87 protein-coding genes and 10 pseudogenes (1 of these 97 cut by a window edge) are annotated in these 87,512 nt (G+C 68.6%); 44 read left to right on the plus strand and 53 right to left on the minus strand.

Features of this window, described 5'->3' with window-relative positions; all coding sequences use genetic code 11:
* On the plus strand, positions 1-742 hold the 3' portion of the coding sequence (locus ACWD02_RS38485; RefSeq protein ID WP_451220163.1) for a Mucin-2. Its footprint begins 650 nt before the window's first position; only the last 742 of its 1,392 coding nucleotides appear in the window; its start codon lies off the left edge, out of view; its stop codon occupies positions 740-742.
* Positions 743-1,024: 282 nt separating this feature from the next.
* Here ACWD02_RS38485 and ACWD02_RS38490 read toward each other — a convergent pair whose 3' ends face one another.
* From ACWD02_RS38490 to ACWD02_RS38510, 5 genes and pseudogenes are all read right to left on the minus strand, one after another.
* Positions 1,025-1,402 (minus strand): DUF3592 domain-containing protein, encoded by a 378-nt coding sequence (locus tag ACWD02_RS38490; protein ID WP_451220166.1) that lies wholly within the window; start codon positions 1,400-1,402, stop codon positions 1,025-1,027.
* A gap of 164 nt (positions 1,403-1,566) precedes the next feature.
* On the minus strand, positions 1,567-2,232 hold the full coding sequence (locus tag ACWD02_RS38495; protein WP_451220168.1) for a hypothetical protein: 666 nt from the start codon (positions 2,230-2,232) through the stop codon (positions 1,567-1,569).
* A gap of 31 nt (positions 2,233-2,263) precedes the next feature.
* Positions 2,264-3,069, minus strand: a pseudogene (locus ACWD02_RS38500) (IS5 family transposase).
* 12 nt (positions 3,070-3,081) lie between these two features.
* Complete coding sequence (locus ACWD02_RS38505; RefSeq protein WP_451220171.1) at positions 3,082-3,411, minus strand: hypothetical protein; 330 nt, start codon at positions 3,409-3,411, stop codon at positions 3,082-3,084.
* 8 nt (positions 3,412-3,419) lie between these two features.
* A protein-coding gene (locus ACWD02_RS38510) for an IS5 family transposase (protein ID WP_451220174.1) occupies positions 3,420-4,279 on the minus strand; the annotation gives its coding sequence in 2 pieces (ribosomal slippage) (positions 3,420-3,908 and positions 3,911-4,279; 858 coding nt in all).
* Positions 4,280-4,395: 116 nt separating this feature from the next.
* Here ACWD02_RS38510 and ACWD02_RS38515 point away from each other — a divergent pair.
* Both ACWD02_RS38515 and ACWD02_RS38520 read left to right on the plus strand, forming a co-directional pair.
* On the plus strand, positions 4,396-5,106 hold the full coding sequence (locus ACWD02_RS38515; RefSeq protein WP_451220177.1) for a DUF6193 family natural product biosynthesis protein: 711 nt from the start codon (positions 4,396-4,398) through the stop codon (positions 5,104-5,106).
* Positions 5,107-5,358: 252 nt separating this feature from the next.
* Positions 5,359-5,877 carry a hypothetical protein gene (locus ACWD02_RS38520; RefSeq protein ID WP_451220180.1) on the plus strand — a complete coding sequence of 173 codons (519 nt, stop codon included), beginning with the start codon at positions 5,359-5,361 and terminating at the stop codon, positions 5,875-5,877.
* 280 nt (positions 5,878-6,157) lie between these two features.
* On the opposite strand, the gene ACWD02_RS38525 is transcribed toward ACWD02_RS38520, so the two are convergent.
* Both ACWD02_RS38525 and ACWD02_RS38530 read right to left on the minus strand, forming a co-directional pair.
* Positions 6,158-6,883 (minus strand): restriction endonuclease, encoded by a 726-nt coding sequence (locus ACWD02_RS38525; RefSeq protein WP_451220394.1) that lies wholly within the window; start codon positions 6,881-6,883, stop codon positions 6,158-6,160.
* Between the two features lie 256 nt (positions 6,884-7,139).
* On the minus strand, positions 7,140-8,201 hold the full coding sequence (locus ACWD02_RS38530; RefSeq protein WP_451220183.1) for a DUF6461 domain-containing protein: 1,062 nt from the start codon (positions 8,199-8,201) through the stop codon (positions 7,140-7,142).
* A 258-nt stretch (positions 8,202-8,459) separates the two neighbouring features.
* On the opposite strand from ACWD02_RS38530, the gene ACWD02_RS38535 reads away from it, so the two are divergent.
* The 3 genes from ACWD02_RS38535 (at position 8,460) to ACWD02_RS38545 (ending at position 9,389) form a co-directional block, all read left to right on the plus strand.
* The gene (locus tag ACWD02_RS38535) at positions 8,460-8,633 is read left to right on the plus strand and encodes a hypothetical protein (protein ID WP_451220186.1); all 174 of its coding nucleotides are present in this window, start codon (positions 8,460-8,462) and stop codon (positions 8,631-8,633) included.
* Positions 8,633-9,010 (plus strand): fic family toxin-antitoxin system, toxin component, encoded by a 378-nt coding sequence (locus tag ACWD02_RS38540; RefSeq protein ID WP_451220189.1) that lies wholly within the window; start codon positions 8,633-8,635, stop codon positions 9,008-9,010. Before ACWD02_RS38535 ends, ACWD02_RS38540 begins: the two co-directional genes overlap by 1 nt.
* A 163-nt stretch (positions 9,011-9,173) precedes the next feature.
* Positions 9,174-9,389 carry a hypothetical protein gene (locus ACWD02_RS38545; protein WP_451220192.1) on the plus strand — a complete coding sequence of 72 codons (216 nt, stop codon included), beginning with the start codon at positions 9,174-9,176 and terminating at the stop codon, positions 9,387-9,389.
* A 72-nt stretch (positions 9,390-9,461) separates the two neighbouring features.
* On the opposite strand, the gene ACWD02_RS38550 is transcribed toward ACWD02_RS38545, so the two are convergent.
* The 3 genes and pseudogenes from ACWD02_RS38550 to ACWD02_RS38560 all read right to left on the minus strand — a co-directional run.
* Complete coding sequence (locus ACWD02_RS38550) at positions 9,462-9,776, minus strand: hypothetical protein (RefSeq protein WP_451220195.1); 315 nt, start codon at positions 9,774-9,776, stop codon at positions 9,462-9,464.
* A gap of 247 nt (positions 9,777-10,023) precedes the next feature.
* Positions 10,024-10,283: pseudogene (locus ACWD02_RS38555) on the minus strand (hypothetical protein); the annotation flags it as partial.
* A gap of 3 nt (positions 10,284-10,286) precedes the next feature.
* Positions 10,287-10,790: pseudogene (locus tag ACWD02_RS38560) on the minus strand (transposase); the annotation flags it as partial.
* 210 nt (positions 10,791-11,000) lie between these two features.
* On the opposite strand from ACWD02_RS38560, the gene ACWD02_RS38565 reads away from it, so the two are divergent.
* From ACWD02_RS38565 to ACWD02_RS38575, 3 genes and pseudogenes are all read left to right on the plus strand, one after another.
* Entirely contained in the window at positions 11,001-11,621 is a 621-nt protein-coding gene (locus ACWD02_RS38565) for a DUF7691 family protein (RefSeq protein ID WP_451220198.1), read from the plus strand.
* Positions 11,622-11,693: 72 nt separating this feature from the next.
* Positions 11,694-12,503, plus strand: coding sequence for a DUF4253 domain-containing protein (locus tag ACWD02_RS38570; RefSeq protein WP_451220201.1), 810 nt, complete (start codon positions 11,694-11,696; stop codon positions 12,501-12,503).
* A 154-nt stretch (positions 12,504-12,657) separates the two neighbouring features.
* Positions 12,658-13,027: pseudogene (locus tag ACWD02_RS38575) on the plus strand (transposase); the annotation flags it as partial.
* A gap of 190 nt (positions 13,028-13,217) precedes the next feature.
* Here the strand turns inward: ACWD02_RS38575 and ACWD02_RS38580 are convergent.
* Positions 13,218-16,562 carry a tetratricopeptide repeat protein gene (locus ACWD02_RS38580; protein WP_451220204.1) on the minus strand — a complete coding sequence of 1,115 codons (3,345 nt, stop codon included), beginning with the start codon at positions 16,560-16,562 and terminating at the stop codon, positions 13,218-13,220.
* A gap of 13 nt (positions 16,563-16,575) precedes the next feature.
* A complete protein-coding gene (locus ACWD02_RS38585; protein WP_451220207.1) occupies positions 16,576-17,097 on the minus strand; it encodes a hypothetical protein in 522 nt (173 codons plus the stop codon).
* A gap of 1,109 nt (positions 17,098-18,206) precedes the next feature.
* Here ACWD02_RS38585 and ACWD02_RS38590 point away from each other — a divergent pair.
* The 7 genes and pseudogenes from ACWD02_RS38590 (at position 18,207) to ACWD02_RS38620 (ending at position 23,339) form a co-directional block, all read left to right on the plus strand.
* The gene (locus tag ACWD02_RS38590) at positions 18,207-18,488 is read left to right on the plus strand and encodes a DUF1653 domain-containing protein (protein ID WP_451220210.1); all 282 of its coding nucleotides are present in this window, start codon (positions 18,207-18,209) and stop codon (positions 18,486-18,488) included.
* Between the two features lie 310 nt (positions 18,489-18,798).
* A complete protein-coding gene (locus tag ACWD02_RS38595; RefSeq protein ID WP_451220213.1) occupies positions 18,799-19,233 on the plus strand; it encodes a DUF6892 domain-containing protein in 435 nt (144 codons plus the stop codon).
* Between the two features lie 549 nt (positions 19,234-19,782).
* A complete protein-coding gene (locus ACWD02_RS38600; RefSeq protein ID WP_451220216.1) occupies positions 19,783-20,304 on the plus strand; it encodes a phosphotransferase in 522 nt (173 codons plus the stop codon).
* A gap of 69 nt (positions 20,305-20,373) precedes the next feature.
* Positions 20,374-20,418: pseudogene (locus tag ACWD02_RS38605) on the plus strand (hypothetical protein); the annotation flags it as partial.
* 158 nt (positions 20,419-20,576) lie between these two features.
* A complete protein-coding gene (locus tag ACWD02_RS38610; RefSeq protein WP_451220419.1) occupies positions 20,577-20,768 on the plus strand; it encodes a hypothetical protein in 192 nt (63 codons plus the stop codon).
* Positions 20,765-22,753: an ABC transporter ATP-binding protein gene (locus ACWD02_RS38615; protein ID WP_451220219.1), complete on the plus strand. Its 1,989-nt coding sequence runs from the start codon at positions 20,765-20,767 to the stop codon at positions 22,751-22,753. Before ACWD02_RS38610 ends, ACWD02_RS38615 begins: the two co-directional genes overlap by 4 nt.
* Positions 22,754-22,778: 25 nt before the next feature.
* Complete coding sequence (locus tag ACWD02_RS38620) at positions 22,779-23,339, plus strand: NUDIX domain-containing protein (protein ID WP_451220222.1); 561 nt, start codon at positions 22,779-22,781, stop codon at positions 23,337-23,339.
* Positions 23,340-23,409: 70 nt separating this feature from the next.
* Here the strand turns inward: ACWD02_RS38620 and ACWD02_RS38625 are convergent, their stop codons facing one another.
* The 5 genes from ACWD02_RS38625 to ACWD02_RS38645 all read right to left on the minus strand — a co-directional run bounded on the left by ACWD02_RS38625 (position 23,410) and on the right by ACWD02_RS38645 (position 25,655).
* Positions 23,410-24,048: a hypothetical protein gene (locus ACWD02_RS38625; protein ID WP_451220225.1), complete on the minus strand. Its 639-nt coding sequence runs from the start codon at positions 24,046-24,048 to the stop codon at positions 23,410-23,412.
* A gap of 426 nt (positions 24,049-24,474) precedes the next feature.
* The gene (locus tag ACWD02_RS38630; protein WP_451220228.1) at positions 24,475-24,735 is read right to left on the minus strand and encodes a hypothetical protein; all 261 of its coding nucleotides are present in this window, start codon (positions 24,733-24,735) and stop codon (positions 24,475-24,477) included.
* Positions 24,732-25,028 carry a DUF6247 family protein gene (locus tag ACWD02_RS38635; RefSeq protein WP_451220230.1) on the minus strand — a complete coding sequence of 99 codons (297 nt, stop codon included), beginning with the start codon at positions 25,026-25,028 and terminating at the stop codon, positions 24,732-24,734. Before ACWD02_RS38635 ends, ACWD02_RS38630 begins: the two co-directional genes overlap by 4 nt.
* Before the next feature lie 59 nt (positions 25,029-25,087).
* Positions 25,088-25,306 (minus strand): hypothetical protein, encoded by a 219-nt coding sequence (locus ACWD02_RS38640; RefSeq protein ID WP_451220233.1) that lies wholly within the window; start codon positions 25,304-25,306, stop codon positions 25,088-25,090.
* Between the two features lie 154 nt (positions 25,307-25,460).
* Positions 25,461-25,655 carry a hypothetical protein gene (locus tag ACWD02_RS38645; RefSeq protein ID WP_451220236.1) on the minus strand — a complete coding sequence of 65 codons (195 nt, stop codon included), beginning with the start codon at positions 25,653-25,655 and terminating at the stop codon, positions 25,461-25,463.
* Positions 25,656-25,891: 236 nt separating this feature from the next.
* On the opposite strand from ACWD02_RS38645, the gene ACWD02_RS38650 reads away from it, so the two are divergent.
* Complete coding sequence (locus tag ACWD02_RS38650; protein ID WP_451220239.1) at positions 25,892-26,545, plus strand: GNAT family N-acetyltransferase; 654 nt, start codon at positions 25,892-25,894, stop codon at positions 26,543-26,545.
* Positions 26,542-27,147, plus strand: a complete 606-nt coding sequence (locus tag ACWD02_RS38655) for a hypothetical protein (protein ID WP_451220241.1) — start codon at positions 26,542-26,544, stop codon at positions 27,145-27,147. Before ACWD02_RS38650 ends, ACWD02_RS38655 begins: the two co-directional genes overlap by 4 nt.
* Before the next feature lie 1,546 nt (positions 27,148-28,693).
* On the opposite strand, the gene ACWD02_RS38660 is transcribed toward ACWD02_RS38655, so the two are convergent.
* Positions 28,694-29,101, minus strand: a complete 408-nt coding sequence (locus ACWD02_RS38660; protein WP_362735646.1) for a RidA family protein — start codon at positions 29,099-29,101, stop codon at positions 28,694-28,696.
* 80 nt (positions 29,102-29,181) lie between these two features.
* Here ACWD02_RS38660 and ACWD02_RS38665 point away from each other — a divergent pair, with 80 nt between their 5' ends.
* Entirely contained in the window at positions 29,182-29,832 is a 651-nt protein-coding gene (locus ACWD02_RS38665; RefSeq protein ID WP_451220244.1) for a TetR/AcrR family transcriptional regulator, read from the plus strand.
* A 186-nt stretch (positions 29,833-30,018) separates the two neighbouring features.
* On the opposite strand, the gene ACWD02_RS38670 is transcribed toward ACWD02_RS38665, so the two are convergent.
* Positions 30,019-30,636, minus strand: coding sequence for a hypothetical protein (locus ACWD02_RS38670; protein WP_451220247.1), 618 nt, complete (start codon positions 30,634-30,636; stop codon positions 30,019-30,021).
* 258 nt (positions 30,637-30,894) lie between these two features.
* Here ACWD02_RS38670 and ACWD02_RS38675 point away from each other — a divergent pair, with 258 nt between their 5' ends.
* Both ACWD02_RS38675 and ACWD02_RS38680 read left to right on the plus strand, forming a co-directional pair.
* A complete protein-coding gene (locus ACWD02_RS38675; protein ID WP_451220250.1) occupies positions 30,895-32,271 on the plus strand; it encodes a sensor histidine kinase in 1,377 nt (458 codons plus the stop codon).
* Positions 32,268-32,921, plus strand: a complete 654-nt coding sequence (locus ACWD02_RS38680) for a response regulator (protein ID WP_451220252.1) — start codon at positions 32,268-32,270, stop codon at positions 32,919-32,921. Before ACWD02_RS38675 ends, ACWD02_RS38680 begins: the two co-directional genes overlap by 4 nt.
* 39 nt (positions 32,922-32,960) lie before the next feature.
* On the opposite strand, the gene ACWD02_RS38685 is transcribed toward ACWD02_RS38680, so the two are convergent.
* Both ACWD02_RS38685 and ACWD02_RS38690 read right to left on the minus strand, forming a co-directional pair.
* The gene (locus tag ACWD02_RS38685) at positions 32,961-33,314 is read right to left on the minus strand and encodes a hypothetical protein (protein ID WP_451220255.1); all 354 of its coding nucleotides are present in this window, start codon (positions 33,312-33,314) and stop codon (positions 32,961-32,963) included.
* 382 nt (positions 33,315-33,696) lie between these two features.
* Entirely contained in the window at positions 33,697-35,757 is a 2,061-nt protein-coding gene (locus ACWD02_RS38690) for a hypothetical protein (protein ID WP_451220258.1), read from the minus strand.
* A 128-nt stretch (positions 35,758-35,885) separates the two neighbouring features.
* Between ACWD02_RS38690 and ACWD02_RS38695 the strand changes: the two are divergent.
* A pseudogene (locus ACWD02_RS38695) lies at positions 35,886-36,148 on the plus strand (ATP-binding protein); the annotation flags it as partial.
* A 335-nt stretch (positions 36,149-36,483) separates the two neighbouring features.
* Here the strand turns inward: ACWD02_RS38695 and ACWD02_RS38700 are convergent.
* A complete protein-coding gene (locus tag ACWD02_RS38700) occupies positions 36,484-36,879 on the minus strand; it encodes a VOC family protein (protein WP_451220261.1) in 396 nt (131 codons plus the stop codon).
* 94 nt (positions 36,880-36,973) lie between these two features.
* On the opposite strand from ACWD02_RS38700, the gene ACWD02_RS38705 reads away from it, so the two are divergent.
* Positions 36,974-37,213 carry a hypothetical protein gene (locus ACWD02_RS38705; protein WP_451220264.1) on the plus strand — a complete coding sequence of 80 codons (240 nt, stop codon included), beginning with the start codon at positions 36,974-36,976 and terminating at the stop codon, positions 37,211-37,213.
* 1,014 nt (positions 37,214-38,227) lie between these two features.
* Positions 38,228-39,067, plus strand: coding sequence for a glycoside hydrolase family 19 protein (locus ACWD02_RS38710; RefSeq protein WP_451220396.1), 840 nt, complete (start codon positions 38,228-38,230; stop codon positions 39,065-39,067).
* A gap of 190 nt (positions 39,068-39,257) precedes the next feature.
* Here ACWD02_RS38710 and ACWD02_RS38715 read toward each other — a convergent pair whose 3' ends face one another.
* The 4 genes from ACWD02_RS38715 to ACWD02_RS38730 all read right to left on the minus strand — a co-directional run bounded on the left by ACWD02_RS38715 (position 39,258) and on the right by ACWD02_RS38730 (position 42,412).
* Complete coding sequence (locus ACWD02_RS38715) at positions 39,258-39,983, minus strand: dienelactone hydrolase family protein (RefSeq protein ID WP_451220267.1); 726 nt, start codon at positions 39,981-39,983, stop codon at positions 39,258-39,260.
* Positions 39,984-40,202: 219 nt separating this feature from the next.
* Positions 40,203-40,496 (minus strand): DUF1330 domain-containing protein, encoded by a 294-nt coding sequence (locus ACWD02_RS38720; RefSeq protein ID WP_451220270.1) that lies wholly within the window; start codon positions 40,494-40,496, stop codon positions 40,203-40,205.
* A 33-nt stretch (positions 40,497-40,529) separates the two neighbouring features.
* Positions 40,530-41,963 (minus strand): MFS transporter, encoded by a 1,434-nt coding sequence (locus tag ACWD02_RS38725; RefSeq protein WP_451220398.1) that lies wholly within the window; start codon positions 41,961-41,963, stop codon positions 40,530-40,532.
* An 86-nt stretch (positions 41,964-42,049) separates the two neighbouring features.
* On the minus strand, positions 42,050-42,412 hold the full coding sequence (locus ACWD02_RS38730) for a MarR family winged helix-turn-helix transcriptional regulator (RefSeq protein WP_451220401.1): 363 nt from the start codon (positions 42,410-42,412) through the stop codon (positions 42,050-42,052).
* A gap of 151 nt (positions 42,413-42,563) precedes the next feature.
* Between ACWD02_RS38730 and ACWD02_RS38735 the strand changes: the two are divergent.
* Together ACWD02_RS38735 and ACWD02_RS38740 are read left to right on the plus strand one after the other, a co-directional pair.
* Positions 42,564-42,864, plus strand: a pseudogene (locus ACWD02_RS38735) (arsenite S-adenosylmethyltransferase); the annotation flags it as partial.
* Positions 42,857-43,006 (plus strand): annotated as a pseudogene (locus ACWD02_RS38740) (IS5/IS1182 family transposase); the annotation flags it as partial. The pseudogenes ACWD02_RS38735 and ACWD02_RS38740, both read left to right, overlap by 8 nt.
* Here the strand turns inward: ACWD02_RS38740 and ACWD02_RS38745 are convergent.
* Positions 43,000-43,449: a hypothetical protein gene (locus tag ACWD02_RS38745; RefSeq protein WP_451220273.1), complete on the minus strand. Its 450-nt coding sequence runs from the start codon at positions 43,447-43,449 to the stop codon at positions 43,000-43,002. The pseudogene ACWD02_RS38740 and the gene ACWD02_RS38745 overlap by 7 nt on opposite strands.
* 474 nt (positions 43,450-43,923) lie before the next feature.
* Between ACWD02_RS38745 and ACWD02_RS38750 the strand changes: the two genes are divergently transcribed.
* Positions 43,924-44,835, plus strand: coding sequence for a GNAT family N-acetyltransferase (locus tag ACWD02_RS38750; RefSeq protein ID WP_451220276.1), 912 nt, complete (start codon positions 43,924-43,926; stop codon positions 44,833-44,835).
* 699 nt (positions 44,836-45,534) lie between these two features.
* Here ACWD02_RS38750 and ACWD02_RS38755 read toward each other — a convergent pair.
* Entirely contained in the window at positions 45,535-46,470 is a 936-nt protein-coding gene (locus tag ACWD02_RS38755; protein ID WP_451220279.1) for a zinc-binding dehydrogenase, read from the minus strand.
* 68 nt (positions 46,471-46,538) lie between these two features.
* On the opposite strand from ACWD02_RS38755, the gene ACWD02_RS38760 reads away from it, so the two are divergent.
* Positions 46,539-47,177, plus strand: coding sequence for a TetR/AcrR family transcriptional regulator (locus ACWD02_RS38760; RefSeq protein WP_451220282.1), 639 nt, complete (start codon positions 46,539-46,541; stop codon positions 47,175-47,177).
* A 73-nt stretch (positions 47,178-47,250) separates the two neighbouring features.
* Positions 47,251-47,436 carry a transposase gene (locus ACWD02_RS38765; RefSeq protein ID WP_451220285.1) on the plus strand — a complete coding sequence of 62 codons (186 nt, stop codon included), beginning with the start codon at positions 47,251-47,253 and terminating at the stop codon, positions 47,434-47,436.
* Between the two features lie 1,365 nt (positions 47,437-48,801).
* Here ACWD02_RS38765 and ACWD02_RS38770 read toward each other — a convergent pair.
* A complete protein-coding gene (locus ACWD02_RS38770; RefSeq protein WP_451220288.1) occupies positions 48,802-49,224 on the minus strand; it encodes a winged helix-turn-helix transcriptional regulator in 423 nt (140 codons plus the stop codon).
* A gap of 100 nt (positions 49,225-49,324) precedes the next feature.
* Between ACWD02_RS38770 and ACWD02_RS38775 the strand changes: the two genes are divergently transcribed.
* Positions 49,325-50,182: an alpha/beta hydrolase gene (locus tag ACWD02_RS38775; protein ID WP_451220290.1), complete on the plus strand. Its 858-nt coding sequence runs from the start codon at positions 49,325-49,327 to the stop codon at positions 50,180-50,182.
* A gap of 281 nt (positions 50,183-50,463) precedes the next feature.
* Here ACWD02_RS38775 and ACWD02_RS38780 read toward each other — a convergent pair whose 3' ends face one another.
* The 3 genes from ACWD02_RS38780 to ACWD02_RS38790 form a co-directional block, all read right to left on the minus strand.
* Positions 50,464-51,624 (minus strand): serine hydrolase domain-containing protein, encoded by a 1,161-nt coding sequence (locus ACWD02_RS38780; protein WP_451220292.1) that lies wholly within the window; start codon positions 51,622-51,624, stop codon positions 50,464-50,466.
* Between the two features lie 201 nt (positions 51,625-51,825).
* Positions 51,826-52,302, minus strand: coding sequence for a Clp protease N-terminal domain-containing protein (locus tag ACWD02_RS38785; RefSeq protein ID WP_451220295.1), 477 nt, complete (start codon positions 52,300-52,302; stop codon positions 51,826-51,828).
* Positions 52,289-52,534, minus strand: coding sequence for a hypothetical protein (locus ACWD02_RS38790; protein WP_451220298.1), 246 nt, complete (start codon positions 52,532-52,534; stop codon positions 52,289-52,291). Before ACWD02_RS38790 ends, ACWD02_RS38785 begins: the two co-directional genes overlap by 14 nt.
* 57 nt (positions 52,535-52,591) lie before the next feature.
* Here ACWD02_RS38790 and ACWD02_RS38795 point away from each other — a divergent pair, with 57 nt between their 5' ends.
* Positions 52,592-53,062: a hypothetical protein gene (locus tag ACWD02_RS38795; protein WP_451220301.1), complete on the plus strand. Its 471-nt coding sequence runs from the start codon at positions 52,592-52,594 to the stop codon at positions 53,060-53,062.
* 100 nt (positions 53,063-53,162) lie between these two features.
* Complete coding sequence (locus ACWD02_RS38800; RefSeq protein WP_451220303.1) at positions 53,163-53,615, plus strand: hypothetical protein; 453 nt, start codon at positions 53,163-53,165, stop codon at positions 53,613-53,615.
* 470 nt (positions 53,616-54,085) lie between these two features.
* Here the strand turns inward: ACWD02_RS38800 and ACWD02_RS38805 are convergent, their stop codons facing one another.
* On the minus strand, positions 54,086-54,994 hold the full coding sequence (locus ACWD02_RS38805) for a MerR family transcriptional regulator (protein ID WP_451220306.1): 909 nt from the start codon (positions 54,992-54,994) through the stop codon (positions 54,086-54,088).
* Positions 54,995-55,244: 250 nt separating this feature from the next.
* Here ACWD02_RS38805 and ACWD02_RS38810 point away from each other — a divergent pair, with 250 nt between their 5' ends.
* Positions 55,245-56,042, plus strand: a complete 798-nt coding sequence (locus ACWD02_RS38810) for a thymidylate synthase (protein ID WP_451220308.1) — start codon at positions 55,245-55,247, stop codon at positions 56,040-56,042.
* 197 nt (positions 56,043-56,239) lie between these two features.
* Here the strand turns inward: ACWD02_RS38810 and ACWD02_RS38815 are convergent, their stop codons facing one another.
* Entirely contained in the window at positions 56,240-57,172 is a 933-nt protein-coding gene (locus ACWD02_RS38815; protein WP_451220311.1) for a threonine ammonia-lyase, read from the minus strand.
* A 228-nt stretch (positions 57,173-57,400) separates the two neighbouring features.
* Between ACWD02_RS38815 and ACWD02_RS38820 the strand changes: the two genes are divergently transcribed.
* Positions 57,401-57,784 carry a Tn3 family transposase gene (locus tag ACWD02_RS38820; RefSeq protein WP_451220313.1) on the plus strand — a complete coding sequence of 128 codons (384 nt, stop codon included), beginning with the start codon at positions 57,401-57,403 and terminating at the stop codon, positions 57,782-57,784.
* 317 nt (positions 57,785-58,101) lie between these two features.
* On the opposite strand, the gene ACWD02_RS38825 is transcribed toward ACWD02_RS38820, so the two are convergent.
* Together ACWD02_RS38825 and ACWD02_RS38830 are read right to left on the minus strand one after the other, a co-directional pair.
* Positions 58,102-58,941 carry an NmrA family NAD(P)-binding protein gene (locus ACWD02_RS38825; protein ID WP_451220316.1) on the minus strand — a complete coding sequence of 280 codons (840 nt, stop codon included), beginning with the start codon at positions 58,939-58,941 and terminating at the stop codon, positions 58,102-58,104.
* The gene (locus ACWD02_RS38830) at positions 58,938-59,363 is read right to left on the minus strand and encodes a nuclear transport factor 2 family protein (RefSeq protein ID WP_451220319.1); all 426 of its coding nucleotides are present in this window, start codon (positions 59,361-59,363) and stop codon (positions 58,938-58,940) included. Before ACWD02_RS38830 ends, ACWD02_RS38825 begins: the two co-directional genes overlap by 4 nt.
* 86 nt (positions 59,364-59,449) lie before the next feature.
* On the opposite strand from ACWD02_RS38830, the gene ACWD02_RS38835 reads away from it, so the two are divergent.
* From ACWD02_RS38835 to ACWD02_RS38845, 3 genes are all read left to right on the plus strand, one after another.
* On the plus strand, positions 59,450-60,058 hold the full coding sequence (locus ACWD02_RS38835; RefSeq protein ID WP_451220322.1) for a TetR/AcrR family transcriptional regulator: 609 nt from the start codon (positions 59,450-59,452) through the stop codon (positions 60,056-60,058).
* 165 nt (positions 60,059-60,223) lie between these two features.
* Entirely contained in the window at positions 60,224-60,856 is a 633-nt protein-coding gene (locus tag ACWD02_RS38840) for a hypothetical protein (RefSeq protein ID WP_451220324.1), read from the plus strand.
* A 164-nt stretch (positions 60,857-61,020) separates the two neighbouring features.
* Complete coding sequence (locus ACWD02_RS38845) at positions 61,021-61,785, plus strand: alpha/beta fold hydrolase (RefSeq protein ID WP_451220327.1); 765 nt, start codon at positions 61,021-61,023, stop codon at positions 61,783-61,785.
* A gap of 1,079 nt (positions 61,786-62,864) precedes the next feature.
* Here the strand turns inward: ACWD02_RS38845 and ACWD02_RS38850 are convergent.
* The 6 genes from ACWD02_RS38850 to ACWD02_RS38875 form a co-directional block, all read right to left on the minus strand.
* A complete protein-coding gene (locus ACWD02_RS38850) occupies positions 62,865-65,567 on the minus strand; it encodes a fumarate reductase/succinate dehydrogenase flavoprotein subunit (protein WP_451220330.1) in 2,703 nt (900 codons plus the stop codon).
* A gap of 29 nt (positions 65,568-65,596) precedes the next feature.
* Complete coding sequence (locus ACWD02_RS38855; RefSeq protein ID WP_451220333.1) at positions 65,597-66,385, minus strand: ABC transporter ATP-binding protein; 789 nt, start codon at positions 66,383-66,385, stop codon at positions 65,597-65,599.
* Complete coding sequence (locus ACWD02_RS38860; RefSeq protein ID WP_451220336.1) at positions 66,382-67,299, minus strand: ABC transporter permease; 918 nt, start codon at positions 67,297-67,299, stop codon at positions 66,382-66,384. Before ACWD02_RS38860 ends, ACWD02_RS38855 begins: the two co-directional genes overlap by 4 nt.
* Positions 67,296-68,663 carry an ABC transporter substrate-binding protein gene (locus tag ACWD02_RS38865; RefSeq protein ID WP_451220404.1) on the minus strand — a complete coding sequence of 456 codons (1,368 nt, stop codon included), beginning with the start codon at positions 68,661-68,663 and terminating at the stop codon, positions 67,296-67,298. The genes ACWD02_RS38860 and ACWD02_RS38865 overlap by 4 nt, the downstream gene beginning before the upstream one ends.
* A gap of 62 nt (positions 68,664-68,725) precedes the next feature.
* Positions 68,726-68,953 carry a 4Fe-4S dicluster domain-containing protein gene (locus ACWD02_RS38870; protein WP_365373906.1) on the minus strand — a complete coding sequence of 76 codons (228 nt, stop codon included), beginning with the start codon at positions 68,951-68,953 and terminating at the stop codon, positions 68,726-68,728.
* Positions 68,954-69,244: 291 nt separating this feature from the next.
* Complete coding sequence (locus tag ACWD02_RS38875; protein ID WP_451220339.1) at positions 69,245-70,015, minus strand: GntR family transcriptional regulator; 771 nt, start codon at positions 70,013-70,015, stop codon at positions 69,245-69,247.
* 255 nt (positions 70,016-70,270) lie between these two features.
* Between ACWD02_RS38875 and ACWD02_RS38880 the strand changes: the two are divergent.
* Positions 70,271-70,867 (plus strand): annotated as a pseudogene (locus ACWD02_RS38880) (transposase); the annotation flags it as partial.
* Between the two features lie 230 nt (positions 70,868-71,097).
* Here the strand turns inward: ACWD02_RS38880 and ACWD02_RS38885 are convergent.
* Complete coding sequence (locus ACWD02_RS38885; RefSeq protein WP_451220406.1) at positions 71,098-71,640, minus strand: AAA family ATPase; 543 nt, start codon at positions 71,638-71,640, stop codon at positions 71,098-71,100.
* 721 nt (positions 71,641-72,361) lie between these two features.
* Here ACWD02_RS38885 and ACWD02_RS38890 point away from each other — a divergent pair.
* The 4 genes from ACWD02_RS38890 (at position 72,362) to ACWD02_RS38905 (ending at position 75,707) form a co-directional block, all read left to right on the plus strand.
* Entirely contained in the window at positions 72,362-72,658 is a 297-nt protein-coding gene (locus tag ACWD02_RS38890) for a GNAT family N-acetyltransferase (RefSeq protein WP_451220409.1), read from the plus strand.
* Positions 72,659-72,879: 221 nt separating this feature from the next.
* A complete protein-coding gene (locus ACWD02_RS38895; protein WP_451220342.1) occupies positions 72,880-73,314 on the plus strand; it encodes a hypothetical protein in 435 nt (144 codons plus the stop codon).
* A gap of 9 nt (positions 73,315-73,323) precedes the next feature.
* On the plus strand, positions 73,324-74,775 hold the full coding sequence (locus tag ACWD02_RS38900) for an NUDIX domain-containing protein (RefSeq protein WP_451220345.1): 1,452 nt from the start codon (positions 73,324-73,326) through the stop codon (positions 74,773-74,775).
* A gap of 29 nt (positions 74,776-74,804) precedes the next feature.
* On the plus strand, positions 74,805-75,707 hold the full coding sequence (locus ACWD02_RS38905) for a class I SAM-dependent methyltransferase (RefSeq protein ID WP_451220348.1): 903 nt from the start codon (positions 74,805-74,807) through the stop codon (positions 75,705-75,707).
* On the opposite strand, the gene ACWD02_RS38910 is transcribed toward ACWD02_RS38905, so the two are convergent.
* The 6 genes from ACWD02_RS38910 to ACWD02_RS38935 form a co-directional block, all read right to left on the minus strand.
* Positions 75,700-75,855, minus strand: coding sequence for a hypothetical protein (locus ACWD02_RS38910; protein WP_451220351.1), 156 nt, complete (start codon positions 75,853-75,855; stop codon positions 75,700-75,702). The genes ACWD02_RS38905 and ACWD02_RS38910 overlap by 8 nt on opposite strands.
* An 11-nt stretch (positions 75,856-75,866) precedes the next feature.
* Positions 75,867-76,133 (minus strand): DoxX family protein, encoded by a 267-nt coding sequence (locus tag ACWD02_RS38915; protein WP_451220411.1) that lies wholly within the window; start codon positions 76,131-76,133, stop codon positions 75,867-75,869.
* Positions 76,134-76,217: 84 nt separating this feature from the next.
* On the minus strand, positions 76,218-78,191 hold the full coding sequence (locus tag ACWD02_RS38920; RefSeq protein WP_451220354.1) for an acetoacetate--CoA ligase: 1,974 nt from the start codon (positions 78,189-78,191) through the stop codon (positions 76,218-76,220).
* Positions 78,188-79,804, minus strand: coding sequence for a bifunctional 3-(3-hydroxy-phenyl)propionate/3-hydroxycinnamic acid hydroxylase MhpA (gene mhpA, locus ACWD02_RS38925; RefSeq protein WP_451220357.1), 1,617 nt, complete (start codon positions 79,802-79,804; stop codon positions 78,188-78,190). Before mhpA ends, ACWD02_RS38920 begins: the two co-directional genes overlap by 4 nt.
* 19 nt (positions 79,805-79,823) lie before the next feature.
* Entirely contained in the window at positions 79,824-80,762 is a 939-nt protein-coding gene (locus ACWD02_RS38930) for a fumarylacetoacetate hydrolase family protein (protein WP_451220359.1), read from the minus strand.
* A 37-nt stretch (positions 80,763-80,799) separates the two neighbouring features.
* On the minus strand, positions 80,800-81,954 hold the full coding sequence (locus ACWD02_RS38935) for a VOC family protein (RefSeq protein ID WP_451220362.1): 1,155 nt from the start codon (positions 81,952-81,954) through the stop codon (positions 80,800-80,802).
* Between the two features lie 135 nt (positions 81,955-82,089).
* Here ACWD02_RS38935 and ACWD02_RS38940 point away from each other — a divergent pair, with 135 nt between their 5' ends.
* On the plus strand, positions 82,090-82,725 hold the full coding sequence (locus ACWD02_RS38940) for a TetR/AcrR family transcriptional regulator (protein WP_451220365.1): 636 nt from the start codon (positions 82,090-82,092) through the stop codon (positions 82,723-82,725).
* A gap of 270 nt (positions 82,726-82,995) precedes the next feature.
* On the opposite strand, the gene ACWD02_RS38945 is transcribed toward ACWD02_RS38940, so the two are convergent.
* A complete protein-coding gene (locus tag ACWD02_RS38945) occupies positions 82,996-83,529 on the minus strand; it encodes an LmeA family phospholipid-binding protein (protein ID WP_451220368.1) in 534 nt (177 codons plus the stop codon).
* Between the two features lie 610 nt (positions 83,530-84,139).
* On the opposite strand from ACWD02_RS38945, the gene ACWD02_RS38950 reads away from it, so the two are divergent.
* Positions 84,140-84,682: a hypothetical protein gene (locus ACWD02_RS38950; protein ID WP_451220370.1), complete on the plus strand. Its 543-nt coding sequence runs from the start codon at positions 84,140-84,142 to the stop codon at positions 84,680-84,682.
* 569 nt (positions 84,683-85,251) lie between these two features.
* On the opposite strand, the gene ACWD02_RS38955 is transcribed toward ACWD02_RS38950, so the two are convergent.
* The 3 genes and pseudogenes from ACWD02_RS38955 to ACWD02_RS38965 form a co-directional block, all read right to left on the minus strand.
* The gene (locus ACWD02_RS38955; protein WP_451220373.1) at positions 85,252-85,905 is read right to left on the minus strand and encodes a M15 family metallopeptidase; all 654 of its coding nucleotides are present in this window, start codon (positions 85,903-85,905) and stop codon (positions 85,252-85,254) included.
* Positions 85,906-86,208: 303 nt separating this feature from the next.
* Positions 86,209-87,000 (minus strand): hypothetical protein, encoded by a 792-nt coding sequence (locus tag ACWD02_RS38960; protein WP_451220376.1) that lies wholly within the window; start codon positions 86,998-87,000, stop codon positions 86,209-86,211.
* 343 nt (positions 87,001-87,343) lie between these two features.
* Positions 87,344-87,512: pseudogene (locus tag ACWD02_RS38965) on the minus strand (DUF2637 domain-containing protein); the annotation flags it as partial.

Below are 87,512 nucleotides of genomic sequence, written 5' to 3' on the forward strand. Positions count from 1 at the left end.
CGAACGGTGCATCGCCCAGCGCACGCACCTGGCCGCCCTCGCCGCAAACCCCTCGCTGCCCACCGACCTGGTGGAGCGGCTCGCCGTCGACCCCGACCACGCCGTACGGCTCGCCATCTCCCTCAGGCCCGAACTGGAGGAGACACGACGCATGTCGATCGACTTCACAGTGGAAGCCTTCGCCCAAGGCAACGTGCCATGGGTACGCGAGGGGCTGGGTGACCCCAAGGTGCTGCGACGCGCCGCGACCTCCACCCACCCGCTGCTCCGGCGCACCGCCGCCCAAAGCCCCCACCTGCCGCCCGACCTCGTGCGCCTGCTCGCGCATACCGAGGATCCGCTGGTGGACGACCTCCTTAGCATCCACCACCCCCACACCCCGCAGGAGGTGTTGATGCGTGTGTACGCGCGGCTCGGTGGCACGTTCTCCGCCTGGAGGGCAGAAACGCACCCCCGCTTCCCCCGCGAAGGGCTCGCCGCGCGCTACGCCAATCACCCAGACGGCCACTACCGCCGGCTGGCCGTCCGCGACCCGGCCGCCACACCCGCCCTGATCGAACAGCTCAGCCACGACCCCGAGGTCTGGACACGCCAAGCAGCGGCCAGCGACCCACGCCTCCCCCTCCACCGGCTCCGCGAAGCGCTCCATATCCCTGAACTGGCCTCCAGCGCAGGCGCCAACCCCGCGCTCCCCCACGACGAAATGGCAGCCGTCCTTCACCAAGCCGGCGTCCCCACCTGACCACCGAGCCCAACCAGCCGGCCCCGCACCACTCCCCTACCGGCCGGCCGAGCGAGCCCCAGACACGAAGGCCATGATCGACAGAACCTCCCCCAGTGTCCGACCTCACGGCCCGACGTCGACGAACCGGCAGACCCGGTCTGGTTCGTTGCTCTCGTAGGGCGGGTCGTTCCTAGGCCGTGTCTGACAAGTACTGTGTGAGTGCGCTCTGATGTATCGGATGTGCGCTGGCCCCGTCGTGTGAGGGCGGGCTTGGACCGCTTTCGATGCGTTGCGGCCGATCTAGAGGACGTGCACCGTCAGCACGATGCTAAGGGCAACTACCACCAGGCCCGCCATGTCGTAGTGCTTCCAGAAGGGTTTGCGGGAAGCGAGTGCCGTCTCCGCGCGCCCAGGGGACATAGGGTCATAGAGGACTGCAACGCCGTCCCCTTCGCGGGTGCCGGCGGGAACGTGGCCTTCACCTGCACTGTGTGTCCGCTTGACACCGTCTGGCGTCGTGTAGCTCAGAAGGAACTGCGGGCCGCCCTTCCCACGCCAGTCACGATCGAAGCACCGAGCGATGACCTCGACGCCCCGGGAACGAAGCGTCAACCGTCGCCGCATCTGCCAAACCACGACCAGCAGTAGAAAGATAGCGACGCCGTCGTAAGCGATCATGTCTGGCACCCTCAAAGCTCCCCCAGTTTTGCAGTGGCACTGGTGAGCATTCAACCAGCCGTCGAGGCCCTCCGGGGCTGCGTTACCGGCTCGCGAAGCCAGAGGCTGAGTGAGGCGAGGTGAAACCCGGCCCAGTAGTTGCTGCGATTGAGTCGTGTCGGCGATCACCCGCCATGGAGCCCCCACTCGTCGAGGCCTTCGTACACATGGGCTTCAAAGCAATTAGGAGCATCCAGGGCGACGGCCTCGCCTCGGTAGAGGGCGATGAGCGAGTCCTTGCCCCGCCACCACATATCGGTCACGCCCTGTACTTCAGGCACCGGCTCGAAGCCGACGAGGTCCAATGTCTCGACGGCCTTCCCCTTGATCCTTGTCACAGTCTTGGCCCAGCGACCGGCATGGGCGGCGAGCGCCAAGGACTCCACCCATCCGTCCGTGCTGGCATGCAGCGGCGTCCAGTGGCAGGCATCGATCCCGAATGCGTCATCGGAGCCGATCATGAATCCGTAGGCCATGGACACCCGACAGCTTCCCGCCGGAAACAACCAACCCTCAGCGGCCGTGCCCTCGGGACAGTCGGCGCCGAGGATGCGCGGACCGCCCTCGTAGAACGGAGCAGGCGGCAGCGCAAGACCGCCCCAACGGTCCTGGAAGGCCGCGGCCCGGTCGATCTCCACGGCCGGGACCCCGTGCTCGATCCACCTTTCTCGGTGCTGCCCCAGGCCCAGTTGAGGAACACGAACGCCGTCCACCTCGACGAACCTTCTGGCCCGGTCGGTCAGGCCGGCAGGCGCGACCGGGATGGGCGATACGGGGGTAGAGGCCGTCATGAGTGTTGGAGTCTAGGGCGTTTCTTTCCGATCAGCGGGCGGACCAGATGAAGATGCTGGCGATGTGGAGTCCGGCGCGGAACACGGTGGCGGTCTTCTCGTAGCGGGTCGCCAGGCCGCGCCAGTTCTTTAGGCGGTTGATGCAGCCCTCAACGGTGTTGCGCTGCTTGTAGGCCGCGCGGTCGAAGGCGGGCGGGCGGCCGCCCCGCCGGCTCTTGCGCTTGCGGTTGGCGATCTGGTCAGCGGGCTGCGGGATCACCGCACGGATGCTGCGCCTGCGCAGGTGCTCGCGGATAGCCCTCGACGAATAGGCCCGATCCGCCAGGACTACCAGGGGTCGGGTCCGAGGCCTGCCGCTCGTCCTGGACACGCGCAGGGCGGACATGACCTGCTGGAAAACGGGTGCGTCGTGGGCGTGACCCGGGGTGAGGACAAAGCACAGCGGGCGGCAGCGGCTGTCCGCCGCGAGGTGGATCTTGGTGGTCAGCCCGCCGCGCGAGCGTCCGATGGCGTGGTGCTCTGGTTCGTCGGCTGGGGCCCCCTTTTTCGGGCCCCGGCTGCGTTCTGATGGGCGCGCACGATGGTGGAGTCGACCGAGACGACCCAGTCCAGGTCGCCCTCGGCGTCGGCCTGGGCCAGCAGGGCAGTGAAGACGCGCTCCCAGGTGCCGTCGATCGCCCAGTTCCGCAGCCGGGTGTAGACACCCTTCCACGATCCGTACTCGCGGGGCAGGTGTATCCACTGCGAACCGGTCTGGAACTTCCAAGCGATCGCGTCGATCACCTGGCGGTGATCACGCCACCGCCCGCCCCGCTTCGGCGTCCGATCCGGCAACAACGGCTTTAGAGGTCATCTCATTTGGTGGCTGTCTGCGGGGGAATCCGCGACAAGTCGAGCCATCTCGTGCAGGCGGTGCCAGTACTCAGGGTCGTCCGCTTCGCTGAGTGCAGGTATGACCCGGTCCAGGCGAGCGAGGCAGCGAAGCAGACCGCTTCGGCCTCGCGCTTCGAGCTCGCCGCCGTTCTTGATCCAGATAGAAACCCAGGCTGCGGTGTCCGAGTCCAGCATCACCAGATCGAAGCCAGCCCGGTCCGCACCAGCCAATCCGGGAGGAAAGGGCAATCCCATGAACTCTTGGTACAGGCGTGCTACCGCCTGAAGCACAGTCTCTTTGCTCACGCGGGCCATCATGGCGCAGATTTCACAACGCATGGGGTGGCCTTGAGCCTGCGGTAGCAGATGAGGGTGCAGGCGAGGCTGGTGAAGGCGAGGAAGTGCTCGGCCTTACGTTCATAGCGGCGGTGGAGTCGGCGGCAGCCGGCGAGCCAGGCCATGGTCCGTTCGATGGTCCAGCGGTGTCGCCCGAGCCGCTGTGAGGTCTCCACGCCCTTGCGGGCGATGCGGTGACGGATACCTCGACCCGAGAGCCATTGCCGCAGGTAGCGGTAGTCGTAGCCCGTGTCGGCGTGCAGCTTGCCGGGCTTGCGTCGGCGAGGTCCTCGGCGGGACCGGATCGGAGGTATGCCCTTCACCAGCGGCATCAAGGCCTGACTGTCGTGGACGTTGGCGCCAGAGATACCGACGGACAGGGGCAGACCGGTCCGCTCGGTGATCAGATGGATCTTCGATCCGTATTTTCCCCGGTCGACAGGATTCGGACCTGTCAGGTCCCCCTTTTAAGCGCCCGCATGTTCACCGAATCGACCGCGCAACGGGACCAGACCAGCTCACCGCGGAAACCGAGTTCGTCGAGGACCAAGCGGTGCAGCTTGGCCCACACCCGGGCCTTCGTCCACTCGGTGAACCTGCGGTGAGCCGTCGCACCAGACGGCCCGAACGACGCGGCGGGAAGCTGCTGCCACGTGCAGCCCGACGTCGCAACGAACACGATCGCCGCCAGCACCTCCCGGTCGCCGTAGCGACGTCGGCCGCCGCCCTGAAGCCGTGACGGCGCTTCCGGCACCACCCGCTGGAACAGCTCCCACAGCTCATCCGGCACCAGCCGCTCAACAATCCCCGCCACGGCCAACAGACTACCGAGCCACATGAGATGACTTCTTATGCGCGCCCACTGCGCGTCAGTCAACGGCACGACCGGACCAACGATCCGGTGATCGGACAGTGGCGGTCATCAGGCCGGGGTGATTCGGCCACACTGGTGCGATGAACATCGGGGCGGGACTTGGCGAGGGTGGCTGGGACGATGACGGAGCTCTCCGGGCTGCGCTAGGGCGTGCGGCCGAGGGGCTCGGGCTTGCCCTGCCCGAGTCGGACAGGAAGTGGGGTCGCCTCGCAGAGTACGTCGACGCGAGGAGCGGTCGGCGTGTGATGGTGTATCCGCCCGGCGAGAGGCGTCGGACTCTCCAGGTGAACCTCAAGGACAACGGCACACCCTTGGCCTGTGGGTGGACCGCAGACCTGGCCGAAGTGGTTATGGCGACGGCTGCGTGGACGGGCGGCGCTGGCCTTGAGGAGACCAGGGCGCGCGCCCCGTTCGTCCGGTTCAGGCCCTGGGCCCTCGTCCACGAGCGGGAGCCGTTCGGTGTCGTCGAGTTGACGTGGCGCGTCAAGCTCGACCGCATCCACATGCCGCCGTACGACCGGCACCCGCGCCCCCACGCAGTGCTGGCGGCGGCGTACGCCCAGCCGGCGCTCCGCCAGCTGATGCCGGTCAACAGCCACTTCAACCTCTGGTTCTCCACCAGCGTCGAGGAGTTCTGGAAGAGGCGGGTCGGGTACGTCATCTGCCCGTACGACAAGGGGCTGTACGGGGTGCGAAACGAAGGCGGGCTGGTCGCGCGCACCGAGACGCCGGAGGAAGCCGTCGCTTTCGTGGTGGCCGCCCTCCCGGAGGGGCTCGGGCCGGCAAGCTGAGGCAGTGGACCGCGGGCAGCGCGCGGGGCTTTGCAGCACGGGAAGTCGGGACCACCGCCCTGACATGCTGAGGGCAAGACCCGTAAGACACGCCCTAGTTGCGGGGCCCGGCCGCGCTGCGGGTCTCGTTGATCGCGACCAGCCATACAGCACCGCCCGACCGGTCCAACTTCGGTGGCAAACCATCCAGCTTCGGTGTCAGAGGACACCTATGCCTTTGCGGACCACGTCGCCTCGCCTACCGTCGCCTGCATGAGCAGCGACGGCGTGGTGGTGGATGAGGCGGTCCGTGCGGCATGGGACACCTACCGGGTCCTGGAGAAACGCACGCCCGCCAAGGAGCGCCAGGAGGCGCAAGCGCGGGTGACGGCCGCGATGGATTTGGTCGGACAGCAGGAGGTCTGCCGGGGCACGGTGTTCCTGGTGGGCGTCTTGACCGGATATTTGGTCGGTGAGCCGCCCAGCGGCGGGGAGCGGCTCGATCCGCTGAACGACCTCATCCCCGCGGTGATCCGCAAGCTGCCGACCTTCGAGATGGCCGACCCGGAGCAGGTGCCGATGGCCACCGGAGTCCTCATGGCCGCCGCAATGGGTATGGACACCGTGGCCTGGCGGGACCGGTTCGGGGAGATCGAGCCGAAGGAGTCCATGGTCCACGGCTTCGTGCTGTGGCTGCTCGCGGACCTCTTCGACTCCCTGGTCGACAAGCCGGGCACCATCGACCAGGTGATGCGCGAGACCTTCGACTCCATGAGCACCACGCAGGACTGACGCGAGACAGGGGCCTGGAGCGGCAGGGATCAAGCGGCAGCCGGCCGAAATGCGGATCCCCAAGAGCGCGCTGGACGCGTCCGCGGTGGCACTGAGCGTGCGCACGGTGGCATTGCGGACCTGGCCGAACTACGGCTCGAACTCGTCCTCGTAGCCTTTAGTCCTTTCCCAGCCCTGCGCCAGGCCGGTCAGGCACTCCCCTCATGCGGCGACGATCCGGGCGCAAGCTGGGCGTACGCCTGGGCCAACACCGGCCCGGGCGATGCCTGACCGGCGGCGCTCAGACTTCTTCCCCGGCTCCGCCGGAGCGCATGCGCAAGCGCAAGCGCCGCAGCCGCGGCGGCCTGTGGGGCGGGGGAAGGGACGCAAGGATGTCCCACAGCGGGCGCGTTCCCCGGGCCCAGCGCTCCTGCAGCGGCCGGTCGACCAGGTGCAATCCCTGCTGGCGGGCGAAGTCCCTAGCGGGCTGGGAGATACGCCCGTTGGTGAGCATCACGATGACATCGCCACCGTGCACCGGCCGGCCCGTCCCGTTGAGGGTCTGCAGATCCGGCGTACCGACCGCCGAACCACCCGCACCCTTCTTCCGGTGCTTGCACTGAATGACCCACAGCCGGCCCAGCGGGTCGCGGCCCTTCACATCGGCGCCGAGATCTCCCCGCCCGCCGCAGCGCAGCGCGTCGCGGGCACCGTCACGGGCGAGCAGATCCCGCACGGCCGTCTCGAAGGCGCTGTGGTGCATGGCGTCCAGCTGGCCCAGCGAGTAGGTGAGACCCTCGACGCGCAGCTGAGCCGACCGTATCCGCTCAAAGTGTCGGTAGAGCCAGCCTGCCAGCGCGAGGAGCGCCACCAGGGCGAGCACCACCAGCATCCACCAGTTCACCCACACCCATTGAGCTGCCTTGACCAGCAGCAGCACGCCGACAACGAGAGCGCCAAAGGCCATGAGCCGTTCATCGCCCCGGCACAGCCCGCCTCGCCGTCGGCGGCGGCGGCGCGGGCTCACCATCCCATCCCCGCAACAGCCCCGCGGCTCAGCCGCGGCTGCACCGTCCTCGCACGACCGGCCCCGCCGATCGTCCCGGTCTTAGACACTGCTCCCCCCCCTGGGTTGCGGATCCCCTGGCCCCCTGTTCATGACAGCACCCGGCACTGACAACCCCTCTTGCAACCTCGGAATCAAAGGTTCTCCTGTGGTTGGCAGCCAGGATCTTGGCGGCGAGTTGGCCGGGGTCTGAGGTTGTGGTGTTCGGCTGCGCGGGTCAGGCTGCCCTGCGTGCCGCGTCGTGCAGGTGCTTGACCATCCAAAACTCCTCGACGCGGGCGCCGTCCCCGGTCATCGCCGTGACCAAGGAGCTGAGGATGTCCGGGAGACCGTCCGCCTGAGTGGGCAGATGGGCGGTGACGCACTGGGCGAGAACACCGAAGACGATGGCCTGGCGGAAGACGAGGTGGGAGGGGCGTTCCCACGCGGGTTCGAAGTCCTCCGGCTCGCCGATCAGCAGTGCGCGAGCCCTGGGGTGCGCTTGGTCGTGTGCGGCCATGAGGTCCTCGCGCAGCTGCACTCTCGCACCGGCTGGGAGGGTGGCGGCTGTCAGTGCTGCTGCGGCCAGGGGGTGTTCGCGCAGGTCGGCATGTGCCAGGGCCAGGTCCAGGGCGTGGCGCCGCATCGGCTGCAGCAGCGAGGGGCCCAGGCCGGCCAGATAGCTGACGAAGGGCTCCCGCTTGAGCAGGGGTGAGTCGATGAGGCCCTGCCCCAGCAGGTACTCCGGCACCCGTGTGATCTCCACAGCGCGGTGTGGGCCGCCTGCCCAGGCCTCGTCGAAGCGTGCACCGGTCGCGCGCTCGACAGCGGCCAGAGCGGTGCCCCACAGGTTGTCGTCGTCTTGCAGGTTCAGGCCTTCCAGCAGGGGCTGCCAGGCGTCGGGGCGCGCGCCGAATATGCTCTCGGGCGCGAGCATTTCGAAGGCGGAGGAGATCAGTCCGTCCTCGGCCAGGCTGAGTTGGGAGACCGCGTTGACGTTCCAGAAGGCGCTGGCGGTGCGACCGAGCCGAGAGAGCGGGCGCAGCACCTCCTCGCGAGAGCCTTGATGGTTGTTGTTCTCCACGACGATGACGGCAGGCCCCGACCGGGAGAGAAGGATGAGATCCCTGTCGTAGTGCTCACGCAGATCCTCCAACCGCAAGGGGCGGCACTGCTCGGGGCTGCCGCCGAAGAGCCGGATGACAGCGTCCTCGTCGCCGCCGTGCACGGCCGTGAACGTGGCAGCCTGCTCAAGACCTAAATCGGTGAGGAGGTTCTGCAGGCGCTGGGGTGAGGTCATAGGGGGATTGTCGTCTGCGCCACTGACAGTCGAGACCCGGTCCCACCGAGCGCACGGTCGCGACCTCGACAGGAATGTAGGGACCCCCGGACGCCGCCTGAAACCTTTGATCCGCAGGTTCCCAGACGGTGCCTGACAGGTGGCCCTTATGTCGCGATCACCAGACCGAAAACCACTTCCCGAACTGCAACTGCCTTGCGTGGTCGCTGAGTTGGCGGGCCGGAGCTGTCAGCGGCGGCCGATACCGCCGAATGGTGCATGGCGGTCGGGGATTACATCGCCGCGCTGGTCCTCGAAGACGCAAGCGGCCTGCGCGCCCGAGCCGTGGCGGCCGCCGGCCGCTTCCTCACAGACCACCAGCACGTGTTCGACGAGGCCGAGGCGCCCCGCGACGCCCAGGCCCCTGCCACACCGGGAGCGCACGCCGCGTAATGGACCTGCACATCGATGTTCCCTGGATCCTGCAGGTCGCGCAGCTGGCCGGGGCCGGCGACCCCGCCCCGGACGACTACGGGATCCCCGTCGCCGCGGTCGCCTGCCACCGCGCCGAACTACTCGAAACGCCCGTCTACGACGGCCCCTACGCGCGGGCGGCCGCGCTGGTGCACGTTCTGGGCCGCTGCCGCTGGCTGGAGCGCTCGAACATGGCCGTCGCGGCCGCCACTGGAGTCATGCACCTGGAGGCTTCCGGTATCACGGTCAAACCTGCCCACGACGACGCTGCCGCCCTGCGCGACGTCCTCCTGAGCCCCGACTGCACCGTCGACAAGATTGCCCGACTGCTGCACTCCTGGCCTACGGCCAGCTGACTGATCGCACGGGAGACCTAGACGGACAACGCGTGCACTACGGCGCTCTCCCGAACCGACAGACCTGTTCGACCGCCCGGTTCCCGAGGTCGATATCAACTACACAGATGACCGCTCGGTGGCGATGCCCAGGGCAGCGGCCGGACGGGAGGACGAGCGTTCCGTGCATTTGTCCTCCAGTGACGGCAAGCCCGGCCGGCTGGTCAGTATCAAGCCGCACTCGCGCCTTCCCTCTCGGCTGATCCTGAGTCTGGAGTACGACCCCGAAGGTAAAAGCCTGACCTCCTACTTGGGTGTGCGGCGGGCCTACGACAAGCGGGGCCTTTTCGTCCGTGCGAACGAAAACGCGCAGATCCGCGGATTCTGGGGTGCCCAGTAGCGCCGCCTCGACACCACCGATCAGCAACTTCCTAGGTCAGTCACCCCCGAGAGGAACCACGCCCACCAACTGTCACGCATCTGACTTGTCGGTTCCGAGCGCCTTGCGCGCCTGATCGATGAACTCCAAGTGGGCGACCCATCTCGCTTCCCCTGTTTCTCTCTGCTCTTGACTGCGTGCGTCTTTGGGAGGGCGAGCTGCCCCCTCGATGCGGTCGCGTATCTCTTCGATCTCCCGGGCCTCCTTGGCGTGTTCGCGGCACAACGCGTCAGATGACACAGCAATCTCCGCTGGACCGGCCAAGGCCACGATGATCTGGCGCCGCCACAAATGACGCAAAGCCTCATGAACAGCATCCATCACGGAAATAGCGTCGATGCCGTCCATGGCGCGGTTCGCGCTCGGAGATGCGTCCCACGCCTTCTGAAGGGCGACATCAGCGTCATGGCATGCGCACAAAAATGCCGTGTAGGCCGCGCGTCGCGGTTCGAGTCGGTCAGTCCGTCGCTGTTCCCGAAGTTGGCGCCGCTCGTGCATCGAGGTGAAGCCACCGGCAACCGCAGCTCCTGCGATGGCGCTCAGTGCCCCGATGAGGGTCCCCCATGGCACAGACATGGAACATATTGAAGCACCGTCAGTAACGGTAGTTCGTCAACTCCGGCGGTAGAGGCCACTGCCGTCTCCGGTACTGACCGCGTCGAAGGGCCTTGAGCTCGCAGGGAGGGCCCTTGTCCATCCAGGCTCGCCACCAATGGTTGAGGGCGAGGGCGGGGGCGAGCCAGGAACCGATCGCTCGTAAGGCCCTGGGCCAGCAGGGCTGTTGGTGCTGGTGGGGCGGCAGCGGGCCCCCTCTGGCCCCTCGCTGGGGCACGGGTCCGGCGCGGTGCTATCCACGGCCTCACCAGTCAGGCGGCGAGCCATGAAGCCGGCCATCGCGAGGTGGATCACGGCTTCGGATCGGGTCGTGAGCGCCTGGTAGTCGCACGACAAGCGGTGGTGCAGCATCAGCCAGCTGTAGGTCCGCTCGAGCGCCCAGCGTTTCGGGATGGGGGTGAAGCCCCTGGCCCCGGGGGCACGTTGCAGGATTTCAAGGTCGACGTCGAGGGTGGCGGCGTGATCGATGACGTGGTTGCGGTAGCCGCCGTCTAACCAGACCTTGGGCAGGCCGGGGTGGCCAGCGGCGACTTGATCCAGGAGCACACGGCCAGCGGTGGAGTCCTGCACGCCAGCTGCGGTGACCAGCACGGCCAGGAGCAGGCCGAGGGTGTCAGTGATGATGCTGCGTTTGCGTCCCACGATCTTCTTGCCTGCGTCGATGCCCTCGGTCCTAGCGGGGACGCTGGTGGAGGTCTTGACGCTCTGCGCGTCGATGACGCAGGCCGACGGCCCCGTGTTCCGTCCCCGCTGCCCGGGCATGGGACAAGGCGACAAAGGTGACGGCGTGTTCCTCTCCTTGAGGCCGGCCATCGTCTGTTGTGCCAGCCTCGCCGCCTAAAACATAGGCTTTGCCCGGCCGTTGCGCCGACGCTCCCCGCTAAGCCGCCCGGCCCTGGTCATGCTCTGCGGTTGACCGCCCGGAGGATTGTCAGAGGCCACATCTATGGTCGGGGCATGAGTTCCTCCCTGAGCGTGTACCTGCTCGATGTAACTGCCACTCGCGCCCTGATCGGCTCCCGCGACAACGACCTCCTCACGGTCATAGGTGACCGCTTCGGCGACCAGCTGGCCCATGCCGACGACGAGTTCACCGATTCCATCGAGGACGGCGCCCCCACCGCGTTCGAGGCGCTCAAGGCCGTCGTGAACAGCGGGCCCTTCAGCGACGACGAGAACCATGCCTTCCAGTACGGCTACGCCTTTGAGCGGCTGTGCGACTGGACCGGCTCCTTCCTCCCCAACGGCAGGTTCACCCCGCATCGCGGTGACTGGCTGTCCGTCGTCGACGAAGGCATGACTGCCCTGGGCATCACCGCGGTCTCCGTGGAGGACTTCTGGCTCGGCTCGCTCCCCCGCCCCCTGCCGCGGACGCATGTCCTCGACTGCGGCCAGTGGACCCACGAGCAGTGCACCAAGGCACTGGAGCAGTTCGAGGCGACCAAGCAGGCGGTCGACGCCTCGGGGCAGGCCCCGCCGCTGGAGCCCGAAGTCGTCGAGGCCGTCCTCCAGTGCGTCGGTTGGCTGCGGCATGCGGCGGCCCGGCCGGGTTACGGCGTCATCGGCTTCCGCTACTGAGACTCATGTGGCACGCAAGTACCCTCCGGGCACGCCGTTCTTGTTGTCAGACCCTGGACTTAGTATCCGCTCGTGAACCTCGAATCCCGTCTGCCCCATGGCATCGCCCTGCCGCCCGGCCGCACGATCACCTCGGACGAAGGTGACGGCGACGTCCAGCCGCTGTGGCTGAGCGATGCCCCAGCCTCGATCGAATTGTGGTCACAGCTGCGTGCCGGACACGCCGCCTCAGGGCTCTGGCCGCTCCTGCTCGACGCCCTGGACCCGCAGGATCCGGACTTCCGCCCCTGGGGCTGCGGCGAACTGTGGCCCGAGCGCATGTCCTCCCCGGCGGACCACGCCCCTGAGAGGCTCCTCGCCCGCTGGTGGCAGGACTACACGGCCACTGACGAAGACGACGACCAGCTCACCGCCGACGAGCGCCTCGCCGTCACCGCACCCTTCGGCCAGACCTGGCCCGGCCTCGCGCCCACGCCTGAACCCTCGACAAACCCCGATGAGATCGCTGAGCAGTACGCGCGAGTTTTCCTCGACCGAAATCCACACGCCCGACTCGGACTCGTCGCAGCAGCTCGCGGTGCCGACGCCCTCGTCACGACCGGCTGGATGGGACCCGCCAACTACGACAACGACACCGCCACCTTTGCCGCCGTCGTCCGCGATTGGGAGGACCGCTTCGGCGCGCGCGTCATCGGCGTCGGATTCAGCACCCTCCACCTCAGCATCTCCACGCCTCCAGCCCGGATCGAAGATGCCTTGGCCGTTGCTGCCGAACACTTCGCCTTCAGTCCCGACAACATCTGGCAGGGCTCACACCCGGACCTGGCCTCCTACGCCGACCATCTCATCGGCCTCAACTACTGGGAGTTCTGGTGGGATTGAGTCCGAAGGGAACGGCACGGGCAACGATCATGTCCTCCACCGGCAGCGATCTTCCGGCCCCCTGCAGCGCAGCAAATCAGCGCGGCTCATGAACAGCCCTAGGTTGTGTCCGGTGGCTCGCGTGACGCTTCCGCTGGGCACTCGTTTGTGGCACATGAGGCGGGGAGACCTGTCGGGTGAAGGGTGGGCTCTGCTGGAGCCGCACTTGCCAACGAATCACGGGTGAGGCGGACGCTGGCAATGCCGCCGTCGTGTAATCAACAGGATTCTGTTTCGACAGCGAACCGGCCTCCCCTGACGGGACCTGCTTCCTTGCTTCGGCAGCTGGAAGACGGTTCCTCAACGTCATCGCGGGTGGTCGGCGGATGGCACGTGGGAGAAGATCCTGCAGGCCGTTGAGCAACACCGATACCGAGGGACGGATCGACTGGAGCATAGTCAGCGTCGGTTTCACGACCTGCCGCGCTCATCAGCACGCAGCTGGCGCCTCCACCCGCGCCCCAAGACTCAGGGACGGTGCAAGAGCCGCACGCTCCGCGCCCCGTTCACCGTAAGGGGATAGGCCTGCTCTTGTGTGAGGGCAGGGCGAGTGACCCGCTGTGCCTGCGGGGACGGCGGGAATTGACCCAAACCCAGCCACTCGCCGCCGAGACACCCCACTGTCGGCAGACTGCGCCGAGTCTTGCGGTACTTGGCGAGCGCATCGACGCCCGTTCAAGATCCGGCCATCCCGGCGGCCGCCATCAGTTGGCGCACACCGCAGGTCAGGGGGTGGGCTTCCCCAAGCGTGCGTACGCAGTTCGCGAGGGTCCGCGTGTACAGGCGGCGCGCCTTGCGCGGCGCGCCCGACGCCCGATAGACGCCCGCCAGATTCATCTGTGTGGTGAGAGTGTCGAGATGATCCGCGCCCAGTTCCTTCTTCTGACGGCGAAGAGTGTCCCAGAACAGAGGGAGGGCCTGGCGAAAGTCACCTGCTGTGGCGAGGGCGACCGCCAGGTTGTGCGACGTGGTGAGGGAGTACGCGTGGTCGCGCCCCAGCGCAACGGTGCAGGCGGCGAGGTTGTCCTCGTAGAGCCTTACGGCGCGCGTCAGGTCCCCCGCTTCCTGATAGGCGCCGGCGAGGCCGTTGCGCGCGGTGAGTGTGCCGGTGTCCGAGGGGCCCAGCGCCCTCTCCATGCCCGTGACCGCCCGCTCGTACAGGGGCAGGGCGAGGGCAGGTCCTCCCGCGCGCTGCCGGGCGTAGGCGAGGAGGCCGAGGGCGGCGAGGGTGTCCGGATCGTCGGGGCCAAGGTCCCGCTCCCGGGCGATGAACGTCTGCTCGTAGAGCGAGGCGGCCTCGGCGAACTCCCCCGCCTCGCGGTAGGCATCGGCCAGGTGCCGACGGCTGTTGAGGATATCGGGGTGATCGGGGTGTTCGGGGCCGAGCGACTCCTCCCGGATGCGCAGGACCTCCTGGAAGAGGGGGAGCGCGCGCTCGGGTGCACCCGCCATGAGGTGGGCCGCCGCTAGATTGTGGCGGGCGGTGACCGCGTTGCGGTCGTCGGTGGCCTGCCGAGCGCCGACGTCCTCGCGTACTACCTCTTCGAGCAGGGGGATGGCCCGTGCGCCGTCCCCGACCGCCAAAAGCCCAAAGCCGAGGTCGGCGTTGCGGGTGTCGAGGACGTCGGGCTCGGCCAACGCCGTCGTTCTATCAGTGGTTTCGCCGCCCCCGGGGCCGGGGGCGGAAGGTTGCGGCCCGCCCGGGGACTCCTGGGGTGCGGAGCTGAGCTCGGCCATCCGCTCGAAGTCACCGGCCGAGCGGTACATGAGCGCGAGCGAGACGCGCGCGGAGCGTGTGAGGACGTGAAACTCGCCGAGTACCCGCTCCATGGCGGGCACCACCTCCTCGAACAGGGCGATGGCCCGCCGCAGGTCACCCGTGTCCCGCACGGCGAGCGCGAGGTTGCGCCGCACCAGAAGCGTGTCGGGGTGCTCGTCGCCCAGGACCCGTTCCATCACCTCGAGGACCGTCTCGAACTGGGTGACAATCTGCTCCAGGCCCTGCGGGCAGTGCGAGGTCCCCGTTTCCTCGTGCCGGGCGGCGAGCAGGTTGTTCCGCGCCGTGAGGGTGAGGTGATGCTCAGCGCCGAGCGTACGGACGCACGCGGCGAGGTTCTCCTCGTACAGGCGCACGGCTTCGGCGTAGTCGCCCGCCTCCTGACGGGTGCGGGCGACGATGTTGCGTTTCGACAGGGTGACCAGGTTTTCGTCCTCCGTCGGCGGGTCCAGGAGCAGCGCCATGCTCGGGGATATCGGTAGGCCCAGACGCGTCGCCATGCGGGCGACGTACGTGTCGTCGTGCTGGTCGGCGAGCAGCGCAAGGGCCTTGTCCGGGTGCCCTACAGCCCGATAGGCGTCGGCCAGGTTGTTACGGCTGGCCAGCGTGAGCGGGTGCGTCGCCCCGAGGACGTCCTCCGCGTCGCGCAGGATGCTCTCGTACAGGGAGACGGCCTGCCGCACGTTTCCCGCGGCGTCCTGGGCGGCCGCGAGGCCGTGCCGACAGGCCAGTGTGTGGACGTCGTAGGGGCCGAGTTCTCTTTCGTGGTGGTCCCGTGCGCGCTGTAGGTGCGCGGTGCTTCGGGCGGCCAGCCCCTGGCTGAGACAGAACACTCCCGCGTGATTCAGGAGCCGGGCCGTCGTCGTGGTGTCGGCGGACGGCGGCGAATGATCGGCCAGTGAGTCCATGTGCGGCAGCACGGTCCGTCCGAAGGGCCACGTGGCGGGATCTTGCCAGTCGGTCGACCGTACCGCTGTCTCGAGGGCGGCCGTCGCACGGTCCCGGGCCTCGTCGACGAGATGTGCGGTGCGGTGGGGGTCCGACGCGTCGGCGGTGCGCGCCACGGATTGGAGCAGCCGGTGCACGCAAAACGTCCGGGCCGCCGGGTCCACGGTGATCATGCTGTAGGCGTTGAGGATGCCGATGGCGCTCGCCACCGCGGCGGGCCCGCCCTCGCCGTCCACCAGGTCGACCGGGATCTCGTCCGGGGCGTACCAGGCGAGGGTACGCAGAACGGCCGGGGCCAGCGGCTGCAGTGCGCCGACCCGGTCCAGGGTCACCCGCCAGATGCGGGCGATGGTGCGCTCAGCGACCGTGTATCCGTCACCGCCGCGCTCGTACAGCGGCGTCGGGTCCTGCCGCAGGAGCTGCAGGTACGCATGGGGCGTCAGCAAGGGGTTTTGGGCCAGGAAGGCGGCGGCCTGCTCGACCGCCAGCGGCAAGTGGCCCAGTTCCGTGCACAACTCGTCAGCCCCGGTCAGGTCCCGGGAGCCACCGGATCCGGCGATACGGGTGAGCAGGGCCAGCGACTCGGCCGGCTGCAGCGCGTCGAGGCGGATGACGGCGCTGGCGTCGTGCCACACAGTGGCCAGCCTGCTGGTGATGAGGAAGTGGCCCTTCGGAGCGCGGGCCAGGAGCGGGGCTATGTCCGCGACGTGGTTGACGTTGTCGAGGATGAGCAGCCAGCCGCTGTGCGCGGCGAGCCACTGCATGCCGTTCTCGGCGAGGGCCTCCACCGTCATCGCCTTCGACGCGGCGGGCTGCAGCGACGCGGCCAGGGCGGCGAGGCCCTGTTCCACGGCCGAGGCGCTGTCCGCGGCGATCCAGCGGACGGGCGTGAGGCCATGCTTGCGGGCCCGGGTGGCGGCCCAGTGCACGGCCAGTGTGCTCTTCCCGATTCCCCCCAGCCCGTGCACGGCTTGGACCCACCCGCCGCGGCGCTTCTTCATCGAGGCGTCGAGCGCGTCGAGTGCCTCCGTGCGACCCACGAACTGGGGTGTCTTGTACGGCAAGTTGTCGAGTCCGCGCCGAGCCCGCACGTCCGCGACGGGGCGCACCGCCTCCGGCGGGAGCACCACGCTGGAGTGGTCGTTGTAGATGCCCGACACGGCGATGCCGCCGTTCGACGCGGTCGCGTTGCCGCTGCCCGAGACGTGCTGCGCCCCGGGGTCCTCCGGGATTGTGCCCCCGGCCAGGGTCCGCTTGCCCAGGTCGTACCTTCTGCCCCACCGCCACTTGGCCATCCGCGCCCTGGCCCTACTCCGTCACGATGCCGCTGATGGCACTGGATCCGGCGCCGGTCGCTTGCGCGTCGCCGGTGTTCACCGCGCGCGCAGCCGGCTGCCCAGCGCCGGGTTCCCCACCGGCCGATCTTCTGATCCCCGTCACCGCGCTGCCCCCGTTCAGCGCCGTCGCCCTGCCTGTCGCCAGGGCCACATCCTCTCCCGGGCCGTTGACGAAGGCCAGCAGCGTACGCAGGTCCCGCACGGCACGCTCCTGAGCGGCGGCGTCCAAGGACTCCAGCAGGGACTCGAACCGTCCCTGCCACGCGCCTTCCTGACGCAGCGCCTCCCGCTCGGGGTCGGCGGCGGCACCCGGTTCCAGCGCCTGGGCGGTGCGATCCAGACGCTCCAGTTCGGCCTGGGCCCGCTCGGCGTCGTCCCGCCCGAAGAGCGCGGCGACCCTGTCCCGCACCGCCTGCCACGCGTCGGTTCCCGCGGCCTGCACCACCGCACCGCCGCTCGCCGCGGCCAGCGCGGTCAACGTCTCTACCAACAAGGCCTGTTCCTCACGCCACTTGGACCGGAATCATCGCGATGTACCACTCCAGCGCACGTCGGGCGTCCAATCAAGTCGGCGCGGGGTATTTGTGGACGCTCCCGCCGGGTCGGGCTGTTTGGATGCCGGTTGCTGCCACGAGGTCGAGCACGCCGGTGACGTGCCGGTGTCGGGTGTCGAGCTGCTCGACACCCTTTCGGATCGCGGGCCGTTCGCAGCCCCAGCGGACCGCGTGGTCCTCGGTCTGCGTAAGAGCTGTCGCGCTCGCGGCATCTGGCGAGGTGATCCATGCGGTCGGCTCGGGTGGCGGACGGTGAACCGTGCGGGACAGTGTGGGTCGTGGAGATGCTTCAAGCCGTTCCGGGCTGGGGCGTTGGCGCTCGGCTGTGCTCACCCCACACGCGTTTTGGCCGATGCACGGACGACCCAACGACCGCTACTGGTCACAGAGCCGGACCCGTCTGACCCGAGAGAGCAGAACTCAGGTTCCGCAAAGGTCTCGACGCTGTGCCAGGACGGGGCGGCACGAGGCCCGCTCTACCGATCAGGATTCACGGCCACTGGTTCTGTGTAGGGATTGATTCGTGCCGCCCCTTCACTACCCATTAGGTTTCGCACCAGTTGAGGGTGGCCTCGCCGATGAAGCGGCGGGCCATAAGGTCGATCATCACGAGGTGGATCAAGACTTCGGACCGGTGCGGGCGAGTTTTCGTAGTTGCGGACGAGTCGACGGCGGTGCATGAGCCGCCCGATGCTCCGCTCGATCGTCCAGCGCCGCGGAATGATCGTGAACCCCTAGACGCCCCGCGGGCGTTGCATGGGGTGCACGTCGATGCCCTGGGCGCCGTGGTCGATGCCGGTGGTCCGGTAGCCGACGTCAACGCCACGCTGTGAAGGGCAGCGGTACGGGTTTTCCTCTGGCTACACGCTCACACGGAAACGTCATCTCATCACGAACGGCTCTTGACCATTGATTTGTCGCTACGGTAGCAGCCACACCCGTCAGCATGATTGCCCGAAATCTGGGGTACCGATAGCCGCACCATTATGTGCGCCGATCACACACCAGAAAGCCAGGAGGCACAACCGATTTGACATGGAAGGCTGACATGGACAGTGAAACCTACGGCGGCGAGAGTACGGATAACATGACTCTCGGTATCTACCGGCACTACAAAGGTAACTACTATCGCGTGCTCCATGTCGCGCAGCACAGCGAGACCGATGAGCGTCTGGTCGTCTATCGAGACTTGAACGAAGAGAGAGGGAATGTCTGGGTACGCCCTCTCGCAATGTTTCAGGAAACCATGGTGGTCGGATCGGGCCGAACTCCGAGATTCTCCCTCATCAAAGAGGAAGGAGACATCGACGACGCAGGAACAACCATCTGAGATCACACCTGAACGATCGAGGACCGTCCGCATTCTCTATGTAAACCGCAGAGGCGAAAAGGCGTGGCGGCGCATTCAACCGGTCTACATCTGGTACGGCGCGACCGACTGGCACCCCGAACATCAGTGGCTCATACCCTGGCACGCGCGCAGCGCCTGACGCGGCATGCACTTTTTTTGGCAGGTCAACCGCCGCGGCGGCCTGAGCGGGGCCCAGCCCGACCGAGGACGGCCCGATCCCCCCGCCCTCCTGCGCCAGGTCGGCAGCCGGGGTTGAACCCCTGTCATACCTCCGTGGTACTCATGTCCCATGAGCCAGTTCCGCGACTTCAACCTCAAGCTGCTCGTCATCGAGAAGCTCATGTACGGCCCCGATCCGCTCCTGCCGGTCTACAACCTGCCCGCGCAGCTGGCAGGACGCGGGATCGCCGATCCCGCGTCCTACGTCCTGGAGAACGGCATCCACGACCAGGTACTGCCGGAGTCCCGGGCCCATTTCGAGGCCCTGGAGATCCCTGCCGAGCTGCTCACCCGCATCGAGGAGCTGTGCTTCGACGCCGGAGCGGATGTCTTCTGGCACTGCGCCCCCGCCTGGGACGGCGAGGACGACCTGTTCGACGTCCGCTCCCTGGACGACCTCGCCCTGCTGCCCAACCTGCGAGAGGTCACCTTCGTGGAGGACGGCGTCCTGGCGGTACCGGACGCAGCGAAGGTCTTCGCCGCACACGGGATCGACACCGACTGAGCCCCGGCACCCGTTCGTTGCTCGCCCCTCAACCAGACCCTGAGGGCCTGGGAGACCTCTTCGCTGCTCGCCGCTCGGGTGAGATCGACGGTCCGCACGCAGTGTGCATCGGCATCGTCCACCGCCCAGGAGCGCGTGCAGGGCAGGAGCCCGGCGGTCAGCGCCGGGACCACCCACTGCATGAGGGCCAACTGGCGCTTGGCATCCCGGACCTTGACCGGGACCCCCTGGGCCACCTCCTCCTCCTGGCCCTCCTGCTTCTCCCAGGGACGCCAGGTCGACCTGCCTGCCCACGTTTCGCGTGCAGGCCGTCGCCCCGATGGCCACCGCGCTCAGCACCCACTTGGCCGCCATAACCGCCGCGACTGCGCTTCGACCCCGCACACATCCCCGCACGGCGGGCGGCAGCCTTGCGCGGCTACTTGATCATCTCCGGAGACTGCCCCGAGCGACCCTGTGGGAGCCGTTGAAGGAAGAAGAGTCACCCACGCGTCGCCGCACGGCCCACTGGCAAGCCGGCCCCAGCTCCTGTGTCGCTTCGAAGACGCAATGACCGGCTCCGTGCTCCAGCCTGAAGCCGACACAGTCGTCGAGAACACGGTGGGCGGCCTGGACAAGTATCTCGCCGAGACCGGCAACCACCTGTCTGCTGCAGAGGCCGACTTGCAGCGGCACCTGGTGAGCGCGCTGCCCGGCTGCGGACCTCTACCTGCCGGGTGGCGGCACGGGGATTTCAGGGAGTGCAACCTGCTCTGGGCTGACCGACGCTGCGCATTGATCGACTTCGAGCGCAGCGAACCGGGTCCGCTCGTCGCGGACTTCGGCAAACTCGCCACCTCGCTGTGGATGGATCATCCCGAACTGCGGACCGCCCTGTTCGAGGGATACGGGCCGGCCTCTGTCCAAGTCAGAGGAAGGGGTGCTGACAGCGTTCGCAGCAGCTGGCGCCCGCCCACCGCTCTGGCCTACGGCCCCCTGCGCGGCGACCCGCTCGTGGCCGCGCATGGTCGGCGCACCGTCGAACCCCTGCTGCAGGAGGGCCGTCTGTGCGCCACGCGCCTCACCTGCTGATCGCTGAGGTGGCCTAGGCCTTCCCTGCTGCACGCGAACGGTGCAGTCCAGTGCGCACGCCGCAAACCGGTGGCATCCCGCGCACCGGGACAACTCGCCTTCGTAGGCGGCCCCCTCGAAGCCGGTGAACCGCTCGACCACGCCGCGCGGCGCGAAGCGGAGGAGGAGGAGACGGAGTCGGCATCAGCGCCGAGCAACCGGAGTTCGGCGGCCTCATTCACCACCTCATTCACCACCACGAATCCGGCGACGGCCCGGACCGGATCACCGCCGTGTTCGTCGCCCAGTCGTGGACGGGCGAGCCGCACAACGCCGAGCCGGACAAACACGAGGGGTTGTTCTGGGTATCGATGGAGAAGCCCCCATCGGACTGCGACCCGTACACCACCGCCATCTTCCACATGCTCACCCACCGCCCGTCCTACCGGGCTCTGAACTGGCCGACGCAGGGAGGCAGCGAGTGAAGCGATTCTTCGGCAAGGTTCGCATGGCGGAGCCCCAGGTATCCGACGCAGAGCGTGAGCTCTTCGGCGGGCCGCTGCGCTACGACATGGGCTGGTCCCAACATGAGCACGCGGGCCTGGACTTGACCATGCGATCCGCGCTGCGCCAGATGCCCAGACTCGTCGGCGCTGCCCTGCGAATGGCCTGGAGCGCGGATCGACGCGCGCTCGTGGCGGTGGCGATCAGCGAGCTCGGCCAGGGCATCGCCGCCGCGGTCGGCCTGCTGGCCATCAACGCGGTCATGCACGCGCTGTTAGGGGGCGGAGACGCTGGCGAGCGGCTGCACGCCTTGCTGCCGGGCCTGCTCGCCGCCGCGGGCGTCACCGTCGTCAACTCCGCCCTGGCCGGCTGGTCGACCTCTCGGGCCGGCCGCCTGGAGCCGAAGGTCGAGCGGATCGCCACCACGCAATATCTGGCCGCGGCCACCGCCGTCGAACTCGAAGCCATCGACGACCCGGACTTCCGGCGGCTGATCGACATCGCCCAGTACGGGCCCGCCTCCGCGCGCCGCATGATCGGCGCCTGCGTCGCCGCCCTGAACAGCAGCATCTCGCTGGTCGCCACGGCCGGTGTGCTCACCGTCCTGCATCCGGCGCTGCTGCCCATGCTGCTGGTCATCGCCGCGCCCCGGGGTTGGGGTGCCATGCGGGTGGCGCAGGAGCGCTATGTGTCGATGATGAGCTGGATCGAGCACCTGCGGGCCAGCCGTCTCATCGGGAACCTTCTTACCGAGCGGACGGCCGCCCAGGAAGTACGTATCCACGCCGTGGGTCCCTTTCTCCTCGACCGTTACCGGCGCATGGCGGCGAGCGCGGAGGCGGAGCAGGAGCGCCTGGCCTCCAGCAAGGCCGTCACCGAATGGGTCGCCTCCGCGCTGTCCGGGCTTGCGATGGCGGCCACCTACGGAACGATGATCTGGCTGATCATGGCCGGGCACATGAGCCTCGCCGTCGCCGGCACCGCCGTGATCGCGGTGCGGACCGGATCGGCGAGCCTGGGCGCCCTGGTGATGAACATCAACCAGTTGCACGAAGAGTCCCTCTACGTCCGGGACCACGGACAGTTCCTGGTCGAAGCTGCGCAACGCGCCATCCCCCAGACCGGCAGTCCTGTACCCGACCAGGTCAAGCAGGTCTCCCTGGAACACGTCACCTACCGGTATCCCGACCGCGACGCACCGGCCTTGGACGACGTGACGCTCACGTTCCCCATGGGATCGGTCACCGCCGTGGTGGGCGAGAACGGCTCCGGCAAGAGCACCTTGATGAAGATCCTGTCCGGTCTGCTGCTGCCGCACGGCGGCTCGGTGAAGTGGGGGGAGGCCGAGATCTCCGGGTTGGAACGTGCCCGGGTCTTCGACCGCGTTTCCCTGCTCACCCAGGATTTTCAGCGCTGGCCGGTCACGGCCGCGATGAACATTCGCATCGGCCGTCCCGGCCACGACGCCTCGACGCGCGACCTGCAGACGTCCGTCGACTATGCCGGCGCCGGATCGGTCACCGCGAAACTGCCCAACGGGCTGGAGAGCATGCTCGGCCGCTTGTTCCGCGGAGCCATCGAACTCTCCGGCGGGGAATGGCAGAAAGTGGGTCTGGCCCGCACCCACTGGCGCAGCTCAACATCGCAATCGCACAGCGTCCTCATCGTCGACGAGCCGACCTCTGCCCTCGACCCCGAAGCGGAGATCGCTGCCTTCGACCGCATCCGGCGACTGGCCGCGCCGCATCGGGCCGTCGTCCTGGTCACCCACCGGATGTCCGGCGTCCGCCACGCCGACCACATCTACGTCCTCAACCAGGGGCGCCTGGCCGAACACGGCACCCACGACGACCTCATGGCCGCAGGCGGGCGCTACGCCGCCATGTTCGCCACCCAGGCCGCCCAGTACGCCCCGACCCCGAACGTCCCGAAGCCTGCCTCACCCAGCGTCATAGACCAGGCATGACCCGCTCCACGGAAGGGGCAGAGCCATGCTCTCATCTCCTCCTCCATCAGCAGGAGTTACTTCGCCTTCAGTCCCGTCGGCCTCGGCCGCACAGTACGCAGGATCACGGCACGCGGCGCGGCCTGGCGCCGCCGCAATCATTACCGCTCAGGTCGGCCGCGTCCTGCTGGTCCTCCCGACTTACCGGCAGGGCGACCAGTGGTTGCCGTCCGGCGGAGGCGTCGAACCCGGTGAACACCCGCACGCCGCCTGCCGACGCGAGATCACTGAAGAACTGGGCTTGGAGGAACCGGCCCTGGCGGGCGTGCTCGCCGTGCACTCGCTCTCGCCGCACCCCCTGACATCGGGCACGGCCCGCCCTTCCCCGGAGAGATCCGGCTTTTCCGCGGTAACTCACCAGGGTGAGGATGGCCTTGACGGCGGTAGTAAGCCGTGCCAACGCAGACTCGTGCTTTATCTGCGTGGCGTCCAGCCGCCGAGCCGGGTGCGGGCTCCTACCACCAGAGGCCGGGCGACGGCGGTAGGAGCTACCACCGCAGGTCACAGCCTAGACATCGCCCGCCCGCAGGAAACATCCGAGCGCTGATCCACAACAGCGCCACCACATCACGAGCCCGAGCGCCGCACCATGCGGCGGACGGCACCCGGCTGCACGCTCAGTGGACCGGCCGCCAACAGGCCGACGCCTCGTCCAGAGTCCGGCGCGCCGGCTCCCGGGTCGGGTCGTCCCAGATCAAACAACCCCACACCAGACCGGGCACATCAGCTCCCATCCGATCAGCCGGCCCCTCGGTGAGCGTGCCAAACACCTCGTCGAAGTAGTCGGCCATCGAGGGCAATTGGGGGCCAACCGGCGGCTCATCCAGGTACCAGGAGCCCACCCCGTCATCGGACACCCAATGACCGGATTCCGGGCCGGCCTCGTCACCGGTCAGCCACGGCACCCCTGCCAGACCGTCCCAGGGGTCCTTTCGCCCCATGCCGGGAAGGCGGGGCCCCAACGCCTGGTCCGGGGACATGATGATCCCGTTGGGCAGGAACGCCCCGGAACCGACCTCGCCTTGTTCGTCTTCCTCGATGATCTGGTGCTCCACTCCCCCGCACAGCCGCCACAGGGCAGCCAGCTCCACCGGAAGCCCGAAGCCCAGCTGCCGGCGAAGCTCCGCATCCGCCGCACCGATCTCCCTCTCCGACGCCGGCGGCAGCAAACTCCGCCGCGACAACGGCGCGTGCTCCGCCAACCACTGCTCGAGCCGGCCCCACGCCGCCTGCACCCGCTGTATCTCTTCGCTCATGCAGGGCACCGTACAGAGCACAGGTGCCCGGCAGGCCCGGTTGCGGCCACGACCACTGCCGGTAATGGCCCCACTGGGCGGGGAGACGACCTGCTCGTATCTGTACCGTTTGGCCGCGGGCTGGAGCTTGCCGCAGCGGGAGCTGCTGGGCTGGTGGCAGCAGACCCCCACGGCGGCCTCGCCAGCCAGACCCCGTACGAACACCTCAAGCAGAGCACCTTGCCCCAGGCGTAACCGATGATCTTTAGCCGCACAACGACGGAGCAGCCGGTGCAAGGCGCGAGGCGGTCGCTTGAAAGGGTGCTACGGCTCTTCCTCTGTGAGCCTCATCGGCGACAATCGAGCTACTTCGAACGGTCTCTCCTTTGTCGCGCCACTGTCTGAGTCGTCTGAACGGGCAAATCCAGCCGGTCCGAGCTGTCCGGTTTAGCCGAGCCAAACGATGCCGAGGACGGACAAGCTCCGCGTGGGTCGATTGATGACGTAGACCACGGACAGTAGTCCGATCGAGGCGGCGCGGACGTCCTCGCCTTCTGGGTCGCCGGTATTCCACTGAGGCCAGCCCCAGGGGGTGCGCTTCGCGAGGTCGAGGACGTCGCGGATCATTTCCTTGGCGGGCTCGGGAAGTTCGGTAGCGGTCTTCGCGGCTTCCGGGGAGAGGCGTATCGACCAGGAATCACCGGTCACCTGCGGCTACCCAGGACGTCGTCCAAGTCCACGAACCCAGTCTCGTCCCGGCCGGAGTCCAAATAGGCGTCGACGGCCGGGGCCGCTGCGATGCGCAGCTGCCAGGCACGTACGACGTCGTGGACCGGGGTGAGGCTGTACGTGTGGCGGGAGTCCTCCAGGGCCTTGGCCCAGTCCCGCTCGAAGGCTGGCACCCAGGTGTCGGCGCGGCGCTCGTGGCGCAACTGGGCCAGCAGTCGGGCGGCGGCGGCCGGGGCCGGCGGGGCAGGGGCTTCCTCGGGTTGCGCGCTCATCGGCTCCTCCTGGCGGGTCCTGCTGCCACGGTACGCGCGCCGTACGACGGCCGGGGCCGTCATGGCGTGGTTCGTTGCGAACTGACCACGAACCCGAACCTGAAGACCGGCGCTTGGGCGCGGTGGTCGAAGGCGTTCAGAACCGAGATGAGAGCGAGCTGCATCGCCTCGCGGACCGTCTCGTAGCCTCGGATGACGTCCTCCTCAGGGCAGTTGGTCTCCGCCATGTCGAGCGACGCGCGGTCCAGACGGTCGTAGGTGCACCAGTCGATGTGCACGTGGTCACCCCCTCGACGTAGCCCGGCGCGCCCCGTCGTCTGTGCCCCGTTGGTGGCCCGGTGGGGCGGGGGTGAAACCGGCGCTCGCCACATCGAAGCGCAGCCGGGCCACGAGCTCTTCGGCTGAGGGCGGGCCCGTGCCACCCTCAGTCCTCTAGCGGGCCTGGGCACGGGCGATGGCCTGGGTGTGCTGGCGCAGGGCGACGTCCTGCCTTGCCCAGGTGGCTGCCACATAGTTGAGGAGCTCGGCCGTGGCGCGTTGTGCGTCACTGGGGCGGTCGGCAGCCTGGGCGAGCGAGATCGGCGGCCCAGGAGGCGGCTTCCTCCGAGGCGGGTGCGCAACCTGCATCCGCGGCTCTCCGTCAGGCCGTTCATCCAGCCAAGCCGCCATGCGAGGGGGCTGGCCCCCAGCTTGCTCCTCTGCGGCTCTTCTCCGCCGCGCGAGCGTCCCAACCGGGCTGCTTTGAGGCGGGCCTTGCCGTCTGCGCACTGACGTGGCGTCGCCGGCTTCTACTTTCCGGCAAGGCTTCCCGTCTCCCCGTGTAATGTGCACTCGCGTTCTGCACTTATTACGGAGGGAGCCGCATGGACGCCGAAGTCGTACGTTCATGGGTAGAGGGCTGGGCTGTCTCACGCGGAGCCGCGCCGCCGGTGTCCGAGCCCTGGGGCTTCACCGTCGACGTCGGCCTGCCTGGTCAGGTCACCCGGCACGTGCTGACGGATGCTGACGAGTCACTGGTCCGCAAACTGACGGAGACGGTTATCGCCCCGGACACCTGGCTCAAGCTCTTCCTGCCGCCGCGGACTGTCGCCTCGTGGGCAGCGCCCGGCTGGCGCCTTGATGACGACGGTTTCCTGATGTCGGCACTGCTGCACACCAACACCGCGGTGGCCCCCGACGGCTACCAGGTGAGCACGTGGGCGCGGGGCGGTGTCACGCGGGTGCTCGTGATGACGGAGGCTGGTGCGTTCGCCGCCCGTGGCCAGGTCGCCCTGCCTGGTTCTGGGCGCACCGCTGTCTTCGACCAGGTCGAGACGTCGTCGACCCACCGGCGCAAGGGACTTGGCAGCCTCGTGATGAGGACGCTTGCCAACGCCGCTGTTGCCGCGGGCTCCTCGTCTGCTGTGCTGGCCGCGACGGTCGAGGGGCGGGCGCTTTACGAGTTCCTGGGGTGGCGCACTCACGGCCCGCTGACCAGCATGGTCCGTGAGGCTTTGCCGCGGAGGCCGGAGATGTGAGCATTCCCTGGGACCCAAGGAAGTTCAAGGAGATGCTGCCGTTCCTCACCCGTGAGTACGGCAACCCCTCCAGCCAGCACGCCTTCGGACGCATCGCGGCCATGGCCGTTCGCACCGCCCACCGCCAGGTCGCCGACCCGGTCGGCCACCCACAGCGAGCTCGAGGTCGTCCTCACCTCGCGCCACCGAGACCAACCACTTGGCTTCCGTCGGCGCCACCTGAGGCCGCCCGCCCGCGCGGCGGGCACATCGTCACCACTGCGATCGAGCACGAGGCCGCCCCCGCCGCCTGCCAGCGGCTGGTCGACCACCACGACTTCACTCTGACTCGCGTCCGGGTCGACAGACACGGCCGCGTCCGCCCCGGCCGCAGCGGCACCCGCATCACCACCCAGCAGACCAGCGGCAAACAAGAACGCGGGCTGCGGGCCGGCACCCCCAATGTCCCCGCCATTGCCGGCCTCGGCGCAGCCGCCCACCTCATCACCACCGATGCCGTTCCCGCCCCCGACCCACGTCCGAACCTGCGCGACCGGCTTCAGGACCGTCTCCTCGCCGCGGCCCCCGGCGCCACCCTCAACGGGCACCTCATCAGCGGCTGACCGGGAACCTCCCCTCACCCTCCCCAGCATCGAGGCCACCGACCTCCTCGACCGCCTCCCGAGTGCGCAGGGCCAGTTCTGCGCAGCCGCGTCCGCAGTGCACAGAGCTGCCCCACCAAGCGCCGGCGCTGCGAACAGCACCGTCGCAGCCCTCATCGTGGCCCGCCATCGGCAGGGAGGCGGCTGCGCAATGGGATGCCATCAGCCGTCACAGCGCCCAACAAGCGCGCTGGTAGCTACCGACCGCCTTCCTCGACGCCACCCCGGCCACCGTGCCCTGACCCCGACCATGGCACGTCAGCGCAATGCACAGACCACGCCGCCCTTCGCCGGTCTCCTTCGCAGGCACCGATCCTGACCGGTCGATCGGCGCTGCGCAGCCTCACCGCGCAGCCACCCGTATCGTCCCTTCCCGCCCCGGCAGCGGCAGCGGCAGCGGCAGCGGCAGCGGCAGCGAGGATGTTGCGCACCGATCCCCGGCGGCTGAGCGACGTCACAGCACGCAGGAACGCAAAGGTGACTGCGCAAGCGAGCGAGCAACGGCTGGGCCGTCCACCGCCACCCGCTCGCTGCGCACGTCGGCACCGCGCAACAACGCCCCTGCAGAGCGCCGCGGGTACTGGTCGGCTGGACCGCGGTAGATGCCAACCACTGTCCTTGACGCCGCGACCACCGGGCCCGACCACTACGCCCCACGACACTGCGCCCACCGCCTCGCCCCCCGTGTGGCCCTTGCGGCGATACGCCGACGAGCGGACGCTGCGGCGTGTCGGCGACGGTAAGGCTGCGGACCCACCGGGATGGGGGGCGCAGGCAAGGCCGCTGCCTTTTGGCCGGCGCGCACACGGCCCGCACGCCGACCGCCCCCACCGGGCCACGTCTCAGGGGCTGGTGGTCGGGCCGACCACCGCCCCGACCACCACTTCGTGACTGCATCGTCACCGTGGTCGGGCCCTGGTGGTCGACAGACCGGTCGGGGTGAGGGGGTACCTCAAAGCATCAATCCCCCATAGGGCTCCGGTAGTTACCGCAGTTGTAATGCCCGGGCCCGACCCAGTTCCCAGCAGCGTCCGGTGGCCGCCGGTGTCGCGCTGCCCCAGATGCGACGGCTTGTGCAAATGGCCGCGCCGGCGTGTGCCTGTTGAAGGGCCGACGGGGGCGGTGGAGTCTGAGGTGCTCTGGCGGCGTGCTGGTGAGCACGCGTGATGGTGGAGTCGACGCTGATGTTCCAGGCGATGCCGCCTTCGGCGTCGGTTGCAGACTGAACGTGTCGCACAGCCTCTCCCAGTTCCGTTGGCCGTCCACAGCAAGTGCCGCTTGTGACGGTCTTCCACGGGCTGAAGCGTTCGGGCAGTTCCCGTCACTGTGCCCCGGTGCCAGCCGGTGGATGATCCCGTTGATCACCTGTCGGTGATCGCGCCACCGGCCGCACCGCTTGCGCCCCACCGGTAAAAAGCGGCTCCGCCAGCGCCCGCTCGCCGTCCGGCAGATCCCCCCGACTCGGCATGGTCAGCCCAGAATCTTCTCCCTGTTCGCAGTGCTACGGCTATTCGATGACCGCGGTGGCTTCGACCTCGACCAGGAGGTCCGGCTCCCCCAGCGCCGCGACGCCCAGCAGGGTGATCGGCTTAACCGGATCGATGCCCAGTTTCGCTGCTGCCCGGCCCACGCCCTCACCCAGCAGCGGCATCTTCTCGGGACTCCAGTCGACGACGTAGACGGTCAGTTTCGCCACGTCATCGAAGGAGCCACCGATCGCGGCCAGAGCGGTACTGATGTTGAGATAGCACTGCTCCACCTGAGCGGCGAAGTCCCCCTGGCCCACGGGCCGGCCGTCGGCGTCACGGGCGACCTGCCCCGCGAGGAATACCAGCTTCGATCCGGTGGCAACCGACATCTGTCGGTAGACCTCAGGCTTCGGCAATCCCTCGGGATTGAGCAGCGTCACAGACATGAACGGCCTCTTCCTCGTGGCATATGGAGCTGCAAGATCGGCACCCATCAAAGCATAGCGATGCTATGTATTGTGAGGCCATGGCAAGGACGAAAGATCCAGCGGTCCGCACCCTGCTCCTCGAGCGGGCCGCACAGATGCTGCGGACGAGGGAACCGGTCACACTGCGCACCCTGGTCGCCGGAACCGGCGTATCAACGATGGCCGTCTACACATACTTCGGCGGTATGAACGGACTCTGGAAAGCACTGCGACAAGAAGGCTTCACCCGTCTGGCCGCCGGACTCGCAGCCGTCAAGATGTCCGCAGACCCGGTACGAGACCTCGCCGCTCTGGGTGGCGCCTACCTGGCCAACGCCCTGGAAAACCCTGACCTCTACCGCGTCATGTTCGACGCGGGCTTCGACCTCGAAGACGCCGGCGCCGCGGACGAAACCCTGCACCGTCTTGTCGAGGCCATCGAACGGGCCAAGGCGAGCGGCCGCTTCCGCGACGAGGTCGACCCGCTGGAACTGGCAACACAGAGCTGGGCTATCGGCCACGGACTCGCCTCCCTCGTCGCCACCGGCCCCCTGCCGCACCAGACCCTTGCTCACGGCGCACCCATGCTGACCGCACTGTTCACCAGGGCAGGAGACGAACCCGCCCGATGCCGCCAGTCGGTTGAGCACGGCTGGGGCCAGCCAGCCCCAACCCCGCCCAACTCTCGTCATCGGAGAGCCAAAGCCTAGAGGCGTCCCCGCCCCGGCTCCTTGTCGTCGATCTCGCCCAACCTCTCCTCGCTGTCGCGCGCGCGGAGGGGGGCGACGACCACCTCAATATCATCCATGGCGAGCAGCATCCCGGGAGGGCCGGCGAGGTCGCCTGAACGATCGAGGTGCCGCGTCCGGCCATTCGCGGCGAAGCCACGGGCCAGTTCACCGCAATTCGGCCTGGGCTGTGCGTCCGAACTTCTGGACGGCTGCCGCCCCCGGGGACCGCCACAAGTCGACCGCGAGCCAAGCGAGGGTGGCGCCGACCACGATGTGCAGGGCGCTGGTGAACAGCGAGTCCGGCAGGGCGATCAGGAAAGCGAAGAGCGGCAGCATCGTCGCGTACGCCCATGACGGGACGCGCGGGAACACCCGGGCGCGAATCATTGCTGCCCCGAACAGAGCACAGCCCACGGCGAAGACGGCTGCGGAACCGATGAGCGCGGGGATCGTGGGTCCTGTCAGGGCTTCCTCGACGAGCGCGTCGTCGAAGTAGAACAGCACCAGGTTCGAGGAAAAGGCGGCACCGCCGAACAGACCGAGGCCTATGAGGTTGATGACGTAGCCCGTCTCGCCGAAGCGTCCGGTGACCAGGGCCTGGCTCCGGTGCAGTGCGGCGAGCAGGGGCAGCGAGAAAGCCGGGGACAGAGCGAGGAAGAAGCTGGTCGCAGCGGTCTCCCCGGTGAAGGCCTCGACGAGTGCCGGCAGCGCGATGAGCAGCCCTGCCAGCACGCCGGACAGGGCGCCGATGCGGGCCGGGCGGTCGGACGGGTACGTGGGCATAGTGCACTCCCAAGCGTCGAAGGTGAGGCCCGGCCTGGGAACGTACGGGCCGGGGGCCAAGAACGTTAGGGAGCCGGCGGCCGCCGACGGCAGGTGCAGAACGACGAGAATGACTGCCGGTCGTCATGACATTGCTCAACTCTGTCCGGCCGTTCGGCACGTGCATAACGACCACTATCTGCCGCACCCGCCCCCGCACCCTCGCCCTGCGGACGTCACCCCGCCTAGCCTGGACGGCACGTGGGAGGGGGTGAGTGCATGGCGACGTACGCGCCCGTGCCGTGGGTGTCCCCCCTGCTGTACACCACAGTGCTGGCCGGGGGCCTCTACTACGCGGCGGCAGATCTCGGCGGCGCAGCCAGCCCGTCGCCCTGGCGCCTGGCAGGATTCACCGCGGGGCTCGCAGCGCTGTTCGCCTTGGAGGCGCTGGAGCCGAAGGCGTCGCAGCGGGAATGGGGCGAGGCGCAGCGCGGCCCGGGGACGGGAAAACCGTGGCTGCGCACGGTGATTGGGGCCTGGAGACGGGTGATTCCGTCCCATCCGAGGCATGAGGCAGAGACGCGGGAGGGCTTGTCCGAACCAGAGCGCCGGCCCCGGCCGCAGGCGCCAACCCTCCCCACAGGCGAGGCCTCGCCGCGGTCGTCGCCGTCACGGGCACGGCGCCAGCCCCGGGCCCGCCACGCAGGGATGTTACTCGCGCGCTGCACCCTGACCGCCGCGGTGGTCGCACTCGATGTCTCCGGCCTGGCTCAAGTCCTGTATGTGCTGCTGCCGTTCACTGCGTACTTCATCTTCGGGCGGGGTATCGCACTCGCACTGGGGGCGCTGTGCGTGACCGGTCTCCTCACCGGAAACGTGCTGACCGCACCCGGCTGGCACCGCGACCTGGAGCACGTGTCCGATCTGCTGATGCTGTGTGTCGGCCTGATCCTCGCGCTCTCCATGGCCGCCGTTGCCGTCGGTGAGCAGCGGGCACGGCGCGCCCTGGAGGGGTACGCCACGCAGGTCGCGGAACTGTCCGCGGCGGCCGAGCGCAACCGTCTGGCCCGGGACATCCATGACAGCCTCGGGCACCATCTCACCGCCGTGTCCGTGCAGTTGGAGATCGCCTCCGAGTTCCGTGCCCTGGACCCCGACTCCGCTCAGCACGCTGTCGACGAGGCACGGCAGTCGGTCAAACGCGCACTCGGCGACGTAAGGAGGTCTGTGCGAGCCCTGCGCAGCGAGGCGCCCCGCTCGTCACTGGCGGCAGCACTCGCGGATCTCGCACGGGGCCGCGAGGCCCGGCCTCACGTCACCGTGGAAGTGAACGGCGTGGAAGACGGCTACGACGTCGCAGAGTTGACCGCGTTGTACCGCGCCGCGCAGGAGGGGCTGACGAACGCCCGCCGCCACGCGCGGGCTTCGCAGGTGACGGTGTCGATCTGCCTGGATGAGCATTGCGCCGAGCTGGTGGTGAGCGACGACGGCCGCGGCTTCGCCCTGGACGGGGTTCCAGCGGGGTTCGGGCTGCTGGGGATGCGGGAGCGGGTGCACCTGGTGGGCGGGAGGGTGGACCTCGAGAGCGAAGTGGGCGCGGGGACGCGGCTGACGGTGACGGTGCCCCGCGGCACCGGCGGGGGCAGGTCGGTATGAGCGAGGAGGCGGCGGGGCCGGTGCGCGTGCTCGTCGTGGACGACCAGCGGCTCATTCGGGACGGCATCGCGTCCCTGCTGTCCATCCGGCCGGGTATCGAGGTCGTCGGCACGGCAGTGGACGGCCGCGAAGCCGTCGCGAAGGTGCTCGAGCTGGGCCCGGACATCGTGCTGATGGACGTCCGGATGCCGGAAATGGACGGTGTCGAGGCCGTCGCTGTCCTGCGCCGCGAGGCGCCGGAGTGCCGGGCGGTGATGCTGACGACCTTCGATGACGAGGAGTACGTCGTTGAGGCGTTGCGCGCGGGTGCCTGCGGCTATCTGCTGAAGGACCTCCCGGCTGACGAACTCGCCCACGCGGTCCGCCTCGCCCACGCCGGCGTCACCCAGCTCGACGCCTCCGTAACCCGCCGTCTCGCCGCGTCCCTGCCCTCGCCGGGCACAGAGGCGAAGCAAGTTGCGGCTCTCAGCCCGCGCGAGATCGACATCCTGCGGCTGGTGGCGCACGGCAGGACCAATCGGGAGATCGCCGCGCAGCTGTACCTCAGCGAGGGCACCGTGAAAAACCACGTCTCCCGCATCCTCGGGCGCCTCGGCCTACGCGACCGCACCCAAGCCGCCCTGCGTGCCCGCGACTTGGGCCTGCTGTGAGCAGGCGCCCCCGACCAGAGCCGAGAACCGTGCACCAGCTCAGGCACACCATGGAACACGGCAGGCGTGGGGTGCCATTCCTTCCGGGCACAGAGCCTTGATCACTGCCTTGCGGATCGCTCGCCATGTCCGCAGGGAACACACCAAGTGGACGCGCAGCTCAACTGCTTCCCGCTCGCCGCGGTTCTGGCCAGGATGTTCGATGGCCCACTGTTCCACCAGAAAGTCGTACATCTCAGCGGTCGTCAGGTCGCTGTCGGGATAGGTGCGGGCCACGTCCGACTTGACGATCCGGGCACTTCGGGATTCTGCAGTCCGGGCGATGAGTTCCCTGACCCATGCCAGCCCCTGTTCGTCCGCATACAAACCGAACCTCAGATTTCGCATCCTCATGATCGCGCAAACCTACGGATCATCAGCCCTCAGCGGCAACGCTTTAACGTTCAATGATGCGACTTGGGGCAGGCCTTCCGAGAGTTCCGTGACCCGAGCCCACCGTTCAAGCAGCTGGCGATCTCCTGGCTGGCCGCCCAGCACGAGGAGATCGAACGGCTTCGCCGTCAGCTCGCCGACGGCTCCAACGTGCGCCTCTGCCGCCTGTTGGCCGCACGGCTCCCTTTGGGTCGTGCAGTTATGCAAGGCGGCGAGGTGATCAGGATGACTCGGTGACGCGCGGAGCGGGACATTGGCGCTGCCTGCCCGCACTCTCCTACGGCCCGGCCCGCGCGAGCGTCCTCCGGTCTTCTGGCGCACCGTGCGGCACGCGGCGCCGCGCTCAGTTGGGACGCATCCGCCAGGCCCGGGCGAAGAGTTCGGGCAGGGGGCCGGCGACGGGCCGGGAGTAGACCTTGCGCCCGATTACCCGGACCCCGAGCAGCTCGGCCTTCCAGGTCTCCATCGGGGGGTAGAACTTGTCCCCGCCCGCCCAGTCGCCCGGCAGGAAGACCCCCCGCCCGGCCCGGGGCCTGCGGTCAGCGACCACCAGACCGGCTTCGACGAGGGCGGCCGCAACGGCCTTGTGGTGCGCGGGAGTCCATCGGTTGAAGCGGCGGATACGGCGGTCGGTGGGCACGGGCAAGGCCAGCAGCTGCAGGTACAACGTGGCGGCGTCCGTATCCAAGCCGGTGGTGGCGGCCGCCTCCTCGACCACCTCCGGTGCGGACAGCCGCGGATCGCTCTCGTAGCCGCCCGGCGGCAGCGACCCCTCGGTTATACGCTGCACGATTCGCTCGAACTCGGGACCGCGCAGCCGGCGGACCAGCGCCAGATGCGAGTCCTCCGCGTCGGCCACGGCCTCCAGGCGCCGCGAGCGCTCGTCGGCCCCGTAGCGGCCGGGCCGAAAGTACACGCCGGGCGCCTCGCGCTCACCGCGCCGGTCGAAGCCTGCCTCGGACACGACGACCAGGCCGTCGTCGAGCGTGGGATGGGCAAGCGGCTCGGCGGCGTCCAAGTAGGGCAGGGCGCCGGGGAAGCCCGGCAACAGGTCGGCCACGGTGCGGCCGCGCAGACTGCGGCCACGGACGGAGAGCAGCAACCCCGGGTGGGCCAGGCGTTCCCGCAGCAGCCGTAGGGCCTCGGGGACACCCCCGCGTACGGGATCTCCTTCGGGAAGCTCGGTGTACACCCAGTCGACGGCGTCGCAGAGAACGACGAGCAGCTCCTTGAAACGGAACCCCTCCTCACCCTCCCAGCCGCCGCCGCTGATGCTGTTCATCCGCAGCCGGGTGTCCGGGTCGCGGCTCAGCCGCGGCTCGCGCGCGGGATCGGCGAACACGGCGCACACGGCTGCCGGGGCCATCCGCACATCACTGTTCTCGGCGGCGATGGCGATCGTCGACTCCGGCACGGCGGGTCGTACGCCCTGTTGCCTGCGCCAGGCCTCGGCGATCCGCTCGGCGAGCGCCAGCTGCCCGCCCTCCAGCCACAGCTGCGCAGGGTCCTCGGGCAGCACGTCGGCCAGCAGATCGAGTCGCTCGGCCACTCGCAGGGCCGCCAATTCGCGCTCACCAGCCTCGGCTTCAGATTGCTTGAGCCCCATCACCTTGCGCGCCTCGGCATCAAGGCCCCGATACCCGTACTTCACATCGGGTAGTCCGGCGAGCAGCAGCGCGGCGCCGGCCCGGCTCAGCCCAGTCCGCTCGGCGAGCAGCGCGGCCGCCGCGCGGTCCCAGGGCGCGGGGCCCTTGTCCCGTACGAGGTGTACAAGGCGCCGCAGCCGGTCAGGGGTGTCCCAACCCGCCGCGGGCACCGGCTCGGCGGCCGTGATCCGACCCAGGGCCGGCGGCTGCGCGGCGCCGCTGCGCAATTCGACGAAACGCTGCCCGTCACGGCCGGTGCCTCGCCCGTGCAGAGCGACCACTGCACCGTCGTGGGTCCGAGCGGCACGCAGGTCCTCGTCGGCCAGTTCGAGGACGCCCGTACGCATCCGAGCGCGAACCTCCGGGTCGGCGAAAGGAGTTTCTGCCCATACCTCCAGCATCGCCAGCTGCACCGCGCGCAGATGATCCTGCACGTGGAAGGAGCTCGCCCGCAGGGCCACGGCGCCGCACCGACCGATGAACCGGTACCAGTTCCAGCCCCGGTACCGCGCGGCCGCCTCCTGGCCACTGCCGGTCAAGTAGTCGCCGACCTCGGTGAACACGGCGAGCGTGCCGGGCCCCCAGTGTCCGGAACCTTCGATGAAACCGTTGAGGGCGTGGGCGATCCACTTCTCGTCGAAGGACTGTGCGGGCCATATCGGGGTGTGGGACATGCGGCCATCCTGCCGGATCACGTGCCCGCCCATCGTCGGCGGGGCACTCACCAACACCGGGTTCAGGTCGACCTTGATACCCAAGACCTCGATGCTGCCCCGACCGTGCACGACCCGATCAACCACCAGCAAGGGCCAACGCCACCTCGACCAAGCCGCAGAGACAATCCTTCTGGTACAGGGCGAACTGACCCGAAGCACCGCCGGTGATGGGCTTCAAGGTCCGCTGCGTGCTGGCCGCCAAGCTCGTCAACGAGCTGGCCGAGGCCGCCGACATGAAGCAGCTGTCCAAGACCATCGCCCGCTACGGACGCGTCGATCCTTGTGGATCGACGAACTCGGCTGCATGGAACTCGACCGCCGCGGAGCGGAGTTGCGGTTTCAGGTCGCGATCGAGCGCGAGGGAGTCAACAGCGTCGCCATCGTCTCAAACGAGTCGTTAGGCAGAACGCACATGTTCTGGCGAACCTGTGCCAGGCAGCGCTGAAACGTCATAGGTTCCGATGGCGTCTTGGACACTGCGTGATCGAGCCGTGTTGATCGAACTGGTGAAGATGGCGAAGTTCCCCGGAACCTCCTGGCCAGCCGATGCCCGAACCTCGGGCGGTCGCACGGCAGTTTGCTGGTGCCGGAGGGTGCCCCTCTGGGGTGTCTCGGTCGGATACCTCCGTCATGTCGTTGCGCGGCACCAGCGGTCGACTGGAGGAGGCCAGTACCTGCGTTGCGGACAACCAGATGGCCCACACGAGGTCATTGCCGATCGGTGAGTGCACCGAGGCCCGCAAGGTGCGGGGACGCACACGGGCTGGTTCAGTTTGAGCGGAGGTAGTGCGCGCGTCCCTCTTCATCGAGCCCGACCGGCCCCTGAGGGATGATGCAGAATTCGTTGCCCTCGGGGTCGGCCATCACCAGGAACCCGCTGTCGGCGTACTCCTCCAGGCGGCGTCCGCCAAGCGCCTCCACTCGGCGCTGCTCGGCTGCCGGGTCGGCCGAAGTGACATCGAAGTGCATACGGTTCTTGACGGACTTGGGCTCCTCCGTGCGCTGGAATCCAAGGCCGAGACCGTTGTCCCGCTGCAGCCACACGTAGGGGCCCGTGCGGTCCACCACGGGCCTGCCAAGCAGCTCGGACCAGAAAGCGGCCAGCCGCTCAGGAGCTGCGGCATCAACAATGAGGGTATCGATCTTCAAAGGTGCGTCAACCATGACCTGATCCTCGCCGAGCACACAGCACCACTCAATCCACCACGCCCCGTGCAGCAGATTAGACGACCTGGCCCCGCCGACAAGCTGCTCACAGGTGGAGATCGTGCAGAACATCGGCCGGGCGTTGCAGCTCAACGAGGCCGGCTACACCAAGATGGCCAGGGTCATCGTGCCGGTGTTCCTGGAGCCGAACGAGGCCCCCACCAACATGGTCGCCAGCGCCAGCTTCCGCCCCCTTGTAGCAAGGTGTCTCGTCTCAACGGCGTTCGCGCGTCTCCTCAACGTTGCTTGCCGCGCGGTGGGCCTTCCGTGGATCAGTGACCCCACGCCATGAAGGATCGCACCTAGGGACCATCGGGGCCTGCGCCCCCGGTTCGCGCGGCGGCAGCCGCCTCCAGCAGAAGCCAGCCGTCGGCCTCCACCGTCTGACGCTCCCCCGGTTGCCACCCGCGGGCCAACGCCACGTCGAGCAAGGCCCGGACGGCGCCTGGCTCGTGCAGATTCAAATCTGCGCCCCGGGTGAAGCCCACGTCGCCGGAGCCGAAGGGCGCGCCGCCCGGGACGTACCGCCCGGGGCCATCGGCGAAGACGATGCGCAGTCGCCCCCCTGTGCCAGCAGGCTGCAGGGACAGGGTGAGGGTTTGGCGGCAGTCCACGGGCCGACCATCTTGGTCCTTTCGGTGGCTGTGGCGCATCGCCCACATGTACACGCGGCCGTCGGCAACCAGTTGGCGGGGCTTCTTCATATGGCGAGGCACAGGCCGACGGTACGCGGTCTGCCTCATCAGGGAACTACCCCCGCCGAGCGCACCGCAGGGGCCCAGGCCCTTCTGTGCCGGCGCCGACCGCGTAGGCCGCGCCCTGCGTGAGGGTGTAGTCGGATGCCGCTGCTGTGCCGCTGAGGACTGCTCCACACATGAAACTACGACGTTTGACTTGATCCTCCAGCAGGATTGTGACCATCCCGGCCGCTCCCGTCTGGCGGCGGGGTCGCCGTCGGCAGGGACGACGAATCCCGTCTTGGCCCCCACCGGCCCGGCTGGTTGCTCGCCCGGGAGTCGATCGCGGACACCGTCCCGGCCGCCGCCACACCCGAGCGCCACGCGCCGGCTCAGAACGCGAGCGCGGCTCCCCACCGTGCTCCGATCCGGGCAGGCGGCGGTGCGAGGCGAATTCCGGTCAGCCGTGCACCAAGATTGGTCCAGACCTTGACAGGTACAGACCATTTCGCTTGAGTCACCGACACCCCCATGGCGGCGCGGGGCCCGCCTCCAGCCCGCCCGATAGGAGATGTCGCGTGATCAAACGTCTCATCAGTTTCGCAGCAGCAATAGGCGCACTCTGCGCGATGATCGTCCTTGGCCCGACCGCCGCGACGGCGTCCGCCGCCACGTGCGCCACCCCCTGGAACTCCTCCTCCGTGTACACGGGCGGCAACACCGCCTCGTACAACGGGCACAACTGGACCGCCAAGTGGTGGACCCAGAACGAGACGCCGGGGCGCACCGACGTCTGGGCGGACGCGGGCACCTGCGGCGGTGGCACCGACCCGGGCAACCCCGACCCGTCAGGATTCGTGGTCAGCGAGGCGCAGTTCAACCAGATGTTCCCGAGCCGGAACTCGTTCTACACATACAAGGGCCTGACCGACGCGCTCAAGGCGTACCCGGCCTTCGCCAACACCGGCAGCGACACCATCAAGCGCCAGGAGGCAGCGGCGTTCCTCGCCAACGTCCACCACGAGACCGGCGGTCTGGTCCACATCGTCGAGCAGAACCAGGCCAACTACCCGCGCTACTGCGACGCCGGCCAGCCCTACGGCTGCCCCGCGGGACAGGCCGCCTACTACGGCCGCGGTCCGATCCAGCTCAGCTGGAACTTCAACTACAAGGCGGCGGGCGACGCGCTCGGCATCGACCTCCTGCGCAACCCCTACCTGGTGGAGCGCGACCCGGCAGTCGCCTGGAAGACCGGTCTTTGGTACTGGAACACACAGTCAGGTCCGGGCACCATGACGCCGCACAACGCCATGGTCAACAGCCGCGGTTTCGGTGAGACCATCCGCGCCATCAACGGCAGCCTGGAGTGCAACGGCGGCAACCCCGGCCAGGTCCAGAGCCGGGTCGACCGTTACAAGCAGTTCACCCAGGTCCTCGGCACCACGCCGGGCTCCAACCTGAGCTGCTGATCTTCCTTTTCCGCGCACGACGGTCGGGCGGCCCTTGATCCCGTATCAGGTCCGCCCGGCCCGCACGTCGCGCCCAACTCCTCTGGCAGCAGCCTGAATTGAACGCCGAATGCCGGGCGCACACGGCCGCGAATCCGGTGTCGGATGAGTCGCCAGTCACCAGTGCCCGCACGAGTGTGGGCTGACCAGATCACTCCGTCACGGGCAGGCACTCGGCGAGCAGATCGACGACGTCGCGCCAGGCTCGCTGCGCATGTTGTGGGTGGTAACCGACGCCGGGGAGCACGGTGTGGTCGACCGTTGGGTGGTGGAAGGCGTGCAAAGCGCCGCCGTAGACCACCAGGCGCCAGTCGACGCCCGCTTCCTGCATCTCGGCGGTGAATGCCTCCCGTTGCGCGGGCGCCATGATCGGGTCTTGTGACCCGACCCCGGCCCACACCGGGCAGCCGATGCGCGCCGCCTCACCGGGTCTGCCGGTGATCAGCCCGTTGACGGTCCCGATCGCGCGCAGGTTGACGCCATCGCGCCCAAGTTCCAGCGCGATCGCGCCGCCGGTGCCGTAGCCGACGGCGGCGATCTGGTCGGGGTCGGTCCGCGGTTCGGCGCGCAGCACATCGAGCGCCGCGTGGCCGATACCCCGCATCCGGTCGGGGTCCTCGAGCAGCGGCAGGCAACGGGCCAGCATCTCCTCGGGGTCGCGAAGATACCGTCCGCCGTGGAGGTCGAAGGCCAGCGCGACGTAACCCAGTTCGGCCAGGGCCTCGGCCCGGCGGCGCTCGACGTCGCTGAGCCCCGTGCCCTCTGGTCCAAGCAGCACTGCGGGCCGGCGGGCGGTACCGGCCGGGAGCGCAAGGTGCCCGATCATCGTCAGACCGTCGGCCAGGTACTCGACCGTGCGCGTGGTAATCGTCGTCATGGGACTGGACGGTAGTGATCGTCGGGCACGGCCGGGCCGGTGTTCTGCCACTGGCAGAACAGCGCGGACGAACCTCGGACTCGACCGCTGACAGCCGCTCAAGAGCGAAGGCAGCCGCCCACGACCAGCACGAGCACCCACCAACCCCGCCACTCCAGCAGCCGCACCAGCGACAACCACGATGGCGGATCGTCAGTGACGATCCGACGTGGACCTCGGTCAGTCGATGCCTTCGACGATGCGGAAGTCGCGCTCGACGCCGTCCGAGAGGGCGTCCAGCGCCTTCTGGTAGGCCGCACTCTCGCGCGCCGCAACGGCCTGCTCGAAGCTGTCGAACTCGACCAGGACGGTGCGCTCGGCAAGTCCGGCGTCGTATGCGGCGACCCGACCGCCACGGACAAGGGTCCGACCGCCACCGGCCTGGACGGCCGGAGCGGCCAGCTTGTTGTAGGCAGCCAGCTTCTCAGGGTCTGAAATGGTGCGGTAGACGCTGACCCAGTAGCCCTTGGGCATGGAACCTCCAGTGTGGAAATGAGTGCATCTGACTTAACGGTTGGTCTCGGAGGAGCGTCGCCGGGCGAGAGCGAGGCTTGTCAGCGTCGTGATCGCCATGGCCCCTACGCCGACCAGCGCCGCGGTGGTGTAGGCGCTGTCGTCGGGGAAGAGGCGGCCGGGGTCGGTGCCCGCGGCGAGGATCAAGCCGCCGATGGCGCTGCCCAGGCAGTACCCGACGCTGCGGACGACGTAGTTGAAGCTCATGGCGCTCGACGTCTCGCTCTTGGGGGTGAGGGCCAGGATGACGCCGGGCATCGCGGCCGAGAAGCCGCCGACGCCGAAGCCGAGCACACCCATCGCCGCGAACAGTTCGACCATCGACGACCGGGCCGCTGCGAACAGGGCGAACCCGCACCCGCCCACGACGGCGCTGCCGGCCAGGAGCAGCGGATCGGCGATCCGCGTCCGGACCCGCGGCGTGAGCTTGCCGGCGACTAACCCCAGAACCGAGAACGGGATGAGGACAAGTCCGGCAACGAAGGTCGTCAACCCGAAGTCGTAGCCGGCGCCGTGCGGCGTCTGCGCGTACCGGGTGATGAGCGTGAGCAGGAGGTACATGCCGATCCCGCCGGCGAACATGGCAAGGTTCGCCCCGGCGAGGGCCGGGTGCCGCATCGCCCGCACATCGACCAGCGGCGTCGTGCTACGCAGCTCGATGACGGCCCAGAGGCAGAGCAGCGCCGCCGCGGCGACGGCGAGGCCCGCCGCCACGGCGAGGTGCCGGCTCCACAGATTCCGTTCGCCGGCCAGGAAGAGCGTCAGGAGCAGCGCAGCGGCCAGGACGATCGCACCTGCCACGTTCACGTGGGCGGAGCGGCCTTCGGGAGCTTCGGGCATGCAGCGCCACGCGGTCAGCAGGGCAGCGACGGTGACCACGAGGCCGAGGCCGTAGGCGGCCCGTACCCCGCCGAGCTCGGCGAGCAGTGCGGCCAGCGGGTAGCCGACGCCGGCCCCGATGATCGAGACCACCGAGATCAGGGCGATGGTGGCCGCGCTGCGCTCCTCGGGAAGGTGGTCACGGGCCACGCCCATCATCAACGCCGTCAGGCCGAGCCCGACGCCCTGAGCCGCCCTGCCCACGAGCAGCCAGGCGAAGGGCAGCGGCAGCACGGTCAGCGCGCTGCCGACCACGACGACCGCCAGCGTGGCGAGGATCGTGGCCCGCCGGTGCGGGCCGGCTCCCAGCCGGCCCAGGACGGGTGTGGTGACGGCTCCGCTGAGCAGCGCGATGGTGAGCGTCCACTGCGCGCTGGCGAGCGAGACGTGGAAGGTGGTTGCCACGCTGGTGATGAGCGGCGTCCCCAAGCTGGCGACCGCCGCCACGACCAAGGCGATGAACATCAGGGCACCGGCCAGCAGCCGCGCCTCGGAACGCGCCACCGGCGCCGCCTCCACCACGACCTCGCCGAGCGGCTGCCCGGTCACCGGTTGCCCGGTCACCGGTTGCCCGGTCACCGGTTGCCCGGTCACCGGTTGCCCGGTCACCGGTTGCCCGGTCACCGGTTGCCCGGTCACCGCTTCGGCCCTTCGCGGGCCTGGCTTTCGAGCTCTGCCAGATGCTTCAGCGCCGGAAGGGCCGCCACCAGCGCCTCGACCTCGTCGCCGGTGAGCTCGCCGATCAACCGCTCGAACGCGTGGACGCCCGCCTGGCGCCGCGTGCGGACATAGGCGGCGCCGGCCTCGGTCAGGCACACCAGCGTGACCCGCTTGTCGGACGCATCGCCCCGCCGCTCGACCAGGCCGGACTCCTCCACCACCCGGACCAGGGCGGTCATCGCGGGCTGGGTGACGCCCTCGACCGCGGCCAGATCGGTGATGCGCCGCGGGCCGGTCCGGTCCAGGGTGGCCAGGGTGGCGGCGGACGTCAGGCTCATGTCCCGGGGCAGGCGCCTTGCGGCTCTGGTGGCCAGGCCGTAGAGGGCTGCCCCGATCGCGGTGGACGCGCCAGGAGCGGTGTCGTGACGACTCATGCTCGAAGCATAGCGCTTTTATATTCATAATTTATGTACATCGCTGACGGGCGCGGGCGGCACCGCCTACTGCGGACCCGAGGCTCCCGAGAGCGACGACCACTTCGGCTCCCCCCTGTACGCCGAAGACGAGCCCGACACCCTGCCCGCCGAGGCCCTCGCCGCCTCCCCCGGCTGCGGCAACCGACCACCGTGTCCGACCTCCACGAAGCCGAACGCGTCCTCCTGGATCTCGGCTCCGGCGACGGCGTCGACGTACTGCCTTCCGCTCGCCGCGTCGGCCCCGCCGGCAAGGCGTACGGCTTGGAATGACCGAAGAGACGCTCGCCCTCGCGCTCGAGAATCAGCGAGCAGCGCAACGCGGTCGAACGGTGCAGCACCCGACTTAAGGAATGGCACGGCCTGGCCATGCGAACGGACGAGCCCGCCCTCGCCTACCAGGCCGCACTCCACCTCGCCGCCATCCTTATCTGGGCTCGGCGATGGCCCGCTCAGTGATCGACCATCCAGCGCGCGTCCGTGGGCCAGGATCCCGTGCCCACGATGTGCTTTACGAGCCTGAACGCCTCACGGATGGGGACGGTGTCCTCATCCGGGTACTCGTCGTCCTGCCCGTTGTGCAGGACGAACCCGTCGCTCGTCCCCTGAGCCCCGGGGTCTACGGCATGCTCGCCGGGATCGCCCTCGTTTTCGAGCAGCGTCACCATCGCGCGCTCGGTGTTCGTCACGAAGGCCAGCGACCGTACGGACGAACTGGTCAGCCACGTCTCAAGCTGCCCGTCGTCGATCCTCAACCGGAGGGCCTCCAACACCATCTCGGGCGACACCGGGACAGGGCTGTCGTCATTGATCACCCAGGACTCGATCACGAGCACGACAATCTCACGACCGTATCCAAGAGACAGTCCCTTGCCGCGCGAGCTCTTCACGTCTACGCGCACGGTCGTCGTGCACAGTGCCGGGTCTTTCGTCGTGGCCCGCGCGAAGGGCCCGTTCCATCCGAACAGTCAACGCGGCGGAAGCGCACGCAGGGAGACGCGGCGGGCCGCCGCGCGGGCGCGTTCGTGCGCAAGTGGCAGGCTATGCAGCGAGATCTTGAGCTTGTTGGCGTCACTCCAGGTGTGGTCGAGTCGACCTTTGCCAGCCAGGTCCTGGTAGTAGTCGACGTTCCCGTCAGGGGTGTAGGCAAGCAGCGGAGCAGCGTCTGGGACCCCGCCTGCACGGTTGGAAATTTCCGTGGACGGACCCCTCGGTGGTCAAGTAGCGTCTGTCTCCGGACCACGCCGCGTGAGACGAACGGAAGGAGGCGAGTGCCGTGCAGTTCTCAACTATCCAGCGCTCCCTCCCCGTTACCCCGGTGTGGCACCTCTGATTCGACCGGGAGCGCTCCTGCCGTACGCATCCCGGAGGAACCCATGACCGATACGGTCATCCGCGCGCTCGACGAGAGCGACGCCCATCTGTTCGACGCACACCCCGACCCGCTGAACGCCCGTGCCGCGCACCAGCGGACCACGCACCGCCCCCACTGGAAGCGGGTGGCCCTGCGCGACGGCGCCGTCGTCGCCCGCGGCGCCTGGTGGGGCGGTCCCGATGACGAGGAACCCGTCAACCTCAACTGGTTCGACGTCGCCGAGGGCGAGGTCGAGGCGGGGGCCGAACTTCTGCGCTCCGCCCCGTGGCAGGTCGAACTCGAGCTCAACCTCCCCGGCGACTGGCGCGAGCACCCCGCCCTGGCCGCGGCCGCAGAGACGCGCTTCGCCGCCGCCCGGGCCGCCGGCTACGAGCTCCTGGTGGAACGCTTCCTGTACCGCTGGACCCCGGAACGCGGGCTGCCCGAGCGGCCCGGACGCCTCGTCTTCGGCCCCGAACCCGACGACGCGGTCTTCTTCGACGCGCTGCGCCGCATCCACGCGGCCACGCTGGACGCCCACGCGCTGAAGGCCATCGAGGAGGGCGGCCTCGAGAAGGCCGCACGGGAAGAACTGGACTTCTTCCACTGGTGCCCGTCCCCGCGGGAATGGTGGCAGCTCGCCCGCACCACGGAAGGCGAACTGGCCGGCATCCACATCCCGGCGCACAACCCCTCCGGGCCGACCATCGGTTTCATCGGCGTCCTGCCGGAGCACCGCGGCCACGGTTACGCCTATGACCTCCTCGCCGAGTGCACCCACTTCCTGGTGGAACAAGGCGCGGAGGTCATCACCGGCGCCACGGACCGGGGCAACTTCCCCATGGCCGCGAACTTCACCAAGGCCGGTTTCCCCGTGGTACGCGAACGCATCAACTTCCACCCCGTCGCCCGAACCTCCTCCGGTGGCCGCTGACATCACCGGCTGACACCGACAGCGGCGGTCCTGGGCGATTACTGGCGAACCTGCACGGCAGCCGTAGGCATGCCGACAACCGCGAGGGCGGCTCTGGTCGAACAGACTGCCGGATCAGGTGATTTCGGCCGGTCTTGCGCACGAAGGCAGGGCCTTTGGAGCAGCACGAGGGTTGTGAAGCCAACTTCTCCGCCCCAAAGGTCTTGTCGTCGCAGTTGCACGCCGGGGGACCGGTGGGTCTTCGGCTCGGTGCGTTCTTCCTGCGATCGCCTCCCCACCGGCTCGGGAACGCAGCTGCCCGGCCTGACCGCGTCCCGGCCTATGGCTCAGAGACAATCTCTGAAGCTCTCTGTGGTTCAGTTCGGGTCACGCCCGACTCGCCGATCGGGTGGTGCCGGGTCCCGGACAAGCAGGCGTGGTCGGTGACGATCGGAAGCTTCCACGACCTCCAGAAGCACGCGTACTGAGGTTCAGAGACGGCTTCTCGGCTTGAGATTTAGCGTCGCGGGTTGGAACGCGGTACGCACCCCGGGTCTGGAGACGAGCGCCGACTGCCTCCAGACCTGAGGGGCTGAGTCGGTGTTGCCGATCCGGCACTCCTGGGCGGGTGTTACGCAATCAGCTGCTGACGCTCCGTCCTGACGGTTTCGCGGTCCGCGGGGTCGCAACGAGATCAGCAACGGGCACCGTCCTGTCCGCTCAGTGGACATCGATGACGGCTTTGCCCGGCACGCGGCGGCCTGCCAGTTCGGCGGCTGCCCGTGCCACCTGGGTCCAGTCGGTGCGCAGGGCTACTTGTGGGTCCAGCTCGCCGCGGGCGGTGAGTGTGGCGAGCCAGGTGAGGTCCGCGCCCAGACCGACGGCATCGTCCAGCAGGAAGTAGGTGGCGATCTGGCGGTTGTGGCGATGGGAGTTACCGAAGAGGGCTCCGAAGGGAAACTGCTCACCGTCGCCGGATATGTGCCCCGCAGCCACCAGCACTCCGTTCTCGGCGAGGGCGTCGTGTGCGGCGACCATATGGGCGCCGCCGACCAGTTCGACCACGCCATGCACCGGTTCGAGACGCTCAAGCGCAGCCAGGTCGGTGACGATCTCGTGGGCGCCGAGCTTGCGCAGCGCCTCGGCCTTGGACGTGTCGCTGGTCAGTGCGGTGACGTGCGCGCCGCCCCGGGCCGCGAGCTGCAGGGTGAAGCGGCCTACGCCGCCGCCCGCGCCGGTCACCAGGACGCGTCGCCCCAGGATCGGACCGATCCGGCGCAGGGCGCGCAGGGCCGTGCCCGCCGCGACCGGCAGCGCGCTGATCGGGCCGAGGTCGGCTCCCTCAGGCACGGTGCCGATCAAATCGGTGTACACGGCCCGCAGTTCGGCCCAGGCGCCTTCGGCCCCCACGGTGACGACGGGGGTGCCGACCGAGGGGCCGGAACCGTCTGCGGCTGCCTGGACGACCACGCCCGCGGCGTCCCAGCCGGGCACCGTGCCGGGATCGCCCTCGGGGATCACATGGTGGACCTCGCCGGCGTTGAGGGAGAACGAACGGACCTGGATCAGGGCCTGGTGGGCGGTGGGTTCGGGATCGGCGACCTCAGTGAGGGTGAGATGTCCGGACGCCGTGTGATCGATTGTCAGTGCCTTCATGACGAGAGATAGTGCCACTGAGTGGCAGAAGCCTACAAGAGGCAAATGCGGCTGATAAGCTGCGGCTTGTGGAGAAGGATCTGAGACACCTGCCGCTGCGTGAGCGCAAGAAGCTGCGCACCCGCCAAGCCCTGGTCGATACGGCCCTCGAACTGTTCGCCGGACGGGACTTCACCGCGGTCACGCTGGACGAGATCGTCGACGCGGTCGAGGTCTCCAAGCGCACCTTCTTCCGCACCTTCACCTCGAAGGAAGACGTGGCCCTGGCTCCCGAGAAGGAACTGTGGGCCGCCTACCTCACGGACATCGAGACCCGGCCGCTGACTGGCGAGCACCTGCTGAGCGCCTACAAAAGCGCGCTGTTCGCGGCGCTGGAGCAGATGGCGGACGGATGGGAGCAGCGTTTCCTGGCCAGCCGCAGCCTGGCCGACCGCACCCCCGTGCTGACCGCACACAGCCTGCGCCACTGCTCAGAGGTCTCCGCGCACGCCGTCCGGATCGTGGCAGACCGTTTGACCGGAGAGTCTGTTGGCCGCACCGAACTGCGCCTGCTGCTCGACCTCATGCTCGCTGCCTGGAACTGCGCACTCGAGGCATGGACCTCATCGGACACCGCACACCAGGACCGCCCGGCACTCATCTGGCACATGCGCCAAGCCTTCGCAACGATTCCCGCGGTCGCGGCCCTGGCAGCACAGGACGTCTGAGCGGAGGGGGCGGCCAGCGGCCCAGCCTGGACTGGAAGGGGGCGGGCAGCCGGAGGGCTACTGCCCTCAGCAGATGCTTGATGCGGTCTTCTATGTCACCGACAACGGCATCAAGTGGCGTGCGATGCCCACCGATTTTCCGGTGTGGGACCGTGTCTATGCCTTCTTCCGCAGGCGCCACAGAAAGGGGCCCGGCCGGGGGGGGACTGCACGAGCGGCTTCGCGGAAGAGTTCACACCGCGCCGGGGCGCGACCGTGAGTCCTGGACCAGACGTTCGTGGATCACCGACGCCTGAGCAGGACCTCGGACCTGAGCATCGCGTCGATCAGCGGCGCGAACTCGTCCACCAACCGCCGAGGACGCTGAGGAGTCCCTTCCCGCCTTGGCGGCGCAACGGAGCCGGTCCTTCACGTGCTTGCTGATCGTCCGACGTTCAGCCCCGTCACCTCAACGATCCTCGCAGGCTCATCGCACTGGGCTCATACGGCGGACGAAACCGCCGCAACTCCAGCCTCCGATTCAAGACCACCGTCAGCAGAATCCCTGCCACGCCTAACCGACAGCAGCAGACTCACGGCTCGCGCCCCATCACCGCACCAGAAACGGCGCCCATTCCTCCGTACGAGGTGGCGCGCGTTCACTTGTGTGCCGACATGGCTCTTCAGTCAGCCCCTGCAACCTGGCCCAGCCTGCCAGTTCAGGCGCGCGCGGGGCCCGGAGAAAGGCCTCCTGCAGACGCGGCCCGGGGCGCCGCCCCCGACTTCGAAACGGTCTGCAGACCGCGCAGCCACCACGAGGCGAGGCCCAGCAGGCCGACGAACACCGCTACGAGGAACAGCGAGACCCACATCTGCCGGCTCCCGGGGTCAAACCATCCTGTCCAGGCCGCAACAACTGCCCAGAGCAGGGCACCTGCCACATAGAAACCGCGGACACGGCGCAGCTGACGCAGAACCCGCGGGGACACCATGTGTTCTCTCTTGGCTGCCATGCCCCACCGCATACCCCAAAACCCGCCGACCACCAGTCCGGACGAGAAATCGAACCGTCGGCCATAAGAACACCAAAGCCCCTCGTCGGCCGGTCCCGTCGCGCGCAGTCGACTCAGCCTGACAATGAGCATGGACCACCCCGGTCGACGTCGAGATCTGTCGGCCAAGTCGACCTGCTACCGGACTGGAAAACAGCCAGCCTTGCAGGTAGGGCAGCGGACGGCACGAGCCGCGGCGCCGCCGTGCGCCGCCCGCGTTGTCGACGCGCCGGGTGTCACCTCAGTGAGCGAAAGGCGGTTCTTGCGGCGGCGCCATCAGCCAGTCCTGGAGCTCACGGTGACGAAACTCGTAAGCGTGGCCGAAAACACGCAAGAGTCCTCGCTCGCGGCCAACGCCGCCACGTCCGATGCCCGATGGCCCGTCGCGCACGACCGCATCCGGCAGCAGCTGTGGTGGTGGGTCGCCGGGCTCGCCGTTGCCGGGGGCCTCGCGGCCGTCGTCCTGGCATGGCGGCACACTGCGCCGCCCACCGCGCAACGACCTGTCGTCGCCCCCTCTTGCGTGGTATCAGGGCGCCGGCGTCGGCTCCATCTCGTACCAAGCCACCCGTAGCGAGCAGGAGCCGGCCCACCTATTCGTCATCGCGCTGCTGGCCGGCGGCCTGGTCGGCTTCCTCGTTGGCGTGGTCGATCTCGCTCATGTGCTCCTCCGCCCAGGTCCGCAGCCCCGCAAGCGCGGCCTCCAAAGACAGCCCGAGTCCGGTGAGCCGGTAGAAGACCCGCGGCGGCACGGTGGGTTCCACCCGCCGCGACACCAGCCCGTCGCGGGTCAAGCTGCGCAGCGTCACGGACAGCATCTTCTGCGAGACGCCGGGCATCCGGCGTCGCAGCTCCGCGAAACGCACCTCGTGCGGTGCGGCATCGGCGAGCGTCTTGACGACCATGGACGTCCACTTCGTCCCGATGCGATCCAGCAACTGCCGCGTCGGGCAACGGGGATCGAACAGATCCCCGCGCGCCCCGCGAGCGGCGGGCCGGGCATCTTGGGTGGTCACCTGTGGCTCACCACCTTCCCTGAAAGTGCCGTCTAGGCAGCGGTCCGTCGGTTACCTACCGTTTGGTGGTCACCAATGGTAACCATCTGGAGGAGCCGTCTTGCCCGCCACCACCGCACACCAACTGCACCGCATCACGACGAACGGCATCGAGCTCAACGTCGCCATCGCCGGGACTGGACCTGCGGTTCTCCTGCTGCACGGCTTCCCGCACACCTGGCAACTCTGGAGCGGCCTCATGGACCGGCTGGCCGAGAACTACCGGGTCATCGCCCCGGACCTGCGCGGCTTCGGTGCCAGTACACGCGCCCTTGAGGGGTACGACGCAGGCACCCTCGCCGCCGACGCCGAAGGGCTGCTCGACGCGCTCGGTGAGCCCTCGGCGGCAGTGGTCGCCATCGACGCGGGCACCGCCCCCGCCGTACTGCTCGCGCTGCGCCGCCCCGGCCGAATCCGGCGCCTGGTCGTGATGGAGGCGCTGCTGGGCCGGTTGCCCGGAGCTGAACACGTCCTGGAGGGCGGCGCCCCGTGGTGGTTCGGCTTCCACGCCGCGCCCGACCTCGCCGAGACCGTTTTGGTCGGCAACGAGGCGCCCTACATCGACTGGTTCCTGAACGCGGGCACGCTCGGGCAAGGAGTACCTGACGACATCCGTGCGGCCTTCGTCCAGGCGTTCACCGGGCGCGAGGCCCTACGCTGCGCGTTCTCCTACTACCGGGCCCTGCCCACCAGCGCACAGCAGATACAGGACGCCCTCGCCACGGCCCGCCTCACGATGCCCACCACAGCCATCGGCTCTCACCCCGTCGGCACCGGACTCGAACGTCAACTCCGCCCGCACGCCGACGACCTGATCGCACACCATCTCCCGGACTGCGGCCACATCATCCCCCTTCACCGCCCCGACGCGCTGCTCGCGCTCCTTGCCCCCTTCCTCTCGGCCGACCTGCCGAAGTAACCGGAGCGGGGCCCACATTTCACAGTCGGCGGCTCGGGCGTTCGTCCCAGCGGTGCGTCGTCCAGGACCGCCGGATCAGGCTGAGCCAGGTGATGGTTGTGTGGGCGAGATTGAATCTCCCCGCATCCAGGCCGGTGGGCACACGCGGGGGACGCTTCCACCCCGGCCGACGGGCGGCCTGCGCCCGCTGCGCGACCCGAGTGTGCCGGAGCTGGACGAGGCCGACGACGGGCAGGAGTGCATATCAGGAGCTGACCAGGCCCGCGGCCGGTGACCGGCATTCAGGTATCGCTCCGGTGGCAGAACTTTGCCTGAAGGAGATCGGTGAAGATGCCGATAGGGTCGTCCCAACTGCCTTCGCTCCAGTCACCGTTGACATTGGTGGTGAGCATCTGTTCGCCATCGCGAGCACCGTAGGCGTAGGACCATGACCCGAAGAGCGCGCCCCCCATGCCCCAGACCGTTTCCCCGCAGGGCAGTCTCACTGAAGAAACGCCGAGGCCGTAGGCGGCGTTGGAAATCCAGTCGCGGGTGGGCACCGTGGTGAACATGTCGCGTTGTTGGTCCGGTGGCAGTATCCGGCCCCCCAGCAGGGCACCGAAGAATCGGTTGAGGTCCCCGGCGGTGGAGATCATGCCGCCGGCAGCCCAGAACATGGATGAGTCGAACTCAGTCGCGTCGTGGACCGGCGCGCCGGGGTCGGTCTCGAACAGCTTCGTGTAATGCCGGGCGTGTGGTCCGTGGATCGTCGGGTCGCTGCCGTGCGGCAGGTACGTGCCGGCCAGGCCGAGTGGGCGGGAGATCCGCTCCGTGATCTCCTCGGAGAGCGCGCGGCCGGTGACCCGTTCGATGATCATGCCTGCGAGAACGTAGTTGGTGTTGGAGTATGCCCAGTCCGAACCCGGCGTGAAGGTCGGTGGATGGGACATCGCGATCTGCACCAGCGACTCGGGCGGGTGTGTTTCGTGACGGTTCAGCGCCTCTTGGTCATCGGTGTAGTTGAAGATCCCGCTGGTGTGGTTGAGCAGCATCCTGATGCTCACCCTGGCACCGTCGTGCTGATGGCCACGGACCACGCCGGGTAGCCACTGTTCGGCGGTGTCATCCAGACTCAGTCTGCCTTCCGCCGCCAGCTGCATCACGATGGTGGCCACGAACGTCTTGCTGATGCTGCCGATGCGGAACCGGTCCTGCTGTGAACGCTTGCGGCCGGTTCGGGTGTCGGCCACTCCCGCGGTCCCGAACCACTGCCGGTCGCCGTCGTAAACCTCAGCAAGAATGCCGGGAAGGCCGCCGTGAGTCACGGCTTGCTGAAGTAAGCGCTGAATCGCCTCGTGGCCCGCGGCCCCTGAGGCCGGTGCGGAGCCAGATTTCGCGCCCACTGCTTTGACCGGCTCGGTGCCCGGTCCGCCGCTGTCCGTATGAGCGGTGTGTCGATGCATGTCATCCTCCTTGTCGTGTGACCCATAAGTGCCCACCGGCCCATCTCCACAGCGTGATTCACTGACACACCGGCTTCCACCAAGGGCTTGGCTCCCAGCGCAGCGTGCGGACCATCGCGCACTCGCCTACGGGACCTACTGCACATCCCGACAAGGGCACAGCCGCGGGGTGAACCGGCCGTGTCAGATTGCTTCCAGTGGTCACTGATCCTGGCTGTTGAGCGTCTGCCGTACGCGGTCCGCCAGCTCGGCCCGATCGATACCTGCCAAGGCAAGAGCACGGGGCACGGTGCCGACTTGAGCCTGCAGGATCCCGAGCAGCAAATGCACTGACCGCAGGTCCTTCTTGCGGGCGGTCGCGAAGCTCCGATCCAGTGCGAGTCTGGCGGACGCACCCAACTTGGGCTGCTGGGAACCGAGGCTCGGCCTGGGAAGGTCATAGGCGGCCGGAGAAACTCCCACCATGCTCAGGCTGTGCTCGAACTCTCGGTCCAATGCATCGCGGACAGCAGCGTGATCGAGCCCGGCCGAGGCCAGGACCTGCTGTGCGGCAGTCCCCTGATCGGCGGCGAGCGACAACAGGAGATGCTGCGCGTCGATCGTCGCCGACCCGCCCCCGTGCGCTTCGTTCATCGCCCGCACGATGACCGCCTGCAGGTACTTGTCAAACGCGCTCATCGCCGCGCCTCCTCAGCTTGACGCCGGCAGCGATGAGCCGCTTGGCGTGCTTCTTGTGGACGGCCTGGCGAGTGACACCGAGCGCCTCGGAGACCTGTGGCCAGCCCCAGCCCGCTCGCATGGCCTGCTCGACAGCGGCGTCCTCCAGCTGATCGGCAAGGCGTCGCAACGCCACGACAGCCGCCAGGGCGTCAGCGGGTTCTTGAGGAAGGGAATTCTTGCCGACGGACATGCAAGCAACTGTAGTTGACTAAGGGCCTTCTCGGGGGGGTGTCGGAGCAGGTGACGGATGATGGTCCCTGCCGCGCGACTGATTCGCGCCCTCGCCGCGGTTCACGCCGCCCGGGTCGCCCAGATAGACACCCTCATTCGCGACGACCTCGACATCGGCAACCGTCGGCTGACCATCGCCGGACGAGTTCGCCCACTCGATGAACTCACCATGAAACTGGTGATGGACTGGCTGGAGCACCGGCGACGCCGGTGGCCGAGTACGGCGAATCTCCACCTGCTGATCAACAACCAGACCGCGACGAAGACCAGCCGCGCAAGCAACCACTGGATCAGCGCGGCGATGCGCGGGCAGGACACGACGCTGGAGCGGCTGCGCGTCGACCGGCAGCTCGAAGAGGCCCTCACCCTCGGGCCGGATCCGCTCCACCTCGCCGAGGTGTTCGGGCTCGACGAGAAGACCGCGATGCGTTACGCGGACTCCGCACGAGCACTACTGGAACAGGCCGCTGAACAGCGGCTTAGATGAAAACTGTTCGACCGGGACGCACCCTGGAGGGAACAATCGGCCGGTGACGTCGACCGAAGCAGCAGCAAGCGCCCTACAGGACCAAGCCACCCTCTGGAGCGTGGGAGAAGTCCGTGCGAGCGATGTCGTCGAGGCCGCCTGTGATGCGCTCGTCGCCGGACTCGACACCCCCGGCCTTCGCATCCTTGCCGCCTGCACACGCGCCGAGGCGGACTATGACGTCCACTATCTGCTTCCCGCAGCGCTCGACGAACTCGGCCTCACCTTCTACTCGGTGGCAAGCGATGCCGGTCAAGAAGCCGCCGCCCGAGCGCTCGCACGCCGCATGCTCGCCGGCGAGCTGACACCTGGCGAGTTCACCTTCCGGATTCACCGACGCTACGGACATGAGCTGCCCCTGACAGAGCGGCTCGCCGAACTCGATGACGAGTACGCCGTCCTCGAGTACGGCGACAGAACAGCGGCACTGGTCGATGCCGAGATCACGGCCGAAGCCCGCCGCCTCGCAGCCCACCCCCACGTTCCCGCCGAACCCACGGAGACCCCCAGCTGATGCACACGGACCGACCCGCGGGTTCCCGCTACACAGGCTTTAGTTTCCCTGAACCCACGAGGCTCAACGGGTGTGAGTAGTTGGTGTACAGGAAGTGCCGCTGAGATTGATCTTGTTGGAGTCGGTCTGCTTCGTCGGCGCTTCGATCTGGCGGGGCGCGGCCGTCGACTTCGGCCCGATCGTCGACGGCGACCTCATCTCCGCCCGCTGGACGATGAGCGCCACCTACACCGGCGGCATCCCCCAGGCCACCACGCCCGTCGGCACGAATATCTCCTTCAGCGGCAACGGCATCCTGTGCGTCCATGACGGCCGGTTCGTCGAATACTGGACCTGCACCGACATCCTCGGCGGCGTGTCCCATCTCGACGCTATCTCTGGCCCCAACGGCCCCGAGAGACACGCCATCAGCCCACTACACTCCCGACACTGCCTCCGACCAGGCCAGACAGCGAAATCCTGCTGGAGTACTAGGGAGCGGGTGTCTCGAGGGAGGCGAGTTCCTCAGCCATTTCCATGCAGCGCAGACGGGCCGGGGAGAAGTCGTAGGGCATCTTGCCGGTGGCTTCGAATGCGCTCATGGCGTCTCGCCCCCCGCCCGACGAGCTTCGGCCGGCCTCGTCCTTGCCCTCATCAGCGGTAGGGGGGTGCAAGCGGTCCCAGGAGTCGAAGAGCGCGTCGTCGCTCTCCGCCAGGCCGGAGTCCTCGATGACAGCATGCAGGGCCTTTTCGAAGGCGTGCCGTTCGGCAGCCACCTGGGCCAGGCGGGGGTCATCGACAGAGATCGTGTCATCGAGTGCGTCCTCGGCGGCATCAACACGGTCGGAGTCCTCCCGCAGATCCGGGTGGGTGGCCAGGGCGATGAAACGGCTGGCCTGGACGGCCGCACCGAGTGGACCGAAGATCCGCTCGGTGACCAGCAGGCTGTCCAGGTCCGCCTGGCGCAGGGAGCCCTCGGGCAGATTCGTGAGGCGGGTGGTGACGAAGTCGGAGAGCAGACCCGTCCTGCTGCCCTCGGTACGCATGCGCTGCACGGCCGCCCGTTGCCGCCGCAGTTCTGTTTCCTGGGCGACGAGGGTTTCCTCCAGCCGTTCCAAAATGTTCGCGATGCTGTCGCCGCTGTCGGCCTCGGCGGAAGCCGGGTCGGCGAAGGCGGCACGGATGCCGTCCAGGGCGATCCCGGCGTCAGCCATCTTGCGGATCCACAGCAGCCGGATCATGTCTTCGTAGCCGTAGCGGCGGCGGTCGTCCCCGCCCCGCACGGGCTCGGGGAGCAGACCGATCTCGTGGTAGTGACGAATCGCCCGCGGTGTTGTGCCGACGAAGGCCGCCGCGTCACCGATCTTGACCTGGCGCGGCGGGATGAAGGACGAATACATGAGCAGGGGCCTTCCTCAGCGGGGCGGGACATCAGTCCACCGGACCACATTCCGCTACGGAAGGTGCAACCCGCGACACGGCAGCAACGACTCCAGCAACAACGCCAGCACCGACCACTGCTTATCCGGTTGCCCCGGCACGTCGAACGCGCCCCCGCCGCCCGCCGCCGAGGGCGAGCCGCACACCGGTGCCCGGCGGGCGGGAAGAGCCTCGAATGCGGCGCGTAGGTGGCCAGTAGACTGGGCGGCTGTGGCAGACACCCAGTACGAAGACCTGTTGCGGCTGGTACTCACCTCCGGGACGGCCAAAGCCGACCGGACGGGCACCGGCACCCGAAGTGTGTTTGGGCACCAACTGCGCTACGACCTCTCGCAGGGGTTCCCGCTGATCACCACCAAAAAAGTGCATCTCAGGTCCATCGTCTACGAACTGCTGTGGTTCCTGCGGGGCGACTCGAACGTCGGCTGGCTGCACGAGCACGGCGTCACCATCTGGGACGAATGGGCCGACGCGAACGGCGAGCTCGGTCCGGTCTACGGCGCGCAGTGGCGTTCCTGGCCGGCCCCGGACGGCAGGCACATCGACCAGGTCAGCGAGGTTCTCGACACTCTGCGCCGGGACCCGGACTCCCGTCGGATGATCGTCTCCGCCTGGAACGTCGCCGAGCTGGACAAAATGGCTCTCGCGCCGTGTCACGCCTTCTTCCAGTTTTTTGTCGCCGACGGCAAGCTCTCCTGCCAGCTGTATCAGCGCAGCGCAGACCTGTTCCTCGGAGTTCCGTTCAACATCGCCAGCTACGCCTTGCTCACGCACATGGTGGCGCAACAGACCGGCCTCAAGCCGGGTGACTTCGTCTGGACCGGCGGCGACTGCCACATCTACGACAACCATGTCGAGCAGGTGACCGAACAGCTTTCGCGCACGCCGTTCGAGTTCCCAGAGCTGCGTCTGCGCCAAGCCGACACGCTCTTCGATTACGCCTACGCCGATGTCGAGTTGCTCGACTACCAGCACCACCCGGCCATCAAAGCCCCCGTCGCGGTGTGAACGTCGGGCTGATCCGGGCACAGACCGTCGATGGTGTGATCGGCGCGGAACGTGGCGTGTCTGTCGCCAAGGCTCTGGACCTTGCAGCCGAGCGCTTGGAGTCAACTGCCCCTGCTGCTGCATGGGGGATCGGCGCATGTCCCTGGCTTGCAGCTGCCGGCCGGAGGGCCTGGCGCTTCGTGGCCGTGAAGCAGATGTCAGGGCCTGCGGAGGGGAACAGCACCGACCCAGCGGTGATACGCGTCTACGTCGACGTTACTGCCGCACACGATGGTGACCACGTGCCGGTCGGCGAAGCGGTCACGGTCTTCGAGGATTGCCGCCACGCCGAGCGCAGCCGACGGCTCGACGACGAGACCGGCGTGGTCGAAGAGCATCCGCATACCGGCGATGATCGACGCCTCCTGCACCAGGACGGCGTCGTCAGCGACCAGGAGAAGGTCGTCCAAGACGACGGGGATGGGACGCCGGCCGGCGACGCCGTCAGCGATGGTGTCGGTCGAGTCGGTGGTGACGACGCGCCGCTGGCGCCACGAGTACGTCATCGCCGGTGCGCCCAGCGGCTGGACACAGATCACCTCGGCTTCGGGCGCCAAGGCCTTCACCACATGACCCACGCCGGTGGCCAGTGCGCCGCCGCCGAGAGCGATCAGGACGGCGTCGAATGACGGCTCCGTGTCCACCAGTTCCAGGCCGATGGTCGCCGCGCCCTCGCAGGTCTCGATATCCAGGCTGTCTTCGACCAGCCGGATGCCCTCGCACCGCGCGATGGCCGCGGCACGCTCGCGCGCCAACTCGTGGTCGCCGTCCACCAGTTCCAACTTGGCGCCCAACGCGCGGATGCGATCAAGCTTGGCCACCGTCGCGAAGCGGGATGCCACGACGGTGACGTCGATGCCTCGGCCGCGGCCGGACCACGCGAGGGCTTGGCCAAGGTTGCCCGCGCTGGCGCACACCACGGTCGGCGAGTCAGTGTCGGCGAGCAGGCTCGCGACGACCTCGGTGCCGCGGGCCTTGAAGCTGCGGACCGGGTTCGCGGTTTCGAGCTTGACGCTCAACGTGCACCCAAGGACGGGCTCCAACGCCTCGCAGCGGTAAAGCGGAGTGTCGAGAAAGATCGGGTCGATCATCCGGCGAGCTTCTCGGATACGGGCAGTGTCGAGGCGCGTCTCCTGCACGACACAGAAGCGTAGCGCCGCCGGCGCTGTTCCATCGGGCGATTGCCAGGAGCCGTGGTTCAAATGCCGCGTGATCAGACAGTGATGCAGAAACAACAACAGTCACTCGGTGGGGGGGTTCGTCCTTCCTTTGCTGCCACGTCGGAGCGAGGGCGGAAGCGGCTGGACGACCGCGACTCGATGGACGAGACCTACCGCCGCCTGATGAACCGGCAGCTCACCGTGCAGGAGTCCCGCCACCGCCTGGCCCGCGCGATCTGCCACGGCGGCCGGGGCCAGATCTGCCAGGCGTACCACGAGGGCCAGGGGACCACCTCGCTGCTCTTGGCTGGTCCTCAACGCGGTGGTGCTGTGGGACCCCGCTACCCGGACGCCGCGGTCGCCCGGCTGCGGGCAGAGGGCCACGACATGAAGAACGAGGGCGTCGCTCGCCTCTCCCCGCTCAAGGACCGGCACATCAACTTCCTGGGCCGCTACCTGTTCAACATCAAAGCTGGCGGCTCCGGTGAGGGCCTGCGCCCCTTCCGGGACCCTGACGCTATCGAGGACGACGACGAAGGCTGAGCACCTCTCAGGGTCCTGCGGGCAGAGGGCCTCGATACCGGCCGCGACCGGGTCAGGGAAGCTGCGTTGTACTCGGTGACCGCCCTGCGACGCCCGGCCGTCGCCTCGGGGAGGCGCTGCTTCTCGATGTAACTGTCGAGCTGTTCGCCTACGATCCGCTCGACGTCGGCGGGCAGCTGGTGGTGGTCGGTGCGGCTGGGCTGCCAGCGCGGGTCAACGGTACGCATGCCGGTGGCGTCGTGCCGGCCCGCGGGCGGTGCCGGCGACGAAACCGCGATCGAGCGGCGAGCAGGGCACGAAGCCGATGCCGAGCTGCTTCATAGGAGCTCGCGTTCGAGGAGAGCGCGGAAGCTGCGCGCCGGTCGACCCGTAAGGCGCTGGACGGTGTCGGTGATGCGGTCCTCCGCCCCCTCGGCGATGGCACGGTCCATGCCGGCAAGCATCGAGGCGAACTCCAGCGGCACTTGCGCCGTGAGGCGGTCGCGCATCTGTTCGTAGGACAGGCGGTGGTGGTTCACGGGTCGGCCGGCGACCTGGGTGATGGTGGCGGCAATGTCGTCGTAGCTGAGCGCCTCCGGCCCGGTAAGGACAAGATCGGTGTTGGGGGCATGTTCGTCGGTCAGAGCATGGGCAGCGACAGCCGCGATGTCCTCAACGTCGACGAAGCCGACCCGGCCGCTCCCAGTTGCGGTCCAGATGGCGCCTTCTTCACGGATGCTCACGGCGTGCGCGTGTGTGCCGGTGAAGTTCTGCATGAACCACGAGGGCCGCAGCACCGCCCAATGTTCGAACAGATCGGGCAGGGCCTGGTGCACTCTTCCCACCGCCGGGCCGCCCTCGGGGATGGCCGAGGAACTGAGGAGCACCGCACGGTGCACGCCGGCAGTGTGGGCCTGTTGGAGAAATGGCAACATGACCGCCGCCGGGTCGGCGTCGCCTACGGGCGGTATCAGGTAGACGCGGTCGGCTCCGTCGAGGGCGGCGGCGTGGGTGGCGGGTTCGTACCAGTCGAATGCGACCGGCTCCGCGCCGGGGACGTCGACGGCGCGACGGCTGGCGGCTTTGACGCGGTGGCCGACGGCTGACAGCTGCGCCGCGGTGCGGCTGCCGGTGGTGCCGGTGGCGCCGATGACCAAGGTGGTGCCGGAGGTTGTCATCGGCTGCTCCTGGTGAAATCGGTGCCGGGTTCGAGGACGGTGAGGGGGTTCCAGTAGTCGCGGTAGGAGGTGATGTGCCCGTCCCTGACTGCCACGACGGCGATGTAGGTCATGTCGAAGGGTCGGTCGGACTCCACCAGGCGGCCGACGCCACGCATCTCGACCACGATGGTCTCAGGATCGGTGGTCTGGTGGATCCGCAGCTCGGGGAAGTCATGAAGATCGATGTGATCCGGGTAATGGCGCATGTACGCGGCGATGGCCTCCCTGCCCTCCAGGCGCTTCGGCCAGCCGTCAGGGGCGAAGGGAAACTCCATCAAACCGTCCTCGGCCCACAAGGCGACCCACGCGGGAATGTCCTTGTCCAGCAGCAGTCGCAGGCTGTGACGGTAGAGGTCCGCCGCAGAAGTCGGTGCAGACATGGGTATCCTCCATCTCTAAGAATATGGACCCTGGGTCCGCTTTAACGATACGGACCCGCGGTCCGCTTAGCAAACGGAGGTGTGGCATGACCGAGCGCAAACCCCGTAAGGATGCCGCCCGTAACCGGCAGGCCGTCCTCGCGGCCGCCGACGCGCTCTTCGCCCGCGGCGAGAGCCCGGAAGGCATCACCTTGGCCGCCGTCGCAGCCGCGGCCGGCGTCGGCAAAGGCACGCTCTTCCGGGCCTTTGGCGACCGCCCCGGCCTGCTGCGCGCGCTGTACGAAGCGCGGCTGGAACCAGTCAGGGAGGCCGTTGAAACCGGCCCCCCACCCTTGGGCCCCGCGACTCCGCCGCGACAGCGCGTACCTGCCCTGCTCGACACCCTCATGTGCTTCAAACTCGACAACCGCCGCCTCATGCTGGCCCTGGAGGAAGGCGGAAGCAGTAGCCCGTACCAGGCGGATCATTACGAGCGTTGGCACGGCCTGCTGGGCACCATGCTGGGGCAGATCCCGGGCCTGCCCGACAGCGACTTCACCGCTCACGCCCTGCTCGCAGCCACACGAGCCGATCTTGTCGAGCATCTGGCCGGGCATGAGTGTGTGTCGCGCGAACGGATGCGGGCGCAATTGGCGAACTTCACTGCCAGAGTCCTGGACTCCGGCCCTGCGCGAGACCTGGCGAACGAGGGCTGATCGAGGGCCGGGACGCCGCAACCGATTGTTGTTCGCTCAGCGGGCAGGCTAGCCGGGTCTCGTCGTCGCCGAACTTCGCACCCGCGGCATCGGTTTCACCTCACCGCACGAGAACCTGGACACCACCACCCCGGCGGTCGGCTCGTCTTCCACGTCCTCGCCGCCTTGGCCGAGGCCGTCCGCGAACTCATCGCCATCGGCACCAACGAGGGCCTGGCCGCCGCCCGCGAACGCGGCCGCGTCGGCGGACACCCCAGCGTCGCCACCGAGGAAGTCATCCGCGCCGTCCGCGACCTGCTGCGCATCCCCGGCCGCTCGATCACCTCGATCGCCAAGCTGCTTGGCATCTCCCCCGGCACCCTCTACAACCACATCCCCGACCTGCGCGAACTACGCGTCAGCGGGCGTGCCCCGCCAGATCAACGCGCCGACGAAGCAGACCGACTCCAGCCAGAGCAATCTCAGCGGCACTTCGTGTACACCAACAACTCACACCCGGCCTCCAACAGGCCGGTGCTGTACGAGCCAGTGGCGCCGAGTGGCGAAACTATCGGCCAATTGATGACCGAAATGGCGCCCCTACGTGCACGCCTGCGGCAGCCTCATGGCGGGCAAGAGAGCGCGGCGTCACTCGGCACCAGACGCGCCAAGCTCCGTACGAGGGGCTCAATGCGTGCCCGAACCGCCGCCCGGACACAGAGGTGGGGTGTTGGAGTGGGACGAGTCACCGCGCGGGGGCCCGGCACGGGGACTCTGAGCTTTACTTCGGCCGTTCACCTGCTTTCGGATGCAGTCTGAAGACAGCAGGGACGTAAAACGTGTGGGGAGCGCCTGGGCAGGCGTCCACCCTCTGTCCCTCACCGCTAGTGCTGTGACCGGCATGGTTCGCCGGGGTGATGGGCAGGCCAGTGGCGCTGCTAATCGGGAGGCTTTTCGAGCACCCGCTGCGTAGGGTCTGCCGGATGACGCTCTCTCATGATGTGGCCGGGGACGGTCCTGTTCTGGTGCTGTTGCATTCCGGGGTGTGTGACCGGCGTATGTGGGATGCCCAGTGGTCGTCCTTGATCGACGCCGGTTACCGGCTGGTGCGCTGTGATCTTCGGGGCTTCGGTGAGACTCCAGCGCCGGACCGGCCTCACAGCGACGCCGAGGATGTGCTGGCCCTCCTGAATAGTCTGGGCATCGCGCAGGCGGCACTGGTGGGATCCTCGTACGGCGGGCAGGTCGCCTTGGAGATCGCCGCGCGCTGGCCGGACAGGACGAGCGCCATGGCGTTGATCTGTTCTGCCCTTCCCGGGCATGAACCTTCTGCCGAACTGAGTGCGCTCGGGGAGCGCGAGGAAGCGCTGATCGAGGCGGGAGACATCGCCGGCGCGACGGAACTGATGGTCGAAACCTGGCTCGGCCCGGACGCCGACGAGACCGCCCGCGAGGCAGTACGCAAGATGCAGCGGCACGCCTTCGAGCTGCAGCTAGCCGCCGCTGAGGAGTTCGAGCCGATCGAGGCCGAGATTGATCTGGCGGCAATTCAAGCGCCCTGCCTTGCCCTGTCGGGCGCGCATGACCTGGCGGACTTTCAACAGATCGCCGCCCGACTGCCGCATCTGCTCGCGAACGCCGACCACGTCGAACTGCCCTGGGCAGGTCACCTTCCCAGCCTGGAGCGGCCATCGGCCGTTACCGATCTGCTGATCGGCTTTCTCAAGGAGAGAGTCCCTGTCGGTTGAGCCTACTCGCGGTTGTGGCCGGCGATGAGACCAGCCGACGGGCACGGCCAGAGCGGTCTACTCATCCGTGGCCGCCCGGTAAAGCGAGCCAGGCCGTGACGGTTCAGGTACACGGGGCGCGAGGTCGTTACGCGTGGAGGGGCCCGGGTGCCGTATTGGCACCCGGGCCCCGAAGGAACTGCTACACCATCTGCCAGCCCTAGTGCTGCGCCGGCTTTCTGTTTCCGCTGGCCCGACCTGGAAGTCGTCGGGATTGCGGGGATCGCGGTTGCTTGACCGGAGACCACCTCACTATCGATGTCCTGCGGTACCCGGGCTCAAGATTTCCGCCCGGGCGATCCTGATGGCGCCTGGTTCCTCCGTTCTTCCCTCTGGAATCACTTGCTTACCTACGGAAACTGCGTACTACTGGTGACCTGATGGAGCGTCACGCTTCGGCAGCCAGCCCCGTCGCCCGTCTTGCATCTGCTCTGGCTTAGAACCCCACTGCCGAACTTCCCGGTGCGCGCGTCCGCAGCCGACGCCTTCACCGAGGTGCTGCTCGCTTACTTCACTGCTGGGTACCGCGACCTGCATTTTCGTGTACTTCTCTTGCGTTAACTGCGGTACTGCTCGTGGCGGCCCCTGATCACTGCGGGCCACCCGGTCCGGTCGTCAGTCTCGTTGCCGTCCTGCAACCGCTCTGGCTTCGAAACTCCACCACCGCACCGTCCTGCGCACTGCACTTGCGGGTACTGCTGCCTGGCAGTTCATCTCTGCCGGGCCCTGCTCGATCTCGGCTACGAGAGAAACCATAACCACACCACTAGGCAATGTCTACTCCAGCCAACATAGATTTCCGCATGTTCGACAGGGAGGTAGTCGGCCTCGAACGTAGCGGGAAGGGCGGGAGGAAGCCCCTGCTGTCCTCCTTGGCCGCGCGCCCCTGGCCCCGACGTGCAGGTGCGCAGGATGTAGCCGGTCCAGGGGGGCGGGGTAGTGGCGCTCCGCCCGCGACGAGCCCCCTCCACGGTCCGACCCGGGACTATCCGTGCGAGGGCCATCGTTCATTGGGAGCAGTCGGCCGGACAAGACAGCCATCAGGCAGGCGCAGCCGCCCGAGCCGCGTAGGCGCGGACGTCCGCGTCCGGGTCAAGGACTGCCGTGGCCAGTGCCGTGCGGGCGCTTTCGTTCGACGGGTGCTGGAGCAGGGCCAGGACCGCGGCCTTGCGGACGTCGGCGTTGGCATCGTCGAGTGCTTTGGACAGGGCGGGTACCGCGAGGTGGGGGTCGGCGGCGCCCAGGGCCGTGGCCGCGCCTGTGCGTTCCTGCCAGGACGGGGCGGCCAGCGCGTCTACCGCCGTGAGGTCGTAAGGGGTGGGGCAGCCCACGGAGGCCAGGGTGGTGAAGGCTGCCGCGCGGACCAGGATGTCCGCGTCGTGGAGCAGGGGGGCCAGCGCCTGGGGGGTGTCCAGGCCGCGGGCCACCGTGACGCGGACCTCGCGGGCCGGGTCGGCTCCGGCGCGCGCGACGGCGTCCAGGGCGCCGACCGAGACCAGGGCGCGGACCGAGGCGATCCGGACCTCGATGTCCGGGTCGGTGAGGGCAGGGGCGTAGGCGGTGGCGTCGCCCAGTCGCAGGGCGCGCAGGACGTCCAGTGCTGTCGACCGGACCAGGGCGTCGCCATGGGTGAGGGCGTCGTGCAGTCCCTCGCCCAACTCCTTTTCTGGGGGCAGGACTTCGACCAGTTCGCGCAGGGAAGCAGCAGCGGCGGCGCGGACTCCTGGATCCGGGTCCGCGAGTGTCCCGGCCAGCGCCGGGCCCGTACCCGCGGGGACGGTCTCGGTGAGCGCGGTCACGGCCGCGCGGCGTACGGCGGGGTCCGGGTCGGTCAAGAAGGGGAGCAGGAGGGCGAGTTCGGGTTCCTCCTCGGTGAGGGCGAGCAGTTGAAGGATGCGTGGCGAGTGGGAGGCGGCGGTGGGCGTGTCCCGCGTCTTGGTGGTGCTCATTCGGGTGCCCGATCCGACCGGGGCCAGGTCGCGCCGGCCAGCCGTGGCCACCTGCTCCGGGTGCACCTCGCCCAGGTGGCGTGGCGCTCCGCCGGTGGGCGTGAATTCCTCGACCGGGATCAGGTACGGCTCGACTGGGCGTGCGGTGAACTCCATCGTTCCGGTGCCGGACTTGCACAGGTCCAGGTGGTGCAGCCAGCCGTTGTCGTCGCGCTTGGGGTGGTCGGTGCGCTCGTGGTAGAGGCCCCAGCGGGACTCTGTGCGGGCCAGGGAGGAGCGAGCCGCCATCTCCGCGCAGTCCCGGATGAAGTGCACCTCGGCGCAGCGCATCAGCTCGTGCGGTGTCTGCGCGCCCATGGCGTCGATCTCGCCGCGCATGCGCTCGAAGTGGTCTACGGCCAGAGACAGCCGCGCGCCCGTCTTGGGCGGTGCGACGTAGTCGTTCACAAAGCGGCGCAGTTTGTACTCGACCTGCGGTTGCGGCGGGCCGTCCGCATTGCGCAGCGGGCGGTAGATCAGTTCGTGGGCGTCCCGGACCTGACCGATCGGCAACTCGCCCTCGTAGGGCTGGCATTGCGCGGCGTCCGCGCCTGCCAGGTCGCCGAAGACGAAGGCGCCGATCATGTAGTTGTGCGGCACGCAGGCCAGGTCTCCCGCGGCGTACAGACCGGGCACGGTGGTGCGGGCATGGTCGTCGACGCGGACACCCGATGCCGAGTGGCCGCCGCACAGGCCGATCTCGGAAATGTGCATCTCGACGTCGTGGGTGCGGTAGTCGTGGCCGCGGTTGGCGTGGAAGGTGCCCCGTGTCGGCCGCTCCGTGGAGTGCAGGATGGTCTCGAGGGCGCTGATCGACTCTTCCGGCAGATGGCTGAGCTTGAGATACACCGGCCCGCGGTCGGAGGCGAGTTCGGCCGCGAACTCCGACATCATCTGGCCCGACCAGTAGTCGGAGTCGACGAAGCGCTCGCCGTGCCGGTTGACCTGGTAGCCGCCGAAGGGGTTGGCGACGTAGGCGCAGGCGGGGCCGTTGTAGTCCTTCATCAGCGGGTTGATCTGGAAGCACTCGATACCGGTGAGCTCGGCACCGGCGTGGTAGGCCATGGAGTAGCCGTCGCCCGCGTTGGTGGGGTTCTCGTAGGTGCCGTAGAGGTAGCCGCTCGCGGGCAGGCCCAGGCGCCCGCACGCGCCGGTCGCCAGGATCACGGCGCCCGCACGCACGGTCACGAACTCGCCCGTACGCGTGTTGAATCCGGCCGCGCCGACGGCCCTGCCGTCCGCCGTCAATACCCGGACCGGCATCACACGGTTCTCGATGCGGATGCGCTCGCGCATCTCGCGGCGGCGCAACTGCCGGTAGAGGACCTTCTTGACGTCCTTGCCCTCGGGCATGGGCAGGACGTACGCGCCGGAGCGATGCACCTGGCGCACCGCGTACTCGCCGTGCTCGTCCTTCTCGAACTTCACCCCGTAGGACTCCAGTCGCTGCACCATCGAAAAGCCGCGGGTCGCGGTCTGGCGGACGGTGGACTGGTCGACGATGCCGTCGTTGGCGCGGGTGATCTCGGCTACGTAGTCGTCGGGTTCGGCGCGGCCGGGGATCACGGCGTTGTTGACGCCGTCCATGCCCATGGCGAGGGCGCCGGAGTGGCGCACGTGCGCCTTTTCCAGGAGGAGGACGTTGCGGCCCTGTTCGGCCGCGGTGAGCGCCGCCATCGTGCCGGCCGTTCCGCCGCCGATGACAAGGACGTCACAGGAGAGCTCCTGGGCGTCGGTGACTGCGGGAATCTGCATGGAAGAAGGGCCTCTCAGGTGCCGAGGTGTCAGGAGCCGAGGGATGTCAGGACGGTGCGGCGCAGCTCGACGGTGGCGGGGTCACGGTGGGAGGTACGGTCGCGGGGGCGCGGCACGTCGCGTACGGCAAGGGCCCCCGAGGTGCGGCCGCTGCCAAGGAGCGCGACGCGGTCGCCGAGGAAGAGCGCCTCGTCCACGTCATGGGTGACGAAGACGACGGTCGCGCCTGTGCCGCGCAACACTTCGGCCAGGAGCTGCTGCATCCCGGCCCTGGTCTGCGCGTCGAGCGCGCCGAACGGCTCGTCCATGAGGACGGCCCGCGGCTCTCCCGCGAGGGCGCGGGCGAGCTGGACCCGCTGCCGCTGACCTCCCGAGACGCGGTGCGGGAGTCTGGCGCCGTGTCCGCCAAGGCCGACACGCTCCAGCCATGCTTCGGCCTGGGCGCGGCGCCCGGTGCGCCCCACTTTCTTGATGGCCAGCGGCAGTTCGACATTGGCCCGCAGGGTGCGCCATGGCAGCAGCGCGTCGTCCTGGAAGATCAGTGCCCGCTCGGCGTGGGGTGCGGTGATGGGGTTCCCGTCCTGGGTGACCTGCCCGCCCAGGGGAGGCAGCAGCCCGGCGAGGGTGCGCAGCAGGGTGGACTTTCCGCATCCGGAGGGGCCCACGACGGTGAGAATCTCGCCGGGTGCGATGTCCAGGTCGAGCCCGTCGAGTACGGCCGCCCCCGCCCGCCCGATCGAAGCGCCCCGCAGGGTGAGCCGGGTTCCTCGGGGCGGGGCCAGGACGGGGGCGAGGGTGGTCTCGGGGGGTGTGCTCATGGGGTCACGCCTCCTTGGGTCTTCTTGTGCAGGCGCTCCGGCGCGTGTACGGAGGCAGTCAGCGCGGCGTCTTCGGCCGTGGGGATGCGGGGTTCCGGTCGCGCGATCCCCGGCCGGGACCGGCGCGGTAGCACCGGCGCCTCGCTGCGGGATTCGGTCCGTGGCAGCCACCGCGTCACCCTGCGGCCCAGCACCTCCACAGCCGTCGATGTCATCCACCCGAGCGCTCCGATCGTCACCATGCCGACGAAGACGCCGGGGTAGTCGACCACCGTGTAGTCCTGCCAGGTGCGGTACCCCACCCCGTACTCGCCGGAAATCATCTCCGCGGAGATCACACAGATCCACGCGACACCGATGCCCACGGAGAGCCCGCCGAGAATGCCGGGCAGCGCTCCCGGCAGGACCACCGAACCAAGGACACGCCACCGGCCGGCGCCCATCGTCAGGACGGCTTCCTCCCAGACCGGAGTCAGGGCGCGCACCGCGTGCCGGGTGGAGACCATGACGGGGAAGAACGCCGCGGTGAAGGTGATGAAGACGATGCCCTGCTCGTTGCTGGGAAAGAGGAGGATCGCCACCGGCACCAGGGCGATCGCCGGTATGGGCCGCAGCACTTCCAGGACGGGGCCGAGCAGGTCGGCGGCCAGGCGCGAGCGGGCGATCGCCGTGCCGACGGCCACGCCCGCGACCGCCGCGAGGGCGAAGCCGGTGAGGATGCGGCTGAGGCTGTCGGTGAGGTCCTGCCAGTACGCATCGCTGCCGATGCGCTGTCCGAACTCCCGCGCGACGTCGACGACCGTGGGGAACTGCTCGAAGCGCAGCCACAGTTCGACATCGAACGCGGTCAGCAACTGCCACAGGCCGAGCGCGGCGCCGAGCGACAAGGCACGCAGCAGGTGATGCCCTGTCATGACGCCTGCTCCTGGCCCTGGTTGTACCTGAATGCCTGCTGGTACGAGAGGGTGCGCGCGCCCGGATGCGCCTTGGTGTAGGCGCCGGCGGTAGAGGGCGTGACGAAGGGCAGCAACTTGTCGCCGTCCGCCACCCACAGCGCCTTGTCGGCAAACCACGGCGTCCCGGTCGTGGTGTCGGGGACGTACACGGCACGCACCTGGCCCTTGTGGGCGGCTGCTTGGCGCAGCATTGTGGCCGGGTCGGCGAAGGACCGGGTCTTGCGCTCGCCCTTCAGCCACAGCTCGCTGCGCGGGGGCTTGGGGGAAGCGGTCAGGGCGGTGGCGTAGGTGTCGCCATAGGCCTTCTTCACATACCGCTCGTCGACGAAGGCATCGACATCGACGTCGCCCACCAGCTTCGCCGATTTCAGGACGGGCACGTCCTTCTTCAACGCGGCCACCAGCGCGGGCTTGATCGTGGTGTCGAAGGTGGCGATGCCGTGCGCGCCGTTGTAGAGGTAGACGACCTCGGGCGGAAGACCGGTCGCCTTGGCCACCGACTCGGCGGCCGCGACCGGCTGCTTGTTCAGGTAGTCGGTCGCCTTGGCCTGAGCGCGCAGAAAGTCCTCCAGGACTGCGGGCCGTTTCTTGGCGAAGTCCTCCCGCGCGGTGACCCCGTGGAAGGTCGGCAGGTCCAGTTCCGCGCCGTCGTAGAGGGCTCGGGCCCGGTCCTGTAAGGCGAGCAGGCCGGGCCACGCCACGAATTGGGAGAGCGCGTCAGCACCGCCCGCCTGGAGCGCCGAGGCGCCCACCGCGGGCTGCTGGTTGAGCTTGCGGATGTCTTTCTCGGGGTCGATGTCCGCCTGCTGCAGCGCCCGTATCAGCGTGCCGTCGGCAGCCGAGCCGACGCTCGTCGAGACCTTCTTGCCGCGCAGGTCCTTCAGTGCCGTGAGCTTCGAATCGGTGCCGGTGACAATGGTGTTGAGTCCGCCGCGGAGGTTGTAGCCGGTGACGGAGACGAGCTTGGTCGGCCGGTTCAACTGCGTACCACGGGCGGCGTTGATCAAGAGCGGGAAGTCGCCCATCGACCCGATGTCGATCTTCCCGGCCGTCATCTGCGCGGTGATCGGGGCGCCGGTGGCGTAGTCCTGCCACTTGACCTTGTAGGAGACGCCCTCGCGCTTGCCGCGTGCGGCGAGTTCGCGCTCGAAGTAGCCCAGCGACCGCAGCAGCGTGCCTGCGGTGACGGTGTTGATGGTCTTGGACTGGTAGCCGATGGTCACGGTGACGGTACCGGAGTCGTCCGCGCTCGCCCCGCCGCAGCCCGCCAGGGGGAAGGCCAGCAGGGCAGCCGAAGCAGCGGCAACAGCCGTACGTTTCACGTGCGTTGTGTTCTTCATGGGAGTTCGAGCCTCTCGACCTTCACGGCCTTCCTTCGCCGCCTTCATCGGAGCAGATAGGGCATGTTGACCGTGACCGCGCCCGTGGGGCAGCGGGCGGCGCACGGCCCGCAGTACCAGCACTCGTCGACGTGCATGAAGGCCTTGCCGCTGTCCGGGTTGATCGCGAGCGAGTCGAGCGGGCACATGTCGACACAGAGCGTGCAGCCGTCGATGCACTTCGACTCGTCGATGGTCACGGGCACGTCGGCGCGCTGGGGGGCCAGAGGCATGGCTGTCTCCCGTAGAGAGGTGAAGGGGTGAGAAGTCACAACGGACCGGCGGGCCGGCGGGTCCGATGGCCCACAAGAGCCGGTGGGCCGGCGGGTCGGCGGGTCGGGTCCGATGGCCCACAAGAGCCGGTGGGCCGGCGGGTCGGCGGGTCGGGTCCGATGGCCCGCAAGGGCCGGTGGTCAGAGCCCACAAGGGCCGGTGGTCAGAGCGCGCGAGGCCGGTGGTCAGAGCGCGCGAGGCCGGTGGTCAGAGCGCGCGAGGCCGGTGGTCAGAGCGCGCGAGGCCGGTGGTCAGAGCGCGCGGTGCAGCGACCCGCTCATGGCGATGCGGTCACCGCGGAAGCGGATGAACTCCAGGTCCACGGGCCGCCCGTCGGACAGCGAGGTGAGACGTTCGAGCATGAGTACGGCGACGCCCCGCGGGGCCTCGAGGACGGCGGCGGAGTGCACGTCGGCGTTGACGGCCTCCAGGGTGATCTCGGCGGTGCCGAGCGGCTGACCGGTCAGGGTCTCGAGCAGCCGGAACACATCGGTGTTCTCCAGGTCGCAGCCGATCAGGCCGGCTCCGATGTCCATCGGGATGTAGGTGAGATCGAGCGAGAGCGGCAGGCCGTTGAGCCGGCGCAGCCGCTCGATGTAGAGCACGTCGGTGTGTTCCACGAGGCCGAGCCGCCGCGCCACGGGTGCGGGCGCGGGGACGGGACCGACCGTACGGACTTCGTTGGTGACGTCGCCGTGTTCGTGCAGGGTCTCGGCGAGGCCCTGCAGCCGGTCCAGGCCGTGCGAATACTTCTCGGACACCACTACGGTGCCGACCCCGGGCTGCCGTTCCAGCAGCCCTTCTGTACGCAGCAGATCCAACGCCTGCCGAACGGTGTTCCGAGAGACGTGGTAATCGATGCCGATCGCGCCCTCCAGCGGCAGGACACCGCTGGGAAAGCCCCCGGTACGCACCTGGTGGCGCAGGAGGTCGGCGAGCTGTCGCGCCTGGTCTGCGCGCAGCCGACGCCGTCGGGCGGCGGCGACCGGCACAGTGTGCTCGCGGATACGTTCGGCTGGCATGCGAGGGACCATACCGACGTGACCCCGGTCGTGGTGTTGCCGGAGTATTGCGCCACTCTCCCCCACACACGCACTGCGTCTGACCTGCGTGTTCGCGCGGCTGTCGGAGAGATCTGCCAGGAAGGGCGATATCTGCCCCCGGTCCTGGCCGGGGCCCGAACTCCCCCAACTGCGACCTGAACGGGGAAACGAGGACCGGGGCGGCGACGCCACCCGGCCGGCGACCTTGCCGTCGCAGATCTGGCGCGGCCGCGCGGGACGCTCCCCCGGTTTAGGGGGCCGCTCCGGGCGCCTTTGGCGGAGCACCATGGGCCATGGCAGACGGTGGAAGAGCGGTTCGCCCGTTGGGAGGCCCCGCGTGGACCCGCCTACTCGAAGGGGCGCGGGTGCGGGACGACTCGGCCGGGGCCGTGGAGTGGGCGGTGTCGGTGGACTTCACGATCGACCGGGCTCATCAGCACGCCGCTGGTGCCCGCAGAAGCGGGCAGGAGCGGGAGCAACAGGAAGATATGTCAATTCGGCAGTTCTTCAGGCGTTCGGCCGGTCCCGCGGAGGGCTGACCACCAAGGTCCAATGCGCGTGCGACACAGCCGGGGCCTGCCGCTGGCCTTCGTCGTCACGCCGGGGAAGGTCAACGACTCCACGGTGTTCGACACTGTACTGAAAAATGCTGAAGGTACCCCGGACGGACGGGTGCCGGGCGTCCGCTCGGCAGGCCGGACGCGATCATCGTCGACGAGGCGTATTCATCGGGCGATCCGCAAAGGCCTACGACGGCCCTCGCAGGTCCGGCCGGAGCGCTCGAGACCACACCGGCGCATCCTCCAGCGCCGCGGAGCCCGAGGCACGCGCAAGTGACCTCAATCGGGAGGCCAGTGCTTCTGCGCTCCAGAGACGACGCGCGTAGCGACACACCGCCTGCCGCACCGCGCCGTGCACCCGACAGCGATCCTGCTGAACTACGCCGCCGCACCAACCGGGCACTGCGCTCGTGCGAAGGCTCCGATACCGGTGATGAGGACTGATAAGGGCACCGCCCGCCGGCACCACTGCTCGTGCTGCGGGCGCTGATCCGAGCCCCCTCAGCGGTCGATGGCCGGTACCTTGTCCAGCCCCGTTTCGCGCAAGATGCGCTTCACGGTGTCGTCCAGGCCGCTATCGGCGTCGATGACGGTCTCGATTCCGCCGGGCAGGAGGTCACGTTCGCGATACCAGTCACGCAGATGCTCGTCGGTGACCTGAGTGAGGTACTCCGGGTCGGGCTTCGTTGCGTGACGAGCCAGCGTCTCGTGGAGCGGCACATCCAGGTAGTAGCACCGCGAGGTGCCGCGGTGCTCGCTCACGAGGTCATCGAGCATCGCGGCGTAACGGTCGGCGTACATGATGCCTTCGACGACCGTGTGGAATCCCGCGTCGAGCGCGTAGCGGGCTGTCGCGCCGATCAGGCCGATGTTGGCCGCGCCGGGCCGGTCTCGCTCACGCAGCACGATGCGGCGCAAATTGTCCTGGCCGACCAGGGCCAGGTTGCGGCCGAACTGCTCGCGTAGGCCACTGGCGATCGATGACTTCCCCGAGGCGCTGTTCCCGCGCAGAACGATCAACCGCGTCTCTTTGCTGCCCACCATCACGGCGGGCACGATATCGATATTCGCTGGCTCTCAGAGCAGGACGCCAGTACCCGAACATCGTCCCGAAATCAGGCCTGCCAGCCCTGCGCGGGCGCTCCCATGCAGCGGGCACTGTCCTGGCCCTGTCCGGTTCGTTAGCGGTCCGCCTGCACACCAGCCATGGCGCGGTTGTCGTCGCCCGTCCGTCGGGGTTTCCTGCGGCGAGATGGCCCGGCGACTGCCACAGGTCGCCAGGCCTCAGTGCGTTCGTCAATCGACTCGTAGTGGGCTTCGATGTGAGCCCGTCGTGAAAGGTCTCAGCTACGGCCAAATCGGGCAGCACCGCCGCCGCAACGGCTGAGAAGCGTTGGCTCACTCGCCCCTGGCTTCGAGGCAGGTCAGGCCATCGCAATCGCGTCAAACTGAGGGGATTGAACGACGAGCATCCTCCCGCCCTCTCACCGTCCAGCGCCCGGCCGTCCCCCACCCGAGATCAGCGCAATGCTTCCCCCATCAGATTCCGACAGAACCACGGGCTACCGACGAGAAGTTGGCGGACGCGGGACGTTGGGCGAAGTTGGCCCGATGCTCGCAGGCTGGATGTCCGCCCTGCGCAGCAGAAGAAGCACGACCCCATCGCCAAGGTGACGATGCATACAACAGGCGCCGCGATGGCCGAGCAACTGGAGGCTCAGCAACTATGCCGTTCGATCCCGAACGCCCCGCGCTTGCAGCAGGGATGAAGCACCGCACCGAACACGGATACATCATCGCAGGTCCAGACGACCACGGGTGCTGCGTGATCCACGAATTGTGGGTCGAGCCTGAGCACCGCGGCAGCGGCGAGGGGCGCTTCCTGGTCGACTGCGTCCGGGCCTGGGCACGGGAGCACAAGCTCCGGCCACTCATCGTCCACTGCTCACCTGGCAACGACGACGGCCGGGGCTTCTACGAGGCCCTCGGGATGCGGGCCGTCGCCATCGTCTTTCAGGACGACTTGGACGACTTCCCCAAGCGCAACTCGTCCCAGCCGTGAAGGGCGGCGAGACTACGCAGTTCTTCCGCCCCGGCCTCGGGCCCGTACGCCATCAAAGGGCGGAGCCCACTGATCTCGCCACACACCGTTCGCGGGCGTGAGGAAGGGGATCACAGCAACACCACGGCTGGCGAACGGCTCACCGCGGAGGTATTTCATCCCCGCGGGGCCGCACAGGTAGACGCATGCCGCCGTGGTCAGGGCAAGGTCAGCGAGCCGGAGTGACCCGTTCCGTCGCCCTCACCCGCGTCGATGACCACCTGGAGTCGCAATCCGCGAAGGTCTGTGAATTCGTTCCCATGCAGTCCGCCACCGGGCACGACGAACAGATCCTGCTGGTCAACGGCACGCCCGAGATCGCTCTGCGCTTCGACGACGGGCTGCCCGCCGAGCCCACTCTCCTGGCCCGCGGCCTGACCGCCGCGAGCCAGGCCCCTCAGGCACCACCCGTCCATCAGGAGGATCGAGATGAGCCCTACCGCTGCAGTTCCTTCCCGCGCCGGTCGCCCCTACGCGGAGACGGGATGGGCATGAACCGCCGCCGCAAGCTCACCGGGCCCCGATCGCAAAATCCCCTCCCTGAGACCGTGGAAGCTGTCCCTCCGAGCCGGCGCCTTGCTTACTCTCCACTCATGTACCTCCTGAACTCGCTGTGAGGAACGCCGTTGTTCAACACGCAGGATGAATGGAATCGCGGCTACGTCGAAGGCCGCCGTTACCGGCCCCTGGACGATGCCGAGCGCACCCTGCTGGCCAGGCAGGCGCCCGCATCCTCAACCGGGCGGGCTCTGGACGTCGGCTGCGGACTGGGCGAACTCGCGTCGCACCTCACCTCCCTTGGCTACACCGTGGACGCGGCGGACTGGTCTGACCACGCTCTCGCTGACGGTGCCGCGGACCACCCCGAGGTGGCCCGGTGGCTGCGGCTCGATATCGAGCACGGCGACTGGGGGCAGCTGCACGAGTCCGGCTACGACCTCATCACGCTCCGGCTCGTGGCCGCCTTCCTGCAAGAGCGAACGCGCGTACTGCGCGACCTGGGCCACCGCCTTCGCCCAGGCGGTGCCCTCATCGTCATCACGCCGCTAGCCGCCGAGACCCCGGCAGAGCGCCGCGGCACCGCGCTCGATGAGGACGAGCTGAGTGAACTGCACGCCGACTGGCCGCACGTGGAACGCGCGGATGCCAACGGCCTGACGTTCCTCGTCCTGCGCCGCTCCCATCCCCTGCCGCCCGCAGGTGCGCCGGTCCCCCAGGAGATGCCAACCGCCGCGGTGCGCGAACACCACCTCGGACTGCGCGAGCGCTACTACGCGCTGGTGGCCTCCGGCCGCAAGAGCGTGGAGGTCCGGGTGAGCACGCCGGCAAAGGCGGGCATCCGCGTCGGTGACACGCTCGTCTTTCACCAGGAAGGCTCCGACCTCGAACTCGACGTCATCGCACGGCACATCACCCGGTACGCGTCCTTCGAGGAGCTGCTGGACGCGGTGGACCCCACGCGAATCGATCCGGACGCCACCCCCGACGACCTGCTGCGCACACTCCGCGCTATCTATCCGCCGGGTAAGGAGGCGCTCGGCGCCCTCGCCTTCGAGTTCGACCACCGTCCTGCCCGGCCAGGACGCCCCATGCCGATGGCTCCCTCGCAGTACGCGCAGATCGTTCCCCATCACACGGTGTACGGCTGCCTGTACATCCGTGACGAACACGACCGGCCGATACAGCTGCGTTCGGTCTACGGCTCGCGGCTCTGGCAGTTTCCCGGCGGCAACCTCGACGAGCAAGGTGAGGACCCGCTTCAGACCGCCCAGCGGGAGGCCATCGAAGAGACCGGTCTCGAACTCGGCCTGGGCGCGCCGAAACTACTCTTGACCCACTTCGTGCACGCCGGGCCGCGCATGCCGCTGAACAAGGTCGGCTTCGTCTTCGACGGAGGCCGGCTGACCGCGGACCAGCTGCGGCACATCCGCCTCGAGCCCGCCGAGCACGACATGTGGGCCTTCCATGAGATGACCGACTGGCGGAAGTTGATGGCGCCCCGCGCCTTCGACCGCCTGCACGCCGTCGAACGAGCCAGGCGCGGTGAGGGGCCCGCCTACCTCACCACGTACAGCTGATCTGCAGCAGCGCCCATCGAGGAGGCGTCGTGTCCGTCGAAGACATCAACACCGCATCCTGGACGATCTACGGCCAGCGTCAGCTCGCACGCGCATGTACCCCACCCGTACCCAGCCAGATGTCCTGGGCATCTTGGAAGGAAGTCGGACCGGGAGATGAAGTCCTCGGCGACATCACGGGGCGCCGTGTCCTGGACATCGGCTCCGGGGCCGGCCATCACGCCGTCCATCTCGTGCAGGCCTACGGCGCTCGTGTCACGGGAATCGAGCTGTCCCCGACTCAGCACGAACGCGCCGTCTCCGCTCACGCGCACGTCCCCGGAGTGGAGTTCGTACAAGGAGATGTGGTCGCGTATCTCGCCGACGCCGAGCCGTTCGACGCCGCGTACGCGATTGGCACGCTGGGGTTTATCGACCCGCACCGTATTTGCCCGGCGCTGCGTGACAGGCTGCGTGCCGGAGCGCCGCTGATCCTCTCGCTCATGCACACCGACCTGGACGGCCGCGGTCCCTCCACCGAGGTGGCACCGCGCGGGCAGATGATCCTGCTGCGCGATGACCCGCCGTTGCCGACTCAGATGTGGGTCCTGGCACCGCAGCTGTGGGAGGACCTGCTCACCGAGTACGGCTTCCGCATCGAGGCCATCGACCTACTGCACCACCCGAACAAAAACGCCCTGGTCATCCAGCAGCTCATCCGGGCCCGCCGCCGGCCCGACCGGTCGGCACGGGTGTCCAGCCGCCCCCGCAGCACCAGACCGCCGGCGGCGCACGCGGCCGTCGGTGTCGGAGCCATCCTCCTCGGCGAGCAAGGAGTCCTGCTCGGCCGCCATCGTCGCGGCACCCTCGAACTGCCCGGTGTTCATTGGGCAAGTCGGTTGTCGGAATCACGGTTGTCGGCTTCTGTTGGGCTCCGAGACGAGTTCAGCTGAACGCGAGTTGGCGGAAGGTGTTGCGGACGCCGGTCAGCGGCTGGCGGTCGCGGGTGCCGTTGAGTTTCTGCCGCGGCAATTCCGCGAGCAGTCGGCGGGAGACCCGTGAATCCTCAGGCGTCCACGGGCCCCATGCAAGACGGCGCACGTTGCGGGCCGTCAGCCGGTACCGAGCGCCACCCCGGCGTACGCCACCACCGTCAGGGCCAGGACAGTGGCCGGCAGGGCCCGCACGGGCGGGTCGCCGTGGCGCAGGTGGGCCAGTGCGGCCGCGGTCATCAGCAGTGCCAGCCCGATTGCGGCGGCCACCCCGAGTGGGGCGGAAGCCAGTCCGAGTACCAGTCCGACGGCTCCAGCCACTTCCAGGGTGCCGACGACGCGGTAGAGACCCGGCGACATGCCGAGGTGTGCTGCCGCCTGGCGCATGAACGGCACTGCGGCGATCCTTTGCCGCTCCCCATGGCAGGAAGACCAGGGTGAGGACGATGGCGAGGGTGATCTGTGCGGTTGTCACGTCGACCGGCCCCGGCGTTCGGCGCCCAGGCGGGCGAAGTAATCGATGAGGACCGGGGCGTCCACGACTGCGGGGTTGACGACCTGCTCGACCGGGGCGCCCTGGAGGAGGCGTTTGACGGGGACTTCGAGTTTCTTGCCGGTGCGGGTGTGCGGGATGCCGGGGACTGCGAGGATCTCGTCGGGGACGTGGCGGGGTGAGGCCCCGGTCCGGATCGCCTCCTTGATCTTCTCGCGGAGCGGGTCGTCCAGGGTCGCGCCGGCGGCGAGGACCACGAACAGCGGCATCCAGTAGCCGCCGTCGGGTTCCTCCGCGCCGATGACGAGGGCCTCGGTGATCTCGGGGAGCCGCTCGACGACGTCGTGGATGTCGGCGCTGCCCAGGCGTACGCCGTTGCGGTTCAAGGTGCTGTCGGACCGGCCGTGGACGATCACTGAGCCGTGTCCCGTGACTGTGATCCAGTCGCCGTGCCGCCACACGCCGGGGTGGGAGGAGAAGTACGCGTCGTGATAGCGGGTGCCGTCGGGGTCGTTCCAGAAGTACAGCGGCATGGACGGCATCGGGCGGGTGACGACCAGCTCCCCGACCTGGTCCACGATCGGGACGCCCTCGGCGTCGTACGCGGCCAGGGCCACGCCGAGGTGGGGTGCGGACAACTCCCCTGCCCAGACCGGTGTGTTGGGGGCGCTGCCGGCGAATCCGGAGACGACGTCCGTGCCGCCGCTGATGGATGCGAGCAGGACGTGGTCGCCAACGTGGTGGCGGACCCAGGGGTAGGCGGAGGCCGGCAGTGCGGAGCCGGTGCAGCCGACGACGCGGATCGACGACAGGTCGTGCGCGGAGGGGTCGATGCCGTACTTGGCCATGCCCAGCAGGTACTGGGGGCTGGTGCCGAAGACGGTCACCCGGTGGCGCGCCGCCAGCTCCCACAGGACGTCGAGCTTGGCGAAGGGCGCCGGGCTGCCGTCGTAGGTGCAGGTCGTGGCGCCGGTGAGCAGCGTGGAGGCGACCAGGTTCCACATCATCCAATGGGTGGTGGTGTACCAGAGCAGCCGGTCGCCTGGGCCGAGGTCGGAGTGCAGGCCGAGGGTCTTGAGATGTTCGAGCAGGACGCCGCCGTGGCCGTGAACGATGCCCTTGGGCAGGCCGGTGGTGCCCGAGGAGAAGACGACCCACAGGGGGTGGTCGAACGGCACCGGTGTGCAGGTGAGTTCCTCGGTGCGGGTGGAGGCGTCCTCCCACGGCACCACCAGCGACGGGCACGCCTGTGGCGGCCACGGCAGGCCCGCGTGGTCCACGAGCACGGTGGCCTTCAATGTCGGCAGCCCGCCGGCGAGTTCGAGGGTGGCGTCGCGGCGGTCGTGGGTGGTGCCGTTGAAGAGGTAGCCGTCGGCGGAGATCAGGACGGTGGGTTCGAGCTGGGCGAAGCGGTCGGCGGCGGCCTTGGGGGCGTAGTCCTGCCCGCAGAGCGACCACACGGCGCCCAGGCTCGCGGCGGCGAGGAAAGCGACGATCGCGTGCGGGGTGTTGGGCAGGTAGCCGACGACTCGGTCCCCCTTGCCGACTCCCAGGTCGCGGAGGGTGGCGGCGACGGAGGCGACCTGGGCGCGCAGCCGGTTGCCGGTCACCTCGTGGCTGGAGCCGGTCTCGTCGAGGGCGATGATCGCCGCGGTGTCGTCGGTTAGGTTGCGCAGGGCGTGGTGGGTGTAGTTGAGGGTGGCCCCGGGGAACCAGCGGGTACCCGGCATCCGCTCCTCGGCCAGTACCTGCTCGTACGGGGTGTCCGCGTCGATGTCGAAGTACTCCCACACCGCGCCCCAGAAGCCTTCCAGGTCGGTGACCGACCAGTGGTGTAGGGCGTCGTAGTCGCTGCCGTCCACGCCGGCGTGGCGGGCGAAGTCCATGATGCGGCTATCGGCGACGGCCTGCGGATCGGGCGTCGTGAAGGGTTCCGGGTACGGCCTGATCATCGTGTGGCGCTCCTCAGCAGGCTTTTCTCGACGGTCCGTGGGGAAAGGTGGGGGCCGCGCATGGTGTGCAGGCGAGACGCCCAGGCGGCGGTGTCCGTGAAGTCGTGCCTTCCGGCTGGGACGATGTCCATGACGACGCGGTCGGGGCGCAGCAGGACGGCGTCCGCCCGTCCGGCGCGCAGCCAGGCGGCGAGCGTGCCGTCGTCACGTAGGTCGGTCACGGGGATCGCCGGGACGCCGAGCCCGCGGGCGAGGGCGCGCAGCGAGGGCCAGGGATCGGCGGCGGTCAGGACAGTGAAGGTGTCGCCGAGCAGTTCGTCGAGGCGGCTGCGTCGGACCCCGAGTCCCACCCATGGTTGGGGGCAGTGGGTTCCCACAAGACCCTTGCGGGTGCGGCGCCGCACGAGGGGCCCGGCGGTCAGGGATGGGCTGAGGTCGCGGCCGGCCGCCGCGGTGAGGCCGGGTATGCGGCAGGCTGCGGCCAGGAGCGTGCGGCGCATTGCGGCGGTGCCGTCCTGGCCGCCGGTCATGGCCCACCCCATGGCGACGGCGAGCCGGATGACATGCCGTGCGTGCGGCTTGCGCTCGCCCTCGTAGGTGTCCAGCAGCCGCTCGTCGCCGCCCTGCTCAAGGACTCGGGCTAGCTTCCAGGTGAGGTTGTAGGCGTCCCGCAGGCCCGAGCAGAGTCCCTGCCCGATGAACGGCGGGGTGAGGTGGGCGGCGTCGCCGAGGAGGAAGACCCGTCCGCTGCGCCACCGGTCGGCCACCCGCGCCCGGAAGGTGTACTGCGTCTCCCGTACGACTTCGAAGTCCCCGTCGTACGAGGCCGGCAACCACGGAGCGATCAGGTCGCGGACCGGGTCCTGCTCGTCTTGCAGCCGGAACTCCCAGCGGTAGCGGTCCTCACCGACGCGCATGAACGTCGCCGGCCGGTGCGGGTCGCAGACCTGGTCGACACCTTCCCAGCAGCGGACGTCGGCCTTCGTGCGGACATCGATGACGGTCCAGCGTTCCTCGAAGCGCAGGTCCTCCCATTCGGCGCCGATGGCGTCGCGGGTGAGGCTGCCCGCACCGTCGCAGCCGAGGACCGCCTCGGCCCACAAATGATGCTCACCGTCGTCGTCGCGGTAGGTCACGCGCACGGGGCCGGCCAGGTCCGGGCCGACGCCCGTGACCTCGACACCGCCCCGCAGCTCGCACTCCGGGCGGCGGGCCAGGGCGTCGCGCAGCAGTCGCTCCAGCTCGGGCTGGTCGAACATGCTGGTCTGCGGGTAGCCGTGATGGCCGTGCTCGGAGCGCCGGAACTCGGCCATGACCCGGTGCCGGGCGTCCAGCAGCCGAAGGCCGTTCGCGGGGCGGGCGATCGCGGCGAACTCCTCGCCTACGCCCGCGGCCTGAAGGATGCGGCGCACCTCATCGTCGGTGGCGACGGCGCGCGGCAGCGGGTAGACGTCCTGGTGGCGTTCCAGGACGACGGTGCGAATACCGCGCCGGGCAAGGAGGAGGGCGGCGGTCACGCCCACCGGCCCGGCGCCGATGATCACGACGGGTGCGGGGTCTGTCTGTGCCGGCCCGGGCGCGGTGTCCCGGGGTCCGGCCTGGTCGGCGGTCATGTGCGGCTCACCTCGGGTCCTACTTCGCGTCCGTGACGGGCGTGCACTGCTCGCCGAGGTCGATCCGCCCGTCCGCGGTCGAGATCGTCGCCGTGATCACGTCACCCGCATGCAGGTAGTGCGGGTTACGGGCCTGGCTCTTGAAGAACGCCTTCCACTTCACTGCGGGCGGCAGCAGCGCACCGATCTTCTCGACCGCCTTGGGCGGGGCCTTGAGGGCCGTGCCACCGGGGGTCCCGGTGAGCAGCAGGTCTCCGGGGCCGAGGGTCTGGAAGCGGGCCAGCAAGGTCAGCGCCTGTGCCGGGCGGACGATCATGTCGGCAAGGGTGCGGTCCTGACGCAGCTCGCCGTTGACCGACAGCTTCAGCCGCAGATCCAGGAGATGGGCGAAGTCCTCGGGCTCCAGCAGCGCCAGGTAGGGGCCGGTCGGCGTGAAGGTCGGGTACGACTTGCTCTCGTAGAACTGCGTCTTGGTCAGCTGCACGTCACGGGCGCTGACGTCGTTCGTGATCACCAGCCCGGCGACGTACGAGGGCAGGTCACGCTCCTCCACAACGGTGGCGACGGGCAGGGGTGTGCCCATGACGATCCCGAGTTCGATCTCGTAGTCGAGGAACTTCACGTGCGACGGCCGGACGACGGCCTCGACGGGGCCGCTCACCGAGCCGGACGCCTTACGGAAGAAGGCGGGCGGGATGTCGCCGGTGAAGCCCGAGTCGCGGGCGTGGCTGCGGTAGTTGACCATCTGGGCGACCACCCGGCAGGGGGTGGTGATCGGCGAGAGGGCGACCAGGTCGGCGACAGGCGTGCCCGCCTCATCGCAGACGGCGGCCTCGCGCGCGGCCGCCCGGTCGGCGATCAGCTCGGCGGTGGTGACGGCCTTGGTGTCGACGGGGACGGCTCGGTCGCCGCGAAGAACCCACCAGCCGTCGGCGGTGCGCAGGACGTTTGTGCTCATGTCAGTGCCTTTGTGAGGGGGTTGGGCGTGCGGGGGTTCAGGACTTGGCGGCTTTGAGCAGGCCCAGCAGGCGTGCTGGGTCCATCTCGTTGTCGCCTCGCAGGGCTTCGATGACGTCGCGGACTCGCTGTGGGGAGGGGCTGGCGCCGAGGAAGTCGCGGGTGGCAGGAGGTCCCCACTGGGCGAGGCCGGTGGTCGACATGGGTGCCCAGCCGGGCTCCAGGTCGCAGGAGAACAGGTCGCCGTCGGCGAAGTGCTCCAGCATGAAGTGGTCGGGGTCGCGCCAGTAGTCGAAGAGCTGACTGCCCTGGATGTGCCGGCCGATGCCCCAGCTGCGCTTGTAGCCACGCTCGGCCAGGTACTCGCCACCGGCGGCGATCGAGTCGAGGTCGGTCACCTGGTAGGCGGAGTGGACGTAGCCGTTGCCCGGGCCCAGATGCATGGCCAACGTGTGGTGGTCAACGGCCCGGCTGCCCTGGTCACAGCGGATGAACGCCATCGTCGGGCCACGGCCACGTTGGCCGTCCAGGAACAGGAAGTCAGACACGATCATCCCGAGGGTGTCCAGGTACCAGTCCAGGGCGCGCCCGAACACCCTTGTCTCCAGGACCACATGGCCCAGACGCTGGATGCGGGAGGGTTCACGCGGCGGGCGCTGGGTGACATTCATGCGACGGTGATCGGTGCCGAAGTTGAGCAGCCGCGGCTGCTGCTCGGGCAGCGCCGGCAGTTCCTCCCCGCAGTGCACGACCCGGACCGGGAAGCCGGAGGGGTCGAGCAGGTCGACCACCTTGCCGCCGCCGGGCACGTCCGCGTTCCGTACGGACGTGCCCGTGGCGCGGGCCAGCCGGTCCAGGTCGGCCCGCTCCCCGGCGCGGAACGCCGGGCCGATGAAACGGGAGGTCCGGCCGCGCCGGATCACCATGCACGGCGAGCCGGCGAAGGTGCCCCGCAGCCACAGCTCGCTCTCGCTCCGGGCGGCGACACCGAAGCCGAAGTCCCGGGCGAAGACCTCGGCCCGGTCCAGATCAGGCTTCTCGAACTCCAGCCAGGCCAGGTCGGCCGCCTTGATCACGGGGCTTCGGGCCCGCCCGGGATGTTCTCCGCGCAGGGCGCCCTGCGCGCTGTGGAGGTCTTGATGGGCCGTCCTGACGTCCGGGACGCCGGCTGCATTGACGCGGGCTTCGGACATGGTGTCCTCCAAGCAACATTGCCTTAATGAGGAAATCATCAACTGTGACAGTTTCCTCGTCAAGGTATTCGCTGCAGGAAATGATGGATTCATCAGGACTGCGATGATCATCGCCCCCGCGGCTAGACTCTGGGCATGCCTACGTCAGCCCCGCCCAGCAACCGATTCGAGCGGCGTCGCGCCGAGACCCGCAGGGCTCTCGTCCGCGCGGCCCGCCAGATACTCGCCGAGAACGGCGACACCGGCGCAAGCATCCAGGCGATCGCCGAGCGCGCCGACGTGGGCTTCGGCTCCTTCTACAACCACTTCGAGTCGAAGACAGAGCTGTTCCAGGCCGCGGTGGAGGACGCGCTGGAGGAGTTCGGCCAGACCTTCGACGAGCGCCTGGCCGGGATCGACGACCCGGCCGAGCTCGTCGCGACGGGCTTCCGGCTCAGCGCTCGCATGGCCGAGTCGCACCCGGAGCTGATGCAGGTGCTGCGCCGCCGGGGCCTGGGTCACATCCACTCGGACAACGGCCTGACCCGGCGGGCACGGCGGGACGTCGAGGTGGGCATGGCCTCCGGCCGCTTCACCGCCGTCGACCCGACGATCGTCCTGTCGGCACTGGGTGGAACCCTGCTGTCCCTGGTGGAGCTGAGATTCGCCCGCCCCGATGTGGGCGGCGACGACGCTGCGGTGAACCTCGCCGAGATGGTGCTGCGCATGCTGGGCGTCCCGCCAGACGACGCCCACGAGGTCGCCCGGCGTCCACTCCCTGACCTCGCCTGACCGGCCACCGACGCCCCCTCTCCTTACGCGGCGGACGACGAGCCCGGACGCAGGGTGACCGAGCCGCCGGTGAAGTGGGCCTCGATCCCGTTCCCCGCGGTGGTGACCGAGCGCAGGTGCAGCCTTCGGGAATGTTCTCCAGCGGGACGGGCTCTTCCAGGGCCTCGTCGAGCAGCGCTATCCAGGGCGGGATCAGCCCGCCCTGGACCGCGCGGACGTCCGTGAAGGCGATGCGGTTGCCCTTCGCCGCGGAGACGGCCGCACTCACGGTCACGTCGCCGGCGATCGGCAGACTGACCGTCGTGCTGATCCGGCCCGGCTTGTCACCTCCCAACACGCCCACGCCGAGCGCGGCCGACACGTCCTCGTAGGGAATGCGGTCGCACCGACGCTGCGGGCATGTGCCTCGTCGGCCCTGCCCGAGGTCTTCAGACCGTCGAGGCCGACCGTCAGCTTCGTCACCGGCAGGGGCCGTGCCGAGCCGTCGGCAGGTACGTCGCGGGCAGTGAGGTCGACGTGGCTCTGACTGCCCTCGGCCAGCTGGGTCAGCACGGGGAAGCCACTGATGTGCGCCGAAGGCCGCTCAGCGGTTCGCATGCCGTCCTGGAACGCCTGGGCCGTACGGCTCTCAGCACGGGCCGCGGCGACCCGGTCGACCACGACGGCACCGATCAGCAACGACACGAGGGACACTGCCGCGATGATCCGGCGCCGCCTCCCCAGGGCCGGCGGGCTCGCGTACACGGAGGCGCCGCTGCAGTAGGGCTCGCCGACGAGTTGGTCATCGGGCTGGGACTGGCCCATCGACCACTCCCCCGCACACTTCACGCCCTTCACCCACGGCACACCGACGGCAACGGTGACGGCCGGGCTGGCATGACTCCTCGTGAAGGCTCGAGTCTGTGGCGCCACTGCGACTTCCGGCTCCTTTGAAACAGCCAGGCCAGCGACGTGCTGGGCCCCCCGCTCAGCTCGGTCGCCTTCCCCCTGGTCGCGGTGGTGAACCTGCACGGCACGACGTGGGAGGCAGCCATGCAGAAGACGCCGACACTGCTGGACTGCCCGCCGGCGCCAGGTGTGAACGCGTCCACCGACGGCCCTGAAGATGACCACGAGCCTCATCTGCGCGGCAGCGATGAGATACATCCCGCTCGCCGCCTCCAACAGCAGTCTGACGTTGTCGCAGCTGCCGAGCCGCAGATCCGGCATGCCCGAAGACAACAGGCCAGCCGAGTGCGGGCCTTACCCAATGCCGACGCACGCCGCCGCGAAACCGGGTCAGCCGACACGGGCCCAAGTCCAGGTCAGGCGCCCGCACTTCCACCCATTCGTGTATAGCACGGCCATACCGCCTTCACAGAAGGCGCGAGCGGCGCATGCTGCTGCCCTCATCAACCAGTCCCAGGGGGGAACCATGAGTCAGCCGCAGCAACCGCCCGAGTGGGGCGCACAGACCCAGCAGTCGCCCCAGCCACAACCCCCGAAGAAGTCCAAGACCGGAAAGATGTTGGGTTTCGGATGCCTCGGCGTAGTCGCGCTCTTCGTCGTGATCGCCGCCATCGGGGCAGCCACCGGAGGCGACTCCAAGGACTCGACCGGCAGCGACAAGGCCGCGACGACCAACGACAAGCCCAAGTCCGGTGACGTGAAAAGGGATTCGGGAGCCGAAGACAAAGGAAGTCAGGCAGACCAGTTCAAGGCATGCGTCGCCAAGGGCGGCAGCGCGGAGGAGAAGGCCGCTGCCAAGCACGTCACCAAGGTCACCGGTGCGGACAAGAACAATGATGTCCTCGACTCAGCCGAGGTCTTCACCGACTTCACCGGCGGGATCGTAGGTCCGCACGCATCGGACGGAAAGCTCATTGCCAGTGCGTTCGGCTCCTGCTACGACTCGGAGAACGGTCTGGTGACCGTCTACGACAAGAGCGGCGAGATCCTGTCGAACGGAAAATACTGACCGATCCACGCTGAACCGGCCCGGCCCCTCCCGTGAGCGGCCGGGCCCGTCGTGATCACGGTGACAGCTGTTCCTCTTTGTTGTCGTGGTCTGGATGATCGGGTCACATCTGGTCGGCCCGGGTTGTCGGCGACGTGAACTCCTGTCGGCATGAGGTCTCTCACGATGTACGACGGTGGAGGAGGTGGCCTGCGGGGGCCAGCTGCCGAAGCCGATGGGGATAGCGGCAGGATGCGTACCGTGCCGAATGAATCTTCAGGACCGCGCCGCCCACCCTTGTTGTGGGCACAGCACTGCTGCCTGCCGTTGGAGCGGCGCGCGGATGTAGGCGAACTGGCCCGCTATAGCCGACCCACGGGGATACCCCCACGAAGCCGTCGCCGCGATTCTGGGCGGCAACTTCCGCCGCGTCGCCTCGCTGGTGTGGCAGTAGTTCGAACCGCAACCTTGCTCGGGCTGGCCCGCCGCACCTCACATGACGTGAGAGACGACGTGCCTGCCCCGTCGGCCAATCTGCGCCGCCGTTTGCGCAGGGAGTGTCATGGACCGAGTATCACTGTCAGCTCACGTCAACTGAGTTCCCGCGGCCCGTACATCGCGCTGTCGGCATCGGTGGCAAGGGCCCAGTAGCGGTCGCCGTAGGACCAATGCCACCACTCGGTGGGGTAGTTCACCAGACCCGCAGCGGTCAGCGCGTCACTGAGCACCCGCCGGTTGGCCCGCGCTTCGGAGCCGACGTTATCTGCGTCGGTGTAACAAGCGCCCTCACTCTCTTCCGGGCTGGCATTCACGCGGGTTCCCATGTCGAGTTCCCTCCCGTCGGCGGAGACGAGCGTGACGTCAACTGCGGCGCCAGCGCTGTGAGGTGCGATCTCCGGTGGCGACACATACCGGCTCGCGGCGTCGCGAACCTGCGCCGGCGACCAGCCCGGATTGCCGGTCTGTAGTGCGTCGGCGTAGCGCTCGAAGTAGTCGCGCTGCAGCGCAGGCGGCCGGTACCCCTCGATGAACAGCAGCCGAACACCATCCGGGAGCAGCTCCTGAGCCTTGAGGAGACGAGTCAGGACCCCTTCTCGCAGATGCGCGAACGCCCCTGAATGATCGACCTTACGAGAGTCGACGGCGAGGGACCCCTCGAGCCGGACGTCGACGAGCGGTTCGCCGCAGTCCACCACCGGGATCGCCGCGATCTTTGGATCTGACATCAGTACGATCTTGTTCATACGCTGATCATTGCCGATCACCTTCGCGAGGTGGCAGGGCGCCCCTGCGGCCCGGACGGCACATCCTCGGCGTCGCCTGCTGTGCAACGGCGGGAAACGAGTGCCTCGAGTAGGGGCGGATATCGCCGCTGCCGTAAAGGCCGCTGTGCAGATGCTCTCGTCGCCGCCCAGGCGCAGTGCAGGCAGGCCCAGCACCTCGCGCAGTAGGTCGACGCATGGCGGCGGATCTCGTTGCCGGCCCTTCGATGTGGGCGGTAAGCCGCCCTCGACCCGGCGGTGTCGCAGCGCCCCGGACTCCGCGAGTCAGCCGACGGCCGATGACCAGTCGACGACCGCCGGGGTGATGGCCCGGCGACGGCGACGGAAGTCAGCGATCCGTTCGGCCATCCACTCACGGGTGAGCGGCTTGTTGTGAAGTCCCTTGATGCCGCGCCCGTCGACCTCTTGAAGCAGCGCCGCCATGTCGGGTTCCGTGCCTGTCGCGTCGTGCATTTCGGTCCACACGGCGTAGGCCCGGAACTCGAGCTGGTAGCGGCCGACCGCGTTGGCTTTCACGGGTTGGCCATGCGGGTTGGTGATGCCTAGGTCGGCGAGATGCGCAGCCAGCTCTTCACGGTTGGGGTCACGCCCGTGGGTGTGGAAGAACGACTCGTATCCGAGGTAGTAGCGATCCACGGCGGTCGGCTGTACGGCGTCGTTCGGGGCAGGCCTGCGCGGAGTTGGCTCGCCGTTCTGGGAGGGCTCGCACTGTTCGGCCGGCACGCTGGGTGGAATGGGGGTGTGTTGCTCATCTTGGGTACCGAGCGGGTCGGGTGCCGCCGAGGCTCCCTCCAGGGTTTCGCCGAAGGCCGTTGCCTCAGGCCCTTCCAGCTCCAGGTCTGCGAAGTTGACGCCAAGGTCCTGCTGGTAGCGCTGCCGCAGTCCGGGAAGAACAGGTTCGATCGTCTGCTCGCTCAACGGGCCGCCATTGCGGCCGACCACGCCATACAAGTTCATCAGAAAGAGGCCGAACTGATGGGCGTTGGGGTAATGGTCGAGCTCGGCGACATAGGCATGGAACGCGGCGTAGCACTCCTCCTCATCAAGCTCCCCCACCGATGCCTTTTCTGCCCCGCGCTAAACCCGGGGCACACAATTGGCAGCTTCCTCGTTCCCCCACGACGACGGGCATCACCAGTGGGGTGCCCGTCCGTCTGGGCCGTTGCTGATGTGTCCGCGCCCGCTTTGAACTCGTCGTTCGAGGCCTCGCGTTGTGCACGGCGGGCTCGGGGGCTGGGAACACTGTGCGGCTCTTCGAGCGCAAGGGTCTCGTCGCTGCCATCGGCCTCTGGCAGTTTTGTCGGAACCTCACTCAGGCTCATCCGCGAACGCGTATCCGAGTCAAGAATTGTGTCCTCGTGCTCCCCCGACGCAACGTCGATCTGCTCGTCCGCCAGCCGCGGCCGCATCGGAAGCAGCGCGGGTTCGATGCCGGCGGCCGCGAGGCCCGCGGGGGCGGTCTCGGCGAGGGGTACGCCGAAGCGGGCGAGGCGCAGCGGCATCAGTGACTCGACGGGGGCCTTGCGGCGCCAGGAGCGGCCGAAGCGGGCCTGGAGGCGGGCCTGGTA

Source organism: Streptomyces sp. NPDC002853 (genome assembly GCF_053591915.1).

What these genes read in the sequence shown, in the direction of transcription:
- ACWD02_RS38780 (WP_451220292.1), bottom strand. Translation starts at nt 51,624, where the DNA reads ATGCATCGACACACCGCTCATACGGACAGCGGCGGACCGGGCACCGAG.
- ACWD02_RS38650 (WP_451220239.1), top strand. Translation starts at nt 25,892, where the DNA reads ATGGACGCCGAAGTCGTACGTTCATGGGTAGAGGGCTGGGCTGTCTCA.
- ACWD02_RS38495 (WP_451220168.1), bottom strand. Translation starts at nt 2,232, where the DNA reads ATGACGGCCTCTACCCCCGTATCGCCCATCCCGGTCGCGCCTGCCGGC.
- mhpA (WP_451220357.1), bottom strand. Translation starts at nt 79,804, where the DNA reads ATGACCGCCGACCAGGCCGGACCCCGGGACACCGCGCCCGGGCCGGCA.
- ACWD02_RS38730 (WP_451220401.1), bottom strand. Translation starts at nt 42,412, where the DNA reads ATGAGCCTGACGTCCGCCGCCACCCTGGCCACCCTGGACCGGACCGGC.
- ACWD02_RS38515 (WP_451220177.1), top strand. Translation starts at nt 4,396, where the DNA reads ATGAACATCGGGGCGGGACTTGGCGAGGGTGGCTGGGACGATGACGGA.
- ACWD02_RS38580 (WP_451220204.1), bottom strand. Translation starts at nt 16,562, where the DNA reads ATGGCCAAGTGGCGGTGGGGCAGAAGGTACGACCTGGGCAAGCGGACC.
- ACWD02_RS38590 (WP_451220210.1), top strand. Translation starts at nt 18,207, where the DNA reads ATGGACAGTGAAACCTACGGCGGCGAGAGTACGGATAACATGACTCTC.
- ACWD02_RS38550 (WP_451220195.1), bottom strand. Translation starts at nt 9,776, where the DNA reads ATGGACGGCATCGACGCTATTTCCGTGATGGATGCTGTTCATGAGGCT.
- ACWD02_RS38595 (WP_451220213.1), top strand. Translation starts at nt 18,799, where the DNA reads ATGAGCCAGTTCCGCGACTTCAACCTCAAGCTGCTCGTCATCGAGAAG.
- ACWD02_RS38700 (WP_451220261.1), bottom strand. Translation starts at nt 36,879, where the DNA reads ATGGTTGACGCACCTTTGAAGATCGATACCCTCATTGTTGATGCCGCA.
- ACWD02_RS38710 (WP_451220396.1), top strand. Translation starts at nt 38,228, where the DNA reads ATGATCGTCCTTGGCCCGACCGCCGCGACGGCGTCCGCCGCCACGTGC.
- ACWD02_RS38530 (WP_451220183.1), bottom strand. Translation starts at nt 8,201, where the DNA reads ATGACCTCACCCCAGCGCCTGCAGAACCTCCTCACCGATTTAGGTCTT.
- ACWD02_RS38720 (WP_451220270.1), bottom strand. Translation starts at nt 40,496, where the DNA reads ATGCCCAAGGGCTACTGGGTCAGCGTCTACCGCACCATTTCAGACCCT.
- ACWD02_RS38685 (WP_451220255.1), bottom strand. Translation starts at nt 33,314, where the DNA reads ATGAGGATGCGAAATCTGAGGTTCGGTTTGTATGCGGACGAACAGGGG.
- ACWD02_RS38845 (WP_451220327.1), top strand. Translation starts at nt 61,021, where the DNA reads ATGACGCTCTCTCATGATGTGGCCGGGGACGGTCCTGTTCTGGTGCTG.
- ACWD02_RS38870 (WP_365373906.1), bottom strand. Translation starts at nt 68,953, where the DNA reads ATGCCTCTGGCCCCCCAGCGCGCCGACGTGCCCGTGACCATCGACGAG.
- ACWD02_RS38945 (WP_451220368.1), bottom strand. Translation starts at nt 83,529, where the DNA reads ATGGGCCAGTCCCAGCCCGATGACCAACTCGTCGGCGAGCCCTACTGC.
- ACWD02_RS38830 (WP_451220319.1), bottom strand. Translation starts at nt 59,363, where the DNA reads ATGTCTGCACCGACTTCTGCGGCGGACCTCTACCGTCACAGCCTGCGA.
- ACWD02_RS38850 (WP_451220330.1), bottom strand. Translation starts at nt 65,567, where the DNA reads ATGCAGATTCCCGCAGTCACCGACGCCCAGGAGCTCTCCTGTGACGTC.
- ACWD02_RS38920 (WP_451220354.1), bottom strand. Translation starts at nt 78,191, where the DNA reads ATGATCAGGCCGTACCCGGAACCCTTCACGACGCCCGATCCGCAGGCC.
- ACWD02_RS38875 (WP_451220339.1), bottom strand. Translation starts at nt 70,015, where the DNA reads ATGCCAGCCGAACGTATCCGCGAGCACACTGTGCCGGTCGCCGCCGCC.
- ACWD02_RS38935 (WP_451220362.1), bottom strand. Translation starts at nt 81,954, where the DNA reads ATGTCCGAAGCCCGCGTCAATGCAGCCGGCGTCCCGGACGTCAGGACG.
- ACWD02_RS38885 (WP_451220406.1), bottom strand. Translation starts at nt 71,640, where the DNA reads ATGGTGGGCAGCAAAGAGACGCGGTTGATCGTTCTGCGCGGGAACAGC.
- ACWD02_RS38930 (WP_451220359.1), bottom strand. Translation starts at nt 80,762, where the DNA reads ATGAGCACAAACGTCCTGCGCACCGCCGACGGCTGGTGGGTTCTTCGC.
- ACWD02_RS38535 (WP_451220186.1), top strand. Translation starts at nt 8,460, where the DNA reads ATGGCGGTCGGGGATTACATCGCCGCGCTGGTCCTCGAAGACGCAAGC.
- ACWD02_RS38785 (WP_451220295.1), bottom strand. Translation starts at nt 52,302, where the DNA reads ATGAGCGCGTTTGACAAGTACCTGCAGGCGGTCATCGTGCGGGCGATG.
- ACWD02_RS38670 (WP_451220247.1), bottom strand. Translation starts at nt 30,636, where the DNA reads ATGCCCACGTACCCGTCCGACCGCCCGGCCCGCATCGGCGCCCTGTCC.
- ACWD02_RS38795 (WP_451220301.1), top strand. Translation starts at nt 52,592, where the DNA reads ATGATGGTCCCTGCCGCGCGACTGATTCGCGCCCTCGCCGCGGTTCAC.
- ACWD02_RS38540 (WP_451220189.1), top strand. Translation starts at nt 8,633, where the DNA reads ATGGACCTGCACATCGATGTTCCCTGGATCCTGCAGGTCGCGCAGCTG.
- ACWD02_RS38750 (WP_451220276.1), top strand. Translation starts at nt 43,924, where the DNA reads ATGACCGATACGGTCATCCGCGCGCTCGACGAGAGCGACGCCCATCTG.
- ACWD02_RS38815 (WP_451220311.1), bottom strand. Translation starts at nt 57,172, where the DNA reads ATGATCGACCCGATCTTTCTCGACACTCCGCTTTACCGCTGCGAGGCG.
- ACWD02_RS38635 (WP_451220230.1), bottom strand. Translation starts at nt 25,028, where the DNA reads ATGAGCGCGCAACCCGAGGAAGCCCCTGCCCCGCCGGCCCCGGCCGCC.
- ACWD02_RS38890 (WP_451220409.1), top strand. Translation starts at nt 72,362, where the DNA reads ATGAAGCACCGCACCGAACACGGATACATCATCGCAGGTCCAGACGAC.
- ACWD02_RS38855 (WP_451220333.1), bottom strand. Translation starts at nt 66,385, where the DNA reads ATGAGCACACCCCCCGAGACCACCCTCGCCCCCGTCCTGGCCCCGCCC.
- ACWD02_RS38860 (WP_451220336.1), bottom strand. Translation starts at nt 67,299, where the DNA reads ATGACAGGGCATCACCTGCTGCGTGCCTTGTCGCTCGGCGCCGCGCTC.
- ACWD02_RS38675 (WP_451220250.1), top strand. Translation starts at nt 30,895, where the DNA reads ATGGCGACGTACGCGCCCGTGCCGTGGGTGTCCCCCCTGCTGTACACC.
- ACWD02_RS38835 (WP_451220322.1), top strand. Translation starts at nt 59,450, where the DNA reads ATGACCGAGCGCAAACCCCGTAAGGATGCCGCCCGTAACCGGCAGGCC.
- ACWD02_RS38715 (WP_451220267.1), bottom strand. Translation starts at nt 39,983, where the DNA reads ATGACGACGATTACCACGCGCACGGTCGAGTACCTGGCCGACGGTCTG.
- ACWD02_RS38790 (WP_451220298.1), bottom strand. Translation starts at nt 52,534, where the DNA reads ATGTCCGTCGGCAAGAATTCCCTTCCTCAAGAACCCGCTGACGCCCTG.
- ACWD02_RS38955 (WP_451220373.1), bottom strand. Translation starts at nt 85,905, where the DNA reads ATGAACAAGATCGTACTGATGTCAGATCCAAAGATCGCGGCGATCCCG.
- ACWD02_RS38660 (WP_362735646.1), bottom strand. Translation starts at nt 29,101, where the DNA reads ATGTCTGTGACGCTGCTCAATCCCGAGGGATTGCCGAAGCCTGAGGTC.
- ACWD02_RS38600 (WP_451220216.1), top strand. Translation starts at nt 19,783, where the DNA reads ATGACCGGCTCCGTGCTCCAGCCTGAAGCCGACACAGTCGTCGAGAAC.
- ACWD02_RS38765 (WP_451220285.1), top strand. Translation starts at nt 47,251, where the DNA reads ATGCTTGATGCGGTCTTCTATGTCACCGACAACGGCATCAAGTGGCGT.
- ACWD02_RS38625 (WP_451220225.1), bottom strand. Translation starts at nt 24,048, where the DNA reads ATGAGCGAAGAGATACAGCGGGTGCAGGCGGCGTGGGGCCGGCTCGAG.
- ACWD02_RS38915 (WP_451220411.1), bottom strand. Translation starts at nt 76,133, where the DNA reads ATGCGCCAGGCGGCAGCACACCTCGGCATGTCGCCGGGTCTCTACCGC.
- ACWD02_RS38820 (WP_451220313.1), top strand. Translation starts at nt 57,401, where the DNA reads ATGGACGAGACCTACCGCCGCCTGATGAACCGGCAGCTCACCGTGCAG.
- ACWD02_RS38805 (WP_451220306.1), bottom strand. Translation starts at nt 54,994, where the DNA reads ATGTATTCGTCCTTCATCCCGCCGCGCCAGGTCAAGATCGGTGACGCG.
- ACWD02_RS38490 (WP_451220166.1), bottom strand. Translation starts at nt 1,402, where the DNA reads ATGATCGCTTACGACGGCGTCGCTATCTTTCTACTGCTGGTCGTGGTT.
- ACWD02_RS38665 (WP_451220244.1), top strand. Translation starts at nt 29,182, where the DNA reads ATGGCAAGGACGAAAGATCCAGCGGTCCGCACCCTGCTCCTCGAGCGG.
- ACWD02_RS38950 (WP_451220370.1), top strand. Translation starts at nt 84,140, where the DNA reads ATGAGTCAGCCGCAGCAACCGCCCGAGTGGGGCGCACAGACCCAGCAG.
- ACWD02_RS38940 (WP_451220365.1), top strand. Translation starts at nt 82,090, where the DNA reads ATGCCTACGTCAGCCCCGCCCAGCAACCGATTCGAGCGGCGTCGCGCC.
- ACWD02_RS38755 (WP_451220279.1), bottom strand. Translation starts at nt 46,470, where the DNA reads ATGAAGGCACTGACAATCGATCACACGGCGTCCGGACATCTCACCCTC.
- ACWD02_RS38520 (WP_451220180.1), top strand. Translation starts at nt 5,359, where the DNA reads ATGAGCAGCGACGGCGTGGTGGTGGATGAGGCGGTCCGTGCGGCATGG.
- ACWD02_RS38825 (WP_451220316.1), bottom strand. Translation starts at nt 58,941, where the DNA reads ATGACAACCTCCGGCACCACCTTGGTCATCGGCGCCACCGGCACCACC.
- ACWD02_RS38680 (WP_451220252.1), top strand. Translation starts at nt 32,268, where the DNA reads ATGAGCGAGGAGGCGGCGGGGCCGGTGCGCGTGCTCGTCGTGGACGAC.
- ACWD02_RS38565 (WP_451220198.1), top strand. Translation starts at nt 11,001, where the DNA reads ATGAGTTCCTCCCTGAGCGTGTACCTGCTCGATGTAACTGCCACTCGC.
- ACWD02_RS38620 (WP_451220222.1), top strand. Translation starts at nt 22,779, where the DNA reads ATGCTCTCATCTCCTCCTCCATCAGCAGGAGTTACTTCGCCTTCAGTC.
- ACWD02_RS38645 (WP_451220236.1), bottom strand. Translation starts at nt 25,655, where the DNA reads ATGCAGGTTGCGCACCCGCCTCGGAGGAAGCCGCCTCCTGGGCCGCCG.